Raw genomic sequence first — 109,525 nt, forward strand, 5'->3', positions numbered from 1 at the left:
CGCACAACGGCTGAGCGGCGAACGCGGGCGGTTCGCGTGGGCGCTGACCGGCTCCGGCCACTTCCTCCTGGAATCGCTGGCGCTCGCACGTCGCCTGCCGCGCGTCGACCTGTTCCTCTCGGGCGCGGCGGAGGAGGTGCTGCCGATGTACGGGGTGCGCGTGGAGGCCCTGCGCGAGCACTTCCGCATCTTCCGCGACAAGACGCAGAGCGCGGTGCCGGTGGGCGCCCTCTATTACGAGCAGTACCACACCCTGGTGGTGGCGCCCGCCACCAGCAACACGGTGGCCAAGTGCGCACTGGGGATCAGCGACACGCTGCCCACGAACATGTTCGCGCAGGCCGGCAAGCTCGGCATTCCCTGCTTCGTCTTCGCGTGCGACACGGAACCGGTGGTCCTCACGCGCGCGCCGCACGACTGGGTGACGCTGCGGCCGCGCCGCGTGGAGTTCGAGAACGTGGAGCGGCTGCGCGCCTTCGACCACTGCGCGGTGGCCTGCTCCGTGGAGGAGCTCGAAGCCGCCCTGGACGCGCGCCTGCGGGCGCTGGCCCTCGCATGGAATCCATCCTCTTCCTGACCGGGCGGCTGGCGGAGCCCGCGCTGCGCCGCGTGCTGGAGGAGATCGCCCCGGCGGACGCCGAGGCGCCGTTCCGCTGGGAGGTGCGCGAGATCGGGCTGCAGGTGGCGGGGCTGATGACCGCGGACATGGTGCGGCGGCGCGTCGCCGCGCCTGTGGAGGCCGATCGCATCCTGCTGCCGGGACGCTGCCGCGGCGACGTCGAGGCGCTCGCGGAGCATTTCGGCATCCCGGTGCAGCGCGGGCCGGAGGAGCTGAAGGACCTGCCGGTCTTCTTCCGCCGCGAAGTGCGTCCGCTGCCGCTGGACACCTATGCGGTCGCGATCTTCGCGGAGATCGTCGACGCGCCGCGCCTGGACGTCGCCGCCATCGTGGACCGCGCCCTCGCGTATGCCGCCGACGGTGCCGACGTGATCGACCTCGGCGGCCTCCCCGACACGCCGTTCCCGCACCTGGAAGACAGCGTGCGCGCCCTGAAGGACCGCGGCCTGCGCGTGAGCGTGGACTCCGTGGACACCGCCGAACTGCTGCGCGGCGGCCGCGCAGGCGCGGACTACCTCCTCAGCCTCACGCTGGACACGCTGTGGATCGCGGAAGAAGTGGCGTCCACGCCCGTCCTCGTCGGGCGCACGCCGCAGGACGAAGCGTCGCTGTGGGAAGCGGTCGAACGCATGCAGGCGCGCGGCCGGCCCTTCCTGGCCGACGCCATCCTCGACCCCATCCCCTACGGGCTGCTCGCCTCGCTCGTGCGCTACCAGCGGCTGCGGGAGCGCTTCGCGGACGTGCAGATCCTCATGGGCATCGGCAACCTCACGGAACTGGTCGAAGCGGACACGAGCGGCATCAACGCCGTCCTGCTCGGCATCGTCGCGGAGCTGGGCGCGAGCGCCGTGCTCACCACCCAGGTCAGCCCGCACACGCGGCGTGCCGTGCGCGAAGCCGACTGGGCGCGGCGCATCATGCACGCGGCCGTGTCCCACCGCATGCTGCCCAAGGGCCTGAGCGAGCAGCTGATGACCGTGCATGCCAGGCGGCCCTTCCCCGACGCGCCGGAGGAGATCGCCGCGATCGCCCGCGAAGTGCGCGACCCCAACTTCCGCGTGCAGGTCTCGCAGGAGGGCGTGCACGTCTACAACCGCGAAGGCCTGCGCGTGGCGCAGGACCCTTTCGCGCTCTGGCCGCAGCTGCACCTGGAGCACGACGCCAGCCACGCTTTCTACATGGGCGTCGAGACCGCCCGGGCGCAGATCGCCTGGCAGCTCGGCAAGCGCTACGTGCAGGACCAGCCGCTGGACTGGGGCTGCGCCGCCGAGGGGAGCACGGAATGAGCGAACGGATCTTCGAGACGGTGGTGACGACCTGTTCGACGGAGGGCGGCGTGCACGTCGCGCCCATGGGCGTGCGCTACGCGGGCGACGAGGTGGTGCTGAAGCCCTTCCGCCCTTCGCGCACGCTGGACAACGTGCTGGCCACGCGCACCGCGGTGCTCAACGTGCTGACCGACGTGCGCGTGTTCGCCGGCTGCGTGACGGGGCGGCGCGAGTGGCCCACGGTTCCGGTGGCAGGCTGCGCGCCCGCGGTGCGGCTGGCCTGCGCGCATTCGCACGTGCTGCTGCGGCTCGCGGGCACGAGCGACGACGCCCAGCGGCCCACGCTGCGGCTCGCGCGCCTGCACGAGGTGCAGCACACCGCTTTCCCCGGGTTCAACCGCGCGCAGGCTGCCGTCATCGAAGGCGCCGTCCTGGTGAGCCGCCTCCACCTGCTGCCGCGCGAGAAGATAGACACCGAGCTCGCCTACCTGCAGATCGCGATCGACCGGACGGCCGGTCCTCCGGAGCAGGAGGCCTGGGACTGGCTGCAGGAAGCCGTCGCCCGTCACCACGCCGCGGCCGTGGGAGTGGCGTGATGGTGCGCCTGCTCGCCAGCGTGCGCGACGTCGACGAGGCCGTGGCGGCCGCAACGGCGGGCGCCGACTTCATCGACCTGAAGGAACCCGCCGACGGCGCGCTGGGCGCGGTCGCGCCCGAAGCCATCGCCCGCATCGTCTCGGTGCTGCGGGCGCGGCATCCCGGCGTGCGCATCAGCGCGACGGTCGGCGACCTGCCGGCCCACGAGGTCGACGAGATCCTGGCGCGGGTGCGTCGCGTGGAGGCCTGCGGCGTCGACTACGTGAAGGTGGGCGTGTGGCCGTCGCCGTCGCCCGGCCCGGTGCACGCGCTGCTCGAGGCGCTCGCGCAGCAGGGCGGCGACGTCGTGCCGGTGCTGCTCGTGGACGCGGGCCTGGATGAAAGCCTGGTCCGGCACGCGCTGGCGGGGACGGCCTTCCCGGCCGTGATGCTCGACACCACCGAGAAGCGGCGGGGCAGCCTGCTGCAACGCGTGCCGCTGGCCACGCTGGCGGGCTTCGTGGCGACGGTCCGTGCGCACGGGAGGATGGTGGGGCTGGCGGGATCGCTGCGCGTGGACGACGTGCCCACGCTGGTGGCGCTGGACCCGGACTTCGCCGGCTTCCGCCGTGCGCTGGCCCGCTACGGCCGCGCGGGCACGCTCGACCCGCGCCTGGTCCGCCGCCTAAGGCGCGCGCTTGCGGCGCACGCGGACGCCCCGCTGCCCGCGGGTGCGTAGCGCGGCGGCGGCGGCGAGCGCCAGCGGCAGGCTGCCCGCCGTCTCGCCCAGCAGCGCGTCGCGCACGCCCTCCAGCGCGTCGCACGCGACCACCTCGATGGGGAAGGGCGCCTCCTGCGACCAGGCTTCGAAGCGGGCATCGACCACGCCGGCCGCCTCCAGCTCCGCGAGCGAGCTGCCCGGCGCGACCGCGCAGGCCTTCACGAGCACCAGCCGCTCGGCGTTCAGCAGCCGCGCGAGCCACAACGCCAGGCTGTCGCTCGTCACTTCCCAGGTGGTGAGCAGGTCGGGCGCGTCGCGCAGCAGCATGGTGGGCAGCCACAAGGCCGGCTGGCCCGCGTGCAGCGTGCGGCGGATGCCCGCTTCGTCCGCGGCGAGCGCGAGCCGCGGCTCCAGCGCATGGAACAGGTGCGCCGTCTGCGCCATGGCCAGCACGGCCATGTTGTGCGCCGGCAGGTCGGCGAAGCCCCAGTGCCGCTGCGAGGCGCGCACCGCGTCCGCGAAGCGCCCGCCGCCCGGCACCACCGTCACGCGGCCGCCGCCCAGCTCGGCGAGCATCGCCAGCCAGGGCACGAGCCGCGGGTCCTGCGCGAGGCTGCCACCCAGCTTGACGATCCACATGCTTTCACCCCCGGCCGCTCGCGAGCAGCGCGACGGACACCGCGGGCGCGCACACGTCGGCCCAGGACGCGAGCGACGCATCCGCGGCAGGCACGGGCAGGACGACGTCGGCATAGCGCAGGAAGGGGCGCCCCGTGCGGGCGGCCAGTTGCGCGGCGAGGAAGGTGCCGCTGCCGGCGCCGACCACGGGCGCATCGGCCGGCAGGCCGGCGCGTTCGCCCACGCGCGCCAGGTTCCACTGGATCTCGCGCAGCTGCGCGTCCTTCCACCAGCGCGCCAGCGCCAGCCAGTCGCAGGGGCTTCCGTCCGCCGCGTCGCAGCCGAGCATGCGCGCGAGCCGCTGGCGCGTCGCCTCCTCGTCCTTGCCGCGGCCGTCCGCCGTCGCGGCCTGGTCGTGGTCCGCGGCGAGTTCGCCGGTGAGCCGGTACACGTCGGCCGTGGTGGCGAAGAGCTCGTTCATCACGTTCAGCATGCGCTCGTGCCAGCGCACGCGCGGGCCGAGCGCGCATAGCGGCGTGCGCACGACGCCCTGGTAGACGAGCTCCCCGGTCGCGAGGCGGTCGGCATCGCTCTTGCCCTCGGCCGCCACCCGCCCGCCGCGCAGCGGCACCAGGTCGGTGGTCGTGCTGCCGATGTCGACGAGGAGGGCGTCGCCGACGCGTGATGCGAGCACCCGCGCGGTGGCGCACCAGTTGGCCGAGGCGATGCCCCGCCAGTGCGGCCCCGCCTCGTCCGGTGCGTGCCATGCGAATCCGGCGTCGAACAGCACCAGCGACGGACCGAGGCTCTGCGCGAGCTGGCCGGCGATGCGCACCACGCCTTCCTGCCGGCCGGCGAACAGGTCCGCGAGTTCGCCCGTCATGGTGGCGGCATGGGCGACGCCCTGGTCCCAGGCGTCGGCCCACCGCGAACGGGCGAGAGCCAGCGCCGTGTCCAGGTGCTGCATGCCTTGCCACAAGGGGCAGGGCCACTGGGCGATGTCGCGCACGCTGCCGTCCTGGAGCAGGCAGGCCTTGACGTGGGCGCCACCTATGTCCCAGCCGAGCTGCAACTGCGGGGTCTCACGCGACGACATGGCCCGCCGCCCCCTGGACGCCGTGCGCGGCGAGGATGTCGGCCGCGAGGTTGCGGCCCACGAGCGCGGAGAGGCCCACGTAGGCGCAGGTCACGCGCGGATTCACTTCGATGACCACGGGTCCGTCCCTCCCGTTCCACACCAGGTCGATGCCCACGTAGCCCCGCAGCCCGGGCAGGGCGCCTGCCACGCGCCGCGCCACGGCTTGCAGCACGCCGGTCCGTGGATCGGCGGCGGGCAGGGCGCCCGGTTGCACGCCCAGGTCGTGCAGCCAGCCGTCGGCGTCGATGTCCAGGTGCTGGCGGTTGAAGGCCACGGCGCGTGCAAGAACCGGACCGACGACGAGCGAAACCGAGAGCGCCTCGCCCTCCACCCAAGGCTCCATCACCGCGTGTTGCCGCGTGTGAAGATCCGTATCCGCGGCGGCGCGCGTCGCATGCACGCGGGTCGCCATGCTGCCCGCGCCGTCGTCGGGCTTCACGATCCACGGCCCGCGGTGGCCTTCCGCGAAGGCGAGGGGCGTGAGGATGCCGGCCTTCGCCAGCAGGGCGCAGGTGGCCCGCTTGCTCGAAGCCAGCCGGATGGCCGCGGCGCTGCAGCCGATCCAGCGTCGTGCGCCGACGGCCGCGTGCAAACGGAGCAGCAGCCCGCCGGACTCGGGCGCCACGATCCAGCACCCGTCGTGCAGGCGTGCCTGGCGGCGCACGAAGGCTTCCGCGCTTTCGCCGGGAAGGGCGGCGACCGCGTGCAGCCGATGGCGCGCCTCTTGCTGCCCCACCGCGACGGTGAGCTCGACGCCGGGAAGGCGGGCGAGGTCGCCCGCCATCGCGTCGCGCATGGCGCGGCCGGCGGCCAGCATGTCCTGGTGGGCGGCGCTGCCGCGGCCCAGGGCGGCCGTGCTTTCGGGATCGTCCGCGCTCAGCGGCTCATACACGAGGACTCGCGCCATGCCCGATGTGCTCCAGGTCATTCCCGTCATCGACTTGATGCGCGGCCAGGTGGTCCGCGGCGTGCGCGGCGAGCGCCACGCGTACCGGCCCATCGTGTCGCGGCTGGCGGACGGCAGCGCGCCGCTCGCCATCGCGCAGGGCTTGCGCCGGGCCGCGCCGCCGCCGGCCGGCTGCGAGCCCGTGCTGTACGTCGCCGACCTCGACGCGATCCAGGGCGGAACGCCGCAGGCCGAGGTGCTGCGCGACCTGCTGCAGGCGCAGCCCGACCTGTGCCTGTGGATCGACGCGGGCTTCACCGGCCCGGACGCGCTGCACGCCTTGCGGGGCATGCTGGGCACGGCGGCGGCGCGGCTGCGGCCGGTCTACGGCAGCGAATCGCTGGCGAGCCCGGCAGCGCTGGACGTGCTGGCGGATGACCCGCGCGCCATCCTCTCGCTGGACTCCCGGCTCGCGCGCCCGCTCGATCCCTCCGGCAGCTGGCAGCGTCCCGAGGCCTGGCCCCGCACCGTGATCGTCATGACGCTCGACCGCGTCGGCGCGGGCAGCGGGCCCGACCTGGAGACCTTCGCGCGCCTGCACGCCCTGGCGCCCGACCGCACGTGGATCGGCGCGGGCGGCGTGCGCGATGCCGCGGACCTGCGCGCGGCCGCGGCCGGCGGGGCAGCGGGCTGGCTGGTGGCGAGCGCGCTGCACGACGGCACCTTGCAGTTGGCTTGAGGCGGCCATGGCCGGCGCGAATCAGGAAGCGTGCCAGCGCGCGTCGCGACACAGTGTTCCAGTCGAGCGGGACAGGGTGCGCTTGGTGGTCGTCCTTGCGTGCAGTCGCGGCTTGGCATAACGCTTGCGGTCCCGCGGCGTGGATGCCAACTGGACCTGTCCGTTCTGCTCGCTGCATTGCGACGGCCTCGCGCTCGAAGGCGCGCCGGCGGCCCTGATGCTGAACGGCACGGACTGCCCGCGGGCCCGGGCCGGGCTGGACGCCCACCGCAGCCGCGACGCGCCGTCCGCATGCATCGACGGGTCCGCCGTCGCGCCCGAAGCAGCGGAGGCCGAGGCCGCGCGCCGCCTCGCGCTGTGGCGCCAGCCGCTCTTCGGCGGGCTGGGCACCGACCTCGCCGGCGCGCGGGCGCTGTACCGGCTCGCCGCGCGCACGTGCGCGATCTGCGACCACGCCGAAGGCGACGCGCTGTCGCTCGGGCTGCGTGCACTGCAGGACAGGGGCCAGTGCCACACCACGCTGGCGGAGGTCCGCGCACGCGCCGATCTCGTCGTCTGCGTCGGGACGACCGCGGTGGCCCTTTATCCCGAGTTCTTCCGGCGCGCCGGGCTGGACCGGCCCGACACGCCCTGCCGGCGCCTGGTGTTCCTCGGCGTCGAGCCGCCCGCCGGCTGGAAGGGGCAGCACGTCGCAGGCTCCGGCGACCTCTTCACGGACCTGCAACAACTCGCCGCGCTGGTCGCGACGGCGCCGTGCCGCGACGCCGACCCGGCGCTCGCCGACCTGGCACTGGCCCTGCGCGAAGCCCGCTACGCCGTGCTGGTCTGGGAGTCCGGCGCGCTGCCGCCGCACGGTGCCTTGCTGCTCGAGCGGATGCAGCGCATCGTGACCACGCTCAACCGCGGCACGCGCGCCGCGACCTTCGCGCTCGGTGGCAGCCACGGCGCCGCCACGCTGCAGCAGGTGTTCACGTGGCTGTCGGGCCTGCCGCTGCGCACGCGGCCCGGCCCCGACGGCGGCGAATACGACCCGCTGCGTTTCGCGGGCGGACGCCTGCTGGCGGACCGCGCCGTCGACGGCCTGCTGTGGGTGTGGAGCTGGGGACCCGACGGCCTGCCACCCGCCACGGACCTGCCGCGCATCGTGGTCGGCCCGCCCGCCATGGGGCCGCGCGTGCGCGATCGCAACTGCATCTTCCTGCCGGTCGCGACGCCGGGCGTGAATGCCGCGGGACACCTGTTCCGCACGGACGGCGTCGTGGTGCCGCTGGTGGCGGCGCGCGACGACGCGCTGCCTGGCGTCGCCCAGGTCGCCGCGCGCCTGCTGCACGCACTGGAGAGCGCATGACCACTCGCAGGCTGCGCGGCGGCCGCGTCCACGATCCCGCGAACGCGGCCGGCGGCGAGGTCCGCGACGTCGTCATGCGCGACGGCCGCATCGTCGCGCTGGACCCGCGCGAGGCCGTCGACGAAGAGATCGACGCCTCCGGCTGCATCGTGCTCGCCGGCGGCATCGACCTGCACAGCCACATCGGCGGCGGCAAGGTGAACCTCGCGCGCATGCTGCTGCCCGCGCACCGCTGCACGCCGGGCACGCTGCAGACCGGCCTGCGCTATGCGGAGATGGGCTACACCTCGGTCTTCGAGCCCGCCATGGCCGCCAGCAACGCACGCCAGGCCCACATGGAGATGGGCGACGTGCCCATCGTCGACCACGGCGCCTACGTGATGCTGGGAAACGACGAGACCTTCCTGGAGATGCTGGCGCGCGGCACCGGGCCCGAGCGCCTGCGCGATTACGTCGGCTGGATGGTGCACGCGACGAAGGCGCACGGCGTGAAGGTGGTGAACCCGGCCGGCATCTCGGCCTTCAAGTTCAACCAGCGCAAGCTGGACGTCGACGAGCGCCACGTGCACTGGCAGGTGACGCCGCGGCAGGTGATCGCGTCGCTCGCGCGAGCGGTGCACGAACTCGGGCTCGCGCATCCGCTGCACATCCACGCGAGCAACCTCGGGGTGGCGGGCAACATCGCCTCCACGCTCGCCACGATGGAAGCGCTGGAAGGCCTGCCCGGCCACCTCACGCACGTGCAGTTCCACAGCTACGGCACGGAGGGCCCGAAGCAGTTCTCGTCCGCGGCGCTCGCGCTGGTCGAAGCGCTGGACGCGCATCCCAACTGCTCGATCGACGTGGGCCAGGTCCTCTTCGGCCAGACCGTCACCGCTTCGGCCGACACGATGCGGCAGTACGCGAACCTCGACTTCGCCAGCCCGCGCAAGGCCGTCATCGCCGACATCGAGTGCGATTCGGGTTGCGGCGTGCTGCCCTTCCGCTACCGCGAGCAGAGCTACGTCAACGCGCTGCAGTGGAGCATCGGGCTGGAGCTGTTCCTGCAGGTACGCGACCCCTGGCGCGTCGTGCTGACCACCGACCACCCGAACGGCGCGCCGTTCACGAGTTATCCGCACCTGATGCGGCTGCTGATGGACAAGCCTTTCCGCGATGCGCAGCTCGCGCGCTTGCACCCGGAGGTCGCGGCGCAGTCGGCGCTGCGGCACATCGGGCGCGAGCTGTCGCTGGACGAGATCGCGATCATGACCCGCGCTGCGCCGGCCCGGCTGCTCGGGCTGCGCGATCGCGGCCACCTCGGGGCGGGCGCTGCCGCGGACGTGGCGGTGTACCGCGAGCAGGGCGACGCGGAAGCGATGTTCTCCCGCGCGGCCTGGGTGTTCAAGGACGGCGAGCTGGTCGTGCGGGACGGACGCGTCGTCGCCACGCCGGTCGGCGCGACGCATTTCTCCGAGCCCGAGTTCGATGCCGGCGTGCAGCGGCTGCTGGGCGACGCGCCGCTCGGCGTGCACGGCCGCCACGCCGCCATCGGCCCCGACGAACTCTGCGCCTGCTGCAACGGCGGGCGTCTCTTCCCCTGGGCCTGCGTGCCGCGGAGCCTGTGATGCGCATCCACGGGGTCACCATCGACGACACCTTCGCGGAGGCTTTCCCGATGAAGGCCACGCGCATCCTCGTGACGGCCGTGGACCTCACGTGGGCGCGGTACGCGGCGGCCAGCGCCACTGGCATGTCGACCTCGGTGATCGCCTGCGGCTGCGAGGCGGGCATCGAGCGCGAGCTGGCCCCGGAGGAGACGCCGGACGGGCGCCCGGGCGTGGCCATCCTGCTCTTCGCCGTGTCGGGCAAGGAGCTCGCGAAGCAGGTCGAGCGGCGCGTGGGCCAGTGCGTGATGACCTGCCCGACGACCGCCGTCTTCGCGGGACTGGCCGAGGGCGAGCCGGTGCCGCTGGGGCGCAACCTGCGCTTCTTCGGCGACGGCTGGCAGCTGTCGAAGGTGATCGCGGGCGTGCGCTACTGGCGCGTGCCCGTCATGGACGGCGAGTTCGTCGCGCAGGAGTCCACGCCCGTGACGAAGGCGGTGGGCGGCGGCAACCTGCTGCTGGTGGCACGTGACACGGAAGCCGCGCTCGCGGGCGCGATGGCGGCGGCCGCCGCGATGTGTGCGGTGCCTGGCGTGATCCTGCCGTTTCCCGGTGGCGTGGTGCGCTCGGGCTCCAAGGTCGGCAGCCGGTACGCGGCCGTGATCGCGTCGACCAACGATGCGTACTGCCCGTCGCTGAAGGGCGTGAACCCGCGCAGCGCCTTGCGCGACGAGGAACGCTCCGTGCTCGAGATCGTGGTGGACGGCCTGCGCGAGGAGGACGTTGCCGCGGCGATGCGCGCCGGCATCGCGGCCGTGGTGGCGCGAGGAGGGGCAGCGGGTGTGACGCGCATCTCGGCGGGCAACTACGGCGGCAAGCTGGGGCCTTTCCATTTCCACCTGCACGCGCTCGCGCCGGAAGGTGGCGCGCCATGAGGCACACGCTCGTGCTGCGCGGGATGCCGCAGTTGCGCGTGGACGCCCGCGCCCTGGAACCGGTAGCGCTCTCGACGCTCGGCCGCGAGGACGTGCTGCGCGTGGCGCTGCCGCAGGGGCGCGAGCACGTGCCGGTCGGGGAGTGGTTCGAGGTGCGCTCGCAGACCGTCGACGATCCCGTGCCGCGGCTGCAGGTCGAAGGCGAACTCGCGCGCTTCGACGCGATCGGCGCAGGTCTCGCGGCGGGGGCGATCGAAGTGCACGGCAACGTCGGCGACGCGCTCGGGCTGGGCATGGCCGGTGGTGAGCTTCGCGTGCATGGCTCCGCGCGCGATCTCGCCGGGTGCGCGATGCGCGGGGGCCGCCTGGAAGTGCTGGGCGACGTGGCGGACTTCGCGGCGAGCGCGCTGCCCGGAGAGATGGACGGAATGCGTGGCGGCACGCTGGTCGTCCACGGCCGCGCCGGCGCGCGCCTTGCCGACCGCATGCTGCGCGGCACGGTCGCCGTCCACGGCGATGCGAGCGACTTCCTCGCCTCGCGCATGGTGGCGGGCACCGTGGCGATCGGCGGGCGCTGCGGGATGCATGCAGGCTGGGGCATGCGGCGAGGCACGCTCGTGTTCGCCGGGGAAGCGCCCCGGCCACCGGCGACGTTCGTGCTCGTGGAGAGCGACGTGCGGGTGATGTGGCAGTTGCTTGCGCGTGATCTCTCGCGTCTCGGCGGAGCGTTCGCCGGGCTACCCTCGCGGACCGTCACGCGCTGGGTCGGCGACCTCTCGGTGCAAGGCCAGGGCGAGTGGCTGCTCTTGTAGGGTGGGCCGGCGACTGCCGGCGCCGGTGAGCGCCAGCGAACCCCACCGCGTGCCGCCAGGCACGTGCGCCGATCTACCGCTGCGCCGCCTTCGAATCGCAATGCACGTGCAACATCGCCGACCCCACGGGCAGGTACGCCCCGTAGCGCAGGATGTACTCGCGCTGCACCGCATAGGCCTCGTGCTCCCATTGCACCGCCTGTTCGCAGCTGGGCGCGATGCTGAACGCCGCGCCGCCGCGCAGCACGTCGTCGCCGCGGGCCACGCCCTGCAGGTAGTGCACCATCTCGTGCACGACGATGGAGCTGGCCAGCAGGTTGCCTTCGGGATCCAGCGCCTCGTCGATGTACAGGTTCCTGCCGCCCGCGTACCACCCGAGCACCTTGCACGGCTGGCCGCTGCAGGCCTGCTCGACGAAGAAGGCATGGGGCTTGGGAACCACCACGGGCGGCTCCGCGGGGGCGGGATACCCGGACAGCGTGACGGCCCAGGACAGCAGGGTGGCATAGAGGTCTGTCATCGACCCACTCTATCGTGCGGCCCGTGGTCGAGCGGGCCGTACGCTGTCAGCGCACCTGCCACCTGTCGGAAGGACAAGGTGCCGACCACGTCAACGCACGGCCTGGTCCAGGTGTTCCGCGCGATCGAGGCCCTTCGCCTGGTCCAGGCCCTGCGCGCCGCGCAGGATGGTGCCGGCGAGGTCGGCCTCGGTGAAGTCCGCGCCAGCGACGTCGGCGCCCGTGAGGTCCGCGCCCGCGAGCTTCGCGCGGAACAGGTTCGCGCCGCGCAGGTTGCTGTTGCGCAGGTTGGCGAAGGAGAGCAGGGTGCGGTTCAGGTCCGCCCGCTCGAAATTCACGCCCGAGAGGTTCGCGCCGGTGAGGTCGGTGCGCATCTGGCCCATGCCCTGGTTGCGGATCTCGACGCCGACGCGCGCCTGGCCAAGGTCGGCGCCACTCAGGTCGGCGCCCGGCAGGTCCGCGATGATGCGCGTGCCGCGCAGGTCGGCGCCCTTGAACACCGGCATCTTGCGCACCTGGCCGCCGAGGATCACCACCGACAGCAGGCTCGCGTCGCGCAGCTGCGCGCCGGTGAAGTCCGCGCCCATCAGCCAGGCGCCATTGAGGTTCGCGCCCGCGAGGTCGGCGCCGCGCAGGTCGGCCGAGACGAGCTTGCTGGCGAACAGGTTGGCCTTGCGCAGGCTGGCGCCGCGCAGGTCGAGGCCGCTCAGGTCGAGGTCGGAGAGGTCCTTGCCGTCCAGCACCGGCTTCGGTGCCTGCGAAAGCATGCGCGCGATCTCTTCGCGCGTGAAGTCCGCGGCCGGCGCGGCGCCACCCAGCGCGATCAGCAATGCGCCGCACCACCACCGGATGCGCATGGGGAAGCTGGCCACCTGTCCACCTCCGCAGGCAGGCTAGCACGCAGGGCTGCGCGGCCGGGTGGAGACCCGGTTGGGGAGCGGGGCATCAAGGAAGGCGGACATCCGAACGCAAAGGGCGCAAAGGTTTCGCAAAGGACGCGAAAGAAAACCTCTGAAGTTTTTCCTTTGAATCTTTTGCGTCCTTTGCGTAGCTTTTGCGCCCTTTGCGTTCGGATGTCCGCTTGCTTCAGCTCATGAACTGCAACCCCGCCAACCGCGCATACACCCCCCCGCGCGCCATCAGCTCCTCGTGCCTTCCCACCTCCACGATCCGCCCGTGGTCCAGTACCACGATGCGGTCGGCTTGCTGCACGGTGGCGAGGCGGTGGGCGATGACGAGGGTGGTGCGGTCGCGCATCGCGGATTCGAGCGCGGCCTGCACCATGCGTTCGCTCTCCGCGTCGAGGGCGCTCGTGGCTTCGTCGAGCAGCAGCAGCGGCGGGTTCTTGAGCATCGCGCGCGCGATCGCGATGCGCTGCCGCTGGCCGCCCGAGAGGCGCACGCCGCGTTCGCCGAGGAAGGTGTCGTAGCCCTCCGGCAGGGCGCGGATGAAGTCGTCGGCGAAGGCGCCGCGCGCGGCCGCGTGCACTTCCTCGTCGCTCGCGCCGGGGCGGCCGTAGCGGATGTTCTCCAGCGCCGACGCCGAGAAGATCACCGGTTCCTGCGGCACCAGCGCGATGCGCGTGCGCAGGTCCTGCAGGCGCAGCTCGCGGATCGCGGCGCCGTCGACGGCGATCGTTCCCTCCTGCGGATCGTAGAAGCGCAGCAGCAGCTGGAAGACGGTCGTCTTGCCCGCGCCGCTCGGACCCACCACGGCAACGGTCTCGCCGGGCGCCACATCCAGCGTGAAGTCCACCAGTGCCGGCGTCGCCGGCCGCGAGGGATAGTGGAAGCGCACGCCGCGCAGCGCCACGCTGCTGCCCGCGCGCGGCGCCGGCGGCGACAGCGGCTGCGGCGGCGACGTCACCGGCGAACGCGCGGCGAGCAGCTCCATCAGGCGCTCCGTCGCGCCGGCGGCGCGCAGCAGGTCGCCGTACACCTCGCCCAGCACCGCGATGGCGCCGGCGAAGATGCCGACGTACAAGGCGGCCTGCCCGAGCTGGCCGGCGCTCAGGTCGCCGCGGATCACCGCCTGCGTGCCTTCGTACAGGCCCCACAGCATCAGCGCCGCGTTCGCGATGATGACGAAAGCCACCAGCGCCGCGCGTGCGCGCGTGCGGCGGATGCCGGTCTGGAAAGCGTTCTCCGTCGCGCCGGAGAAGCGCGCGGCCTCGCGGTCCTCCGCCGCGTAGCTCTGGACGACGGGGATCGCGTTGAGCACCTCCGCCGCGATGGCGCTCGAGTCCGCCACGCGGTCCTGGCTCGCGCGCGAGAGGCGCCGCACGCGGCGGCCGAAGTACATCGCCGGCAGCACCACGAGCAGCACCACGAGCAAGACCTGCGTCATCACCCGTGGATGCGTGACGACCAGCATCCCGAGCGCGCCGGCGCCCATCACCAGGTTGCGCAGGCCCAGCGAGAACGAGGAGCCGACCACCGTCTGCACCAGCGTCGTGTCGGTCGTCAGGCGCGAGAGCACCTCGCCCGTCTGCGTGCTCTCGAAGAAGGCGGGGCTCTGTTCCAGCACGTGCGCATACACGGCGTTGCGCAGGTCCGCCGTCACGCGCTCGCCCAGCCAGCTCACGAGGTAGAAGCGGCAGGCCGAGAACAGCCCCAGGGCGACCGCCACCGCGAACAGCAGCAGGAAGTGCTCGCGCAGCGCCAGCAGGCGCTCGCCGGGGCCGGCCTCGATGCCGCGGTCGATCAGCGTCCGCAGTGCGATGGGGAAGAACAGCATCGCCGCCGCGGCGAGCAGCAGGAACAGCACCGCGGTGGCGATGCGCACCCGGTAAGGCCGCAGGAAAGGCAGGAGGCCGGAGAGGGACTGCGGGCTGCGGGGCGGGGTCGGCGGCATCGGCGCAGTGTAGTGACGCCCCCGGGGTGGCCTTTCGCGGGCATATTTCACGCTTCGGCGACCGGCCGGGGCGTGGCATACGCCTGCGGCTTAATCTGGCTGACACATTGTCACCACTGTTCCAGGGCCCGGAGTACATTCCCGCGCCATGGCGTTCCCCTCCTCGAAGAAGACCCCCCGCAGCCGCGACCTGAACCGGCCCTGGGAAGCCGGGGACTCGATCCCGGCGCCGGAGGCGCTGCACGAGGACGGCGACACGGGCTGGGCCCTGTGGCACGAAGCCTCGCAGCAGCAGGAGCGGCGCTTCGCCCCGACGGCGCCCATGACGCAGCCGCCCGGGATGAATCCGGAGGAGATCGCCTGGGCCGCCACGCAGCCCGCGGGCGCCACCTTGCTGCGCAGGCCGCTGGTGTCGAAGGCGGCGGAAAAGCCGCTCTTCACGCTGGAAGCCGCCATGATCGTCGCGCGCCGCAACAACCGCGTGTGCCCGCGGCCGCCGCAGTGGGACGCCTTCATGAAGCTGCTGCCGCCGAAGAAGTCCCTGCGCGGCACGCAGCAGCCACCCGCGCCGGCCACCGGCGCCGCCTGGGCCATCACCCCGCCGCTCACCAAGCGCCTCTGCTTCCGCGAGCAGATCGAGTGGGCGGAACGCGCCGGCGTGCTCGAAGCCGTCATGGCCTTCATGCAGTCCATGCCCGAGGAGGAATGGCTGCACATGGGCGAAGACTAGCAACAACTGCAACCGGACATTTCCGGCGCACTCCGCCACACGATGGCGCTGTGGCAGCATCGCGGGACATGACCTCCGCTCCCACGCACGGCGATTTCGAGGCAGCCCTGGACCTGTTCCGGACGCAGTTCGCGGAGCAATTGCCCGTGCGGCTGGCGGAGGCGCAGTCCGCGCTGCAGGCCTGGCGGGAGGAACCCGCGAGCGAGGAGCGGCTGCGCATCCTGCATCGCGTGCTGCACCGGCTCGCCGGGTCGGCCGGGACCTTCGGGATGCCGCGCTTCGGCGAAGCGTGCCGCGCCATCGAGCAGGGGCTCGACGCTTTGCTGGAGCGTTCCGCGCGGACGCCGGCCGACGTGGAGGCGATCGCCGGCGAGATCGAGGCGCTGGAGCAGGCGCTCCGGTGAACCGCCGGCCTGGCGCTCAGCACTCCTCCATGTGCGTCAGCTGCTCGATCGCGCGCTGCGCCTCCGCGATCGCGCCGGCCATCTTGCGCTTGTTGCCGGCGCGGTGGCGTCCGCCGGCCGCCAGCGAGTCGCGCCCGCGCAGGAGTTCCTTGTCGCCGAGATGGATGGTGTAGCGGCCGAACTCGTCCGCGCGGATGCTGTAGGTCAGCTGCCGCCCGGTGCTGCGCGTGTACTGCACGGTTTGCATGGCGGCACGATGCCGCGCGCGCGGCGAAGTCAAGGTCAGCGGGCGACCCGTCGCGCCGCAGGCCCAGGCGCCGTCCGAGCCCCGAGCAGGAATCCCGCGGATCGGTTAACATGGGACTTGCCGACGTTCCACAAGACCGTGCATCACTAGGTCCCTCTCCTGCTCCCGCTTCCGCAAGCGGCGAGCCGCCGAATCTCCCATCGATCATCTCTTGGCGTTTGCACCGCGCTGCGTGTGCCGCGCGGCCAATTTCCGTTCGAGAAAGGTGCCGTATTGGCCAAGGAAGAACTCCTCGAAATGCGCGGCAAGGTGGCCGAAGTGCTGCCTGATTCCCGCTACCGCGTGATCCTCGAGAACGGCCACGAGCTCGTGGCCTACACCGGCGGCAAGATGCGCAAGAACCGCATCCGCATCATCGCGGGTGATGACGTGAGCCTGGAGCTCTCGCCGTACGACCTGACCAAGGGACGGATCATGTTCCGGCACCTGCCGCCCCGCACGGGCTCCGCCCCGCGCCCGCAGTTCCGGCCCCGCCGTTGAGTGGTGCGCCAGGGAAGAAGAACAAGAATGAACCTTTCCATCGCCCACCCGACGCTGCAGGTCGGCAAGTTCCTCATCTCGCCGCTGACCCGGCTGCTCGAGAACGGCTGGATCGCAAGCTCCGTATCGATCCGCTCGGGCAGCGGAAGCGGCACCACCGACCGCGTGCTGCGGCTCACGCGCCTGTTCCGCGACAGCACCGCCGCGGCGGATTACGCCATGGGCGAAGGCCTGCAGTGGATCGGCGCGCCCGGGCGTTACTCGCTCAGCGGCGCGTAGCCCGCCGCCGCGGGGTAGAGTCCCTGCAGTTCCCTGACCGGCTCCCCTCGTGCTCCGAGCCGACAAGAGGCCGCACTGCGGCTCCACAGGTTCCCTGCGTTGCACCTGAGGAGTTGTCCATGCCCCGTCCGAGTGGCCCGTCCGTCTACCTTCCACCCCCCGTGGATCCTCCCCTGCGGCGCGCCGGCGCGCGCTGGGGCCGCGGCGCGGGGTCCGCGCTCGACGAGGTGCGGCGCGAGCGCGCCGGCAAGCCGCTGCCGGAGCCGTCTCCGGTTGCCCCGCCGGCGCGCCGCCTCGGAGGTGGGGCTTGAACGGCGTGCAGCAACCGCTGGCCCTCCGCTACGAGGTGGAGCTGTCGTACGAGGTGCGCAACGGCCCGGCCGACTTCATCTTCAACGTGCAGGCCGCCCGCACGCCCCGGCAGTGGGTGGGGTGGGAATCGCTCGCCACGACGCAGTTCGTCCCCTTGCAGGAATTCGTCGACCCGCCATCGGCGGCCCGATTCCTGCGACTGCAGGCGTACCCCGGCGAGCTGGTGCTGCGCTACGCGGCAAAGGTGCAATTGCAGCACCACAGGCAGCACCCCGCCGACGTGCAGGAGATCCGGGTGGCGGACCTGCCCGGGACTGTCCTGCCCTTCCTGTATCCCAGCCGCTACTGCGAGTCGGACAAGCTCAACGCCTTCGCGATGGCGCAGTTCGGCTCGCTGTGGCAGGGCCATGCGCGCGTGCAGGCGATCTGCGACTGGGTGCAGCGGCACGTGGCCTTCGCCTCCGGCAGTTCCAGCGGCACGACGAGTGCCGTGGACACCTTCCAGGAGCGGCGCGGCGTCTGCCGCGACTTCGCCCACCTGATGATCGCGCTCTGCCGGGCGGTCAACATCCCGGCGCGGTTCACGACGGGGCTCGATTACGGCGCGGATCCCGCGCTCGGGCCGACCGACTTCCATGCCTACGTGGAGGCCTACCTCGGCGGCCGGTGGTACATGTTCGATCCTTCGGGCACGGCCATTCCGATGGGCTTCGTGCGCCTCGCCTCGGGCAGGGACGCGGCGGACACCGCCTACGCCTCGATCTTCGGCGACGTGGTTCCCGGCAGGCGCATGCTGGCCATCCACGCCGAGGCGGGCCCCGACGGCGTGGTACGGGAGCCGTACCGCACCACGGACGCCATCTCGAGCAGCGACATCTAGGCGCGGCCCGCGCGCCCCCTTGCGGGCCGGATAATGATATGTATACTTATCATCTTCCGGTTTCCCGAGGAGGGTAGCGATGCAATTCCACCTGGACGGCTTCAAGCCTGGCGATCCCCACATCCATGCCGCGGCCCCCTCGGCGCGCCCGCACACGGACGCCGTGCCCGAGCAGGTGGACGTGCTGATCGTCGGCTGCGGTCCCGCCGGCCTGACGCTGGCGGCGCAGCTTGCCGCGTTCCCCGACATCCGCACCTGCATCGTCGAGCAGAAGGAAGGCCCGCTGCAGCTGGGCCAGGCCGACGGCATCGCCTGCCGGACCATGGAGATGTTCGAGGCCTTCAACTTCGCCGAGCGCGTGCTGAAGGAAGCCTGCTGGATCAACGAGGTCACCTTCTGGAAGCCGGACGAGAAGGAGCCCGGCAGCATCGTCCGCCACGGCCGCGTGCAGGACACCGAAGACGGCCTCTCCGAATTCCCCCACGTCGTGCTGAACCAGGCGCGGGTGCACGACTTCTACCTGGAGTTCATGCGCAACTCTCCCAGCCGGCTGGAGCCGCATTACGCGCGGCGCGTCGCCGACGTGAGCGTCGACCCGGCTGCGAAGGACTACCCCGTGACCGTGCGCCTGGAGCGCACCGACCCCGCGCACGAAGGCCGGCAGGAAACGGTGCGCGCCCGCTACGTCGTGGGCTGCGACGGCGCGCGCAGCGCGGTGCGCAAGGCGATCGGCCGGCAGCTGGTGGGCGACTCCGCCAACCAGGCCTGGGGCGTGATGGACGTGCTGGCCGTCACCGACTTCCCCGACATCCGCTACAAGTCCGCGGTGCAGTCCGCCGCCGGCAACCTGCTGGTGATCCCGCGCGAGGGCGACTACCTCGTGCGCCTGTACGTGGAGATGGACAAGCTCGGCGAAGAGGAGCGCGTGGCCAACCGCGGCATCACGCTGGACCATCTCGTCACCACCGCGCAGCGCATCCTGCAGCCCTACACGCTGGAGGTGAAGGAGGTGCCCTGGTGGTCCGTGTACGAGATCGGCCAGCGCATCTGCGACAAGTACGACGACGTGCCCGCGCAGGACGCCGGCGCGCGCATGCCGCGCGTCTTCATCGCCGGCGATGCCTGCCACACCCACAGCCCGAAGGCGGGGCAGGGCATGAACTTCTCCATGCAGGACACCTTCAACCTGGGCTGGAAGCTCGCTTCGGTGCTGCGCGGCCAGTGCTCGCCGAAGCTGCTGGACACCTACTCGCAGGAGCGGCAGGTGGTGGCGCAGGAGCTGATCGACTTCGACCGCGAGTGGGCCAAGATGTTCAGCGACCGCGCGAAGCAGGTGGCCGACGGCGCGGCCGAAGGCGTGGACCCGAAGGAGTTCCAGAAGTACTTCGAGCGCCACGGCCGCTTCACGGCGGGCATGGGCACGCACTACAAGCCCTCGCTGGTCACCGGCGAAGCGACGCACCAGCCGCTGGCCACGGGCTTCACCATCGGCACGCGCTTCCATTCCGCGCCGGTCGTGCGCATCGCGGACGGGAAGCCGGTGCAGCTGGGCCATGCCGGCAAGGCGGACGGCCGCTGGCGCCTGTATGCCTTCGCGGGTGCGGACCGCAGCGGCCTCGACGCCTTGTGCAGGTTCCTGGCGGAATCGCCCGATTCGCCGGTGCGCCGCTTCACGCCCGTGGGACAGGACGTGGACGCCGTGTTCGACCTGCGCGCCATCTTCCAGCAGCCGCATGCGGAGCTGGACCTCGGCGCGATGCCGGGCCTGCTGCTTCCGCGCAAGGGCCGCCACGGACTGCGCGATTACGCGAAGGTCTTCTCGCCCGACCTGAAGAACCGCCAGGACATCTTCGACCTGCGGGGCGTGGACCGGAAGCAGGGCGCGCTCGTGGTCGTGCGGCCGGACCAGTACATCGCCCACGTGCTGCCGCTCGCAGCGCACCGGGAGCTGGCGGACTTCTTCGCCCGCTTCATGCTGCCGAACTAGGTCCGGCCATGGTGTCCGGCTCCGGCGACGGCAGCCGGAACACGAATTCGGCTCCCTTGCCGATCCCGGGGCTCTTGGCCTGCACGGTACCCCCGTGCAGTTCCACGAGCTGGCGCACGAGCGCCAGCCCCACGCCGATGCCGCCGCCGCGCATCTCCTGCCCCTGCGGCGCCTGCGTGAACAGGTCGAAGAGCTTCGGCAGCACCGGCGGGAAGATGCCGATGCCGTTGTCCTGGATGCGGCACACCACTTCGTTGCCTTCCTGGCTCACCTTCACCCAGACCGAGCCGCCCTGCGGCGTGTACTTGATCGCGTTGTCGATCAGGTTGACGCACACCTGCTGCATGCGCGAGAAGTCTGCTTCCACGGGCAGCGGGGTGGGCGGCAGCAGCGCCTCGAGCTGGATGGATTTGCGCGCGGCCTGCTGCTGCATGCCTTCCACGACGTCTTCCAGCAGCTCGCGGAAGTCGATCCGGGCCTTCGACAGGTTCACCTTGCCGAGCTCCAGCCGGTTCACGTCCATCAGGTCGTCGGCGAGGTTGGTGAGGATGCCCAGCTGGTTGGACAGCTGCTTGACCGCCTTGCGGCCGCGCTCGTCCGTCACCAGCCTCTCCAGGATGAAGGCGGTGTTCGTGAGCACGGCGAGGGGATTCCGCACCTCGTGCCCGAGCTTGCGCAGGAAGACGCGCGTCTGCTCCCTCGCCTCGCCGAGCTGCACCATCTCGTGCTCCACGCGTTCCGTCTTCGCGCGCTGGTCCGTCATGTCGCGCATGACCTTGACGTAGCCGAGGATGGCGCCGTCCGCGCCGCGCACCGGCGACACGCTGCCCGTGACCCAGATGCGCGTGCCGTCCTTGCGGAGGTGCCAGCGCGAGTCTTCGGAGTAGGCGTCCTCCGCCGCGACCTTGAGTTCGTACTCGTGGTAGCGGCGCTCCCGGTCCTCGGGCGTGAAGACCAGCTCGACGCTGCGGCCGACGGCCTCGTGCGGCGCATGGCCGAGGATGCGTTCCGCAGCGCCGAGCCATTCCTGCACGATGCCGTGCGGGTCCAGCACGAGCACGGCGTAGTCGCGATTGTGGTGCAGCCAGTGCGCCACGAGCGGGGACACCTGGACGGGCGCGGAAGGAGTGGTCATGGGCTGCCTTCACTGTAAGGCGCCCTGGGGATTTCGTGGTGCGAGTGCGTGCGCGCCGATATCATCAGCGCTCCACACGGGAGCCCAGCCATGGAATTCGTCCTTCGCAGCGCGAACTTCGCCGAGCAGCAGAGCCTGCCCATGGAACACGTCCACCATGCGATGGGCGCGGGCGGCGGCAACGTCTCGCCCGAGCTGGCCTGGAGCGGTGCCCCCGCGGGCACGAAGAGCTTCGCCCTCACGATGTACGACCCCGACGCGCCCACCGGCTCCGGCTGGTGGCACTGGGTCGTGTACGACATCCCGGCGAACGCGACCGGCCTGGCCAGGGGCGCAGGGGCCGCTGGTGGCGCGCAGCTGCCACGCGGCGCGAAGCAGGGCCGCACGGATTTCGGCAGCAAGGAATACGGCGGCGCCGCGCCGCCGCCCGGCCATGGCCCGCACCGCTACGTGTTCACGCTGTACGCGCTGAACACGGAGAAGCTGGACGTGCCCGAGGACGCATCGGCGGCCTACGTCGGCTTCATGATCCACTTCGCGAAGATCGGCGAAGCGAAGCTGACCGCGCGCTACGAACGCTAGGAGGACAACGGCATGGCGACGAGCAAGAACACGGTCTGCCTCTGGTACGACGGCAAGGCACTCGAAGCCGCGCGCTTCTATGCGGAGACCTTTCCCGACAGCGCGGTGGGGGCGGTGCATCGCGCACCCGCCGACTATCCGTCCGGCAAGGAAGGGGACGTCCTCGTCGTGGAGTTCACGGTGATGGGCATTCCCTGCATCGGCCTGAACGGCGGCGCGGAGTTCCAGCACAACGAGTCCTTCTCCTTCCAGGTCGCCACCGACGACCAGGCCGAAACCGACCGCCTGTGGAACGCGATCGTCGGCAACGGCGGCCAGGAGAGCGTGTGCGGTTGGTGCAAGGACAAGTGGGGCATCTCGTGGCAGATCACGCCGCGCGTGCTGACCGACGCGTACACCGACCCGGACCGCGCGGCGGCGAAGCGCGCCTTCCTGGCCATGATGGAGATGGGCAAGATCGACATCGCGAAGATCGAAGCGGCGCGTCGCGGTGGCTGACGAGCCGCAGCGCCTGTCGAAGGTAGTGGCGGCGCTCGCGAAGTGCTCCCGCCGCGAAGCCGAGCAGTACATCGCCGAAGGCTGGGTGCGTGTGGACGGCCGCTGCGTGGAGGAGCCGTTCTTCCGCGTGGCCGCCACGCAGCGCGTGGAAGTCGATCCGCAGGCCCGCTTGCAGCGGCCGGTGCGCGCCACCTACCTGTGGCACAAGCCCGCGGGCGTGCGCAACGAAGAGGCGCTCGCGCAATTGGGGCCCGCCACCCACTGGGCCGGGGACGCATCCGGCATCCGCTACGCGAAGGGCCACGGCACCGGGCTGCAGCTGCTGATGCCGCTGCCGATGGAAGCCGCCGGGCTGTCGGTCTTCAGCCAGGACGACGGCATCGTGCGCAAGCTGACCGAAGACGCCGCACTGCTGGAGCAGGAACTGGTGGCCGAAGTCGCGGGCACCGCGGCGCCCGATGCGCTGGCGCGCCTGGGCCGCGGCCTCGTGCCGGCGAAGGAGCTTCCGCCGGCGCGCGTGAGCTGGCAGAGCGAGACGCGGCTGCGGCTCGCCGCCAAGGGCATCGCGGCCGACCGCGTCCCCGCGTTGTGCGCGGAGGCGGGGCTGCAGCTCGTGTCGCTCCGCCGCATCCGCATCGGCCGCGTGCCGATGGCGGCGTTGCCGGCTGGGCAGTGGCGCTACCTGCCGACGGGGGAGCGTTTCTAGCGATGGCATCGCTCGTCCGCGAAGAGGAAGTCGAATTCACCACGATGCGTTCGCAAGGGCCGGGCGGCCAGAACGTCAACAAGGTGGAGAGCGCGGTGCACCTGCGCTTCGACATCCGCGCGTCGTCCCTGCCCGAGCGCGTGAAGGAGAAGCTGCTCGCGCTGCCGGGTCGGCGCGTGACGAAGGACGGCGTCCTGGTGCTGAAGGCGCAGAGCGCGCGCACGCAGGAACAGAACAAGGCGCTGGCGCTGGAGCGCCTGGAGCAGTTCGTGGAGGAGGCCTCGCGCGTCGAGGAGGTCCGGCGTCCCACCAGGCCGACCTACGGCTCGAAGCAGCGGCGGCTGGAAGGAAAGGCGATCCGCTCGCAGGTGAAGGCGGCGCGGCGCAAGGTGGACGAGTAGCCGTCGGCGGCGTCCGACTGCCGATGCGGCGCGACGCCGACAGGGGAGGCCCCTGCCGCCGGGCCACAGTTCACCGCGACGGTTCTGCCATCCCGAGAGACGCCCATGCACGTGATGTTCCGCTTGCCGCCCCTGGCGGGGGCGATGCTGCTTGCCACCCTGCCCATCGCCTGGGCCGAGTCGCCGCTGCCGGACCCGGTGGCGCCGGCGGTGCTCGGGCGGCCGCTCGACCAGATCAAGCCCGCGGCGAAGGCGACGCGGCCCAAGCCCGTGACCGCGAAGCCGGTCAAGAGCCCGCAGGCTCCCGCCACCAGCACGCTGGGCGCCAGCCGGCCGTTCGCCGCGCCCGTGGCGGTTGCCGCCCCATCGGCGCAGCAGGCGCCATCCGGCCAGCACGTGCCCAAGCAGGCGCTCGACGACCGCGCCGATCCGCGCCACGCGTTGCCGGACAACGTCGGCAAGGGCACGCATCTTGCCCGCAAGCCGCTCGGCCCCGGTGCCTACTTCAGCAGCAAGGCCCAGACGGTCGTGCGCCGCTACTACGACGCGCACCCCGCGTCCGCGCGCGCCGCGAACTGGCAGATCGGCGAGCCGATCCCGTCGCGCGCGAAGGTGACGGGCGTGCCCGACGCCGTGCGCGTCTCGCTGCCGCCGGTGCCCCCCGGCCACCAGTACGTGCAGGTGGATGGCGAGGTGGTGCTCGTCGCGATGCAGTCGCGCATGGTGGTGGACGGCATCAGCCGCGCGGCGCGCTGAGGGAGACAGGCGCGCGCCCCCGGCGCAGAATCGGCTCCTGCGTGCTTGCGCGGGAGCCGAACATGATGCAGCGCCGAACTTTCGTGTCTGGAATCGGAGCGATGGGATTCGCCGCGGCAGGGTGCGCGATCGCGCTGATCGTGCGTGCGCAACGTGCGACGCAGCCCATCGCAGGATCGCCGCGCCAGCGCCTCGGCCAGGCGCTCGCCAAGGGCCGCTTCGGCACCGACGGCGTGGCGTCCGGCGCGCAGCCGGGCGTGTTCGTGGTGGTTGCCGTGGACACCCGCGCGGACACGCTGCTGCTGCGGGACGAGGGCGGCCGCACGGACACCGTGCACGTGAACGCCGCGAAGTTCGACCTCGATACCCTGAAGGCCGGCGACGAAGTGGAAGTCGACTTCGTCCTGCAGCCGGAGGGCAGCACGCGGCTGGAGGCGGGAACGCTCTGGAAGGTGGAGCGCTGACGCGCTAGCCGATCAGCCGGCCCAGCGTGCAGGGCGTGCGGGCATCGCACCCGAGGCAGAGGCTCTGGCAGGCCTTGCGCGCGCCGGCGGTGGCGACGGCGCGCGGGTCCTTCTTCGGATCGGCCGGCACGGTGGGCGCGGCGGGAGTCTTCCTCGCGAAGGAGGCCTTGAAGGCGGCGAACGTGGGCATGGTGGCAGCTCCATGACGGGACAGGCTCCACTCTGCGCGCGGCGTGCAACGGAACATTGACGCGCCTCAAGGGCAGGGCGCGGCGCGCCCCGGCCCTTGCGGTGCCTCAGTCCCTGGGGAGGACGACGGTGTCGATCACGTGGATCACGCCGTTGTCGGCGGCGATGTCCGCCTTGACCACGTTGGCGCCGTCCACCTTCACGCCGCCCGCGGTCGCGACGTTCAGGGCGCTGCCTTGCACCGTCTTCACGCTGCCCGGCTTCAGGTCCTGGGACATCACCTTGCCCGGCACCACGTGGTACGTGAGCACGGCCGCCAGCTTGGCCCTGTCCGCCAGCAGGGCGTCGAGCTGGGCCTTCGGCACCTTGGCGAAGGCCGCGTCGGTCGGCGCGAACACGGTGAAGGGGCCGGGTCCCTTCAGCGTCTGCAACAGGCCGGCTTTCTCCAGGGCGACGGCGAGCGTCTTGAAGTCGCCGGCGGCGACGGCGGTGTCGACGATGTCCTTGGCCTGCGCGGACAGGCCGCAGATAGCGAGGGCGACGACGAGGAGGGCTTTCTTCACGGGGGCTCCTTTGGGTGGGGGGAAGTTTGTCCAGGACAACCTAGAATGGCTGCGAACAATATCGGCCGGAATGCCGGTTGTCAAGGATTTGTCTTGGACAAAACTGGGGAACAAGAGCTGCTGTTCAGCATTGCCGCGGTGGAACGGGAGGTCGGCCTCTCCAAGGACGTGCTGCGCGTCTGGGAACGCCGCTACGGCTTTCCCAGCCCGGAGCGGGACGCCCGGGGCGAGCGCGCCTACCCTGCGGGCCAGGTGCAGCGCCTGGCGCTCATCAAGCGCTTGATGGACCGCGGCCACCGGCCGGGGCGGCTGTTGCAGGCGCCGGTCGAGGAACTGCGGACGCTGGCCGGCGGCGGCGTCACCGGGCGCGAGGCGCCGCCGTCCGGGACGACCCCCGGGGCGATCGATGGCCTGATGCGGCTCGTGCGCGGGCACGACGCGCGCGGACTGGGCGAGGCCCTCCAGCGTCGTCTCGTCGAAGAGGGTTTGCAGAAATTTGTCCTGGACACGGTGGCGTCCATGGCCGTGCAGGTGGGCGAGGAGTGGTCCCGCGGCGAGCTGCGCATCCACGAGGAACACCTCTTCACCGAGGTGGTCACGCGCGTGCTGCGGCAGGCCATCGCGCAACTGCCTGCCGGCCAGGCGCCGGTGGTCCTGCTCACGACCTTGCCGGACGAGCCGCACGGCCTCGGCCTGCTGATGGTGGAGTGCATGCTGGCGCTGCAGGGCGCGCGTTGCATCTCCCTGGGAACGCAGATGCCCATCCTGGAGATCGCGCGCGCCGCGCAGGCGCACGAAGTCGACGCGGTCGCCTTGTCCTTCTCCGCCGCCTTTCCCGCGCGCCTCGGGCCCCAGCTGGTGCGCCAGTTGCGCACGGCCCTGGAGCCCGGCGTCCAGCTGTGGGCGGGCGGCGCGGGCGCGGGCCAGCTGGCCCGCGTCGAGGGCGTGCGGGTCACGGGGGAGCTCGCCAACGTGGCCTCGGTGATCGCTGCCGCCCCCACCTGACCGCGTCCTTGGACCCGCTCAACACCGCCACCTGGCTCGCGCCCGACGTCGCCGCGTTCTACGCGCGCGCGTCGGGCCTGCAGGCGCCGGAAGCCAGGGTGCTCGCGGAACTGCGGCCCCGGATGGAACGGTGGTCCATGCTCGACATCGGTGTCGGCGGTGGCCGCACGACGCAGCACTTCGCTCCCGCCGTTGCCGACTACACGGGCATCGACATCTCGCCCCTGATGGTGGACCACTGCCGCCGCCAGTTCGGCTCCGCGCGCTGCCGCTTCGAGGTGATGGACGTGCGCGACCTGTCCGCGCTGGGAACGAAGCGCTTCGACCTGGTCCTCTTCAGCTTCAACGGCCTGGACTACCTCGGCCACGACGACAGGCTGCGCGCGCTGGCGCAGGTGCGGTCCGTGTGCCGGCCCGGTGCGCTGTTCTGCTTCTCCACGCACAACATGCACGCGCTGCCGCACCTGATGCGCCTGCGGGCGCAGCACTGGGGTGACCGCGCGCAACGCCTGCGCAACCTGCGCAACTGGCTGCGATGGCAGGTGGTTCACGCGCGGGAGACGGCGAAGGCCTGGCGCGAGCGGCGCGATTGGGCCGTCGTGAACGATGGCGCGCACGAATGCCGCTTGCGCACCTACTACATCCGCCCCGCGGCGCAGCTCGCCCAGCTCTCGCCCGTGTTCGACCACGTGCGAGTCTTCTCGCGCAATGGCGACGAGCTGTTCGGCGAACGGCTGGAGCAGGTGGAGGACGACTGGCTGTACTTCCTGTGCTCAGTCCCGGGGCGTGGCGGTCCTGGCGGGGCCTTCGCGCCGGGCGAGTTCCCAGAAGGCGCGTCCCGCGGGTGAAAGCCGCGCGGCGTCGAGGCAGGCGATCGCGACGCGGCGCGCCACGCGCGGCGTGATCGGCCGGATGACGATGCCGGCGCGGGGTTGCTCGGGCAGGCTCAGGCCCGCGAGGACGGACACGCCGTTCCCATGGGCCACGAACTCCAGGATCGACACGAGCTGGAAGAGTTCGTGCGCCACCTTCGGCCGCAGCCCCGCACGGTCGAACATCCCGAGGATCATGTCCTGCGACCCCGCCTGCGTGAGGATCAGCGGGTACTCGGCGAGGTCGCGCACGGACACGGTGGCGCCTTTGGCGAGCGGATGGTCCTGCGGCAGCACGGCGACGAGTTCGTCGGTCGCGAGCGCCACCGTGTCGAGCGAGGGCTGGGGCAGGCGCACGACGCCGATCTCCACCTTGCGCTCCACGAGGTCCTGCTCGATGTCCGGGTCCGCTCGCTCGGTGACGTGCACCTCCACCCCGGGGTGACGCCGGCGGAACTTCTCCAGCAGCGGCGGCAGCAGCCGCAGCGAGGTGCTGGGCCCGATGGAGCCGATGCGCAGCAGGCCGGTGTGCAGGCCGCGCGATGCGCCCGCCACCGACTTCACCTGCTGCAGCGACGCGAAGACGTCCCGCGCGTGCGACAGCGCTGCCTCGCCTGCGTGCGTCAGCACGACGCCGGCGGCCATCCGGTCCACCACTTCGCAGCCGAGGGTGGTTTCCAGCGCGCGCAGCGCGTGGCTGGTGGCGGAAGCGCTCATCCCGATCTTCGCACCCGCGGCCGCGATGCTGGACGCGCCGGGCAAGGCCGCCAGCAGCTCCAGCTGCCGCAAGGTGGGAAGGCCCGCATCGAGCGCCATTGAATCCAGATTCAATTGAAAGTGAAGATGCTTGAATCCTAGACTTGCACCCATGAACACGCAAGCACAAGTCCTCCGCATCGAGGCCGGCCAGGCGCTGCCGCTTCCGCGCCGCACGGGTGGACCTGTGGTCCTCACCGAGGGTGAACTGGTGATGCAGCAGCCGGCGCAATGGCTGGGAGGGACGGTCGTCCTGTCCGCGCCCGTGCGCATCGCGGCGCCGGCCACGCTCCCCACGGGCTCGCCGGGCGAATTCATCGCGGCTTCCGCCGCGACCGTGGTGGTCCCCGCCGCGCAGCCGTCGGTGGTCCTGTCCTCCCTGCGAGCCACTGCAGCCTGGGTGCGTGGCCTGGGCGTCTCGCCGCACGCGGCGAGCTGAAGGCGCGTGCGGGTAGACTGGCCCGCATGAGCCATCCCACCGCGCTCGCCGGCACCGTCCGGGTGCTGGCTTTCGACGTCTTCGGCACCGTCGTCGACTGGCACGGCAGCATCGTGCGCGAAATGGCGCGACTGCATCCGCAGGTGGACGGCGACGCCTTCGCGCTCGCCTGGCGCGAAGGCTACCGGCCGGCGATGGCCCGCGTCATGCGGGGCGAACTCGGATGGACGCGGATCGACGACCTGCACCGGATGATCCTCGACGACATCCTGCCCCGCTTCGGCCTGCAAGGTCTCGGCGAGGCGGAGCGCGCGCACCTGAACCGCGCCTGGCACCGGCTGGATCCCTGGCCGGACAGCGTCGCCGGACTGGAGCGGCTGAAGCGCCGCTACACCGTGTGCACGCTCTCCAACGGCAACATCGGGCTGCTCACCGACATGGCCAAGCGCGCCGGCCTGCCCTGGGACTGCGTGCTCTCGGCCGAAGTCTTCCGCGCCTACAAGCCGGACCCTGCCACGTACCGCGGCGTGGCGCAGGTGTTCGACCTGCAGCCGGAGCAGGTGATGCTGGTGGCGGCCCACCATGACGATCTCGAGGGCGCGCGGGCCTGCGGCTTGCGCACGGCCTACATCGAGCGGCCGCTCGAGTTCGGCGCGGCGCGTCCCAAGGACGTCTCGCCCCGGCCGGAGAACGACCTGCACTGCGCGGATTTCCTGGCGCTGGCGGACGCGCTGGGCGCTTGATCTCCGGAGGCAACGCGGCCTTTGCCGTCCAGCGACAATCCTCCCATGCTCCAGCGAACGCGCTTCTCCGCAGACCCAGCCACGAACACCCCCGTCCTCCACACCCTCCCCAACGGCGTGCGCCTGCTTGCGCTGCCCATGCCCCACGTCCAGAGCGTCAGCGTGGGCGTGTTCCTGCACGTCGGTTCGCGCGACGAGACGCCGGCCACCAACGGCATCGGCCACGTGCTGGAGCACATGGCCTTCAAGGGCACCGCCACGCGCTCGGTGCAGCAGATCAACCTGGATGCCGAGCGGCTCGGCGCCGACGTCAATGCCTTCACCGGCAAGAACATGACCGGCTACTTCATGACGGGCCTCGGCCGCCACGCGGAGCAGCTGCTGCGCATGACGGCCGACATCGTCCTGAACAGCACCTTTCCCGAAGACGAGCTGCGGCGCGAGCTGGAAGTGATCCGGCAGGAGGCGATCGAGTACGCCGAGGATCCGCAGGAGAGCTCCAGCGAGCTCCTGGACCGCGCGCTCTGGGGCGAGGACCCGCTGGGCATGCCCGTGATCGGCACCGTGGAGAACATCGAGCGCTTCACGCGCGACGACGTCGTGCGGCACGTGCAGGCGCACTACGTCGCGGGGAACACGGTCGTCGCCGCCGCCGGCAACTTCGACGTGGACGCTTTCCTGGCCGTGGCCGGCGATCTCTTCTCCGCGATGCGCACGTCGGGCGACGCTGCGGAAGGACGCACCATCGTCCCTCCGAGGTACATCGGCCACGCCGTGGCGCGCCGCTTCACGCAGGTCTCGCAGGTCTTCCTGAACATGGCGTACCCGCTGGCGCCCCCCGCGCCGGAGCACCTGCCGCAGCAGCGCTGGCGCCTGGCGGCGTCGCTCGCGGCGCACCTGTTCGGCGGCGGCATGTCCGCGCCCTACGTCGACACGGTGCGCGAGCAGCTGGGGCTGGCCTACTCGGCCGATGCCTCGATGGAAAGCGGCGACGTGTGGGCCAGCTTCATCGTGCATGCGGTGACCACCCCGGACAAGCTGGACCAGCTGGTCGCCGCCACGGGCGGGCTGCTGCGTTCGCACGTGGCCGCCATCGATCCGGTCCACCTCGAGCGCGCGAAGAACCAGCTGACGGTCTCGCGCGTGCGGACCTCGGAGCGCACCTACGCGACGATGGAGCAGGCCGTCGAGGAACTCTTCGCGAGCGGAACGCTCACGCCCATGGCCGAGACGATCGCGACGATAGCGGACATCCGGGCCGACGAGGTGCGCGAAGTCTTCGAGCGCATGCTGCGCTACCCGGTGGCACTGTCGATCACGGGCAAGGGCGCGGCACTCAAGTCGGCGCGCAGGCTCACGGCCTCCCTGGCCGCCGCTGTGGAATGATAGTGCGATGTCGCAACGTCCCGTTACCAGCTTCGCCAGCCTGTCCCTTCCTGCCGCCACGCTGGAGAACCTGAGCCGCCTCGGCTACACCGAGATGACCGCGATCCAGGCCGCCAGCCTGCCGCCCGCGCTGGCGGGCAAGGACCTGATCGCGCAGGCGAAGACCGGAAGCGGCAAGACCGCCGCGTTCGCGCTGTCCCTGCTCGCCCGCCTCGACGCGCGCCGCTTCGCCGTGCAGGCGCTCGTGCTGTGCCCCACGCGCGAACTGGCCGACCAGGTCACCACCGAGATCCGCCGCCTCGCGCGTGCCGAGGACAACGTGAAGGTGGTCACGCTTTCGGGCGGCGTGCCGCTGCGGGGGCAGGCCACCAGCCTCGAGTACGGCGCCCACGTCGCGGTCGGCACGCCGGGCCGCATCCTGGACCACCTGGAGCGCGGCAACCTCGCGCTCGATGCGCTCAACACCCTCGTGCTCGACGAAGCGGACCGCATGCTGGACATGGGCTTCGTCGACGACATCGCCAAGGTCGCGCGGCAATGCCCGGCGCAGCGGCAGACCCTGCTGTTCTCCGCGACCTATCCCGAAGGCATCGCGAAGCTGGCCGCGCAGTTCCTGCGCGATCCCGTGACGGTGAAAGTCGAGGCGCAGCATGCCGGCGACCAGATCCAGCAACGCTGGTACGAGGTGAGCGAGTCGCAGCGGCTGACCACGGTCGCGCGCCTGCTGGACCACTTCCGTCCCGCGAGCACGCTGGCCTTCTGCAACACCAAGGCGCGCTGCCGCGAGCTGGTGGAACTGCTGCAGGCGCAGGGCTACAGCGCGCTCGCACTGCATGGCGACCTGGAGCAGCGCGACCGCGACCAGGTGCTGGTGCGCTTCGCCAACCGCAGCTGCTCCGTGCTGGTGGCCACCGACGTGGCCGCACGTGGGCTCGACGTCGCCGGCCTCGCCGCCGTGATCAACGTGGACGTGACGCCCGACCCCGAGGTGCACGTGCACCGCATCGGGCGCACTGGCCGCGCGGGCGAGACGGGGCTGGCCCTCAGCCTGGCAAGCCTGGACGAGATGGGCGCGGTGGGCCGCATCGAGCAGCTGCAGGGGCGCGAGTCGGTGTGGCACTCGCCGGCGGAGCTGACGCCCGCGCCGGGCGGCCGGCTGTTGCCGGCGATGGCCACGATCCACATCCAGGGCGGACGCAAGGAGAAGATCCGCCCCGGCGACGTGCTGGGCGCGCTGACGGCGGACCTCGGCTACACGCGCGAGCAGGTCGGCAAGATCGACATCAACGAATTCGCGACGTACGTCGCGGTCGAGAGGAGCGTCGCAGGCGAAGCGGCGGCGCGGCTGAACCAGGGCCGCATCAAGGGCCGCAGCGTGAAGGCGCGCCTCTTGACGGACTGAGTCCAGCCGCCGGCATCAGGCCGCTGCCAGCAGCGGCTTGAGCCGCTCCATCAGCTCGGTGGGATTGAAGGGCTTCTGCACGAAGTCGCTCGCGCCGGCGGCGAACGCCTTGTCGACGAAGCCCTGTTCGCCCTTGGCCGTGAGCATCACGACCGGCACGCCTTCCCAGCGGGGCAGGCTGCGCAGGCGGCCCAGCAGCGTGAGGCCGTCGTGCACGGGCAACATCATGTCCAGGAGCACGAGGCGCGCGACCTCGCCGGACTCGATCGCCTCCATGGCTTCCACGCCGTCTTTCGCGGCCACGACGCGGCACCCCAGCCGCTGCAGCAGGAAGCGCAGGAGGAAGGCGATGGCGTCGTCGTCCTCGACGAGCAGCGCGAGGGGCTGGGCAGGCTCGCTCATGGACCTGCATGGTGGCACGAAACCGCGCGCCTGCGCGGTGGCGGACGGCCTTCGTCAGCAAGGCCCAAGCTCGGCAGTGGCTTCCATGGACGCGCGGCGCCGGCCCGGGCACACTGCGCGCCCATGGAGACGAAGGCAGGCATCGGCCCCCTGGCGGGGCTCAAGGTCATCGAGATGGGGCAGCTCATCGCCGGCCCGTTCGCGGCGAAGACGCTCGCGGACTTCGGCGCGGACGTGGTCAAGATCGAACCCCCAGGCACGGGCGATCCGCTGCGCAACTGGCGGCTGCTGAAGAACGGCACGTCCGTGTGGTGGCAGGTGCAGTCGCGCAACAAGCGCTCGGTGGCGCTGGACCTGCGCAACGCCCAGGCGCAGGAGATCGTGCGCAAGCTCGCCATCGAGGCCGACGTGCTGATCGAGAACTTCCGCCCCGGCGCGCTCGAAGGCTGGGGGCTGGGGCCGGACGCGCTGATGGCCGCGAACCCGCGCCTCGTCGTGCTGCGCATCAGCGGCTACGGGCAGACGGGACCTTATCGCGACCGCCCCGGCTTCGGCGTCGTCGGCGAAGCGATGGGCGGGCTGCGGCACCTGACCGCGGAGCCGGGCCGCGTGCCCGTGCGCGTCGGCGTGAGCATCGGCGACACGCTCGCGTCGCTGCACGGCGTGATCGGCATCCTGATGGCCTTGCACGAGCGGCACCGCTCGGGCAAGGGGCAGGTGATCGACGTCGCGCTCTACGAGGCCGTGTTCAACTGCATGGAGAGCCTGCTGCCGGAGTACAGCGCCTTCGGCGCGGTGCGCGGGCCCGGCGGCAGCGCGTTGCCTGGCATCGCGCCGAGCAATGCCTACCTGTGCAGCGACGGCGGCTATGCGCTGATCGCGGGCAACGGCGACAGCATCTACAAGCGGCTGATGGCCGCGATCGGGCGCGACGACCTCGGCAACGACCCGGCGCTCGCGAACAATGCGGGCCGCGTCGCGCGCGTGGAAGAGATCGACGCGGCCATCGGTGCGTGGACGAAGACGCGCACCGTGGGCGAAGTGCTGGCGGTGCTGGATGCCGCAGCCGTGCCGGCCGGACGCATCTACACCGTTGCCGACATCGCGGCCGACCCGCACTACGCCGCGCGCGGCATGCTGCAGCACATCACGCTGGAAGACGGCGAGCCGCTGACGGTGCCGGGCGTCGTGCCCAAGCTGTCGCGCACGCCCGGCGGCCAGCATCGCAACGCGCCCGCGCTCGGGCAGGACACGGACGCCGTGATGCGCGAGCTGGGCCTGTCCGAGGAACAGATCGCCGGGCTCAGGAGCCGCGGCGTGATCCGGTAGCTTTCGACAACAGGAGACCACCCACCATGCAACGCCGACCCCTGCTGCTGCGCGCAGCGCTCGCCGCCGCCGCCCTGTGCCACGGCCTCGCGCTCGCGCAAGGCTATCCCGCCAAGCCCGTGAGCCTGGTCGTGCCGAACCCGCCGGGCGGGCTGGTCGACACGTCGGCGCGCATCGTGGCGGACTCGCTCGGCAAGGTGCTCGGGCAGCCGGTGGTGGTGGACAACCGCGCGGGCGGCAGCGGCAACGTGGCCTACGGCCTCGTCGCGCGTGCGCCGGCGGACGGCTACACGCTGCTCACGTCCTACTCGGCGTACCACGTGGGCAACCCCTCGCTCACGCCGCGGCTGCCGTGGGCGCAGAAGGACTTCACGCCCGTGGCGCTGGTGACTGTGGCCACCAACGTGATTGCCGCGCATCCTTCCGTGCCGGCGAACACGCTGCAGGACTTCATCGCGTACGTGAAGAAGAACCCCGGCAAGCTCACGTATGCATCGCAGGGCAACGGCTCCGTCTCGCACATCGGCACCGAGATGCTCAAGGCGCAGACCGGCACGAGCATGGTCCACATCCCGTACAAGGGCTCGGGCGACGCGATCCGCGACGTGCTCTCGGGCCAGGTGCAGGTGTTCATGACCACGCCGCCCTCGGTGATGCAGCACGTGCAGGCCGGCAAGCTGAAGGCGTTCGCGGTGACCGGCAAGTCGCGCCATCCCGGCCTGCCCAACGTACCCACGACGGCGGAGGCGGGGCTGAAGGGCTTCGAGCTGGAGTCCTGGGTGGCGATCTTCGCGCCGGCCGGCACGCCGCCGGACGTGGTGCAGAAGCTCACGACCGGGCTGAAGCAGGCGCTGGAGACGCCCGAGGCGAAGTCGCGCGCCGATGCGGCCGGCATCGAGCTGCGCTACCTGCCGCCGCCGCAGCTCGACGCGATGGTGAAGCGCGAGACCGAGTTCTGGGCGAAGACGATCAAGGCGCAGGGGATCACGGCGGACTGAGGTTGGCGCGGACGGGTTAGAGTCCGCGTGGGAGACGGCCGCTGGCCGGCAGAAGAAATGGATTTGTCCGAACGCTCGTTCCTGCAATGCCTGGACGTCGTCTATGCGGCGGCCGAGGATTCCGCGCGCTGGCGCGAGGTCTTCGAGCACCTCCGCGACGTGCTGGGCGTGAAGTCCATCCACATGCTGGGCGTGGACAAGCGCCATGGCGCCCTTTCGTACAGCGACGGCGTGAACCTGCCGGTCGAGGGCGAGCTGGCGTACATGCACCACTACCGCGCGATCGACCCGCGCAACGCGATCGCGTTCAGCCAGCCGGAAGGGCGGTGGGTGCACTTCCCCGAGATGCTGCCGCCTGAGGTCGTCGCGTCGCACCCGGTGTACCAGGAATTCCTGATCCCCTACGACCGGCGCTACAACAGCTCGTGCAACCTCGTCGACACGCCGGATGCGACGGTGATCTTCTCGCTCCTGAGCGGTGAGGAGGAGGGGCCGCTGGGCGCCGAAGCGCGTGCGTTCGTGGAGCGGCTGACGCCGCACCTGCAGCGTGCCGCCCGCATCGGCATCCGCTCGTTCGTCTATTCCAGCCAGGCGCTGGTGGGACACCTGCTCGTGAGCCGGCTGCGCCAGCCCGTGTTCCTCATGAGCCCGGGCGGCGACGTGATCCACGCCAACGACGCGGCCCGGCAGCTGCTGCGATCGACGCGCGTGGTGCAGGTCAGCGACGGCAGGCTGCAGCTGCCGCAGCCGCACCTGCAGGACATGCTGCGGCGCTGCCGGGAGCTGGAGCAGTCCATCAAGGCGGGCGGCGCGGAGGCCAGTGCCGCCGCGGCGCAAGCCGGCCAGTTCCACTCGATGCGCATCGCGGACCGCAACGACTCGGTCTACGCGTTCTACACGATGCTCTCGCCGCAGCGCGAGATGGGCGTCTTCGGGCTCCGGCCGGTGGTGATGCTCCTCTTCTACCACCCGGACTCGGCGCCGACGGTCGATGCGAGCCTGCTCTACGCGATGTTCGGCCTCACGCCGGCGGAGTGCCGCATCGCCATCCTGCTGGCCGAGGGCCTGGTGCTGAAGGAGATCGCTTCCACGCTCGGCACGCAGCACGACACGGTGCGCAAGCAGCTGCGGGCCATCTTCCAGAAGACGTCGACGAAGCGGCAGCCGGAGCTGATCCGGCTGCTGCTGCACCTGCCGCAATCGTCGGTGCAGGGCTCCGTCGGCGACGCCTGAGGCCTGTCAGCCGCCGCAGGCGTTGGTGGTGGTGTCCCACTCCCAGTTCTGCTTGAACGGGTTGTAGACGCGAGGTGCCTGCCACCGCTCCTTGCGGCCGTTCTCGAAGGTGCGGATGCAGCTGCCGTTGAAGCACTCGTTGGTGCACCTCAGCGACGTGGTGGAGCGGGTCGTCGAGGAGACGGACGCGGGGCGCGGCTTCGGCCTGGCCTTCGCCTCGTCGGCGTCGAACTTCGCCACCTGCTTCTTCAGGGCAGCCGCTGGCGGATAGCTCATGCCGTCCTCGGGGTCGAAGACGTCGAGCATGTCCGGGTAACCGGAGCGCAGGTTCTCCAGGGCGCTCTCGACGACGACGCGCGTGCAGTCCGTGGTGACGTTCTTGTTCTCCGCGAGCCTCCAGCGTGCCCCCGTCGTGGCGGGGAACTTCGCCGTGACGCCCTCGGGCGGCTTCGCCACGAGGCCGTACTCCGCGAAGCAGTAGGGCGTGCCTTCCACCGTCTTGCCGGTCATCAGCATCAGGTGCGCGGAGTACTTGCGATGGTCGAGGACCTGGTTCCACCGTGCGCCGAGCTTGTCGGCAATGAGTTGCTTGCCGACGTCGCTGAGCCCCGCCGTCCGGTGCGACACGATCCCGGGCAAGCGCTCGCCCTTGGGAAACTTCGGCTTCGCCGGATCCCGCGTCACCTCGGCATCGGCCTGCAGCGTCTTCGGGGTGAGCGCGTCCGATTGCGCCAGGTTCTGCAGTGCGGCGGCGAAGGCGCGCTGGCAGGCCGCCGGGCCCTCGTCACCCTTGCGGGACTCCGACATCGCCCAATGGAACGTGTTCGGCGTGCGGGCCACCTTCCCTGCGGCGGGTGGCGTGGTGGCCCCGACGGCCGTGAGGCAGGAGCTGTTGTCCTTCGCGTTCCACACCGTCACCGCGATCACCATGCGCGCGTCGACGAGGTTGCGGGCCTGTTCCGCCGACACGACCCTGCGCGCGATGGCCTGCGCGTCGGGCACGTCGGAATCCCGGTGGGCCGCGAAGAGGGGAACGTCGGCCTGTCGCGGTGCTTCGGTCTCCTGCTGCGAACGCGCGGACAGGGTGGTCGCGATCGCCAGCGCCGCGACGATGGCCTGGATGGCGGCACGCATGGCGGTCACCGGCTCGTCAGCGCGTCGACCTTCGGCAGCTCGCCCAGCTCGGGCTGGCCCTCGACGTACACGGCCTTGGTGCCCGCGCGTTCCTCGACGGCACGCACCGTGTCGATGATGGTCTTCGTGGTCCACTGCTCGGGCGTGCCCACCATCGCCTGCGCGGCTTCGCGCGCGATCTGGGTGAAGCCGCCGCTGGTCTTGCGGAACACGGCGAACATGTTCAGCTGGTAGCCGTCGCGGTAGCGGTACAGGCAGGTGTAGAGCGTCAGGTGGTCGGACCCGGCGATGTCGCGGTTGGCCTTCGCGTTCCAGACGGCGCCGTCGCACTTGGCACCGCGCAGGGGCACGTTGCCCGACATGGCGAGGATGGCGCCCATGCCGGAGCCCTTGAAGGCATCGGCCATGTCCACCAGCTGGAAGCGGCCGGGTTCGGCCGGGATCTTGTTCCCCATCTGCAGGGGCCGGTTGTGCGTCACCGAGTTCGTGTTGCGCGCGAGTCCTTCGGTGGCTGCCTTGATCATCTGGTCGGGCGTGGCCTTCGTCTTCACGTCGAACACGTGGTACATCTCGACCGTCTCGTGGCGGTCGGCCAGCACGGAGTTGACGGAACCGCAACCGGTCAATGCGGCGGCGACGAGGCAGAGGGCGAGTGCTTTCTTCATGGGTCCAGTGGGTTGATGAAAATCGGTCGGTCTTGCGGGCGTGCACGCGCGAGCCCGGGCGGCACGTGCAGCGCACGTGCGCGGGCCCGGACGGGCGGCCTGGCGGAGGAAAGGTGTACGGCGCCTAGGGCGGCGCGTGGCCGTGCTTCGACGGCGCGGGGGCGAAAGCCATCCCAACTCCTGCTTCGTTGTTCTTGTCGGTGCGCGTTCTGGTTTCCAGAACGCAGTAACACAACGATACAGCTTCGCGGCGATGCCGTCCAACATCTCGCAGCAGTTCGGCGCGCGCAGGTCGCCGCCGTGCAACGAACCGCCGGCCCTTTACGAAGAAAGCCTGCCTTCGCTCAGGCCGGAGTGAAGGGCGGCAGTTCCCGCGTGCGGGAGGCCAGCAGCGCGAGGCCGCCGCTGAGGGCGGCCATCGCATAGGAGAAGCAGGCCACCGCCCGGCTCAGGCCCAGGTGGTCCGCCAGCCAGCCCACCGCCAGGATGGGAACGATGGTGCCGAGGTAGCCCACGACCATGTACGAGGCGAGCAGCCCCGCGCGCTGGGCGGGATGGGTGAGCTTGCCGATCACGGACATGCCGGCGACGTTGGCGAGGGCGTGGCCGAAGGAAGTCACCAGCACGCTCGCCGCGAAGAGCAGCGGGGTGCGGCTCGCGGTGGTCCACGCCAGCAGCAGGTTGCACGCGGCGAGCGACAGGCCGCCGGCGACCACGACCACCTTCGTGCGCCAGTTGCGCACGAGGAACTGGAAGGCCGAGGACAGGAAGAGGATGGCCGCGATGGTCGATCCGCTCACGGCCGGGCCGTGCCACGGGACCAGTTCGCGCATGAAGCTGGGCGCAAGCGACGCGTACAGGCTGAACATGCCGAACGCGCTGAACGCGCCGAGGCTGGCGATCCAGAAGTGGCGGCGCGCGTGCCGCGGGGGCAGGGCGATGCGTGGCAACCATTCGGCGACCGCCGCGCGCAGGCCGGCCGCGCGGGGGCCGGGCGCCGCAGGTGCCTGCGATGCATCGCGCAACCGGAGCAGCGCGCGCACGGCCAGCACGCCCATCGCGATGGAGGGCACGTACGCCGTCACGAGCGGCCACGGCATCCATTGCGCGATGAGGCCGCCCACGAGAGGCCCCATGCCGAATCCGAGCGTCATGGCCACCGTGGTGACCGCGGAGACGCGCCGCGGATCGCGGCCGGCGCCGACCTGCACCAGGCCCGTGGCGGCCGAGGTGCTGATCATCCCGGAAGCGACTCCGATCACCAGGCGCGCCGCCATGAACACGGGGACGTTGCCGGCCGCGGCGGAGAGGAGCACGCCCGCGGTCATGAGCGCCAGGCCGAGCCGCAGGTTGGCGAGGAAACCGAAGCGGGCGATCAGGCGTCCCATGAACAGCAGCGTCACGAGCACGCCGAACATGTAGACCACGAACACGTGCGTGATGTCGCTCGCGCGCAGGTTCCACGCCGCCTGGTACAGCGGATAGAGCGGGCTGGCGAGCGCCGTTCCCATGACCCCCACGCACATGGCGTAGCAGATCCAGAAGAACGGGGGCCAGGAGCGGGGCGGGGGCATGCGAGGGGAGGGGCGCGCGCGGCCGGGATGGCGCAGCGGGCACGGAGAAGAGCGGCGCAGCGGCGGATGCTAACCGCGAGGGCAATCCGCGCGCTGGCGCAGGGGCACTGCCTTGGCGGTGCTCGACGGCGCTACGGTTTGCGACAGATCCCCCGCCCGTGGGAATTGACAGGGCCGGATCCGGCGCCTAAACATCGCCTCCTCACTTCCAGGAGCGACGCCATGCAACGTCCTCTCCGCACCCTCCTGCTGCTCGCGGCCGCCACGGCATCCGGCCCGCTCCTCGCGCACGACGAAGACGGCAAGGGCGTCCTGGGCAAGGTGGACTTCGAGAACTCGTGCAGCCAGGCGGTGCAGGCGGACCTGCAGCGCGCCGTGGCCATGCTGCACTCGTTCTGGTTCCGCGAGGGCATGCAGACCTTCCGTTCGGTGCAGCAGCGCGACCCGGAGTGCGTGCCCGCCGCCTGGGGCATCGCATCGCTGCTGATGGACAACCCGCTGGCGGGCCAGGGTGCGTCTCCCAAGGGCGCCGAGGAGGCACAGGCCGCGATCGAGCAGGGGCGGCAATCGAAGCGCACCACGCCGCGCGAACGCGATTACCTCGAGGCCACGGCCGCCTACTACAAGGACTTCGGCGATCGCGCCGAGGCCGCCCGGCAACGCAGCCGGTCGGATGCCTACCTCGCGCTCGCGCAGCGCTACCCGCAGGACGACGAAGCGCAGATCTTCAGCGCGCTGTACCTGGCCGGCACGCAATCGCAGGCCGACCAGACGTATGCGGCCTACCTGAAGGCCGCCTCGGTGCTGGAGACGCAGTTCAAGCGGCACCCGGACCACCCTGGCGTCGCGCACTACCTCATCCACAGCTACGACGCGCCGCCGATCGCGGGCAAGGGGCTCGATGCGGCGAAGCGCTATGCGGGCATCGCGCCCGCGGCTCCGCATGCGCTGCACATGCCGTCGCACATCTTCACGCGGGTGGGGTACTGGTCGGAATCCGCGGCGACGAACCAGCGTTCGTTCGACACCGCGGTCGCGGACAAGGACGGCGATTCCGCCTTCCATGCCGCCGACTACATGGTCTATGCCTACCTGCAGCAAGGCAAGGACGCGCAGGCACAGGCCGCCCTCGACGCCGCCATGCGGGTCCGCGGCACGACGAACCCGACGCGGCTGGCGGCGCCCTATGCGGCCGCGGCCATGCCGGCGCGCATGGCGGTGGAGCGCGGCGACTGGAAGTCGGCCGCGCTGCTGAAGCCGGAAAGGACGCGCTTTCCCTTCGCCGATGCCATGACGCACTTCGCGCGCGCGATCGGCGCCGCCCGCTCGGGCGAGGTCGGCGTCGCGGAGCAGGAGGCGGAACAACTCGCCGCCCTGCACCAGGCCCTGCTCGATGCGAAGAATGCCTACTGGGCCCGCGAAGTCGAGGTGCAGCGGCTCGCCACCGCCGGCTGGATCGCCCATGCGCGGGGCAACGGCGAAGAGGCGCTGAAGTTCATGCGCGCGGCGGCCGACCTGGAAGACGGCAACGAGAAGCACATCGTGACGCCCGGGCGCGTGCTGCCGGCGCGCGAGCTGCTCGGGGACATGATGCTGGCGATGAACATGCCCGCGGACGCCTTGCAGGCGTACGAGATGTCGCAGGAGCGCGAACCGAACCGCTTCCGCGGCTACTCCGGCGCGGCACGCGCCGCCGCGGCGGCCGGCGACCGCCAGAAGGCCGCGGCCTACTACGCGAAGCTCGTCGCGCTGGCGAGCGACGCGGCGGCGAACCGGCCGGAGCTGGCGGAGGCGCGCCAGTTCACGGCGCAGAAGTGAAGCAGGCCCGCGCGCTCGTCGCCGCTGCGCTGCTCGCGGCGGCGGCACCGCTCGCCGTCGCGGTGGAGTCGGACCCGGTGGAGAAGGTCGCCTCCGATCCCGACGTGGTTGCCGCGCGCAAGGCGCACGATCGCGGCGACTGGAAGGAAGCCGTCGCGCGCCTGCAGCGCGCCGAGCGCCGCTTCCCGCGGGATGCGGACCTGCAGAACTCGCTCGGCTACGCGCTGCGGCAGGCGAAGGACTACGACGGCGCCTTCCGCCACTACCGCAAGGCGCTGCAGTTCGACCCGCGCCACCGCGGCGCGCACGAGTACATCGGCGAGGCCTACCTGCTCGTGGGCGACGTCGCATCGGCGGAGAAGCACCTGGCTTCCCTCAAGAGCATCTGCATGCTGCCGTGCGAGGAGATGCGGGAGCTGGAGAAGGCGATCGGGGAGTACAAGGCCCGCAAGCCATAGGACGCGCGATACATCTTGTGGCTCATTCGTCGGCGGGTCGCCTGGATTCGCCCCCACAATCGCCGCCCATGACGCCGCGCCGCCTTCCGCTCCGCCCTGACACTTTGCTTGCACACCGCGCGGTGCCCTTCGTTCCGGAGACCTACGTGTCGCAGGCCGGATGGGGGCAGAAGACGTTTGCCATCGCCACCCACGTGACCTGCCTGGGGCTGTTCGGGCTGGTGGTGGTCTGGCCGATCGCTTCGCCCCTGGCCAGCGGGGAGCTGGCGCGGGAATTCGCGCCCGTGCTGGAACTGCTGGTAGCCTGGGTGCGATGACCACGGACGCCACCCTGCAAGACAACGCGGAACGCCACCGCTTCGAGCTGCTCGTCGGCGAAGAGGTGGCGGCCTATTCGGAATACAACGTGCTGAAGAACGCGCTGCTCTTCACGCACACCGAGGTCCTGCCCGCGCACGAGGGCAAGGGCTTCGGCAGCCGCCTCGTTGCCTACGCCCTCGGGCAGGTGCGCGAGCGCGGCCTGCATGCGATCCCCGCCTGCCCCTTCGTCGCGGCCTACATCCGCAAGCATCCGGAGATGCTGGACGTGGTGAGCGAGGAGAGCCGGCGCGCTTTCGTGCGCTGACCCGCCCGCATCCTCCGTCCGGGAGATTCGCGCCACCTTCCGAAGGCACCCAATAGGGCGTCTCGCGGAAAGGTTGGAACATGCAAGTGCGAACTGCCGGCGTCCCTGCCGTCCTGCCGCAAAGCTGGCGCTGGTTCAGGCTCGCGTGCGCGCTCCTCCTCTTCGCCGGCCTCGCGTCGTGCGCCGGCGTGAAGCTCGTCGCCGACTACGACGCGGAGTCGGCGAAGGGCATCACCGATACCTCGGCCGAGGTCTTCGCCTTCTATGACAAGGTGATCGAGGCGAAGGCCAAGGCGGCCCCGGGCAAGCTGCCGTATGCAGGCTTCGCGGACGACTGGGGCCGCATCGAAACCCGCATCCGGGTGCTGGTGGTGCGCGAGGAGTCGCGGTCCCTGAACAGCGAATCGCAGCGCATCGCCCGCACGATCCTCGGGTTCTGGCAGAAGTACCGCGCCCGGCACCAGGGCACGGACGACTACAACGCAAGGCTGGCCGGCATCCACAGGGACCGATTCCAGCGGCTGTTCACGGCGGCGCTGGTGGCCGAAAAGGCCAAGGCACTGGCGACCGACGACAGCAACCCGGAAGAGGAATGAGGAGGAGCCACCATGGGCATCGAATTCGGCCCGATCCTGCAGAACGCCCTGGGCGCGGCGACCGACGCGGTGAAGAGCTCCGCCCCGCAGGTCGAGGACTTCCTGCGCGAGATCGCCAAGGGGCACGAAGCGGCGATCAAGTCCCTCGCGGATGCGCTCGCCGACGGCGACATCGACGAGGAGACGTTCAAGGACGAAATGGACGACGAGGCCAGGACGCTGCAGGCGGAACTGCAGGTGGTCGCGGTGATCAGCAACGCCATCGCGCAGCGTGCGATCAATGCGTTCCGCAAGGCACTCATCGACGGCATCACGGGCGCGATCAAGGCGGCGCTCTGAAAGCGACAGGAGAGGCGACGATGTCCACTGGAGACGATCTGCTGGCGGTGGCTGCGCAGCACCTGCAGGAACGCTACGTCCTGGGTGCGCGGGTGCCGAAGGACAATGCGGGCTGGACCGGCCCCTGGGACTGTGCCGAGTTCGCTTCCTGGTGCCTGTTCCAGGTGAGTGGAAAGCTGTTCGGCTGCGACCGCGTCGACAAGCCTGCGGTGGCGGATGCCTTCACCGGCTTCTGGAAGCGCGATGCCACGGCGGCGTCCTGCACCGTTCCGGTCGTGGTGGCGAAGGCGACGCGCGGGGCGTTCCTGCTGCGCTTTCCGGCGCCTTCCCTCATCGGCCATATCGCGATCTCCGATGGCAAGGGTGGAACGCTGGAGGCCCACTCCACTGCGACGGGAGTGATCCGGGGCAAGGTGGACGGTCGCCGCTGGGACGTCGGCGTGCTGCCGCCCATGATCCACTACGACGATCCGGAGATCCTGCAGCCGACGGTGCCGCCGGGCCTGGTGCTGCGGCTCCGGCAGCCCAACATGCGCGGCGCGCTCATCGAGCGCCTGCAGCGGGCCTTGCTGGCGCGAGGCTTTTCGCCGGGTGACATCGACGGCGCCTACGGGCCGCACACCGCTGCCGCGGTGCATGCCTTCCAGCTGACGGAAGGACTGCTGCCCGATGGCGAGGCGGGCGACAAGACGCTCAAGGCACTCGGGTTGCGGTAGGCCGGCTCAACGCCCGGGCGGCACCCGCCCCAGCACGCCCTCGACAGCCATCCCGATCGCCACCAGTCGCCGATCGCTCCCCGCCGGGCCATCGAGTTCCATCCCCACCGGCAACCGGCTCGTCGCACCCAGCCCGATCGGGATCTGCAGCCCCGGGATCCCCGCGTTGCTCCCCGGATCGGTGTTCTGGATGAACAGCAGGAAGTTCTCCACGCTGCTCGCCTGCGGGTTCGCGGCGGGCGCGACGTGCGGCACGGTGGGAAACGCGAGCGCATCGAGCCTGTGCGCCGCGAACGTGTCGGCGTACAGCCTGGCGAGCGCAGGGCGGTGCGTCTGCATGGCGGCGCGATAGACCGGCTCCGCATCCACCACCGTGTTGTTCGGGCCGGGCAGCTTGCGCGGGATCACGAGGCCCTCGTACGTGCCTTTCACGTCGGGGCTGGCGATCTGCGCGGCGAGCTGCTGGATGCTCACGCCCGTGCGATGGGTGGCCAGGTAGGCGGTGACGTCGTCGTAGGCCTCGTACAGCGCCACGGGGAAACCGACGTTGCCGTTCAAGGCCATCAGGGTCGGCAGGGGCACGTCCACGATCGTCACGCCCGCTGCGCGCAGCTTGGCGAGCGCCGCGTCGAAGGCGGTGCGCGTGTCGACGTCCAGGTTCGCCAGGAAGGGCTGCGCGACGCCCAGCCGCACCGAGCGCAACTCCGCGGCGTGCTCGGGCGCGGCGCCTGCGATCACCCGGTCCATTCGTTCGACGTCCGTCATCGCGACGGCCATCGGGCCTGCCGTGTCCCGTGTATGGGAGATCGGCAGGATGCCCGCGGCGGGATAGCGGCCGACGGTGGGGCGCAGCGAAGCACACCCGTTCACCGCGCAAGGGATGCGCACCGAGCCGCCGGTGTCGGTGCCGAGTCCCGCCAGGGCGATCCGCGCGCCGATGGCCGCCCCCGTGCCCGCGGAGGAGCCGCCTGCCATGCGCGAAGGATCGTAGGCATTGCGCACGCCGGGCTCGGGGCCCGTGTTGTATGCCGGGTTGTAGCCGGAGATGCCGAAGGCCAGTTCGTGCAGGTTGGTCTTGCCCAGGACGATCGCGCCCGCATCGCGCAGGCGCCGCAGCACCGGTGCGTCCTCGCCCGGCACGAAGCCGCGCAGCGCCGGCGTGCCGCCGGTGGAGGGCAGGCCCGCGGCATGGATGTTGTCCTTCACGACGATCGGCACGCCTTGCAACGGGAGGCAGGGCGCACCCGACGCGCGCCTCGCGTCGGCCTGCCGCGCCGCGGCCAACGCACCTGCTTCGTCGAGCGTGACGAAGGCGTTGAGGTGCATGCGGGCGCGGGCGCGTTCCAGCGAGGCCCGAACCAGCGCTTCGCTGGTGGTGCGGCCGCTGCAAACGGCGGCTGCAGCCTCGCTGGCCGTCAGTTGGTCGAGGGCCGGCGGCTGCGGCGACGGTGGCATGGCACCGCAACCGGACAGCAAGGCCGCCGCGGCGGCGAGATGCAAGGCAAGGCGGGGTTGCGACATGGGGCCTCCCTCATGCAGAGCGGGCCATCATGCGCGTGGGGCGCGGCGCGGGTCAATCGGGTCGCACCACTTTTGCACCGGAGGGAGGCGCGCTACCATCCGCGCCTCGACCCAGCAGCGGGAGGACCTCGGTGAGACGATCCATGCTCCATTGCGCGACCCTTCTTGCAGTTGCCACCGTGGCAGCCGGTGCGCCCCTGGCGGCCGGGGCCGCCGAGCCCGCCGGCATGTGGGCCCTGGCTGCCAGGGCGCCGATGCCACCCTGGCCCGCCGGCGACGAACGCGGCATGGCCAACGTGCTCGGCGAGCAGACCACCCGCCGTTGCGCCTGGCACATGTCGCGTCCGCATGCGCGCACCTACGAGGCCTCGTTCGAGCGCTCGAACACGATGCCCAAGTCGCCGTTCGCGCCGCCGTCCCTGAGCAAGCCCAAGCCCACCGCGGGCGTGCCGTTTTCCGCGCACGCGTTCAACAGCGAGGCCTTCGAAGCGGGCGCCGAGCCGCAGCAGCAGGGCACGCAGATCGACGCGCTGGGGCACTTCGCGTCCATCCAGAGTCCGTGGGATCCCAAGAACGCCTTCTCCGCCGACGGCGCCAGCTACTACGGCGGCTACAAGCAGCAGGACGTGAAGCCCACGCCGGACTCGCCCCTGCTCAAGCTCGGCATCGAGAAGATCCCGCCGCTCATCACCACCGCGGTGCTGCTGGACGCGCGCACGCAGGTGGGCAAGGGCCGGGCGATGGGGCAGGGCCAGCTCGTGACCGCCGCCGACATCGAAGCCATGCTCAAGGCGCAGGGTCTCGGCAGGCGCGGGCTGCTGCCTGGCGACATGGTCTGGATCTACACCGGCTGGAGCGAGAACTGGAAGGACCCGGCCGACGCGAACAGCCCTTACTACGCGATGGCCCCAGGGCTGTCCGTCGACGCGGCGAAGATGCTGGCCGGCAAGCGCATCGTCGCCGTGGGGCTCGACGTTCCCTTCATCGACCCCGTGCCCGAGGGCATGCTGCAAGGCAAGGCGCCGCCCGCGCCTGGCACCGAGCAGGGGCTGCCCTTCTCGATCCACCACTACATGCTGTCGGTGTACGGCATCCACCATCTCGAGAACCTCAACCTCGCCGCGATGGCAGCGGACAAGGTGTGGACCTCGTGCGCCATGGTGCTGCCCTCGCGTGACAAGGGCGCTGCCGGTGCCGTGATCCGCCCGGTGGCGATCGGGGTGCCCCACCAGCGCTGAGGCGCGCCGAGGCTCGCGTCTCCCTGAATTGACCACCCGGCGTGAATCGCTTAGGGTCGGCGCCAATACAAGGAGACCGAGACATGAAGCTGACGAGCCTTTGCAAGGCCGCCGTGATGGCCCTGGGCGTCGCCGCCGCCGCGGGCGCAGCGGCGCAGGAGACCACGCTTCGCCTGGTGAGCGCCTTCGCCGAGAACGGCATCTACGTGCAGCGCCTGCAGCCGTGGATCAACAAGTTCAACGCCGAAGGCAAGGGCGTGCTGCAGATCAACTTCATCGGCGGTCCCAAGGCCATGCCCCCCTTCGAGGTGGGCAACGCGGTGAAGACCGGCGTGGTGGACATGGCGCTGTCCACCGGCGCCTTCTACACCAACGTGATGCCCGAGGCCGACTTCCTGAAGCTCACGCAGGTCCCGGTGGCGGAGCAGCGCAGGAACGGCGCCTTCGACGCGATCAACAAGGTGTGGAACGAGAAGGCCAACATGCAGTACCTGGGCCGCATGGTGGAGAACCAGCCGTTCCACATCTACACGAACAAGAAGGTGGACAAGCCGGACCTGGCGGGCCAGAAGATCCGCATCACGCCGGTGTACCGCGACTTCTTCCAGGCGCTCAATGCCACGGTGATCACCACGGCGCCCGGCGAGGTCTACACCGCGCTCGAGCGCGGCGTGGTCGACGGCTACGGCTGGCCCATCGGCGGCATCTTCGACCTGAAGTGGGACGAGAAGACCAAGTACCGCATCGACCCCGGCTTCTACGACGCCGAGGTGTCGCTGATCATGAACCTGCCCGCGTACAACAAGCTCACGAAGGCGCAGCAGGACTACCTGCAGAAGCAGGTGCTGGCGCTGGAGGCGGAGAACGGCTTCTGGGCGAAGTACACCGCCGATGAAGTCGCCCGCCAGCAGAAGGCCGGCATCGAGACCATCAAGTTCGACCCGGCGACCAGCAAGGCCTTCCACGACAAGGCCTACCAGGTGGGTTGGGCCAGCGCCGAGAAGCAGAGCCCGGAGATCGCCCGGCGTTTCAAGCCGCTGTTCGCGCCCAAGTGACGGGGCGCCTCTCCGGCCTCTACGCCCGGTTGCTCGCCGCCCTCGCGCTGGGGGGGTGCGCCGTCATGTTCGCCATGATGATGGTCATCGTGGGCGACGTGGCGCTGCGCAACATCGCCGTGCCCGGCATGCCGCGCGGTCTCGCGTGGAGCAATGAGGTTTCCGAGCTGATGCTCTATCTCACCACGGTGCTGGTCGCGCCGTGGCTGCTGCGGCAGGGCCAGCACATCCGCGTGGACATCCTGCTCACGGCGCTGCCGCCGCGCCTGGCCTGGTACTTCGAATGGCTCGGTGACGTGATCGGCTTCGCCTGCTGCGTGTTCATGGCGTGGTACGCGACGCGTGCGGCGTGGGCCAGCTACACGGCGGGCGCGCTGAACATCAAGACGCTGGTGACGCCCGAGTGGTGGTCGCTGGCGCCGTTGCCGATCATGTTCGTGCTGCTGTCCATCGAGATGATGTTCCGCATGCACAGGCTGCAGGCCGACGAGCGCGGGCCGCGGCGCGACGCGGTGAGTGCGTCATGAGCGGTTGGGCGATCGCCGCGTGGCTGATGCTGGGGGGCTCCACTGTGCTGCTGTTCATCGGCATGCCGGTGGCGCTGACCTTCATCACCGTCAACATCGTCGGCGCGTTCCTGTACATGGGCGGCGAGGTGGGGCTCGCGCAGCTCGCGCGCAGCAGCGTAGGGTCGGTCACGGCCTTCTCGCTGACGCCCATCCCGCTGTTCGTGCTGATGGGCGAGATCCTGTTCCACACGGGGCTGGCGCTGAAGGTCATCGAAGGCATCGAGCGGTTGATCCGCCGTCTGCCGGGGCGGCTCGCCGTTGTGGCGGTGGTTGCGGGCACGGTGTTCTCGGCGATCTCGGGTTCGACCATCGCGACGACCGCGATGCTGGGTTCGCTGCTGCTGCCCGTGATGCTCTCCAAGGGCTACCACCCGACGCTCGCGACGGGGCCCATCATGGCCATCGGCGCGGTGGACATGCTGATCCCGCCGTCGGCACTGACGGTGCTGCTCGGTTCGCTCTCGGGCATCTCCATCTCCAAGCTGCTGATCGGCGGCGTGCTGCCGGGCGTGATCCTCTCGGTCGCCTTCGTGCTGTGGATCGTGCTGCGGGTGCGGATCACGCCGTCGCTGGCACCGGCCGCGGAGGAGCAGCCAGAGTACGTCGGGTGGGAGCGCTGGAAGCCTTTCTTCGGCTACGTGCTGCCCACGCTGTCGATCTTCGGCGTGGTGGTGGGTGCGCTGGCCGCGGGCTGGGCCACCCCGACCGAGTGCGCGGCGCTGGGCGCCTTCGCCACGCTGGTGCTGGCGCTGCTCTATCGCGCGCTCAGCTTCGACGCGCTGCTGAAGGCACTGAAAGGCACGGCGGGCATCAGCGGGATGATCCTGTTCATCATCCTGGGCGCCACGACCTTCGCGCAGATCCTGTCCTTCTCCGGCGCCAGCAACGGGCTGGTGCAGATGATCACGGGAAGGGGCTGGTCCACGGAGATGATCGTCGTCGGCATGATGCTGGTGCTGATCTTCCTGGGCATCTTCGTCGACCAGGTCAGCATGATGATGATTACGCTGCCGATCTTCATGCCCATCGTGCAGAACCTGGGCATCGACCCGGTCTGGTTCGGCGTGATGTTCCTGATCTGCATGCAGCTCGGGCTGCTGCTGCCGCCGCACGGGCTGCTGCTCATGACCATGCGCGGCGTCGCGCCGCCGGCGGTGACCATGGGGCACATCTTCCGCGCCGTGGTGCCTTACGTGGTCATGAGCCTGCTGCTGCTGGCGGCGGTGTTCTGGATCCCGCGGATCGCGACGGCGCTGCCGAAGTGGATGGGGTGAGCCAGAGGGCGCGGAGGGCGCGCCGCAGCTCTTCCCGGTAGACCGGTGAATCGTGCAGGTCGTTGTGGTCCGCGCCGGGCACCACGAGCACGCGCGCGGCGGGAAGCACTTCCTGCAGCTTGCGCAGGTGGTGCGCGCCGATCAGGCGATCGTCCTGAGCATGCACCAGCAGCACGGGCCCGGCGATCCGGGGCAGGTGGCTTTCGGTCTCCAGCGGATAGCGAAGCAGCGCACCCGGCACCCACGGGTAGAACTCCGAAGCCAGTGCGCGGAAGCTGGTGTAGGGCGAGACGAGCACCGTGAGATCCGGCGCGTGCCCCTGGGCACTGAGCTCCTGCGCGAGGTCCGCGGCCAGCCCGGTGCCGAGCGAGCGCCCGTACAGCACGATCTTGCGCCCGCGGTACTCGGGCGCGACCTGGTTCCACACGGCGCGAACGTCGTCGCGCAGTTGCTGCGCGCTCGTGATGCGGCCGGTGCTCTTGCCGAAGCCGCGGTAGTCGGGCATCACGAGGTCGTAGCCGGCCTCGCGGTAGAAGTCCGCGTTGGAGAACCAGCCTTGCAGGTTGCCGGCGTTGCCGTGCAGGAAGAAGACCACGCCTTTCGCGCCGGGGCGTTGGAGGTGCAGCACGGAGAGGCGCGCGCCAGGCACATCGACCGTGCGCTCGCGGATGTCCGGCGCGGTGGCCAGGGGCTGGTCAGCGGGAAGCGGCACGGGGTAGAAGAGCAGGGCTTCCTGCCGCCACCAGAGGAAGGCGAGGACCAGCGCGTAGCAGGCGAGTGCGACGGAGGCGAGGAGGAGAAAGGCCAAAGGCGTCCTGGACACGGGTCGAGCCTAATGGATGGGAGCCTCTACCGGGCGGCGCGCTTGCCCGCCTTCACCTGCGCGAACAAGTCATACAGCTGCTGCGCCGCGGGCGACAGCGTCCGGCCCCGGCGCCGGATCAATCCCACCGTGCGCTGGACCACCGGATCCACCAGCGGCACGCTTACCAGGATGGGGTGGTCCTTCCCCGGCATCGCCATCGCCGGCACGGCCGCGACGCCGAGGCCCGCTTCCACGAGGCCGAGCGCGGTGGTGACGTGCTGCGCCTCGTAGATCGCTTGCGGACGCTTCGCGACTCCGGCGAGCGCCTGGTCCAGCACCACGCGGTTGCCTGAAGATCGGCCCACCGAAACGTAGTCGTACTCGCTCAACTGCGCCCAGCTCACGCGGCGCTGCTTCGCCAGCGGATGGTCGCGCCGGCATGCGGCGACGAAGCGCTCTTCCACCAGCGGCTCGAATTCGAGCTCGCCCTCCTGCGAGCCGATGAAGTTCAGCCCGAAGTCGGCCTCGCTGCGTGCCACGGCGGCCAGCACCTCGTTCGCACCCGCATCGAGCACCTTCACGCGCACGCGCGGCGACTGCTGGTGGTACAGCCGGATCACGTGCGAGAGGTAGTAGTAGACGGTGGACGGCACGCAGGCCACCGTCACCTCGCCCATGCGCGTCGCGCTTCCTCCGCGGATACCCACCAGCGTGGCATCGAGGTCGTCCAGAAGTTCGCGCACCTTGCGTTCGAAATCGCGGCCGACGGCCGTGAGCGTCACCCGCCGCGTGTTGCGTTCCAGCAGCCGCACGCCGAGCGCCTGTTCCAGCTTGTCGATGCGGCGGCTGAAGGCCGGCTGCGACAGGTGCACCGTCTCGGCCGCCTTGCGGAAATTGCTCAGCTCCGCGACGGTGCGGAAGGCTACCAGGTCGTTCAGGTCGAAGTTCATCGCCATGGCGAGCCCCTTTCATTGATGTGCGTCGGGCATCAGTTGATCTTAAAGATGCAATTCACTTTGGCAATGGCGGCGCCGATCATTCCGTCCATGCAACGAACGATCCCCTGTGTCCTGATGCGCGCCGGCACCTCGCGCGGCCCGTTCTTCCTGCGCGACTGGCTGCCGGCGGACGAAACCGCCCGGGACGAGGCGCTCATCGGTGCGATCGGCGCGTCGGACCTGCTGCAGGTGGACGGCGTCGGCGGCGGCAGCACGCTGACGAGCAAGGTGGCGATCGTGTCCCGCTCCGCCCAGGAAGGTTGCGACGTCGACTACCTGTTCGCGCAAGTGGGCGTCGGCCAGAAGTCGGTCGACACGCGGCCGAACTGCGGAAACATGCTGTCCGGCGTCGCTCCCTTCGCGATCGAGCAGGGGCTCGTGCCGGCCCGCGACGGCGAGACGACCGTGCGCGTGTTCAACGTCAACACCCGCTCGCGCATCGACGTCACCGTGCAGACGCCGGGCCGGCGCGTGCGCTACGAGGGCGACACCGGCATCGACGGCGTCGCCGGCACGGCCGCTCCCATCCGGCTGAACTTCCTCGACGCCTGGGGCGCGGTGACGGGCTCGCTCTTTCCCACGGGGCACCGCATCGACGTCATCCAGGGCGTCGAGGTGAGCTGCATCGATGCGGCCATGCCGCTCGTGATCCTGCGCGCCCGCGATCTGGGGCTGACCGGGCGCGAATCGCCCGCTGATCTCGACGCACACACCGCGCTGCTCGCGCGCATCGAGGCGATCCGCTGCGCCGCCGGCGAGGCCATGGGCCTGGGCGACGTCTCGGGCAGCGTCGTCCCGAAGCCCGTGATCGCGAGCGAGGGGGACGATGCCGACAGCGTCACCTCCCGCTACTTCACGCCACGCCGCTGCCATGCATCGCACGCCGTCACCGGGGCCATCGGGGTCGCGACCGCCTTCGCGCTGCCCGGCACGGTGATCAGCGGCCACACCCGTCGCACGGGCGTCCGGTCGATCGCGGTGCTGCATCCGCAGGGGCGCATCGAGGTCGAAGTGGCCGTCGAAGGCACCGGCGACGGCGCGCGCGTGCAGCGCGCCGCGCTCGTGCGCACCGCCCGAAAGATCCTGCAGGGCGACCTGCACCTCCCCCCGTACGTGTTCTCGAAAGTTCCCGAAGGAGACAAATCCATGAAGCGCCTGATCGCTCCCGCCGTCGCGGCCGTCCTCGCCACCGCCGCTCCGCTGGCCATCGCCTACCCCGACAAGCCGATCACCATCGTGGTGCCCACGGCGCCCGGCGGCGGCAACGACGCCATGGCGCGCATCATCGGGCAGAAGCTCGGGCCGCTGCTGGGCCAGACGGTGATCGTCGACAACCGCGCCGGCGCCAACGGCGCGATCGCCAGCGAGTTCGCCGCCCGTGCCGCGCCCGACGGCCACACGCTCATGTTCGGCTACATCGCCACGCATGCGATGAACCCCGCGCTGCAGAAGCTGCGCTACGACCCGGTGGCCGACTTCGCGCCGGTGGGCCTGGTGGGCTGGTCGCCCACGCTGATGGTGGCCAACACCGGCGTGCAGGTGAAAGACGTGAAGGACCTCGTCGCGCAACTGAAGGCCAAGCCGGACAAGTACACCTACGCCTCCGCCGGCAACGGCACGGCACCCCACTTCGCCGCGGAGCTGTTCAAGCTGAATACGGGCGTCGTGATGCTGGGCGCCCCGTACAAGGGCTCGGCGCCGGCGATCACGGACACGATCGGCGGGCAGACGCAGTTCATGTTCCCCAGCCTCTACACGGCCCTGCCGCACGTGAAGGCCGGCAAGCTCCGCGCCCTGGCTGTGGCGGGCCCGCAGCGCTCGCCGCTGCTGCCCGACGTGCCGACGCTGAAGGAGATGGGCATCGACGGCGTGGATGTCCGCCAGTGGTACGGGTTCTTCCTGCCGGCCAAGACCCCGAAGCCCATCGTGGACCAGGTGAACAAGGCCTTGAACCAGGTGCTCGCGGACAAGGAGGTCGTGAAGCGCCTGGCCGACCACGGCGCGGAGGTGGAGACGAGCACGCCGGAGCAGTTCGGCGCGCTGGTGAAGAGCGAGCTCGCCAAGTGGAAGAGCGTGGTGCAGCGGGCGAAGCTCACCGCGGACTGAGGAACGGAGATGGAAACGTCCCTGGACGAACTGCGGGCCTGGATCGGCCGCACGGAGACGGTCGGCGACACCATCGGTGCCACGCCCGTCAAGGCACTCGATGCCACCCTGGACCATCCCCCGCGGCCGGTGGAGCAGGGGACGCCCCTCCCGCCGCTGTGGCACTGGCTGTATTTCCTGCCGCTGCACCGGCAAAGCGAGATCGGCCCCGACGGCCACGCGAAGCGCGGAGGCTTCCTGCCGCCGGTGCCGCTGCCGCGGCGCATGTGGGCCGGCAGCCAGTTCGAGTTCCGCTCGCCCGTGCGCGTGGGCGATGTCGTGGAGCGCACGTCGACGATCGCCGACGTCTCGCTGAAGGAAGGCCGCACCGGCAGGCTCGTCTTCGTGAAGGTGCGGCACGACGTCCGATGCAACGGCGCCGCCGACCCCGCGATCGTGGAGTTCCACGACATCGTATACCGCGAGGCCAGGCGGCCGGACGAGGTCGAGCCCGCCCCGCAGCGCGCCGAGACGGGTGCCAGCTGGCGACGGCAGGTCGTCCCGGACGACGTGCTGCTGTTCCGCTACTCGGCGCTCACCTTCAACGGCCACCGCATCCACTACGACCGCAAGTACGTGACCGAGGTGGAGGGCTACCCGGGGCTGATCGTGCATGGCCCGCTCATCGCCACGCTGCTGCTCGACCTGCTGCGCCGGCAGGACCCGCAGGCCGACGTCGCCAGCTTCCGCTTCAAGGCGGTGCGCCCGACGTTCGACCTGCATCCTTTCCACGTGAACGGGGAGCGCGCTGCCGACGGCAAGAGCGTGCGCCTCTGGGCCTCGGACCACGAGGGCTGGCTCACGATGGATGCGGCGGCCACGCTGCGGGGGGCCTGACATGCAGCCATTGAAGGGCCTCACCGTCGTCACCATCGAACACGCGATCGCGGCGCCATTCGCCACGCGCCAGCTGGCCGATCTCGGCGCACGCGTGATCAAGATCGAGCGACCGGGCTCGGGCGATTTCGCCCGCGGCTACGACCAGCGGGTGCGGGGCCTGGCTTCCCACTTCGTGTGGACCAACCGCTCGAAAGAGAGCCTGACGCTGGACGTCAAGCATCCCGAGGCCGCCAAGGTGCTGGAGCGGCTCGTCATCGAGAAGGCCGATGTCGTCGTGCAGAACCTCGCGCCCGGAGCAGCCGCGCGGCTGGGGCTGGCGTACGAGAGCAGCTCTCCAGGCGCAAGCCGGGCCTCATCGTGTGCGACATCTCGGGGTACGGCGACGACCCGCACAACCCCGGCCCCTACCGGGACAAGAAAGCGTACGACCTGCTGATCCAGAGCGAGGCGGGCTTCGTGTCGGTCACAGGCACGCCCGAAGAGCCGTGCAAGGCGGGCCCGTCCATCGCGGACATTGCCGCGGGCATGTACGCGTACACCAATATCCTCGCGGCCTTGCTGCAGCGGGCGCAGACCGGCAAGGGCCAGCGCATCGACATCTCCATGCTGGAGTCGCTCGCGGAGTGGACCAGCTACCCGCTGTACTACGCCTTCGACGGTGCCGAGCCGCCGCCGCGCACCGGTGCCAGCCACGCCACGATCTACCCTTACGGCCCGTTTCCCGCCGGCGACGGCGGCGTGGTGATGCTGGGGCTGCAGAACGAGCGCGAGTGGGTGGCGTTCTGCGAGAAGGTGCTGCGGCAACCCGCCCTCGCCACCGATCCGCGCTTCACGGCCAACTACAAGCGGGTGGCGGAGCGCGAGGCGTTGCGCGCCATCATCGTCGAGGCGTTTTCATCGCTCACCAGCCCGCAGGTCCTGGAGCGGCTGGAAGCCGCTCAGATCGCCAACGCGCAGGTCAACACGATGCGCGAGGTGTGGTCGCATCCGCAGCTGCAGGCTCGTGGACGCTGGACGGAGGTCGGCTCGCCGCAAGGTCCCCTGCCGGCCATGCTGCCGCCCGGCAGCTGGGACGTGGGCCCGCGCATGGATCCGGTGCCCGGACTCGGGGAACACACGGACGCGATCCTCGCGGAGCTGGGATACAACGCCAGGCAGATCGAGGCGCTGCGCACCGCGCAGGCCGTTTGAAGGAACAAGCACCATGGCCTCCACCATCATCGACTCGCGCATCTTCGGCGACATGTTCAGCGACGCGCGCATGCGCGACGTGTGGTCCGACGAAAACCGCACCGCCAAGTACCTCGACATCGAGCGGGCCCTCGCGAAAGTGCAGGGCGCGCTCGGCATCATCCCGAAGGAGGCGGCCGCGGAGATCGTGAAGAACTGCGAGCTGTCGCGGATCGACTGGGCGAAGCTCAAGGCCAAGACCGAGCAGATCGGCTATCCCATCATCGCCGTCGTCAACCAGATCAACGCCAACTGCCGCGACGGACTGGGCGAGTTCTGCCACTGGGGCGCGACCACCCAGGACATCACCGACACGGCCACCGTCCTGCAGATCCGCGAGAGCCTCGCGCTCGTGGAGCAGGACCTCGACGAGATTGGCGACGCGCTCGCCGCGCTGGCGCGCAAGTACCGCGACACGCCCGTCATCGGACGCTCCAACCTGCAGCAGGCCACGCCCATCACCTTCGGCTACAAGATGGCGTCGATCCTGGCGGGGATCGATCGGCACCGCGAGCGGCTGCAGCAGTTGAGGCCGCGCGTCCTGATGGGTGAGTTCGGTGGCGCGTCGGGAACGCTGTCGTCGCTCGAGAAGGGCGCGATGGAGACGCAGGCCGCGCTGATGCAGGAGCTGGGCCTCGCCCAGCCGCTGATCTCGTGGCACACGGTGCGCGACACGATCGCCGAAGTGGGCGCCTTCCTGGGGCTGGTGGGCGGCTCCCTCGGCAAGATCGCGATGGACGTCAAGCTGATGATGCAGACCGAAGTCGCGGAGGTGTTCGAGCCGTTCGCGCCGGGCCGCGGTTCGTCGTCCACCATGCCGCAGAAGCGCAATCCGATCTCCTGCCTCTACATCCATGCGAACGTTTCCGTCGCGCGCCAGCATGCCGCCGCGCTGATGGACGCCATGGTGGCCGACCACGAGCGTTCCACCGGGCCGTGGGAGATCGAATGGGTGGTGCTGCCGGAGATCTTCTGCCTGATGTCCGGAGCGCTGAAGCAGGCGAAGTTCGTCCTGAAGGGGCTCGAAGTGGACGCGGCGCGCATGCGCAGGAACATCGACATCACGAACGGCCTCGTGATGTCGGAGGCCGTGATGATGGGCCTGGGCCCCTATATCGGCCGCGAGTACGCCCACGACCTCGTGTACGACCTGTGCCGCCAGGCCATCGCGGAGGACCGGCCCCTGATCGACATCCTGGCGGCGCACCCGGAAATCGCGAAGCACGTCTCGCGGGCCCAGCTGGAGGTGTTCTGCGATCCGGGCAGGAACCTCGGCCAGGCCGGCGTGATGGTCGACCGCGTGCTGGCTGCGCGCGGCTGACGCCGCGTCAGCTTCAGCGGTACCGTGCGTCGTTCGGCGCGCGGTCGTACTGGTTCGTGACGCCGTCGCCGTCCCGGTCGTAAGACGGCGCCATGGCGTAATTGCCCGAGCCGTACGGGATCAGCTGCCCGTTCTGCGCGATGTACGCCGGCTGGCGGTTCGCGTCGAGGTAGACGGTCCGGCCCCATTGGTCGCGATAGCTGCCGTATTGATCCAGGGGGAGATGCCGGCCGGCGGCATCCACCTGGTAGTGGCGGCCGTAGGCGTCCGTGTAGACGTTGACGATCGGCGCGGCGCCCGCCGGACTGGCGTCGTACGGAACGCCGAAGATGCGCGCGATGGTGCTGCCCACGCTGTCGATCACGTCAGCCTGTGCGGCCCCGCCGACCGCGAATGCAGCCACTGCGACTGCGGACAAGATGGATTTTTTCATGTGCTACTCCTGTGCGGACTTGCCGCATGGAGTCATTGCACCGGGAAGCGGGAGAAGGGAACAGCGGTGCTCCGGCCGAGCAGCTGTGCGCCGAATCGCGCGCGACTGTAGGCGCAGGCGCCTCATCCGGTGCCGCCATGAGGACGAAAAAAAAGACCGGCGCACCGGTCTTTTCTCTGCAAGGGGCCAGGCGTCAGGAACGTCCGCCGCCGAAGCCGTCGTTGCCGTAGCCGACGCCCGCGCGATGGCTGGCCTTGAAACCCTGCGCGCCGTATCCGCCGGAACCACGGCCTTCTTCACGCGGACGCGCGAGGTTCACGGTGATCGAGCGCCCGTCCACGGACCTTCCGTGCAGCCCCTTGATCGCAGCCTGGGCCTCTTCGGCCGACGGCATTTCGACGAAGCCGAACCCCTTGGAGCGGCCGGTTTCGCGATCCATCACGAGCTTGGCGGAGGAAACCCCGCCGAACTCGGCGAAGTTGCTTTCCAGGATGGAATCGGTGACGGAGTAGGGCAGGTTGCCCACGTAGATCTTGCTGGTCATGCGAGAGCCTTTCCTTGATGGGATGCGCGAATCAGTAGCGGTTGCCGCCCGCACGGGGAGCGCGCGGCTCCATCGGCTTGGCGACGTTCACGACCATGTCGCGGCCGCCCAGGTCCCGGCCATGCAGGGCGGTGATGGCGGCGCTGGCCTCCGCGGCGGTGGCCATCTCGACGAAGCCGAAGCCCTTGGAGCGGCCGCTGTCGCGGTCCGTGATGACCTTGGCGCTGTTGACGGACCCGAACTCGGCGAAAGCGCGCTGCATGTCGTCGTCGCTGAAGGTGTAGGGCAGGTTGCCCACGAAGAGTTTGTTTTCCATGAATGTCCTCATGAGGAAGGTGCCGCGCGGCAACATGCCGTGCGGTGCACAACGCCAGAGAACATCGACGGGGGATTCAGACAACGACGCGGCGGGTGCAAGTCCGCCGGAGGGAGAAAGTAAACCTTGAAGAGCGACGATCTGTTGAACGTCCAGCAGCGCGGAGGTTAACACGTTATGCACTTCCGTGCACATGGAGCGCTCATTGGCCGCCTGGCGCGCACGATGTAACGCGAGATGACAGCGTCGCTGCAGCCTGCACGATTCGCGATAGCTTGTAACGCCGCCGCGGCATGAACGTGTACTTCCGACGGGCGCGCGCTGCGGGTGAAACGCGCGACCTATATTGATTTGGAGGAGTCACCACGTACCGGGTCCAGCGAGGCGCCCGTTCAAGCCTCGCACACAGGAGAACGAAATGCCGGAACTCAATCCCCAGCCGCTGCCTCCGGGTGATCGCGTGCGCGTGTTCGTCAACCACGACATCGCATTCGACCTCCAGAAGATGAACAAGATCACTGCAAACGTCCTGGGCAAGCTGGGGTGCGGAGGCTGCCACTCGGGGCGCATCCTGGAGTTCGTGACGCTCCGCGACTTCGTCGTCAATCCCAGGACCCTGGACGTCCAGGAGTTTGCCGGCTCGCCTCTCGCCAGGAGCGCGCCGGAGTGAAGGCGCTCGGCGTCGGGCTGGTCTATTGGTCCGCGCTGGAGCCGCTGTTCCGGGCAGGAGACGCGGGCCTCTCCGTGCTGGAACTCGAGCCGGAGTCGCTGTGGGAGCAGGTGCGTGAAGCAGAGGCGTGGCGCTATCGCTGCAACGCCGGACTGCTGGATCGCGTGGCGCAACTGCCCCAGCACAAGCTGCTGCATGGGGTAGGGCACCCCGTCGGCGGAACGGTCCAGGATCCCGTGGATCCGTGGGACCTGCTGCACCATGCGGTCCGGGCGCTCCAACCTGCGTGGGTCAGCGAGCACCTGAGCTTCAATCGTGTCGGGCGGGAAGAGGGGATACGGCACGCCGGTTTCCTGTTCCCGCCGGCGCAGACAGCGGCGGCCGTGCGGGTCGCCGCGAGCAACATCATCGCGTACGCGCGCCGGCTCGGTTGTCCCGCGGCGTTCGAGACCGGAGTGAACTATCTCCGCCCCCGCGCAAGCGACATGGGCGACGGCGAGTTCTTCGCCGCGGTGGCGCAGGCGTCGGGCGCAGGCATCCTTCTCGACGTGCACAACCTGTGGTGCAACGAGTGCAATGGTCGGGAATCGGTGGCCGAGGTCGTGGCCACGCTGCCGCTCGACCGCGTCTGGGAGATCCACTTTGCGGGCGGGATGGAGCACTCGGGTTTCCGGCTCGACGCGCACAGCGGGCGCGTGCCGCCGCAGGTGATCGACATCGCGGCCGCACTCATCCCCAGGCTCCCTCGCCTCGGTGCGCTGGTCTTCGAGATCCTGCCCGAGCACGTGCCCGCCATCGGGCTGGACGGCGTCATGCGCGAGCTGGCGCGCCTGCAGGAGCTCTGGGCACTGCGTTCCCCCACGAACGTGCAGGTACCGTCGTCCCCTGCGTGCACTCCGTCGCGGTCGGACTTCGATGAAGTCGCGCGGTGGGAAGGTTCGCTCTTCGATGCCGTGACGGGGAATGCGGACCCGGAGGACCGTGGGTGCGCCCTGCTGCGTGGTCTCGTGGACGACGCCCGGCGGGGGAGCCTGGCGCGCGCGTTGCGCTATACGACCACATGTCTCCTGGGCGCGCTGGGGGACCGGGGATTCGGCGAACTTTTCGCTGCGTACTGCCGCACGCATGCGCCGGAACCGTTCGCTTCCGTCGAAGCGGAACGCTTTGCAGGGTTCCTGCGGACTCGCATCGACGGGGGCTTGTGCGTCCCCTATCTCGACGAAGTGCTCGCGTTCGAGCACGGCCTGCTGCGGGCCACGCTGCTGGGAGCCTCCTCGGAAGTCAGGTGGAGCGTGGACCCCACCATGCTGATCGAGTCGCTGGAGGCGGGTACCCTGCCGCGCGGCCTGCCGCAGGTGCGCAGCGTGATGCGCATTGCTCCGGGCGAGGCCGGTTGAAGCTCCGGCCCCGCGAGCACCGCAATCACCACATGCGCCTCACCGCCCCTGCGCCGACAGCGGCAACCCGAACACCCGGTCGAACGCGAGGTTGAACAGGAAGCCGTACACGAGGAAGAAGACGATCATCACCGCGTTGAGTGCCAGCGCGGCGAGCAGGCTCACGCCCAGCACCCACGCGAACAGCGGCACCAGCATGGTCACGAGGCCCACCTCGAAGCCGATGGCGTGCACCACGCGCCGCAGGACGCTGCGCCCCTTGCGTTCCTGGCGTCTTTCCCAGGCCTCGAAGAGGATGTTGTAGACGTAGTTCCACGCCATCGCGATCGTGGACGAGGCGGCCGCCGTGATGCCGGCGGTGGTCACCGGGCTTTCGGAGAGCCACCGCAGCAGCGTGCTGGCCAGCACGATGGCGATCAGCTCGAAGGAAACGACGTAGACGATCTTGCGTTGGAGTCCCTGCACGCATGGATTCTAGAGGTGCAGGGATGGCCCTCGCCGGAGCAGTCTATGCTTGCGGCATTCCCTTTCCGGATGCCGCCATGCCCGAACTCCAGACCCGGCTGACACGCTCCCTCGGCTTGCGCCACCCCATCGTCTCGGCGCCGATGGCGTTTGCCGCCGGTGGCGCGCTGGCCGCGGCCGTCACCCGCGCCGGCGGACTGGGGCTGATCGGCGGCGGCTACGGCGACGGGCCGTGGATCGAGCAGCAGTTCGCCGCGGCGCAAGGAGAACGCATCGGCATCGGCTTCATCACCTGGTCGCTCGCCACGAAGCCGTCGTTGCTGACCGCCGCGCTCGCGCACCGGCCGGCGGCCGTGATGCTGTCGTTCGGTGATCCGCGGCCCTTCGTCGACGAGATCCGTGCCGCGGGCGCCAGGCTGGTCTGCCAGTGCCAGGACATGTCGCACGTGCGCGATGCGATCGCCGCGGGCGCCGACGTGGTCGTGGCGCAGGGCGCGGAGGCGGGTGGCCACGGGGCGCTGCGCGGCACCTTCAGCTTCGTCCCGGAGGTGGCGGACGAACTCGCCGCGCGCGCCCCCGGCACCTTGCTGCTCGCGGCCGGCGGCGTGGGCGACGGGCGCAGCCTCGCGGCCGCGCTGATGCTCGGTGCCGATGGCGTGCTGGTCGGCACGCGCCTGTGGGCTTCGCGCGAGGCGCTGGTGGCGCCAGGCCATCACCGCGCGATCCTCGAGACCGGCGGCGACGGCACGCTGCGCACGCGCATCCCCGACGTCGTGCGCCAGCTGCCCTGGCCGCCGGGCTTCACTGCGCGCATCCGCCGCAATGCGTTCACGGCGCGCTGGCACGGCCGCGAAGCGGAGCTGGAGAAGGCGGCGGCCGAGGAAGGACCGCGCTACGCGCAGGCCTTCGCCGCGGGCGATGCGGAGCAGGGCGCCGTGTGGTTCGGCGAGGCGGCAGGCCTGGTCCATTCGATCGAGCCGGCCGGCGAGATCATCGAGCGGATGGTCGCGGAGGCGGCAGGCCTCCGGGCACGCGGGCAGGCCGGCTGAGCCGGGACCGTTCGACGCAGCTCACACCTTGGCGTCGTCTCCGATGATCGGGCCGTCGAACGCGCCGTGCAGCGTTTCGATGCGCACCGGTGCGCTGCGCCCCGGCAGCTCGACCTGCAATCCGAGAGGGCCTTGCGAGACGCGGACCCGCACGGTGTCGCTGCCGGCCTCGGGCCGGTAGTCGTACACGCCGGGTTGCCATACCTCGGCCGCCACATGCATGCGGCGCGTGCCGAGCAGGCTGCCGATCTCCTTCTGCAACCTGTTGCGTTCCACCTGCAGAGCCTGCACGCGCGCGAACAGCGCGTCCACGCCGCGGCGGTCGCCGCCCTGTTTGCTGGCGTCGAAAGCCTGCGTCAGCAGGGCGCCCTCCTGGTCGACGAGTGCCGAGACCCGGGCGCGCAAGGTGGCGATGCTGTTGTCCTCTCCCATGGGGCCTATTTTTGGGGCGCGTGACCCACTTTACAGAAGGCGCGGGCGGCGGTGCCCGTCAGTCGTCATCCGACACTGCGTTTTTGCCGCCGCACGGTCGTCACGGGACGATGAGCTTGCAGTTTCGCGTCGGCTTCTTGCAACGCTGCCTCCCGGTCAGCAGCACCCTTCCTCGGGGTAGGCGAGCTCGCCGTCGACGATGCATGCGGGCGACGTGTACGGGTGCGGCGTGCCGGGACCCGTGCCGGCAATGTGGATCACCTCCACGTCCAGGAAGCGCAGCACGTCGGAGATGAGCGCACGGTGGCAGCGCCACCAGAGAAGCTCCGAGCACATGATCGCGGTGCGCGCGCCCGACGCGACGTGCAGGAGTTCGTCGAGGCCCGACGCGAACTCCTCGGTCCACGTGTACGCCGCATAGGACCGGAACGAGGCATTGCGCCAACCGGCTTGTTCCGGTCCCGCGGGGACCCGGCGGCGTCCGCCGAGCCCCGCGAGCCACGCGTAGCCCAGGCCGCAGCCCGCGAGCGTTGCGGCGAGCGCATCGCTGCCGAACTGCGGATGGCGCCGCGAGCCGGGGAACCGTCGCACGTCCGCGACCACCTCGATGCCATGGGCGCGCAGCACGGAGACGAAATCATCCGCGCTGCGCGTCGAGTGGCCGATGGTCCAGACCGTGCGTGGGTCAGCGGCCGTCCTTGTCCGAGTCGCCGGGGATCGCGCGCTCGGTTGCATTGCTCACCCGCTCCCACGCGTCGCGCGCTGCCGGGCGGGCATGTTCCCATTCGAGCGACGAGCTGCCGCGGGCACGGCCCCAGTCGCGTCCGAGCTCGGGCTCCACCTCGTCGAACGAGCGGCCCGGGTTGCGGTTCCACGAATCCACGCCGGCGCGGTAGGCGGGCTGGTACTCGTCGAAGCCGACGTCCTTGCGCGCATACGGACGGGTGGCGTGGTTGTCGCGCCAGTACTTGTCTTCGGCGGCCGGGTCCGCGGCCTTCTTGCCCATCACCGCGCCCGCGACGGCACCGACGGCGGCACCGATCGCCGCGCCCACGGGGCCCGTCACGCCACCGGCCAGCGCGCCGGCGGTCGCACCACCGACCACGCCACCCGCGGCCGCGCCACCCACGGCGCCTGCGCCCGCACCGGCTGCCTTCTTGTGCTCGGGATTGTCATTGTTCATGTCGCTGTCCTTTCGTTGCTGGAGCCGCCACCATAGGAGGACATCGGCTGGCCCATCCTCGGAAGCAGCCCACATCTGGGCGGGGGCATGGCTGACAAGCGCGTAGTCCGATGGAGACTCAGCGGTGAAACCCGAGGGCCTTGCGCGCGGCCGTGGCGCAGAATGCGCCGATGATCGAACTGCCCAGGGAGGTCCGCCAGCAGGCGGTTGCCTCCATCGAACGCTACTTCCTCGAGAACATGGAAGAGAAGATCGGCAACGTGGCGGCCGGCGGCCTCCTGGGCTTCTTCCTGGAGGAGATCGGTCCCGCGATCTACAACCAGGCCGTGCGCGACGTGCAGGAACGCCTGCGCATGCGCGTCGAGGAAATCGACCTCGAGGTGCAGGAGGAGGAGTTCGGGTACTGGAAGAAATTCGAGAAGGGCGGCCGGCGGCGCTGACCGCCTGCGCAACGGAAGGAGCGACGATGCCGGAACACCGGATCTTCACCACCGCATTCGCCAAGGTCTATCCGCTCTACGTCCAGAAGGCGGAACGCAAGAGCCGGACGAAGGAAGAAGTCGACCAGGTGATCTGCTGGCTCACCGGCTACGACCGGGCCGGACTGCAGCGGCAGATCGAGCAGGGCAGTGACTTCGCGACCTTCTTTGCGCAGGCGCCCGCCATGCATCCGAACAGTTCGAAGATCACCGGCGTCGTCTGCGGCGTGCGCGTGGAGGAAGTCGAAGATCCGCTGATGCGAAGGATCCGCCAGCTGGACAAGCTCGTCGACGAGCTTGCCAAGGGGAAGAAGATGGAGAGCGTCCTGCGCTAGCGCAGCCGCCCCGTCTCCGCATCGATCACCACCAGGCGGAGCTCGCCCCCTTTGGTGAGCATCCGCACGCGCCAGACCAGCTTGCTGTCCACGTGGACGCCGTGCTCCACCGCGAGCACGCGGCCGGGCGCCGTGCGCTGGGCGAGGGAAACCGCTTCGTCGCGGCTCACGTCTGCCCATGCCGCGGGCACCAGGAATCCCAGCGAGAGCAGCAGGGCGGCGATGGTACGCATGAGGTTGGGCATGAGGTCCTTTCGAAACACGCATGCAGGATAACGGGGCGTTCGTGAACGGTCGCTGAACGCCCCGGCTGGGGTACGCGTCAGCGGCCGGGACCGACTTCGCCAGAGGTCATCGACAGGGACAGGCTGTACCAGCCCGCGATCGCCCCGGGCGCGGCGCCGAGCGCCTCGAGCGCGCCGGTGCCGAGCACCTCTTCTCCGAGGGCCTGGAGCACCTCGAGCTCGTAGCCGCACACGATGAAGATCCAGTCCGCGCTGCGGTCGAGGTTGCCGCGGATCTTCTGTTCCGTCGTGGTCGCGATGGCAGGTGTCTCGGTGCGCAGCAGGTGCGCCCCGCCGAGGCCGGCGCGCAGCGGCAGCTCCGCGACCAGCGATCGCAGGGCGGCCTGCAGGCGCTGCGCCTCGCCCTCGCGGGGCGAGAGCCTGAGCGTCATCGCATGCCGCGCCACGCCCGCGCCATGCGAATGCAGCACGCGCGTCTGGCTGCGCACCATGTCGCGGTGGTGCGGCATCAGCCGCGTCGACCACGGCGTGGGTGCGTTCAGGCGCGCCAGGTACTCGGGCGAGCTGAGCGCCGCGTGCTCCCGCAGCTCGTAGAGGATGAAGAAGCCTTCGCCGCCGTCCGCGGCGGACCACCGCGAGGCGCGGTTGAAGCCGGGCAGGGCCAGCCGCTCCGGAAAGTGTTCGTGCGAATGCCAGTGCTCGAACTCCGCGCGCATCTCCGGCGCCATGTTCCACCACATCGCGAGTGCGGCCTCGCCCAGGATTGCCATCGTCTTTCTCCTTTTTCGTTCAAGCCATGCCGGTGGCGCGCGCGCGGAACACCGGCGAGCTGGTCGCCGCGATGGCGAGCTCGCCGGCCGCGTCCACGAGCGGCCGCCCGAGTTCCCGCATCCGCGCTTCGGTCAGGCGCTGCAAGGGCCCCGCGATGGTGAGCACGCCCACCGCCTCGCGGCCGCGCCGCAGCACCGGCGCCGCCATGGCACTCATGCCCGGTGCGTACATCTCGCTCATCACGCTGAAGCCGCGGTTGCGGTCCTCCTCCAGCACCTTCATCAACGCCTTGAAGGTCGTCGGCGCCTTCGGCCCGTACTCGCGCGGCGAGCCGAGGCCCTGGCGTGCGACGAGTTCCGTCGCGCGCTCTTCGCTCAGGGTCATCAGCCAGGCATGGCCGGCGGCACTGCAGGAGAGGCGCACGTCGATGCCCATGTCGGGGTCGTAGCGCAGGCCCCCGCGCGCGCCCTGCGCCTTGGCGACGAAGGTGAGGCGGTCGCCGTCCACCAGCGCCAGGCGCACCAGTTCGCCGGAGGCTTCCGCGAGGCGGTCGATGATGGGCTGCGCGATGTCCACGATGCCGGCGCCCGCGAGGAAGCTCAGGCCGAGCGCGGGCAGGCGCATGGTGAGCGCGTAGTCGCCCATCTCGCGCAGCTGCCGCACGTACCCGCAGCGCGCCAGGTCCGCCAGCAGCCGGTGGCAGGCGCTGCGCGGCAGGTTCACTTCCTTGGACAGGTCGCCCAGCGACAGGCCCTCGGGCTGCGCGGCCAGGGCCTCCAGGATGCGCAGCGCGCGGTCGACGGTGCCGCTGGGGACCGGTGCCGAGTTCGTCATGTGGAAAGGGATTCCGGAATGGAACGGTGTTCTGCCCGTGTCCCTATCATGCCCCACTTGCCATGAACATCGACAGGAGACTCCCGTGAACCCCATGACCCGCCGCGGCTTCGCCGCCCTGGCCTTCGTCGTCGCCGCCTCGGGCGCCGGCGCGCAGGACATCCAGGAACGCACCATCAAGTTCGGCCACCTGAACAACCCCGGCCACCCGACCAGCCTGGGCGTGCGCAAGTTCGCCGAGATCGTCACGGCGAAGACCGGCGGCAAGTTCAAGGTGCAGGAGTTCGCGTCCTCGCAGCTGGGCAACGAGCTGCAGCAGCAGGCCGCGCTGCAAGGCGGCGTGCAGGAGATGCTGGTGGCGTCCACCACCTCGCTGAACGGCATCGTGAAGGAGTTCGGGCTGCTGGACTTCCCCTTCCTGTTCGCCAACGAGCGCCAGGCCGATGCGATGGTCGACGGTCCGCTCGGCAAGGCGCTCGCCGCGAAACTGCCGGAGAAGGGCGTGGTGGTGCTGGGCTTCTTCGACCTGGGCTTCCGCAACGTCACCAACAGCAAGCGCCCGGTCACCAAGGGCGCCGACCTCGAGGGCCTGAAGCTGCGCGTGATCCCCAATCCGGTGTTCCTGGAAACCTTCAAGACCTTCAAGGCGAACCCGGTGCCCATGGCCTTCGCCGAGCTGTACGGCGCGCTCGAAAGCAAGGCCGTCGACGGCCAGGAGAATCCCTTCGCGGTGATCGCGTCGAGCAAGTTCTACGAAGTGCAGAAGTACGTGAGCGGCACGAACCACGTCTACGCCACCAATCCCATCCAGATCAGCAAGCGTTTCTGGGACCGCCTCTCGCCGGTGGAACAGAAGATCCTGCAGGACGCCGCGATCGAGGCGCAGAACTGGCAGCGCACCGTGAGCCGCGAAGTGTCCGCCAAGGCGCTGGGCGAACTGACCGCCAAGGGCATGGTCTACAACGACATCGCCCCCGCCGAACTGGCCCGCATGCGCGCCGAGGTGCGGCCGGTCTACGACAAGTTCTCCGCGGCCTACGACCCGGCCATCGTGACCCTGTTCCGGTCCGAGCTGGAGCGCGTCTCCAAGCTCTGAGCAGGCTGTCGGCTAGCATGGCGCATGGGCATCCCGTACGCCAGCGTCGAAGAGGCGATCGCCACCCGCGGCTTGCGGATGGTGGTCGTCGGCAAGATTCCCAGCCCCTGGTCCGAAGCGGCGAAGGGGCTGTTTCACGTCAAGCGCATCCCGTGGACCGCGGTGCGGCTCGTGTACGACGACCCGGCCCTCAAGGCGTGGGCGGGCCAGCGAAGCGCGCCGGTGGCGATCTACGAGAACGAGCCGCCGCGCTCCGGCTGGGCCGAGATCCTGGAACTGGCCGAGCGGCTCGCGCCGGAGCCGCCGCTGATGCCTTCCGACGCGGCGGACCGAGCGACGGCCTTTGCGCTCGCACACGCGATCTGCGGCGAGCAAGGCCTCGGGTGGTCGCGTCGACTGCAACTCGTCGAAGCGGGCCTGCGTGGCCGCGGCGGCTTCCCGCCCGAGGTCGCCGCGTACATCGGCAAGAAGTACGGCCATGGCCCCGAAGCCGGAGCAGCGGCGCCCGCGCGCGTGGCGGAGCTGCTCGCGATGCTTGCTTCGCGCCTGAAGGCGCAGCATGCAGCGGGGAGCCGGTACTACGTGGGGCAGGAGCTCACGGCGGTCGACATCTACAGCGCCACCTTCCTCGCGTTGCTGCAGCCGCTGCCGCAAGACGTCTGCCCCATGGACGCCACTACCCGTTCTGCGTTCGAGTTCCGCGACCCGACCACGGACGCGGCGCTGGACGAAGTGCTCCTCGCGCACCGGCAGATGATGTACCGGGAGCACCTGGCGCTGCCGCTGTCTCTCTGAGGGCGCCGCTTGGCCTCGCAGCCGGAGCCGGGGCGCAAGCGGACGCAGTAGACTGATCGCCGGACTGCGGGTGGCGACGGTCGCTCGGCCCGAACTGCAGGGACGCACGTGCTCGAATCGCTCTTGATGTCGGTGACCCGTCTTTCGACGTTCCTGGGAGATCGCGCGCTGACAGCGGGGTCCGGATTCTTCTACGAGAGCGAATCACGGCTGTACCTCGTGACGAGCCGTCACGTGTTCATCGATGAAGCTGCGCAGCACCTTCCGGATCGGATCGAGTTCGTGGTCCACACGGACGCCACGAATCTGACGCGCTGGCAGTCGGTGTCGATGCCGCTCTACGCGGGTGGAAGAGCAGCCTGGCGGCAGGCCAGAGATTCCGGAGGCGAGATCGACGTCGCCGCCATCGAGGTGAGCAGGTCCTTGCTCCCTTCCGACCTCCAGGTGAGGTGCTTCGGACCGGAGAGTCTCCCAGCCGACCTCGACATCGCCCAGGCGGGTACGCCGATCCTGCTCGTGGGTTTTCCGCTGGGCTTCTACGACACTGTCCACCACCTGCCGGTGGTTCGCCAGGCCATAGTCGCGTCGTCCTTCGGTGTCCGGTTCCAGGGACAAGGCTTTTTCCTCACGGACGCCCGCATGCATCGCGGTGCGAGCGGCGCACCAGCCGTGCTGCGGCGTGGGGACGGGGAGTTTCCGTGGGTGCTTCTTGGCGTGCACTCCTCCCGGCTGGACATGAAGAACCGGGATCTGCTGCAAGACGACTCGTTGGGTCTCAACTGCGCCTGGTACTCGGATGTGCTGAAGACCCTGGTTCCCTGAGGAGCGCCAAGCAGGAGGCGAGCGGACATCTGGTCAAAAGTCCCCCCACTTCAGGTCGCCGACGCCAACGCCAGCGTCTGCGCCGGTTCGCGTGGCAACGCCGTCTGTTCCACCAGCTCTGCCTGCCTCGCGAACAGATCCACGGTCCACTCCACGAAGGCACGCACGCGCGCGCTCAGGTGGCGGTTGGGGGGATAGACCACGTGCATCGGGATCAGCGGATGCTGCCAGTCCGGCAGGATCTCCACCAGCGCGCCGGTGCCCAGGTACGGCAAGGCCTGGAAGCGCGCGACCTGGGCAATCCCGAGGCCCGCCAGAGTCGCGGCGAGGTAGGCGTTCCCTTCGTTGACGGACAGCTTGTGGCGCCCCGCGATCTCGATGCGCTCGCCGTCGCGCTCGAACACGTTGGGGAACATGCGGCCCGTGCGCGGCGAGAAGAAGTTGATCACCGTGTGCTTGTCTTCCAGCTCCAGCGGGTGCCGGGGCGTGCCGTGCTGTGCCAGGTACGCCGGGGTCGCCACGCTCACCAGCGGCATGTTGGCGATGCGCCTGGCCACCAATGACTGCTCGGTGAGTTCGCCGCCGCGGATCACGCAATCGACGTTGTCGCTGATCAGGTCGACCGGCCGGTCGCCCACGCCCAGGTCCAGCTGGATGTCGGGGTAGCGGCGGTAGAAATCCGGCAGCGACGGAATGATGATGTCGGACGCGATCGAGGAGCCGACGTCCACGCGCAAGCGCCCGCCCGGCTTGCCCTGCGCGAGCGTCATCGCCGCTTCCATCTCGTCGAGGTCGTTCAGCAGCCGCGACGCCCGTTCGTAATAGGCGGCGCCGTCGGGCGTGACCGTCACGCGACGGGTGGTGCGATTCAGCAGCTTCACCTTCAGCCGCGTCTCCAGCTGTTGCAGCAGCTTGGTCGCGGAGCCCTTGGGCATGTCCAGGGACTCGGCTGCCCTCGTGAAGCTGCCGGTCTCGACCACCCTCGCAAACACCCGCATCGACTGGATCTGGTCCATGTCCTTCTTCTCCTTGTGGGTGGCGGCATTGTTCACGCGGTGGAAACAGAGAACTGGCCGCCCCCCGGTTTATCCGTATGAACCAAGTGCCTATAGTCCGCCGCATGCCATCCAGCATCCGTCCCTCGTCCGCCTGGCCCGACCGCCTGGAGCTGCCCGGCCAACCGCCCATGCGCCTGCGCGTGCAGGGCGACAGGCGCACCGCCATGGGGCGCGTGGTGCTGCACCTGCATGGCGGCGCCTACACCTCCGGCGGCCTGGACAGCGGGGCATGCCTCGCCGGCCTGCTGGCCGATGCCGGTGCCATGGTGGTGTCGATCGCCTATCCGCTTGCGCCGGAGCACCGCTTCCCGGATGCGGTGGAAGCGGGCCATGCCGCGCTCGAGTGGGTCCATGCCAACCGCACGCGCATCGCGGGCGCCAAGGCCCGCGTCTTCCTGGCCGGCGAGGAAGCGGGCGGCAACCTCGCCGCCGCCATCGCGCTGATGGCCCGCGATCGCGCTGCGCCGCCGCTGGCCGGCCTGGTCCTGGTCACGCCGATGCTCGACCCGTGCACGGCCACGGCTTCCCAGCGCGAGGCCGCCGGCGAGCAGGTGCAGTGCCGCTTCGCCGAAGGCTGGAAGCAGTACTTGCGCAGCCCGCGCGACGCTGAACATCCGTATGCCGTGCCCGCTTACGCGCAGCGCCTCGCGGGCCTGCCGCCCACGCTGGTGCTCGCCGGCGAGGACGACCCGATGCGCGATGAAGCCATGGCGTTTGCCGGCCGCCTGCAGCAAGCCGGCGTGTCCGTGCACACGGGATTGATTCCCGCGACCGGCTGGCCCGCGTCGCTGGAGCGCCCGCCCGAACCTTGTCCCTGCGCCGTCGCGGTGCAGGAGCAGTTCGCCCGCTTCTACGCAGCGCCGGTGCCGCAGCCTTCGTAGCGCTTCGCGCCCACCCCGTTTCGCATTTCGCATCCCGGCCGCTGGACCGGGCTGGACCAACGCACCCTGGAGAAAAGAAACATGACCAACGCCAAGAACAACAAGCTGCGCATGTGGACCGCTGCCGGCGTCGCAGCCGGCATGTCCGTGCTCGCCACGGCCATCATCGCGCTGCAAGGCGATCGCGCGCAGGCCACCGCCAACAGTGCACCGCCGCCACCGCAGGTCTCCGTCGCCACCGTGGGCGAGAGCGAGATCACCGCCTGGGACGAGTTCTCCGGCCGCCTCGAAGCGGTGGAGCGCGTCGAGGTCCGCTCGCGCGTGGCCGGCGCCGTGCAGGCCGTGCACTTCCGCGAAGGCGCGCTGGTCCGCCACGGCGACCTGCTGGTGACGATCGATCCCGCCCCCTACCAGGCCGAAGTGGAACGCGCGGAAGCACAGGTCGGCGCGGCGCAAGCGCGACTCGCGCAGGCGCAAAGCGAACACGCGCGTGCCCAGCGGCTGTGGGAGGAAAGCGCGATCGCCCAGCGCGAACTGGAGGAAAAGGTGAACGCCGCCCGCGAAGCCGCAGCCAACCTGCGCGCCGCGCAGGCGCAGCTGCAGGGTGCCCGGCTCAACCTGGGCTACACGCAGGTGCGCGCGCCGGTGGGCGGCCGCATCGGCAAGCTGGAAGTGACGGCCGGCAACCTGGTCGCCGCGGGCCCGGGTGCACCGGTGCTGACGACGCTGGTGTCGGTGAGCCCGATCTACGCCAGCTTCGATGCCGACGAACAGGTGATCGTGCGCGCGCTGCAGGGCCTGGCCGGCGGCGCCAGCGCGCGCCAGATGATCGAACGCATCCCCGTGCAGATGGGAACGGGCACCAGTGCCGACACGCCCTACCAGGGTCGGCTGCACCTGATCGACAACCAGGTCGACGCCAGGAGCGGAACGATCCGGCTGCGTGCCGCCTTCGACAACCGCGACGGTGCATTGATCCCGGGACAGTTCGCCCGCGTGCGCATGGGCCAGGCGCGCACCACGCGCGCCGTGCTGGTGCCCGAACGCGCCGTCGGCACCGACCAGGAGAAGAAGTACGTGCTGGTGGTCGGCGAAGGCAACAAGGCGGAGTACCGCGAGGTGACGCTCGGCGCCTCCACCAACGGGCAGCGGGTGGTGCACAGCGGCCTCAAGGCCGGCGAGCGCATCGTCGTCAACGGCCTGCAGCGCGTGCGCCCCGGCGCCGTGGTGCAGCCGCAGCAAGTCGCGATGGCAGGTTGAACATGAACATCTCGCGTTTCTTCATCGACCGGCCGATCTTCGCCGGCGTGCTGTCGCTGCTGGTCTTCCTGGCCGGCGTGATCGCGTTGCGGGCGCTACCGATCTCCGAGTACCCGGAGGTCGTTCCGCCCACCGTGGTGGTGCGCGCCACCTATCCCGGCGCCAACCCGAAGGTGATCGCCGAGACGGTGGCCACGCCGCTCGAGGAAGCCATCAACGGCGTCGAAGGCATGCTCTACATGAGCAGCCAGGCCACCACCGACGGCCTGATGACGCTCAACGTCACGTTCCGCCTGGGAACCGATCCGGACAAGGCGCAGCAGCTGGTGCAGAACCGCGTGGCGCAGGCCGAGCCGCGGCTGCCGGAGGAAGTGCGGCGCCTGGGTCTCTCCACCGTCAAGAGCTCGCCAGACATCACGATGGTGGTGCACCTGGTGTCGCCCAACGGCCGCTACGGCATGGACTACCTGCGCAACTACGCGGTGCTGAACGTGCGCGACCGGCTGGCGCGCATTGGCGGCGTCGGCCAGGTCGGCATCTGGGGCGGCGGCGAGTACGCCATGCGCGTCTGGCTCGATCCGCAGAAGGTGGCGCAGCGCGGCCTGTCGGCCAGCGACGTGGTGCGCGCGATCCGCGAGCAGAACGTGCAGGCCGCCGCCGGCGTCGTCGGCGCCTCTCCCGGCCTGCCGGGCGTGGACCTGCAGCTGTCGATCAACGCGCAAGGCCGCCTGCAGAGCGAGGAGGAGTTCGGCGAGATCATCGTCAAGACCGGCGCGGACGGCGCGGTCACCCGGCTGCGCGACATCGCGCGGCTGGAACTGGGCGCGGCCGACTACTCGCTGCGCTCGCTCCTGGACAACGACTCCGCGGTCGGCATCGGCGTGTTCCAGGCGCCCGGCTCCAACGCGCTGCAGATCTCCGCCGAAGTGCGCGCCACCATGGAGGAGATCCGGAAGAACATGCCCGAAGGCGTGGAGTACCGCATCGCGTACGACCCGACGCAGTTCGTGCGCGCCTCGATCCAATCGGTGGTGACGACGCTGCTGGAAGCCATCGCGCTGGTGGTCCTGGTGGTGATCCTGTTCCTGCAGACCTGGCGCGCGTCGATCATCCCGCTGCTCGCGGTGCCCGTGTCGGTGGTCGGCACGTTCGCGGTGCTGCACCTGCTGGGGTTCTCGATCAATGCCTTGAGCCTGTTCGGCCTGGTCCTGGCGATCGGCATCGTGGTCGACGACGCCATCGTCGTGGTGGAGAACGTCGAACGCAACATCGAGGCCGGCCTCACGCCGCGCGAGGCGACCTACCGCGCGATGCGCGAGGTTTCCGGCCCGATCGTCGCGATCGCGCTCGTCCTCGTGGCCGTGTTCGTGCCCCTGGCGTTCATCAGCGGACTGACGGGCCAGTTCTACCGCCAGTTCGCGGTGACCATCGCCATCTCGACGGTGATCTCCGCGTTCAACTCGCTGACGCTGTCGCCCGCGCTCGCGGCACTGCTGCTGAAAGGCCACGATGCACCCAGGGACGCGCTCACGCGTTTCATGGACCGCTGGCTCGGGTGGCTGTTCCGCGGCTTCAACCGCGTGTTCCAGCGCGGCTCCACCAGCTACGGCGGCGGCGTGCGCAAGGTGCTGGCGCACAAGCGCGCGATGCTCGCGATGTACGCGGTGATCGGCGTCGCGACGATCGGCCTGTTCCAGGCGGTGCCCTCGGGCTTCGTGCCGGCGCAGGACAAGCAGTACCTGATCGGCTTCGCGCAGCTGCCCGATGGCGCCACGCTGGACCGCACCGATGCGGTGATCCGCAAGATGGGCGAGATCGCGCAGAAGAACCCCAACGTGGAGGGCACGCTGGCGTTCCCCGGCCTCTCGATCAACGGGTTCACCAACAGCTCCAATTCCGGGATCGTGTTCGCGATGCTCAAGCCCTTCGACCAGCGCAAGGGCGCGGACCAGAGCGGCGTGGCCGTCGCCGGGCAATTGAACCAGGCCTTCGCGGGCATCCAGGACGCCTTCATCGTCATGTTCCCGCCGCCGCCGGTGCAGGGACTGGGCACCACCGGCGGCTTCAAGCTGCAGCTGGAGGACCGCGCCTCGCTCGGCTACGCCGCGATGGACGATGCCGTGAAGGCCTTCATGGCCAAGGCGTCGCAGGCGCCGGAGCTCACCGGGCTGTTCACGAGCTGGCAGGTGAACGTGCCGCAGCTGTATGCCGACATCGACCGCACCCGCGCGCGCCAGCTGGGCGTGGCCGTGACCGACGTGTTCGACACCATGTCCACTTACCTGGGCAGCGTCTACGTCAACGACTTCAACAAGTTCGGCCGCACCTACAGCGTGCGCGTGCAGGCGGATGCCGCCTACCGCGCCCGTGCCGAGGACATCGGTGCGCTGAAGGTGCGCTCCAGCTCCGGCGAGATGATTCCGCTGTCGGCGCTAATGACCGTGCGCTCCAGTTACGGCCCGGACCGGGCGCAGCGCTACAACGGCTACCTCACGGCGGACATCAACGGCGGACCGGCGCCGGGCTTCTCGTCGGGCCAGGCGCAGGACGCGATCACCCGCATCGCGGCAGAGACGCTGCCGGCCGGCATCTCGTTCGAGTGGACCGAGCTCACGTACCAGGAGATCCTGGCCGGCAATTCGGCGGCCTGGGTGTTCCCGCTGGCGATCCTGCTGGTGTTCCTCGTGCTGGCCGCGCAGTACGAGAGCCTGACGCTGCCGCTGTCGATCATCCTGATCGTGCCCATGGGCATCTTCGCGGCGATGGGCGGCGTCTGGCTCGGGGGCGGCGAGAACAATGTGTTCACGCAGATCGGGTTGATGGTGCTCGTCGGGCTGTCGGCGAAGAACGCGATCCTGATCGTGGAGTTCGCCCGCGAACTGGAGTTCGCAGGACGCACGCCCGTGCAGGCCGCGATCGAGGCCAGCCGGCTGCGCCTGCGCCCGATCCTGATGACATCGCTGGCCTTCGTCATGGGCGTGCTGCCGCTGGTGCTGTCCACCGGCGCCGGGTCGGAGATGCGCCGCGCGATGGGCTCGGCGGTGTTCAGCGGAATGATCGGCGTCACGGCCTTCGGCCTGTTCCTCACGCCGGTGTTCTACGTCGTGTTGCGACGCCTGGCGGGCAACCGGCCGCTGCGCCAGCACGGGCAGGTGCCCCAATTCGAAGGCTTCGCCCAGGGTGCCGGCGGTGGCGGCGGCGCGGTGCGCCCGGTCCCTGCGGCGCGCGTGCGTCCCGAGGAGGTTTGACATGAAGAAGATCGCATTGCTGCCCCTGGTCGGCGCCCTGCTGCTGGCCGGCTGCGCCACCACCCTGCCTGAGCTGCCGGCCGAGCCGCCGCCGCCCGCGCAGTTCAAGCAGGACATCCGCTGGACCACCGCTGCGCCCGCCGAAGCGCAGCACCGCGGCGAATGGTGGAAGGCGTTCGCCGACCCGCAGCTCGAAACGCTCGTGCAGCGTGCCGCGGTGGCCAACACCAGCGTGCGCGAAGCCGCGGCCCGCGTGGCGCAAGCCCGCGCGCTGGTGCGTGCCGCGAATGCGGAGCGGCTGCCGCAGGTGGGCATCGGCGCTGGCGTGGACCGCGGCACCGGCACCGACAGCGCCGGCCGCTCGGGCCCCTTCACGGTGTACAACGCCGGCGTGCAGCTCGCGTACGAGCCGGACCTCTTCGGCCGGGCGACGGGGCGGCGAGACGCTGCGTCGCTGGATGCAAGCGCTCGCGAGGCACTGCTGCAAAGCACGCGCCTCGCGGTGCAGGCGGAGACGGCGCAGACGTACCTCGCCCTGCGTGCACTGGACGTCGAACGCGCGCTGGTGCGGGAGACCGTCGAAGCGTATTCCGGCACCTTGCGGCTGACGCAGCGCCGGCACCAGGCCGGCGACGTCGCCGAGCTCGACGTCGTGCGCGTCGAGGCGGAAGTGGCCGCGACCGAAGCGGAGGCGCTGGCGATCGACCGCCAGCGCGCGGCGCTGGAACATGCCCTTGCGGTGCTGATCGGCGAAGCGGCCTCCGACTTCAACCTGCCGGTGGCGCAGTGGACGACGGCCCTGCCGACGATTCCTGCCGGCGTGCCAGCCACGGTGCTCGCGCGCCGGCCGGACGTGGCCGCAGCGCAAGCATCGCTGCTCGCAGCGCAGGCGCGCGTCGGCGTCGCCGAAGCAGCCTGGTTCCCGGGCATCGCGCTCACCGGCGCGGGCGGCTTCGCCTCCGCCGACCTCGGCGACCTGTTCCGCTGGTCCGCGCGCGCCTGGGGCGTGGGCGCGCTGCTCTCGCTGCCGATCTTCGACGGGGGCCGCCGCAAGGCGGGCATCGAGGACGCGAAGGCGCAGCTCGAGGAAGCACTGGCGAGCCACCGCGGCCAGGTGCTGGTGGCGTTCCGCGAAGTGGAAGACCAGCTGGCGGCCCTGCACCTGCTGCACCAGCAGTCGCTGGCGCAAGGCCGCGCGGTCGACGCCGCGCTGCGTGCAACGCGTCTTTCGGACACGCGGTACCGCAACGGCTTGGTGAGCCAGCTCGAGCTGCTGGACGCGCGGCGCAGCGAACTGCGCAATCGCCGACAGGCGCTGCAGGTGCGCGCCGCGCAGTTCCAGGCGACGGTGTCGCTGGTGCGGGCGCTGGGCGGCGGCTGGGGCGAGCCGCCCACGCAGGTGGCAGCCGGGGGGCCGTGAGCGGGGCGGAAGGGGGCGCGTGGTGTGCTTGGACTGGTAACCGCGCGGTGTTCCCTTGGGGATGTCTGCTTTGGGTTGGAGCGGTCTTCACGCTGCTACTGCGCCGGCAGATCGTTTCAGGCCATGCAGCTTCGGCGATTGGCCGGTTCAGACTGGGGGCGGTCGGTCCGGTTTGGCCGTCTGATGGCGGCGGTCGCCGATAGCTGACATGGGCCTACGCACGCGGCGCAGGATCGCTGTTGGCCGGAAGTTGCCGTCGCGGTCGCCTCACCCTCTCGCACAAGCTTGCCTAACCAAAGACTAGCATCGCGGACCAGCGTGGACGTGAAGGCCGGATTTATGGGGTGTTACCCCAAGAGCTGTTAGGTCCGGCGGCGATTGTGCTCACTAACAAAAGGGGCCCCGGGTTGCGACCCGATTTGAACGGGCGAGCGACTCTGTGCGGCCGCTCATATGCACGCTCCCCTTCTCGACCTCCCGTTCGTGACCATCGTTCCTCGCTCTGAGCCCAGCATGCCGTCCCCGGGTAAGAGCCTGAGGCGCCTGCAGGAGCGGGCGCGGAGCCAGCGCACGCAAACCAGTGATCGCTACGCGATGCAAAGCCGTTCCCTTCTCCTTGGCGGTGAAACTGCCGCTCACGGGCCGTGGGGCAGTCAAGTCCCCGACTACCGACGGAGCCCAGCTGGCGGCGTCTTACCAATGCGCGTCATCTTTCCGGCTGCTGCCCCAGAGGTTTGGGTAGCCTCAAGCTTCGGACCGAAGTCATTGATCCGCACATCGAAGAGGGACACTGAAATCTGTTGTCCGCCGTGAGAGTGGGCAATTAGCCGCCGATGTTCCAAGTCGTACGGCGCCTGCGCAGTGGACCCACCAAATTCGCCGATGTTTGCAACCAGAACATGCTGGTACATGTGGTACCGAAGCGCCGAGACCATGCTGTCAAACGTCTTGATGTCCTTGTTCATCGCGGAGACCACATACATGTGGCTTTGGTCCCGCAGATCGGCCGCCATGCACAAGTCCGTCGCGTCGTAGCAGATCGAACCTGATATTCGATAGATCGGTTCGAGATCTGCGGACTGCAGCTCGATGATGACCTGGTAGGGGCGCCAGGGGACAAAGCCAAGCGTCTTCTCTTCTGGTGTGAGGTGCCACTTTCCTTGATCGACCTCGATCCACGACCGACGCCCTGAATCACGCTGCGGAATCAGCCACCGACCAATGTTGGTCGGCTTGCCCGAGGTCGGTGCCAAGGCCCCTAGGACTCCGTAGAACAGCATCGCTCCCGTGGAATCGGAGAATGCCCGCATCAAGTCCTGATCGCCTACGTGCACACTAAGCTCCGGAAACAGGACTAGGTCGACATACGGCTTAGCTTCACACTTCTCGAGGACTTGATCGCGCGTTGCAAGGTGTCGGCTCGCTAGGTGCAGTAGCGACGCGGTGTGACTTCTATGTCGCCCCCGGTAGCTTGGCGCATCGAAAGCCGAGAGTCCCGGCAAGAAGTCGTCGTGTTGTGGCATCAACCCCTGCACCACTGCAACGCGCAAGAACTCCTTGCCTGCCAGGGGCCAGATCACTGGATACCGATAGATAGGTACGCCCGAGCTTCTGCCGTAAATGGCGAGCTGAGATTGCAGTCTGTCCTTGACGATGGAGTGCAACTGCTCGAACGTTGTGAACTCACCTACAAGCCTTGGCGTCCTTTGGGCGATTCCCGGCCAGCGGAGCAGGCGAAGCAGCAACTCCGAAATCCACGGTGTAAGCGCAAATTCTGAGCCTCTCAGTGCATTGCCGGTGTTAAGCAGCCCAATACGCCGCTTTTGCCAGGTGCTGGTGATACCCTGGTACCAGCTCTCGACGCCCGCCAAGAGCCAACGCCTCGCAGTGAAGTCTGGCTCGCCCGTGGCGGCTGACCGCAGCAATCGGCCAAGTGCGTACATCCAGGCATCCTCTTCATCGCACCATGAGGGTGTGGCGTATACCGGATCCTCATCCGCCACGTCCACCCGCAGGACGACCTCCAGCTCACTCGTCCGCGGATCGTTCAGGCTTCCCCAGTCGCCACTGCGTAAGCGGATATTCACTGGCGTCAGCACGTGCGCTTTTGCCTTTCGGATGTGGCTGGAGGCTGTCAGAGCGAATGCGAGACGAAGCAGCGCGTTTTCTTGTGCGAACGGAGAGGAAGGATGAACAACAACCGCAGAGAAGGGGAGCCAAGTTCCATTGGGCAGCGGTTCGTCCACGCGCTCGGCGCGACTGCGCGCGTACTCCACCAAGTGGACAGGCATAGCGCCGGTCACGGCCAGCGGGACTCGCCGCTTACCTGCAGCGAGACTTTGGAATAAACCTGGGCTCACCTCACCGATGATTCGGAGCGCGCTTCCCACTTCGCTCCGCGCGGACCGAGCTGAAAATTGCTTGAACCACGCTAAATAGTGAGCGTCATCACCACGTAGTTGGTGCCCCACAAGTGAGACGACGATGGCCGTCTGCGGATCCGAGTCGCTGTCGTATCGTTTCCGCAGGAAGTCGTGCAGCAGGATGTGCAGCTTCAGCTCAGGGCTTGCAGGAAGATCGTGCAAGGCGTGGCCGACTGACGCCAGTAGCAGACTTGCCTGCTGCTGTACATACCAAGGAAGGTCCACCATTTGGAGGCAGGCCTGCGCCAAATCGGCGAGCGCGAGTCGGTAGCCGACGACGTCTCCAACGCCCAGATCGGTATCGGCGTAGGCGTTCTTTCCGGTCTCTGTGGCCCCAGCCTTGAAGAGCTCTGCAAGAACATAGAAGACAACCCGGCGCTCATACTCTGTAGCTGCATCGTCCCCAAGCTTCGCCACCAGCGCATCCGACACGGGTTGTAGCAAGTCTGGGCTTGGGTAAAGGTCCAGCGCATAGCGGAGCACCTGGACTAGCGACGGGTTCAACGCCCACGCAGAAATCAGTCGCCGAGCGGCGGCCTCGAAGTCGAACAGCAACGACTGCCTGGCCGTTGCTTGGCCCTCCGGCTCCATCAGATCCGTTAGTCCCCTGCGGAGCCGCAGAGACTTCACCAGCCTGAATGCGGAGAACCGGGTGAGAGTGTCGTCGCGAACTTCCAGCGTAGTGCGCGCAACCGCAGCAAGTTGCGGTGACCGAGTGTTGATCTCCGGCAGCATCTGCTCTTTCAAGCTCAATTCTGCGAGAGAGAGTAAGCCGCTTAGGCCCGCTTCTGTCTGTTGAAGAGTGCTGAGGTCAAACGGCCCACTGAGTTGTTGCTGCAACCCTGCCATCCGGGCCGCAGTGCTGCTCTTCTTCCCGATCGCGCTGAACCGTTCAACCTCGGTCTTCTTTCCGTTGATGCGCAAACGCACTCGGTCATCCGCGTCGACAGAGGTGTGCGCACCCAGCCGGCGGTCTACCCATTGTGCCAACGCTTCTTGGACTCCGGCTTCGTCCTTCCCGCCGCGCACCGCAACTACTAAACGCAAGTCATCCACGTACCGGCAGTAGTCATGCAACGTGAATGTCATGCCCTCCATTTGGACCTCCCGGCCAATGCTCCTTCCCATGGCTCGATCGAAGTCCAAGAGGTACGCGTTAGCGAAAAAACCGCTGGGGACCAAGCCCTGCGGCAGACCACCGGGCAATTCCTTGTTCTGAAATAGCACGCCCAACTTCCGGTCGCCACTGCTCCACTGAAACGTAAGCGCCTTCCGCGCGGCTTCCCAGAACTGATTAGTTGCCGCTTGGTATTGCGGGTACTTGCTGCTGAAAGCTCGATACTCGCTGCGCAGCACTGAAATCAGGCGGGAAAGATCAATGTTGTCGAAGAACGCAGTGATGTCCAGTTTCGCTACGTAGACGACTTCGTCAGCGTCTTCGGGGATTTGCTGGGCGATCTTGAGCGGCCGGTCGATGTAGCGCTGGTAATCCTGAAAATAGCGGCTGTAGACATCAGAGTTTCCCCAGGCAAACTGCGCAAGTCGGCCTTGCGCAGCCCACCCGCAGAAAAGCCGGTTCCCGTAGCTGAATACTCCTCGGCCGGCAGCGTCTTCCGCGCGCGTGGCCGTGTCGCCTTGCGCGCTTTCGATGCAGTCCGCCAGACATAGCATCACAGCGGTCGCTACGGTCTGTTCCCTGATACCGAGGTGGGCGAGCGGACGGAGCACAGGTAGTTCGCCCGCTTTGGCGTTTAGGGGGGCCCAACCGCTGTTGAATTCATCAGAGAAGCCCCAAATCTCGCTTTTCGGTGCAGGCACCAGCTTGGCCTTTGCAGTCCGATACTCACCGCTCGTGATTGATCTGCTCCAAGTCTCCAGCAGTGCATCTAGGCAGACGCCAGAGTAGTCGAGCTCCAACGTATCTGCGTACCAATTGTGGCGCCGGATATAGCTATGTGCCTTCTTCCAGGCTTGCGCAAGCACCGCGGGGTCTCCCAGGTAGGTCCTTCTTGGCGCGAGACGGTCATACTTCTTCTTGACCAAGGCCATCCGTATCTCCTTCGTTCTTCTTCTTCGTTACGCTTGCCGTCGCGGGCGATTAAAACGGAAGATCGTCGTCAAACGGGTCCACAAACTTCTTGGCAGGAAGCGCTTCTTTCGGGAGCGGCAGGTTCGTTACGATGAAGAGGTTTAGAACGTCGTCCCTGTCCATGAACATGATCTGGGAACGTTTCGTGGCGTCCAATTTGTTGCCGATCCAGTTCCTGGCCTGCTTCGTGATCTCTCCACCAGCGACAATGAACGCGTGGTCCACCAACACACGCCGGTTTAACTCAGGATCGAAAATCTCGTGCCCGAGCATCATGTTCACTTGATTGTGAATCTCCGCGATGTTGCTAGACCCCTCCTTGCCAACACCGGCGGAATCTAGCTTCCCCCTCTTTGCTTGGATGCCGAAGTAGAGGACGTGAAGGGTCGGAAGCGTAAACTTCATCCATACGTCCTTGCCGTATTCCAGCGACTTATCCTTGTGACCCGCAGCTGTGATCCGGTGAAACCCCAGCTGCCGAAAAAGCGGAAGCAATACCTCTTCGATGAGCTCATCCTCAGAGCAACGTTCGAGGTAGGCAGTGAGTTGCTCCCGACGCGCCGCCTCCGCTGGAGTTAGTGGACGATGCGGATTGGCTAGCTGCGCGATGGAATTTGTGGCGATGTGCCGAAGCTGCGCCACGCCATGTTCGTCGTAGAAGGCATTCCAACCTTCCCGAGCTAAGACCGCGTTGAGGGCGGCCAGCGCCCTGCTCCTGTCTGGATCGCCGTTTTGCGCATCGCCTTTGTCCAGCGTCGCCCGAATTATTCGGATGAAGGCATCAGGGGGCATCGAAGGGCTGGAATGTGGCAGGGCCAAGACTTCCTCGAGCTTCTCCGCGACCCACGCCCAGCGCGTGGATCCGTCATGCACGTAGTCAAGGTCGCAGTCCTGGAAAAACTCTGTGATGTAGCTGCTGGATCTGTATCGAAAATGCTCGGTGTCTCCGCAGACCATGTGCGCAAGTTCTCTAAGATTCCTGTTCTTCCACTTCATTGCGTGATGGCGAAGTTTGTTGGCAGACGGTTGACGGGCTCAACGCGCCACTTCGAATGGAACTTTGGGACTACACGCGTTGGAGTACGTCTCCTTTCTACCATCCGGGAGGGAATTTGAAGCAATCGGGTTAGCGCGGAGCCGTATCTGTCCCTCGCTAGCCGGAAGACTGCGCCCGATGGGAGCCCGTCGGCGCAGCAACGGCGTCAGTTGACTTAAACGGGCTCGTTTTGATTCCGCGTGGTGCTTCCGCCATCCGGCTGCCACTTTCGACGCGCTGCGGTGTCGCGCGTCTTCACGTCGGGGTTGCTCAATGACCGCAATGAGACTGAGAGCGTGAACTGGTCGTCCACCGGCGACTGACCGCAACCGCTGCAAAGCAGTCGTCCTCGTCGCCCGCTAGTAGCGATAGCCAGCGGCCATTGCTGCCCCAGTCGCAACCGAGCGGAAGTCAACTCCCGCCCAAAAGCAGACGACCAACCCGGTGATCACTCCCAACCGCCGCGAAGCAACTTGATGACAGTGCGGTCGCCTGCGCGCGCGCCCGTTTTGCAACGTACGGTGCTGCTGACGCAGCCTTCCGCAGGGCTCCGACGGCCAGGCCGGCCAGCCGGTGCCAAGCTGCAACATGGCCTTTTCCCGCGTCCCGTGGCTGTTGTTGCTGGTGGTGGTGCTGCTGCATTCGACCACGGGCGAGCCCTGGCGCCGGGAGGCACCGCCCGCGCCGGCGCAGCCGAGCGCCGTGGCCGAGCCCGTCGCACCAACGCCGGAGGAACTGCTCGCGCAGCGGCGGCTTGCCGTGCCGGTGCAGGGCGTGCTGCGGACGCGGCTGAAGGACAGTTTCCACGGCCGGCGGGGCAAGGGCCGCCGGCACGAGGCGATCGACATCATGGCGCCGTGGGGGACGCCCGTCGTTGCCGCCGATGACGGCCGCATCGAGAAGATCTCGCGCAATGCGGGCGGCGGGCTGGCGCTGTACCAGGCGGACGACTCCGGCCGCTTCGTCTACTACTACGCGCACCTGGCAGGGTACGCCGACGGCCTTCGCGAAGGGCAGCAGGTGCGTCGAGGCGACGTGATCGCCTATGTCGGTGCCACGGGCAATGCGAGCCCCACGGCGCCGCACCTGCACTTCGCGGTGATGCTGCACACGCCGCGCCTGCGCTGGCGCGACGCGCAGATGGTCAATCCCTATCCTGCGCTGGCCCACGAAGCAGACGCCGTGGCGGTGCGCTGAGCCGCATAAGTCGTTACGTCCGTCGCACCGCGTCGCGCCTGTAACGCGTTGATGAGCTCGCCGCCCCTTCCCCGGCGTGCACAATCGCGGGTCCAAAAAATGCGTAGTGCACTGGATGTTGCGACGAATCGCATTCTGGACGACGGCGTTCCTGGCGTTCGCCCCCGTCCATGCTCTTTCATTCGGGTTCGAGGATGTCGCAAGGGAGGCCGAGCGGGTCGCGCGGGCCCCTTACCGGGAACCGCCCGCAGCGGATCCGGCCTTGGCGGCCATCAGCTACGACGCCTATCGCCGGCAGCGGTTTCGCCCGGAGTTCTCCACCTGGCGTGGCAGCGGCACGCCGTTCGAGCTGCAGTACTTCCCCCGCGGTCGCGGCTTCACGCGCGCAGTGCGGATGTACGAGGTCGTCGGCGACGCGGTGCAGCCCCTGCAGGTGCCCGCGTCCGCATTCGAGGGCGCAGCGGCCGACGGCGTCGCCGGCTGGCGCCTGAACCGCTGGACCGGCGAGCCGCCGCGCAGTGACGAGGTGGCGGCCTTCCTGGGCGCCAGCTATTTCCGCCTGGTCGCCCCCGCCCTGCGTTACGGGGTGTCCGCACGCGGGCTCGCGGTCGACACCGTCGGCGGCAGCGGCGAGGAGTTCCCCGCCTTCACCACGTTCTGGGTGGTCCGGCCGTCGGCCGGCGACAGCGCGGTGCGCTTCTTCGCGCTGCTCGAGTCGCCGCGCGTCACGGGCGCGTACGCCTTCGTGGTGACGCCGGGCCCGGCACGCACCACGGTGGACGTCCGGGCGAGGCTCACGCTGCGCAGCCCCGTGGCACGGCTGGGGATCGCTCCCCTGACCAGCATGTTCCTCGGTGGCGAGAACCAGGCCCTCCCGGACGACTACCGCCCCGAAGTGCACGACTCCGACGGGCTGCAGGTGGCCACCGGCGAAGGCGAGTGGTTGTGGCGCCCCTTGTCGAACCCGCGCGGCGTCTTCGTCACCAGCTTCGCCATGCCGTCGCTGGGCGGCTTCGGCCTCATGCAGCGCGATCGTGCGTTCGGCAGCTACCACGACCTCGAGGCCCGCTACGACCTGCGGCCGAGCGCGTGGGTGGAGCCCCTCGGTGACTGGGGCGCGGGGCGTGTGGAGCTGCTGCAGTTCCATACGCCGGACGAAACGCACGACAACATCGGTGCCTGGTGGTTCCCCGAGCGCCTGCCCGCACCGGGCGAGCCCGTCGAATTCGCGTGGCGCCTGACGGTGTCGGACCGCCAGCCATTGCCGCCCAACGCCTGGGTGGTGCAGAGCCGGCGCGGGCACGGCTGGCGCGAAGGTCCGGCTCCCGCCGGCCACCTGCAGTACCACCTCGATTTCGCGGGCCCGGCGCTGGAAGGCCTGGGGGAGGGCGCGGTCGAGGCGATAACAAGCGGCAATGACAACGTGCGCGGCCTGCGCGCGACGGCGTACCCCAATCCCGCCCTGGGGGGCTGGCGCGTCACCCTGGACTTCGAGCGCCTCGACCCGCGGCAGGCGACGGAGCTCCGTGTCTTCCTGCGCAGCGGCGCGCGCGTGCTGTCCGAAACCTGGTCCCACGCACTGGCACCCGAATGAACATCCCCATGAACGAAGCACCTCCTTCCGAACGCGCCCGCACCGCCCCGCCGCTGCGGCGCGGTGCCATGACCCCGTCGCCCTGGTTCGGCTTCTGGCGCGGGCTGCTGTTCGCGCTCTGGCGTGCCCCGTCGTCGCGCACGCGCATGGTGCGCGAGGCACCGTGGCATGCCGCCGCAGGCCGCCGCCGCGCCACGCTCCTGGCCCTCGTCGCCGCGCTGGCGGCCGGGGCAGCGGCGCTGCGGGTCGCCGCCGGCCCGGAGCATCCGGATGCGCTGTGGTGGGCGGCCACGGCGCTGATGACGCTGCTCTTTGCCTGGGTCGGCGTGGGATGCGCCACGGCTGCGATGGGTGCGTGGGCCGCCTGGCGCGGCGACCCGCTGGCGCCGGCGGTTCCCGCAGCGCGCAGGCCCATCGATGCGGCCGCGCGCACGGCGATCATCATGCCGATCTGCAACGAGGACGTCGTCACGGTGTTCGCCGGGCTGCGTGCGACCTGCGAGTCGCTGGCGGCTACCGGCGCGCTGCCGCTGTTCGATGTGTTCGTGCTGTCCGACACCAGCGACCCGGGGCTGCGCGCCGCGGAGGAACGCGCCTGGCGACGCCTGTGCGCCATGCTGGGCGAGCCGGCCGACGGCACGGGCCGCCTGTTCTATCGCTGGCGCAAGCGGCGCGTGAAGCGCAAGTCCGGCAACGTGGCGGACTTCTGCCGCCGCTGGGGGCGCAACTATCGCTACATGGTGGTGCTCGATGCGGACAGCACCATGCGCGGCGACACGCTGGTGCAGCTGGTGCGGCTGATGGAGGCGAACCCGCGCGCGGGCATCCTGCAGACCCTGCCGCAGGTCGCGAACCCCGCGACCTTGCACGCACGCGCGCAGCGCTTCGCGAGCCAGGTCTACGGACGGCTGTTCGCCCGCGGCATGGCGTGGTGGCAGCTGGGCGATGCGCACTACTGGGGCCACAACGCGATCCTGCGGGTCGAGCCGTTCATGCGCCACTGCGGCCTGGCGCGGCTGCCGGGGCGGGGCGGCCTGGCCGGCGAGATCCTCTCGCACGACTTCGTCGAAGCCGCCCTCATGGGGCGCATGGGCTACGAGGTCTGGCTGGTTCCCGAGCTGGAGGGAAGCTGGGAGCAGACGCCGGCCAACCTGCTGGACGAACTGCAGCGGGACCGGCGCTGGTGCCAGGGCAACCTGCAGAACGTGCGGCTGGTCGCCGAGCCGGGCTGGCGCAGCGCGCACCGTGCGATGTTCGCGGTGGGTGCGTTCTCCTATGCGGTGGCGCCGCTCTGGCTGGCGTTCATGGTGCTGGGCCTGAGCGGTGCCGGGCAGACGGGCAGCGACACGCACCTCTGGCTGCTCACGCTGGCCCTCCTGCTGCTGCCGCGGCTGCTGGGCGTGGGCATGGTGCTCGCCCGCGGCGAAGCGGCCGCCTTCGGCGGCGTGGGGCGCCTCGCCGGCAGCGCGCTCTTCGAGCTCGTGCTGTCCACGTTGCAGGCACCGGTGCGCATGCTCGCGCATTGCGTCCACGTGCTGGGCGCGCTCACGGGCCTGAAGCTCGAGTGGCGTTCGCCTCCGCGCGCGGCCGACGTCCCGCGCTGGGGCGACGTCGCACGCCGCCTGGGCGCGCCCGTCCTGCTGCCGCTCGCAACGGGGCTGGCGGTGCTGCAACGGTCCGCGTCGGATGCCCTGGCACCGATCTGGCTGCCGTTGTCCCTCGCCGTCCCGCTGGTGGTCTTCACCGGCCACCCGAGCGCCGGGCAGGTGGCGGCGCGGATGGGCCTGCTCCGCACGCCGGACGAGGCGGCGCGGCCGCGCCCGCTCGTGCAGGCGGCGCAACTGCGCGGCTTCCTCGATCTCGCCCCGTCGCGTGCTCCGATGGTGGGCGCTCCGGCACGGCGTCCAACAGCGCCTCGCAACTGGGCGCATGCGGGCCTGCTCGCCACCACCATGATCGTGCTGGCCATGAGCCCGCGCCCGCCGGGCGACGTTCCCGACCTGCCGCAAGCATCGCGGCATGGCTTGCACCATCTGGTCGTGGCGGACAGCGGCTCCTCCCTGCGGGCCGGGCAGGCGCTGGACAAGCCATCGGCACGCAAGCGCGTGGTACGCGAACGGCCCGCGCGCATGATCGACGACGCGGTGCGGATGCGGGCGCGGGAGGCGGTGCAGCGGGCGCTGGCGGAGGAGGAGTGGCCGGTGTGAGGGGGTGGGTTACCCCTTCCGTGCCGGCCGCGGGTCAATGGGCGTGAAGACACCGAGTTGACGTTCCGGCGAACGGCCGCATTCAACCAGAAGCGGACGTCTCCGGTCGCTCTCCTCCGGATCCGGCCAGAAGATCTGCTTACTGCCGCGCCACCGCGTCCACAAAGTCCTTCGCAGGCGCACCGATCACGGCACCCAGCGCCAGCGCACGAGCATTCGCCGCGGAAATGATCCCGTCTTCGTAGGTGGACCGCCCGTTCCCGATGCGCGCCGTGAACACGCTCACCGTCGCCGCGGCAATTCCCTTCTGCTCCAGGATCGGCAGCGAGGCCAGGCCGGCATAGTCCGCGCCGAAGCCCGCGTCGTTGAACAGCACCAGCTGCGGATTCACCTTGGCGGAGTAGCCGTCGGAGGGCGTTCCGCCATGCGAGCCGCTCAGCACGATGCCGCCGGCGTCGCCCGGCTGCGCCAGCGCGATGGAGTCCACCATCACGATGGGCCTGCGGGCCCCGGCCACCATCGCCTCGGACCGGGTCTCCAGCATGGGCGCAGGCGTCGCCGTCGCTGGCGACGCGGAGCGCAGGAGGTCCGCCGCCTCGCGGCAGGTCATGCCGGGCTCCACCTTGCAGGCGGCGGCGTACCGGTTGACCGCGCTGATCGTGCCGCGCTCGAGCATGTCGGCGCCTTCGCCGATGCGGGCGCTGCGGGCAGCGACGGCCGCCATCGCGAAGCCGAACTGCTCGGCCCATGCGAGGCCGGCGATCCCGGCCTGGTCGCGGCCGAACGAGGCATCGTGCTGGATGGCCGCGAGCGGGCGCGCCTTGAGCGTGAGGTACGTCGTGAAGATCGCCGCATGCGATCCACCGACGATGACCGCGCCTTCCGTTTCGGGACCCAGCTTGGTCACGGTAGGCACCGCCAGCACTCTTGCTTTCTCGATCGGCATGGACACTCCAGTCTTGCGTGGATGGGTTGGGATGGATCGAGAGCTTAATGCGATTGCCCCGGGCCATCACTCCCCCGTCGCGACCTCCAGCTTCCGCACGATCCGCTCCTTCAGTTCCAGGAGAACCGGCGCGAGCTCACCCACCACCACTTCGAACGTCTCCGCCGACGACAGGCTGGCGTTCAGCGCGTAGTACGCCCCCTGGAACACCAGCGGCGTTGCCACCGCGGCCACTTCCGGCTGCCACGACGCGGCGCAGTAGCCTTTGCTCGCCACGCTCTCCATCGCGGACGCGATCTCCGCGCCCAGTCGCCGCCACTGCCCTGCGCGGGCTTCGCGGAAGTGCGCGAGCAAGGCCTTGCGCCTGCCTTCCTCGGCGCTGGCGAGATACGCCCGCCCGAGCGACGTCAGCTCCATCGGCACGCGCTGGCCCGACACCACCGTGCGCAGGGACGGGCGCCGGTTGTAGCGGATGGATTCGAGATAGACCATCTCGTCGCGGTCCGGAGCGGCGAGGCCCACGTTGATCCTGCGCGCTTCCGCGACTTGCCGCATGAGCGGCGCCGCCGTCGCGAGCACCAGCGAGCCCGTGCGCATCGCGTGCGCGAAGCTCAGGACCGCCGGCGCGAGGCGGAACGCGCGCGAGCGGGGATCCACTTGCAGCAGGCCGCTGCCCACGAGCGTCTGCGTCAGGCGGCTGACCGTCGACCGCGACAGGCCGGTGCGTTCGGCCAGCTCCGCGTTCCCCAGCAGTTCCGATCCAGGGCGAAACGACCGCAGCAGCTCGATGCCTCGCTCCAGCGAGCGGTTCGCCGGCGAGACCCCGGGCTTCTGCTCGCGCAGCGTTTCGGCGGGCTTCTTCATGGGCTGGGCGCCATTCTCCCCGATTCCACTCCTTGGAATTCGGGGGGTGCCAATCCGCGGCGTGTTTCCTAAGCTTCCGGGACCATGCAGCGCCTTCCTCGCTGCGCATTCCAGGAGACAGAACCGATGAACTTCCGCCCCGTCCTCGTGCGCTTCGCCGCGCTTGCAGCGGCCGCCGCCTTCGCGGCGTCCACGGCGCTCGCCGCCGGCTTTCCCGACAAGCCCGTGAAGCTGGTGGTGCCCTTCGCACCGGGCGGCGGCACGGATGCCATCGCCCGCGCGCTCGGCGTCGGCATGGGCGAGGCCCTGGCGCAGCCGGTCATCGTGGACAACAAGCCGGGCGCCGGCACCATCATCGGCAGCGACTTCGTGGCCAAGAGCGCTCCCGACGGCTACACGCTGGTCGTGGCCACCTTCGCGCATGCGGTGAACCCCAGCCTCATGCAGAAGCTCCCGTTCGACACGCAGAAGGCGTTCGCGCCCGTGATGCTGCTCGCGCGCGGCCCGAACGTGCTGGTCGTGCGCGCGGACAGCCCGTACAAGAGCGTCGCCGACGTGGTCGCCGCCGCCCGCGCCAAGCCCGGCAAGCTGACCTACGCCTCGCAGGGCAACGGCACCTCCGCCCACCTCGCCGGCGAGATGTTCACCAACCTCGCCAAGGTGCAGATGACGCACGTGCCGTATCGCGGCGCCGGCCCGGCGATGACGGACCTGCTCGGGGGCCAGGTGGACGTGATGTTCGCCACCGCGTCGGCGGCGTCGCCCCACATCGCGGGCGGCAAGCTGCGCGCCCTGGGCGTGACCACGCCCGAGCGCGCCGCGGCGCTGAAGGACGTGCCGGCGATCGCGGAGACCGTGCCCGGCTATGCGGTGGAAAGCTGGTACGGCCTGTTCGCACCGGCCGGCACGCCGCCCGACGTGATCGCGAAGCTGCATGCCGCCGCGAAGAAGGCGACGGAGACGCCCGCCTTCCGCAAGATGATGGAACCCGAAGGCCTCAAGGTCAGCGCCGGCGCCCCGGCGGAACTCGATGCCTACGTCCGCGGCGAAACGGCCCGCTGGGCGCGCATCGTCAAGGAAAACAACGTCAAGGCCGACTGACCTCAGGAACACACGCCATGGACTCCTCCCTGATCCACTTGCAGGTCGAGGGCGGCATCGCCACCCTCACGCTCAATCGCCCCGACAAGCGCAACGCGATGAGCGACGCGATGCGCTCCGAATTCATCGCTGCCCTGGAGCGCGTCGCCGCCGACAAGGCGATCCGTGCCCTCGTGCTCACCGGCGCGGGCAAGGGCTTCTGCGCCGGCGGCGACATCTCCGGCATGGAGAAGCGGATGAGTGCGCCCCCGGGCGAGATCGCCTTCAACGGCTGGCACCGCCAGCAGCGCGTGCACTACACGCAGACGCTGCTGCACACCATGCCGAAGCCGGTGATCGCCGCCGTCAACGGCGCGGCGTCGGGGCTCGGTGCGGACACCGCGCTGGCCTGCGACTTCATCATCGCCAGCGAATGGGCCAGCTTCACCTGGTCGTACATCCACCGCGGGATCGTCCCCGACGGCGGCGGCATGTACTTCCTGCCGCGCCGCGTGGGCCTGCCCCGCGCGAAAGAGCTGATCTTCACCGGCCGCAAGGTGGAGATCGACGAAGCGCTCGCCCTCGGCATCGTCGACCGCAAGACCACGGCCGACCGCCTGGTGCCCGACGCGCAAGCCTGGGCGGCGGAACTGAGCAAGGGTTCGGCCACGGCGCTGGCGCTCACCAAGACCATCCTCGACCAGAGCTTCGAGCTGCCCGCGCAGCAGGTGTTCGCGCAGGGCAGCCAGGCGCAGGGGATCTGCTACACGAGCACCGAGCACCGCGAATCCGTCATGGCCTTCCTCGCGAAGTCCGCCTCCGCCAGGCCGTAAGCGCATGAACGCGATCACCCGCCTCCTGCAGCCGCGCAGCGTCGCCGTCATCGGCGCCTCCGCGGACCCGTCCAAGACGGCCGGCCGGCCGGTCTCCTACCTGGTGAAGCATGGCTTCTCAGGCGCGATCTATCCCGTGAACCCGAAGGTGGGCGAGATCGGCGGGCTGAAGTGCTATCCCGACATCGCGTCGCTGCCGGACACGCCCGACGTGGGCATCGTGCTGCTGGGTGCCGAGCGTGCCCACCTCGCCGTGCGTGAGCTCGCCGCGCGCGGTTGCGCCGCCGCGATCGTGCTCGCCAGCGGCTACACCGAGACCGGGGAGCAGGGCGCCCGGCGCCAGCAGCAGCTGATGGAAGCCGCGGGCTCGATGCGCATCCTCGGCCCCAACACCATCGGCCTGGTGAACCTCACCGACAACATCGTCCTGTCCGCGAGCGGGGCGCTGGAGATGGACCACTTTCCGGCCGGCGCGATCGGCGTCGTGTCGCAAAGCGGCGGCATCCTCGGCTCGCTGCTGTCCCGGGCGGCGGCGCGCGGCATCGGCCTGTCCAAGCTGGTCTCCACCAGCAACGAGGTGGACCTGGAGCTCGCCGATTTCATCGACGCGCTCGTGGAAGACGAAGCCACGAAGGTGATCGCGTTGTACGTCGAGGCCGTGCGGCACCCGGAGAAGTTCCGCGCCGCCGCCCTGCGTGCCGCGCGGGCGGGCAAGCCCATCGTCGCCTTCAAGATCGGCCGCTCGGAAGCGGGCGCGAAGGCCGCCGTCTCGCACACGGGTGCGATGGCAGGGGCGGACCGCATGTACGACGCGCTCTTCCGCCAGGCCGGCGTGATCCGCGCCCAGACCTTCGGCGACCTCCTGGACATCCCCGCGGCACTGGCCACCGGCCGCCAGCTGCGAGGCAACCGCGTCGCGATCCTGACCTCGACCGGTGGCGCCGGCACGCTGGTGTCCGACAGCCTCGGTGTCTCGGGCTTCGATACGCCCGCCCCGGACGCGGACACGGCCGCGGCCCTGCGCGCGCTGCAGGACGGCGACCATGCCGCCCTGGACCGCAACCCCATCGACGTGACGCTGGCCGGCCTGCAGCCGGAGCTGCTGCGGGGCGCCATCAAGGCCTTGCTCGCCAGTCCTTCGTACGACGCACTCGCCATCATCGTGGGGGCCTCGGCGCTGGCGATGCCGGAGCTGATGGCGAATGCGATCCGCGATTGCCTGCCCTTGTCCGACAAGCCGGTGATCGCGTACGTCAGCCCGCATGCGCCCGAGGTGCAGGCGCTGTTGACGCAGCGCGGCGTGCCGGCGTTTTCCGCGGCGGAGAGCTGCACCGCGGCACTGGCCGGCATGCTGCAGTCCAGCCGGTGGAAGGAGCCGCAACCGCAAGCGGACGCAGCCCGTATGGACGTGACCGAACTGCCCACGGGCTCCCTCGACGAAGCGCAGGCCAAGCAGCTGTTCGCCCGCTTCGGCGTGTCATGCGCGCGTGAGGTCGTGGTGACCTCGGCGGCCGAGGCGGAGCGCGCGGCGCGCGAACTCGGTGGCCGCGTCGTGTTGAAGATCCTCTCCGGCGAGATCACGCACAAGAGCGACGTGGGCGGCGTGGCCGTCAACGTGACGCCGGAGCAGGTCGCCGGGCGGCTCGCCGCGATGGCGGAGGAAGTACAGGCGAAGGCAGGCGTGCGTCCTGCGCGCTTCCTCGTGCAGGAAATGGTCGCCGGCGGGACGGAGCTGATCCTCGGCATGCACCGCGATCCGCTCGGCACCGCCATCCTCCTGGGCATGGGCGGCGTCACGGCGGAACTGTTCCAGGACACCACGATGCGCCTGCTGCCCGCGCAAGGCGGCCTGGGCCGCGAGGAGGCCCTGGCCATGGCGCAGGAGCTCAAGACCTGGCCGCTGCTCGATGGCTTCCGTGGCCGCCCGAAGGCGGACGTGGACGCGCTGGTCGATGCGATCGTCGCGTTCTCGCGCATGGCCGCGCAACTCGGCGACCGGCTGGTGGAAGCGGAGATCAACCCGGTGTTCGTCCTGCCGCAGGGGCAGGGCGTGCGCGCCGCCGACGGGGTGGTCGTGCTGCGCTGAGCGGTGTAGCCTCCGCAGCCATGGACCTTCCTGCCCACCAGCTCACCATGACGGTGCTCATGACACCGGACACCGCCAACTTCGCGGGAAACGTCCATGGCGGCCATTTGCTCAAATGGCTCGACCAGGTGGCCTATGCCTGCGCCAGCCGCTACGCCGGCCGCTACGTGGTCACCGTGTCGGTCGACGAGGTCACCTTCCGCGAGCCGATCTTCGTCGGCGAGCTGGTGACTTTCCTCGCGAGCGTGAACCACACCGGGACGACGTCGATGGAGATCGGGGTGAAAGTGCTCGCCATGGACATCCGAAGCCAGGCGCAGCGGCACGTGAACAGCTGCTTCTTCACGATGGTGGCCGTGGATGACGACCGCAAGCCCGTCGCGGTCCCGCCCCTGCGGCCGTTCACGCCCGAGGAGAAGCGGCGGAACGAGGCAGCGAAGCTGCGCAAGATGCTGCGGCGGGAGTTCAGCGAGCGGTTTGCGGCGGTGATGGAGAAGGTGGGGTAGCCGCTGCCCGCGGACCTCGTCGCTAGCCCGGCGCGACGCGCCAGATCACGTCCCCTACGTCGTCCGCCACCAGCAGCGACTTGCCGTCCGGCCCGATCGCCACGCCCACGGGCCGTCCATACGATTCGCTCTCGTCCGGCGCCAGGAAACCCGAGAGGATGTCGCGCGGCGCAGCCCCGGTCGGCCGCCCGTTCGCGAACGGCACGAACACCACGCGATAGCCACTCAGCACGCTGCGGTTCCACGAGCCGTGCTGGCCGATGACCATGCCGTCCTCGTCGAAGCCGGGCAGCGTGCCGCGCGGCATCCAGCACAGGCCGAGCGAGGCGGTGTGCCCGCCGAGCGCGTAGTCCGGCGTGATCGCCTTCGCCACCAGCGCAGTGTCCTGCGGCTGCACGCGGTCGTCGACGGTGCGGCCCCAGTAGCAATACGGCCAGCCGTAGAAGCCGCCTTCGCGCACGGAGGTCAGGTAGTCGGGCGGCGTCTCGTCGCCCAGGCCGTCGCGTTCGTTCACCACCGTCCACAGCTCGCCGGTCTCGGGGTGCCACGCCATGCCCACGGGGTTGCGCAGGCCGCCGGCGAAGATGCGCTCGCGGCCGCTCGCCAGGTCCAGTTCGACGATGCAGGCGCGGCCTTCCTCGACGTCGCGGCCGAGGTCGCCGATGTTGGTGAGCGATCCGACGCCCACGAAGAGGCTCTTGCCGTCGGGGCTGGCCAGCAGGCTGCGCGTCCAGTGCCCGCCGGGCTTGAACTTCGTGAGCGGGCGCCCGGGGGCATCTATCCTGGTCGTGCCCGGGGTGTAGGGGAACGCAACCAGGCCGTCCGTGTTGCCGACGTAGAAGGTGCCGTCGACCAGCGCCATGCCGAAGGGCTGGCGCAGGCCTTGCAGGAACGTCTCGCGTGTCTCGGCGACGCCGTCGCCGTCCGCGTCCCGCAGCAGCGTGATGCGGTTCGGGCTGGTGCCGATGGCGGCGGCGCGCTGCAGGGTCGCCACCATCGCGTGGTCGAACACGTTCTTCGGCGTCCGCAGCGGCTGCATGGCCTCCGCCACCGTGACGTCGCCATTGGGCAGCACGTGGATCCAGCGCGGATGCTTCAGTCCCGCGGCGAAGGCGTTCACCTTCAGTCCAGCCGCTGCGACCGGAAGCTGCCCTTCGGACCAGCCGCGCGCCGTCGGCATCTTGAGTGTCGGCACCGCGCCCTGCGGCCGGCCTGGCGGGATGTGGGGAGCGCCCCCGACGGCTGCCGGCGGCATGGGCCCTTGCGTCCAGCGCCGCCACACCAGGGCGGCCCCGCCCGCCAGCGCCACGCCGCGGGCGATGAGGCTCGTACGTCCACTCATGGTTTCTTCCTTGTTGTTATCGGCGCGCTACGGTGCGATCCGGTAGATCCGTCGCGCATTCTCCACGAAGAGCTGCGCGCGCTCCTGCGCGCTGAAGCCGGCAACGTACGAAGCGAAATTCTCGAAGATGCTCTGGTACGACGCGCACAGGCTGTCCACCGGGTAGTTGCTGCCGAACATGCAACGGTCCACCCCGAACAGCTCGATGACCTCCAGCACCACGCGCCGGTTGGCATCGGGCCGCCACTGGTAGCCGGCTTCGCCGATGCCACTGATCTTGATCGCCACGTGGGGGTGCGCGGCCATGCCGGCCAGCGCCGTGCGCCAGGCACGCAGGCCTTCCTCGCTGCGGTCCGAAGGCACGCCGGCATGGTTGATGACGATGGGGGTGTGCGGGAACTTCGCGGCCACGCGCGCCGCCTCGTGCAGGTGCCACCAGGGCGTCTGCAGTTCGTAGTGCAGGCCCAGGGGTTCCAGCCGCGCATAGCCTTGCAGCCAGGCCGCATCGGTCATGCCGCCGGGCGGGCCGCCCGGCGCCGCGTTGGCGCGCGGCTTCTGCCGCACGCCGCGCACGAAATCGAACGCCGCCAGTTGCTCCAGCGTGCTCGGCGCGTCGGGCTGGTGCAGCCACGCCTGCCCCACCGCGACGGAGGGCAGGCCACTTTGTTCCCGCAGCGATGCGATGAAGCGCAGCTCGCCCACCGGGTCCTTCGGGTCCCACTCCGCCTCGACGTGCACGCTGCCGACGAGGTCGATGCCGGCCGTGTCGCGGAGGTAGTCCGCGGGCAGGTAGGGGCGCTTCAGCGCGGAGTGGTCGCCGTAGCGATGCGGGGGAACCCCCGCATCGTTCAACCAGGGGTAGTAGTGCGCCGCCGGGTCGTAGAAGTGGTGGTGCGTGTCGATCAGGGCCAGCATGGCCCTTACTTCGCCGCCAGCCACTTCTCCACCACGTCCTGCGGGATGTCCTGCCCGTGGTACTTCTTGAAGATCGCGCTCAGCTTGCCGTTCTTGTGGTTGGCGCGCACCCAGTCGTTGATCCAGGCCAGCAGCTTCGGGTCGTCCTTGCGCACGCCGATGCCCAGGTCGTTGACGCGCAGCACGAACTTCTGTTCCAGCTGGCGCTGCGGCGCCTTCTCCTGCATCGTCTTGAACAGCGCGCTCGACGTGCCCACCAGGTCGGCCTGGCCGGTCACCACCGCAGTGATCACGCCGGCGTCGTCGTCGTAGCGGACGACGGTTGCGCCCTTGGCGTTGTCCGTCAGGTCCTTGTCCTGCGTGGTGCTGCGGTTGACGGCGACGCTCTTGCCGGCCAGGTCGGCAAAGCTCTTCACGTTGAGGCCCTTGACGCCGCCGACCAGCGAGATCTGCGGGGCGTAGGGGATCGAGTAGTCGACGACCTTGGCACGCTCCGGCGTCCAGGCCAGCGTGGAGATGATGATGTCCGCCTTCCCGGTCTGCAGGTTCGGGATGCGGGTGGCGCCCACGGTCGGCACCACTTCGAGCGCCACGCCCAGGTCCTTGGCCAGCAGCACGGCCACGTCGTAGTCCGACCCCGTCGGCTTCATGTTCGCGTCCGTCATGCCCGAGGGCGGCACCGCGAGGTCGATCGACACGCGGATCTTCTTGTTGGCACGGATGGTGTCCAGCGTGTCGGCGTGGGCGGCCAGGCACGCGGTGGACAGGGTGGCCAGCAGCAGGACGCGGCGGGCCAGGTTCTTGAGGCGCATGATGTCTCCAGTGGTTGTGGGCAAGGAACTCTCAGAGGCCGGAGCCGAGGAACTGTTGCAGTTCGGCGGTCTGCGGCCGGTCGAACATCTCGCGGCCGCCCTGTTCGTGGATGCGGCCCTTGTGCATGAAGAGGGTGGTGTTCGCGACGTTGCGGGCAAAGGCCATTTCGTGGGTGACCAGCACCATGGTCATGCCGCCGGCGGCCAGGTCCGCCATCACCTTGAGGACCTCGCCCGTGAGCTGCGGGTCCAGGGCCGACGTGACCTCGTCGAACAGCATCACCTGCGGCTCCATGGCGAGCGAGCGCGCGATGGCCACGCGTTGCTGCTGCCCGCCCGAAAGCTGCTCCGGGTAGCTGCCGGCCTTGTCGGACAGGCCCACCTGCGCCAGCACGCGTTCGGTCAGCTCCTTCGCCTCGGCGCGCGTCTTGCCCTTGCTGTGCCGCGGCGCCAGCGCGATGTTTTCCGCAGCGGTCAGGTGCGGGAAGAGGTTGTAGCTCTGGAAGACGATGCCCACGTCGCGGCGCAGCTGCCGCAGGTCCAGCTTCGGGTCGCTCACTTCGTGGCCGCACACCCGGATGCGGCCCTGGTCGATCTTCTCCAGCCGGTCGATGCAGCGAAGCGCCGTGCTCTTGCCGGAGCCGCTGCGGCCGATGATGGCGAACACCTCGCCCTTGCCGACGCTGAAGCTCACGCCGTCGAGCACCTTCAGCGCGCCGAAGCTCTTGTGGACGTTTTCCAGCTGGATGACGCTCATGCCGCGGCCACCTCCACGCGATGCGCCACCACCAGGCGGCGTTCGAGCTGCCGGCTCCACCACGAGAGCGGGAAGCAAAGCAGGAAGTAGAGGCCGGCAACGAGCATGTAGACGAGGAAGGGTTGGAAGATGGAGTTGTTCACCACCTGGCCCGCGCGGGCCAGTTCGACGAAGCCGACCACCGAGGCCAGCGAAGTGTTCTTGACGATCTGCACCATGAAGCCCACGGTGGGCGGCGTCGCGATGCGCAGCGCCTGCGGCAGGATCACCAGGCGCATGCGCTGGGGCTTGGACAGTGCCAGGCATTCGGCGGCTTCCCACTGCGTGCGCGGCACGGCCTGGATGCAGCCGCGCCAGATCTCGCCGATGTACGCGCTGACGTAGATGGTCATGGCGAGCCCGGCCGCCACCAGGGCGGGCAGGGTCAGGCCGACGATGCTCAGGCCGAAGTAGGCCAGGAACATCAGGATCAGCAGCGGCGTGCCTTGCACCAGCTGCACGTAGCCGGTCGACAGCCAGCGCAGCGCGCGGATCGGCGAGATGCGGCAGAGGGCCACGAGGAACCCGAACAGGCCGCCGCCGACGAAGGCCATCAACGAAAGCACCAGCGTCCAGCCTGCGCCCTGCAGCAGGAAGAGGAAGTGGTTCGCGTTGAAGGCGCCGTTCACAGCGGCGTCCCCAGCTTGCGGCGGCGCGGGAAGAGCGCCAGGCCCGCGACCCAGAACGCGCCGCGCATCAGGAGGGACAGCAGGAGGTAGAACACGGCCACCACCGCGTAGGTCTCGAAGGAGCGGAAGGTGTCCGACTGCACGCGGTTGGCGATCGCGGTCAGCTCCTCGGCCGAGATCTGCGAGGTGATGGACGTGGCCAGCATCAGCAGCACGAACTGGCTGGTGAGCGCGGGATACACCCGCTCCATCGCCGGGCGCAGGATCACGTGCCAGTAGATCTGCGCGCGCGACAGCGCCAGGCACTCCGCGGCCTCGACCTGGCTCCTGTGGATCGACTCGATGCCGGCCCGCATGATCTCGGTGGTGTACGCGCCGACGTTGATCACCATCGCCAGCACCGCGGCGACGAAGGCGGGCACTTTCAGCCCGATGCTCGCAAGGCCGAAATACACCAGGAAGATCTGCACCAGCAAGGGCGTGTTGCGGATGGCCTCGACGTAGATCCCGCAGGCGCGGGCCACGAAGCGGTTGCTGCTGCCGCGGCCGATGGCGCACAGCGTCCCGATCAGCAGCCCGAGCAGCGTGGCGGCCGCGGACAGCTTGATGGTCAGCCAGGCGCCGTGCAGGAACAGCGGCCATTGCGCCAGCACGCTGGAGAAGTCGAACTTGTAGGTCACGGCGCGGCCAGTTCGTGCAGGTAGGGGATGGATGCCTGGGCGCCGGCACGGCCGACGCACAGCGTGGCCGCCTGGATGCCGCGCTTCACCGCGGCGTCCATGGACTGGCCCGCAACGCGTGCCGCGCACATGGCGCCGATGAAGGTGTCGCCGGCGGCCGTCGTATCGACGACCTGCGCTTCGAGCGCGGGGAAGTGGCGGCAACCGTCTGCGTCGGCGACGAGCACGCCCTGGCTGCCCAGGGTGACGATCGCCGTCGCGGGGCCGCGCCGGCGCAGCGAGGTCGCAGCCGCGGCCGCGCCGGCGGGATCGGCCACGGCCAGCCCGGACAGTTCCGAGGCTTCGATCTCGTTCATCACGAGGATGTCGACCAGGGGCCAGAGTTCGTCGGGCAGCTGGCAGACCGGTGCGGGGTTCATCACCACGGTCGCTCCCTTCGCGCGCATGGCCTGCGCGGCCCGGACGACCTCGGGCATCGGCACTTCGCACTGCAGCAGCAGGTACTTGCCGGCGAGCGCGTCGGGCTCCGCCTTCAGCAGGTCGTTGGCGCCGGGGATGATGGTGATGCGGTTCTCGCCTGCGTCGTCGACCATCACGACGGCGACCCCGGTGCTCCCTTCGACCGCACGGATGCTGGCGGTGTCTATCCCGTCCGCGGCGAGGGCGCCGCGCAAGGCCTCGCCGAAGCCGTCCTGGCCGACGCACCCGACCATCGCCACGCGTGCTCCTTGCCGTGCGCAGGCGACCGCCTGGTTGGCGCCCTTGCCGCCGGGGTTGGTCATGAAGCTGCGACCCTGGAGCGTCTCGCCGCTGCGGGGTGCCCGGGGCACACGGACCACCAGGTCCATGTTCATGCTGCCGAAGACGACGATGTCGGGAGTCATGCCCTTTGGGTGCTGCGTTTGGTGCCGCGCCGTTGCGCCGCCGCGGCCGCGGTATCCGCGCGCAGGTTGGCGCCGATCTCGAAGTGCTCCGTGAGCAGCGCATCGGCTTCGGCCGGGTTCCTGCGCTGGATGGCCTGCAGCACCGCCTCGTGGTGGTCGATGAGATAGGCATCGACTTCGGGAACGCTGGCGATCACCTTCCTGCGTGCGAGGTGCGACTCCTGCAGCAGCTTGGCAACGGCCGCATAGACGCTGGAGAGCGCCGGGGAGTGGGCTGCCTCCACGATCATCGAGTGGAAGTGGAAGTCCGCCGCGCCGCCTTGCGCCGGGTCGTCGATGGTTTCCTTGATCGCCTGCAGCGCCTGCGACAGTCGCCCCAGGTCCGGCGCAAGCGCGCGCGTGCACGCGAGGCGGATCGCCTGCCGCTCGATGGCGATGCGGGCCTGCATGACGTCGTCCACCGCGCCCGCTTGCTGGGCGAGCACCAGACTGAAGTAGTCGGCGAGGGCAGTGAAGTTCGGCTCGCGGACCACCGTGCCGTAGCCGCGCCGGATCTCGACCGCCCCCAGCGTGGAGAGCGCCGTCAGCGCCTCGCGGATCACGGGGCGGCTGACGCCGAGCGCGATGGCGAGGTCGCGTTCGGGCAGCAGCCGGTCGCCGGTCTTCAGGCGGCCGGACATGAGCTCGTCGCGCAGGAAGGACAGCACGCGGTCGTAGCCGTCCTCCTTGGCGTCGGCCGCGTGCGTGATCCTGATCGGCTTGTTCATCGTCATCGCGGGAACCGGCTCACCCCTTCTGGTTGCCCTGCAGCAGGGACCGCGCCGCTTCGCGCTCCAGCTCGCCGAGCTTCTCCACGCGGCGGCGGAAGTGTTCTTCGGTGCTGAACTCGGAGGCGAGGAAGGTCTCGATGACGTCGCGCGCCACCTGCGGCCCGATGATCCAGGCGCCGATGCACATCACGTTGACGTCGTCGTGTTCGACGGCCTGGCGGGCCACGAAGGTGTCGTGGCAGACCGCGGCGCGGATGCCGGGGATCTTGTTCGCCGCGATGCAGGCGCCCGCGCCGGTGCCGCAAACCAGGATGACGCGCCGGACCTTGCCCTCGCGAATGAGGTTGATCGCCTGGCGGGTGACATCCGGAAAGTCGACGGGCGCATCCGAGTTCGCCCCGACGTCGATGATCTGGTCGCAGTGCTGCGCGAGCACGTCCTTGACGAATCCCTTGAGGAGGAACCCGGCGTGGTCGTTCGCCAGCCCGATCGCCGGCCAGCGTGGCACCGCGATCGCGTGGGGTGAGCGTGATTCGTCTCTGGACATGCAGGGGCCTCTTGACTTGCTGCAGCCTGGGGATTGGCTGCCTTACCGTGGTCTGACCAGAGGGTAGACCACCGCGTTGGCGGATGTCAACCGGGGTTCCCCGCCCGCATAATCCCGGCGGCTCCGGCGCTTCAAGCATTCACCGGTACCGGAAGGTCCCGGGCCGTGGGGCATCCCCACGGCATCCCTTCGAAGCTGCCATCACGTTGCGGAATGGCCGTTGCGCGCTGCGCAAGACGCATGCCGCAGCACCCGCTGGTTGGGGCGCCGGAGCCACCTTCGCATGACGCGCAGTTCCAGCTATCGCAATTGGATCGCCACCGCGCTCGCGCATGCCTTCCTGGCGGATGCGGCGCAGGCGGGCGGCCGGTCCGCCGAGGCTTTGCACGCGCGCGCCGTGCAGTGCATGGGCGAGGATGCGCCGTGGCTCCGGGCCCTGGCGGCCAGCATCGCGACCGAGTTCAGCCGGCGCCGGGATGCGCACACGGTGCCGACGCTGTCAGCGTGGCTCTGCGAACTGCCGCAGCTCGATGATGCGTTCGACCCGGAGCGCGAACACCCGCGCGTGCGGCGCCTGCTGCTGCGCCCGGCGCGCATGGTCCGTGCGCCCTGCGCGCTGGAAGGGTTGCGCCTGCCCCGCTGGGACACGCCGGCCGACCTGGCAGCCTGGCTGGGTGTTCCGCTGGAGCGGCTCGAGTGGCTGGTGGGACGCGCGCAGGACTTTCGCGAAACGCAAGCGGGCCGGACACGCAGCGCGCACTACCACCCGCTGCTGAAGGCCAAGCGCTCGGGCGGCCTGCGGCTGATCGAGATTCCCAAGCCGGCGTTGAAGCAGGTGCAGCAGAAACTGTTGTCCGGCCTGCTCGATGCGATCCCCACCCATGAAAGCGTCCACGGCTTCGTGCGTGGCCGCAGCGCCATCAGCCATGCGCGCGAGCATGCGGGCCGTGCCGTCGTCATCGCCTTCGACCTGCGCGACTTCTTCAACAGCATAGGCGTCGCCCGCGTCCGCGCGCTGTGGCGAACGCTGGGCTACGCGGAGGGCGTGGCCGAAGCGCTGGCGCGCCTGACCACGACCCGCACGCCGCTGGCCGTGCGCGAGCGGCTCGTTGAAGCGGGTGGCATCGACTTCATGGCGGCCAAGCGGCTCGCTTCGCGCCACCTGCCGCAAGGCGCGCCCACGTCGCCGGCGCTGGCGAACCTCTGCGCGTTCGGGCTGGACTTGCGCCTGGACGGACTCGCCTGGCGCTTCGGCGCGCACTACAGCCGCTATGCCGACGACATCGTCTTCTCGGGACCCCGCGAGCTGGCCGCGCGCAGCCGCAACCTGCAAGCGTGGGTGGAAGCGATCGTTCGGGCCGAAGGCTTCACGCTGCATCCCGGCAAGACGCGGCGGATGCGGGCCCACCACCGGCAGCAGGTGACCGGCGTGGTGGTGAACGAGCGGCCCAACGTGGCGCGGGACGCGTATGACCGCCTTCGGGCGCGATTGCATTCCTGCGCCGCCAGTGGCTGCGATGCCGAGACCTGGATGCAGTTGCAAGGGCAGGTGGGATGGGCGTGCCAGCTCGTCGCGGCATCACGCGCGGAAAAGCTGCAGCGGATGTTGGCGGCGGTGCCGGTGCGGCGATGATCGCGGCTGATGAATGAAACCATGCGGATGAACACAGCCTCGATCCACGTTTGGGGGCAACGCTTTGCCCGGTCCTTGCCCTGGATCCAGTTGGCGACCGGCCTGGTGCTGCTGGCGCTGGGTGCGTACCTCGGCCGGGTCCCCTTCGAGTTGCTGCGCAGCGGTGAAAGCGCGATGGGGCGCGTGGTTCGCTTCGACGCGATCTCCGCGGCGTCGAGCGCGCCCTCCGGCATCCGGGCGTCGTCCACGTCGTTCTATCCCGTGGTCGCTTTCGAGGCGGATGGCCGCAGGGTGGAGTTTCGCGATCGGTTCGGCTCCGCGTCGGCTGCCGGCGTGAACGACAGCGTGGCGGTCCTGTTCCTGCCGCGTGCGCCCGAGACCGCCATGATCCATCGACCCGTCCGGATCTGGATGCCGTGGGCGCCGACGCTGGTGGTCGGCGCCTTCCTGGTCATGGTGGGCCTCATTGGCGCGTGGCGCGGGTCCGATCCGGCGCGCTGCAAGAAGGATGCTCGATGAATGCTTCACCACCCACGGCAGGGCCGGCCTGCCTCCACTTGTTCTGTGGCAAGGCGGGGGCGGGCAAGAGCACATTGGCCGCGACTGTCGCTGCTTCCGCAGGCGCTGTCCTGATCTCGGAAGACGTGTGGCTGGCCAGGCTGTACGGCGACCAGATGCATACGTTCGAGGTCTACAGGCGGTGCTCGCTGCGGCTGCGCTCCGTGGTACAGCCCCTGGCCGTGGACCTGCTGCGTGGAGGCCGCAGCGTGGTCCTGGATTTCCCCGCCAACACGCGCGCGTCCCGCGCCTGGCTGCGCGCGGTGATCGACGAGGCGGGCGCAGGCCACGTCCTGCATTTCATCGACAGTGCGGACGCGGTCTGCCTGGAAAGGATCGAGAAGCGAAACGTGGAGCGCCCGGAGGGATCGCACCACCTCACGCAGGAGCAGTTCGCGTACATCTCGTCCTTCTTCGAGCCGCCGGGGGAGGAGGAGGGGTTCGAGGTGAGGCGGTATGCGGGATAGGGTGGCTGGAGGGGCTGCGCGCTCGTCTGCGCCTTGCCCCGGACGTAGCGCAAGGTGGGTGGCTTGGGGTGGGAGCAACCGTCACGCCGCTATTGCGCCGGTAGAACCTTCAGGCCCGATGCAGGGGCGGTGAATAGCCGCGTCAGACTGAGGGCGGACGGTGGGCTGGCGCGTCCCAGTGTCGGCGGTTGCCGGTCTCCGACATTGGACGACAGGCCTGACGAGCGATCGCGATTGGCCGGAAGCAGCCCTCGTGTCCTCGACGCGCAGCACCTGCTGGCCAGCTTGGTCGAGAATTTCGAGTTGTAGCTCCGATTTCTCATGACATCGCACACCATGAAGTGCAGGTTCGTAGTCATCGACTCAGCCTCAACGCGGTCGCGATGTGTCTGATCCGGAAAGACAATCTCAGCCTATCCGCCGTACTTGGCTGCTCAGGTTCGCAGGTGACTCTGCTCTATCTAAGTGGAGGAAAAGCTGACGTCGTTGGAGGGATGAAAATGCAATTAAAGTCTGCTATATCCCGCACCAGTGGTTCCCTAGCCATCAACTGAGCCCGTATCAGCTCGGACTGCGCCGATCGTTCGGCGTTCAAAGCGTCGCACCATTCCGGCTCCTTATACGGGACGAAAATGTCTTGGCCGGAAAACCACTGGACCTTCACGCGATTCGCATAAATAGCGGGGATGTTGGTGGTGTTCGTTATGCAGGTTGCAAACCCGGCCTCGAGCTTTGGCGCGAACTCCGAATGAACGCTAGCGCGCTCAGCCCCCGCCCTCCAAGCTCGGTCCATATCCGCCGACAACTCCCGAACAGGACTTCTCGTGAGACAGCCCTGAGCGGCCGCCATGAACTCCTGGTCATATAACCCAATGAGTTCCCAAGCAAGATAATCCCAACGCACTGAGCACCGACGAGGTCCATCAAGCCAGATCCCATCCGAAGTCCACCGGTTGGGCCGTGGGGCTGGCCGGAATCCGACAAAGATATAGCTCGTTGGGCTTCTTCGCCCATTCCATGCAACCTGGCAGCCATTGAGTGCAGGAAACATGTAGGCGAGCGGGGCAGTCTCGAGATGCTGGTAGGACTTCTTGGGCGGCTCAAGGAACTTGGCCAGCGTGTCCGCAATGCATTTGGTGTAGGTGGCGTAGTTCGCGCTATTCGTTTGCTGGCCATCAACCGTCTGCAGCGCGGAACCGATCGTACCGGCAGAAGCACCGATGCTGCCGGCTAATACCCCCTTCCGCCAGTCCCTCAAGGCCGCCGAGATACTAGCCGAGGCGCTGTACTGCTGACCAGCCGCGCAAAGTTTGATGATGCTATCAATCTGGCCTTCACTCGGAACAGCCTGGGCATATGCTGCCGCTTGTGAAAGCGCGCTGCCGAGGAGAACACACACGAAGCGGAGATGCTGCATTAGATACTCCTTCGCGCCAGATCGCGTCTTTGCAATTTTAGCGGGCATCGACGGCACCCGGTAGAAAACTCATGTCTTGTGCACCTCCGCAATGCAGAAGTTTGGCATCAAGAACTGCACGTTGAGATCTGGCGTGGACCCTTAGAGCAACTGCACGTCGAAATCTGGCGTGGATCGTTAGAGCATCACCGGCGGCTGCTTGCCAGCAACGACTGATTACTGGTGGATTTGGATGCAAAGAAGGCTGCAGGCCCATTGGCATCGAGCAGCGCGTAGCGACGCTGCATAGTCCTCCCAATTGAGGGCGGATGCGAGTCCCGACCGAGCAAGGAACCTATGTCATTTCTTTTGGGTACAGCAATGGTTGCTTCGACCTCTTTGGCGTAGTTCGCGGCGGCTCCACAGGTGGTGACTTAGTGACCGCAAGAGACCGGAGACTGTTCACTGGGCAACCGTAGGTGAACGACCGCACCGGCTGCGAGGCGGACTGTGTCCTGGGGACCGCTTGAGACCGGGGACGGTCGTCAGGATTCGGCCGCCCGATGACAGCTGTGACCATTAGCTGACGTTCGCCAATGCGCGGCGAACGAGCGCGATTGGCAGGAGCGGGGTGAGCAGATTTGCTTGACCGATGCCGCTTGGCGCGCCCGGTACCGGCCAACAGATCCCGTGGCTGGAGGACGAATCAAGCGTCGTGCTGTGAATGAGCGGCACAGGCTTGTCCAGCCGCCGTGATTAAGGCGTGAAACCGCCAGCGGCCTTCTGAACTCCAGGGTAGAAGCCACGGCGACCATCCTCGTCGCCATCGCCCACAAATTCGAGTGGGTCTAGCAAAGTCTTGGAGTCGTCTTTGATCTCTTGATTCTCCAGAATCACGAGCTGACCAGGACCTCGCCACTGCGCTAGCCAGGCGTAGAAGCGGTCCGTGACGGTGGACACGGCGACGTCCCGCTGCTCTTTACTTTTGGGGTCCGCATACGACTTGAGCGGCGAATCGATGACGACGAAACCAAGGTGCGGGTACTCCTTTGCCACGGCATGCTCCATGACGGCGATTGTTAGAGCGGCCAAGAAGATTGCGCGCTTGCCAGCGCCAAAATCCAGGCGAGCGCGACCGTCAAGGACTAGGTCGCAAGTGTCTGTGTCAAGCAGCACCGATTCGATGCTAGTAAAGCCCCATGCGTGCAGGTAGTGTTTCGCGAGTGCGGCAACCTCGGCTGCCGCGGCACCGACGTTGCGGCTCAGTGGAATCTTTTTTTGCTTCTTGGCGTTCGTCAGCCTTGCATGCTCAGCCACGAGCTGTGCTTCCTCGTCAAATTTGGCAAGCTGTTCTGAAAGGGCGCTGCGACGGACCGCTAGCGACTTAGGATCGCCGGAGAACTCGTAGCGGGTTTCGTTGACTCGCGCCTTCTCGGTTGCCTCAAGCTCGCTCAGTTCCGCCCGAAGACTCTCCACCATCTGCGTCATGCGAGCGGCACGATTACGTTCGCGCGCAAGTGCAAGGGCGAGCCCTTCCTGCAATACAACAATCTTGTCAAGTTCGGCCTTCAAGGCCCTTCGGTACCCATCCTGAGCGCCCGACCTCAGTTGCCTCGGGTCGACCTGCGCCTGTGCTGAAGTACCGCACAAGGGACAGGAGACCTCCTCGAGCGCCTGGAACATGGCGACACCTTCCCATGTGGCACCAAGACGCTCGCTGTCACTCTTGTACTTAGCATCGAGCAGGTTGAACCGTTCGATCATCGACAGGCAGTGGCTTCGTTCACGCTCGGCCGCTTGCACTTCCGCGCTCTTCTTGAGAATCTCGTCGCGAACTCCTTTGAGCGCGCTGGCGCGAGCCTCGTAGTGGCTCGTCATCGCATTCAGTGCGACGTCTACACGCTCGAGAGCGTCAGCAACAGCTCCCTTGGTTGCATTCTGTGGTAGATCAGCCCGCACACGTCGCAGAACTTCCTCTACACCAAGAATTTGGCCCGCAAGCCGGTCTAACTCCTTCGAGGTCTTGACCAGTTCGACGGCGGAGTCATCGGTGCCCGTAAGAAACATGTGGAAGGCCGCGACTCGCTGGGTTGCGTTAGCGACCGGACCGGCTGTCGCGTCTTCGCTGATCATGGTCGGTTGGGACAACAAGCACCAGTGACGCAGATCGCCGCCAGTGACAAGGCCGCGCTTCGAGCGCGACCTGAGAAGCTGCTTGCCGGCAGCCCCGGCATGGCGGACGAGGAAGTCTCCGATCTCTTCTTCGAGCACCTCCGTCGTAGGCGTGCCGTCCTCACCCGAGGCTAGCTTGACTAAGGTCGAGTCCCCTCCCGAATGAGCGCGACGTACTTCGTAACTTCCGTCATCCACCTCGAGCTTCAGGGTGAGCAAGTCGTAGCCGAACGCCTCAGGAATCTTCTTAGGCAGCTTGTCGCCACCGAGCAAGTACCAGAGACAGTCACGGATGTACGACTTGCCTGTGTCACTCGGGCCGCGGACAAGCATGGCTGGATCACGGAAATTGACCCGCGCTTCAGGCTTATCGGGGCCAGTCGCAACCAGCGAGACGAGCTTGACTGTCATAACAGGTAGGGCTGCTTCACGGTTTCCACTTCCGCGCCCCAGAGGTGCCCACTTTCGGCAAACAGGGCGAGAAGCTCATTCGAGCTGGCCTTGCCGAAACGTTCGGCGACCCAGACGCAACGCTCCTGTAAGTCCCGCCAGTACTTAGAAGACAACGAACCAACCATGGTGAAGCTGCTCGCGCCCGCGATGTATGTCATGCCTTGATCGTCGAGGACAACATCGACTAAGCCACGCGTGCTCATGAGGTATAAGCCCTGTTCGATCCGCTCCCGTCGGCTGAACAGCTCGCCGTTCCGGTACGGAACCGGCGTATGGAGGCTGACAGGGCCGCCCACATCCTGCGAATAAACGATCGCATAGTCGAGCAGTACCAGCTTCTGTAGATCCGCGCCTTTTGGCCTAAGCGCGAACAGTAGGTAGACCATACGCAACCCCAGTTCGAATGGGGTGTTGAACAGCTCCGGCTGTTTTCGATTCATCGAACCCATGTCAGCTGCTTCTCGTTGACGAGGTGATGACAGGTACCAGGGAGATCGCCGCCGCGCAGTCGAGTATGCAGAACACTATCGGTCAGAGTGAGCGCCTGTGCCGCATCGACAGCGGCGTCGTGTCGCTGAAGGCCGGACTTCAGGAGCGGGCTTTTCACTTTCAGCCTGACGCCGGTCAAGACCATATCCAGTAGCTTCTTGAACTCATCCTCGACGTAGATGTCGCGGCTGAATCTCTTGAGACCCTCGGCCGCATAGAAAGCTTCGCGAGCCGCAGCGAGATGCTCGCGATATTCCTCGTCTGCGAGCACTTGCGGCAAGGTCATGGGCACGCCCTCGGCTTCCGCGTAAGCCCGGATAAGTTCGGAGATATAGGTCATCTCATGAGCTTCGGCTTGGGCCGGAACGGACGGATCGTCGCCACGTTCCGGCTCTATCCCGAACAGCTTGCAGTAAGCATTGGCATCCTCTGCATACCAAGCCAAGAGATCCACAACCTGGCATTCCTCGAACCGCTTGAAGTCGAAGGCGTTGATGAACGCCTCCATCTCCGACGTCAGCTTGGCGGCGTTGAGGCCATGGGTACCGGCCTTCCAGGCGGTGAGTAGGCTTGTGCGCAAGTTGTCGGGGCTGGCGAGGAGATCGTGCAACTCCGGACCCACGTTCTTCGGCGCACAGAAGTAGTACTTTCTTGGCACGGGAAAGCTCTTGGCCAGTAGGTGGCCGAAGAACTTCACGAGCTCAGGGTAGGCGTTACCCGGCGTTAGACGCTGCTCATAGTGCTTGGCCTGATAGAGGTCCCAACCATCCGCCACCAACGCGGCCTGAAGGCGAGCCTCCACGTCACGGCCCTTGTCACCTGCGTTCCCGAGGACCTTGACCGAGACGTACTTGGCGGTGTGGATCGTTCTCTGGCGACAGGCAGCTGCGATGAACTCTTCCCATTCCTTGTCCGAAATCGTGTGCAAGAACACGGACGGGGGTACCGTGCCGCGCTTGACCACGAGCCTGTTGGTCTTGGGCTTCCTAAGCTTCGGGGGAGCGGAGGCATTTCCGCCCTTGCCACCTTGGGGAGGCGTCAGTTCGCCAGCTTGTCCTTGCGTACCCGATGTCCCCGGTGATCCGTTCTCCGCCATGCGCTCGTATGCCCCCCTGAGGCAGTTGGTGGAAGAGCTTTGATTTGCGACGCATTCTTACAGAAGTCGCCGGAGTGTCCAAGGCTGCCGCTCGAACTCGGTTCGTCCCCCGCCGCAAGGCACGGTCGCAGGGTGTTCCCGTGCGGGCTGGCAAACCGCGCGAACATGCCTGGCGGCGGCTCCCGACAGGGCGTCCGCCCCACGGAGGATTCTCCATGTCGCCTGGATTGGGAAAAATGGGAGCTCACTCGCAGGGTAGCTTTCGACCCCCTGGCGTTGTTCGCGCTGCTACAGGTCAAGACGGCCGAATGTCCGCAATGGGCCACAGACCGTGAGCTGGACGTCCACCGTCGACCGACCGCCGCCGCCGCAAAGCAGTCCTCCTCGTCGGCCATTAGTAGCGACAGCCAGAGGCCGTTGCCGCCCCAGTTGCAACCGAGCGGAAGTCAACCCCCGGCCAGATGCGCCCACTCAGCTTGAGGATGCACCGGAAATCCCCAGCCGACTGCAGATGCA

The 109,525-nt window shown here is 69.2% G+C and carries 113 protein-coding genes and 2 pseudogenes (1 of these 115 running past the window's edge); 69 read left to right on the forward strand and 46 right to left on the reverse strand.

The genetic code is table 11. The features are described 5' to 3' along the window. The 5 genes in view from H8N03_RS04660 to H8N03_RS04680 are tightly spaced (each overlapping or abutting the next) and all read left to right on the forward strand, a layout consistent with a single transcriptional unit that may run on beyond the window. Positions 1-14 carry the 3' portion of a sigma-54-dependent Fis family transcriptional regulator gene (locus H8N03_RS04660; protein ID WP_187074933.1) on the forward strand. Its footprint begins 1,957 nt before the window's first position, so only the last 14 of its 1,971 coding nucleotides appear in the window; its start codon lies beyond the left edge, outside the window; it ends in the stop codon at positions 12-14. Then, a complete protein-coding gene (locus tag H8N03_RS04665) occupies positions 11-577 on the forward strand; it encodes a flavoprotein (protein ID WP_255428079.1) in 567 nt (188 codons plus the stop codon). Before H8N03_RS04660 ends, H8N03_RS04665 begins: the two co-directional genes overlap by 4 nt. After that, complete coding sequence (locus tag H8N03_RS04670; protein ID WP_187074934.1) at positions 556-1,905, forward strand: DUF6513 domain-containing protein; 1,350 nt, start codon at positions 556-558, stop codon at positions 1,903-1,905. Before H8N03_RS04665 ends, H8N03_RS04670 begins: the two co-directional genes overlap by 22 nt. Further along, complete coding sequence (locus H8N03_RS04675) at positions 1,902-2,483, forward strand: DUF447 domain-containing protein (protein ID WP_187074935.1); 582 nt, start codon at positions 1,902-1,904, stop codon at positions 2,481-2,483. Before H8N03_RS04670 ends, H8N03_RS04675 begins: the two co-directional genes overlap by 4 nt. After that, positions 2,483-3,202, forward strand: a complete 720-nt coding sequence (locus tag H8N03_RS04680; protein ID WP_187074936.1) for a (5-formylfuran-3-yl)methyl phosphate synthase — start codon at positions 2,483-2,485, stop codon at positions 3,200-3,202. Before H8N03_RS04675 ends, H8N03_RS04680 begins: the two co-directional genes overlap by 1 nt. On the opposite strand, the gene H8N03_RS04685 is transcribed toward H8N03_RS04680, so the two are convergent. The 3 genes from H8N03_RS04685 to H8N03_RS04695 are packed head-to-tail and all read right to left on the reverse strand — an operon-like array spanning position 3,149 to position 5,847. Then, complete coding sequence (locus H8N03_RS04685; RefSeq protein ID WP_255428031.1) at positions 3,149-3,823, reverse strand: amino acid kinase family protein; 675 nt, start codon at positions 3,821-3,823, stop codon at positions 3,149-3,151. The genes H8N03_RS04680 and H8N03_RS04685 overlap by 54 nt on opposite strands. Before the next feature lie 4 nt (positions 3,824-3,827). Then, positions 3,828-4,898, reverse strand: coding sequence for a hydantoinase/oxoprolinase family protein (locus tag H8N03_RS04690; RefSeq protein ID WP_187074937.1), 1,071 nt, complete (start codon positions 4,896-4,898; stop codon positions 3,828-3,830). Further along, positions 4,885-5,847: an ATP-grasp domain-containing protein gene (locus tag H8N03_RS04695; protein ID WP_187074938.1), complete on the reverse strand. Its 963-nt coding sequence runs from the start codon at positions 5,845-5,847 to the stop codon at positions 4,885-4,887. Before H8N03_RS04695 ends, H8N03_RS04690 begins: the two co-directional genes overlap by 14 nt. Here H8N03_RS04695 and H8N03_RS04700 point away from each other — a divergent pair. The 5 genes from H8N03_RS04700 (at position 5,846) to H8N03_RS04720 (ending at position 11,246) form a co-directional block, all read left to right on the forward strand. After that, positions 5,846-6,565: a HisA/HisF-related TIM barrel protein gene (locus tag H8N03_RS04700; protein WP_187074939.1), complete on the forward strand. Its 720-nt coding sequence runs from the start codon at positions 5,846-5,848 to the stop codon at positions 6,563-6,565. The genes H8N03_RS04695 and H8N03_RS04700 overlap by 2 nt on opposite strands. 139 nt (positions 6,566-6,704) lie before the next feature. Then, positions 6,705-7,913 carry a molybdopterin-binding domain-containing protein gene (locus tag H8N03_RS04705; RefSeq protein WP_222622800.1) on the forward strand — a complete coding sequence of 403 codons (1,209 nt, stop codon included), beginning with the start codon at positions 6,705-6,707 and terminating at the stop codon, positions 7,911-7,913. Next, complete coding sequence (locus H8N03_RS04710; RefSeq protein WP_187074941.1) at positions 7,910-9,520, forward strand: formylmethanofuran dehydrogenase subunit A; 1,611 nt, start codon at positions 7,910-7,912, stop codon at positions 9,518-9,520. The genes H8N03_RS04705 and H8N03_RS04710 overlap by 4 nt, the downstream gene beginning before the upstream one ends. Next, positions 9,520-10,434, forward strand: coding sequence for a formylmethanofuran--tetrahydromethanopterin N-formyltransferase (gene fhcD, locus H8N03_RS04715; protein WP_187074942.1), 915 nt, complete (start codon positions 9,520-9,522; stop codon positions 10,432-10,434). Before H8N03_RS04710 ends, fhcD begins: the two co-directional genes overlap by 1 nt. Next, on the forward strand, positions 10,431-11,246 hold the full coding sequence (locus H8N03_RS04720) for a formylmethanofuran dehydrogenase subunit C (RefSeq protein WP_187074943.1): 816 nt from the start codon (positions 10,431-10,433) through the stop codon (positions 11,244-11,246). The genes fhcD and H8N03_RS04720 overlap by 4 nt, the downstream gene beginning before the upstream one ends. 73 nt (positions 11,247-11,319) lie before the next feature. On the opposite strand, the gene H8N03_RS04725 is transcribed toward H8N03_RS04720, so the two are convergent. From H8N03_RS04725 to H8N03_RS04735, 3 genes are all read right to left on the reverse strand, one after another. Next, a complete protein-coding gene (locus tag H8N03_RS04725; RefSeq protein WP_187074944.1) occupies positions 11,320-11,766 on the reverse strand; it encodes a hypothetical protein in 447 nt (148 codons plus the stop codon). Between the two features lie 90 nt (positions 11,767-11,856). Then, complete coding sequence (locus H8N03_RS04730) at positions 11,857-12,636, reverse strand: pentapeptide repeat-containing protein (protein WP_187074945.1); 780 nt, start codon at positions 12,634-12,636, stop codon at positions 11,857-11,859. 214 nt (positions 12,637-12,850) lie between these two features. Continuing rightward, positions 12,851-14,617 carry an ABC transporter transmembrane domain-containing protein gene (locus tag H8N03_RS04735; RefSeq protein ID WP_187074946.1) on the reverse strand — a complete coding sequence of 589 codons (1,767 nt, stop codon included), beginning with the start codon at positions 14,615-14,617 and terminating at the stop codon, positions 12,851-12,853. 148 nt (positions 14,618-14,765) lie between these two features. Between H8N03_RS04735 and H8N03_RS04740 the strand changes: the two genes are divergently transcribed. Further along, positions 14,766-15,347 carry a hypothetical protein gene (locus H8N03_RS04740; RefSeq protein ID WP_187074947.1) on the forward strand — a complete coding sequence of 194 codons (582 nt, stop codon included), beginning with the start codon at positions 14,766-14,768 and terminating at the stop codon, positions 15,345-15,347. 68 nt (positions 15,348-15,415) lie between these two features. After that, positions 15,416-15,751, forward strand: a complete 336-nt coding sequence (locus H8N03_RS04745) for an Hpt domain-containing protein (protein WP_187074948.1) — start codon at positions 15,416-15,418, stop codon at positions 15,749-15,751. 16 nt (positions 15,752-15,767) lie between these two features. Here H8N03_RS04745 and H8N03_RS04750 read toward each other — a convergent pair whose 3' ends face one another. Continuing rightward, the gene (locus H8N03_RS04750) at positions 15,768-15,998 is read right to left on the reverse strand and encodes a hypothetical protein (protein WP_187074949.1); all 231 of its coding nucleotides are present in this window, start codon (positions 15,996-15,998) and stop codon (positions 15,768-15,770) included. Positions 15,999-16,271: 273 nt separating this feature from the next. Between H8N03_RS04750 and infA the strand changes: the two genes are divergently transcribed. The 4 genes from infA to H8N03_RS04770 all read left to right on the forward strand — a co-directional run bounded on the left by infA (position 16,272) and on the right by H8N03_RS04770 (position 19,996). Beyond that, entirely contained in the window at positions 16,272-16,538 is a 267-nt protein-coding gene (gene infA / locus H8N03_RS04755) for a translation initiation factor IF-1 (protein ID WP_187074950.1), read from the forward strand. 27 nt (positions 16,539-16,565) lie between these two features. Continuing rightward, a complete protein-coding gene (locus tag H8N03_RS04760) occupies positions 16,566-16,817 on the forward strand; it encodes a hypothetical protein (protein ID WP_187074951.1) in 252 nt (83 codons plus the stop codon). Positions 16,818-17,133: 316 nt separating this feature from the next. Next, positions 17,134-18,009 carry a transglutaminase-like domain-containing protein gene (locus tag H8N03_RS04765; RefSeq protein WP_435531652.1) on the forward strand — a complete coding sequence of 292 codons (876 nt, stop codon included), beginning with the start codon at positions 17,134-17,136 and terminating at the stop codon, positions 18,007-18,009. Between the two features lie 79 nt (positions 18,010-18,088). Beyond that, positions 18,089-19,996: an FAD-binding monooxygenase gene (locus H8N03_RS04770; RefSeq protein ID WP_187074952.1), complete on the forward strand. Its 1,908-nt coding sequence runs from the start codon at positions 18,089-18,091 to the stop codon at positions 19,994-19,996. On the opposite strand, the gene H8N03_RS04775 is transcribed toward H8N03_RS04770, so the two are convergent. Continuing rightward, the gene (locus H8N03_RS04775) at positions 19,980-21,131 is read right to left on the reverse strand and encodes a PAS domain-containing sensor histidine kinase (RefSeq protein WP_187074953.1); all 1,152 of its coding nucleotides are present in this window, start codon (positions 21,129-21,131) and stop codon (positions 19,980-19,982) included. The genes H8N03_RS04770 and H8N03_RS04775 overlap by 17 nt on opposite strands. A 90-nt stretch (positions 21,132-21,221) precedes the next feature. On the opposite strand from H8N03_RS04775, the gene H8N03_RS04780 reads away from it, so the two are divergent. The 6 genes from H8N03_RS04780 (at position 21,222) to H8N03_RS04805 (ending at position 24,538) form a co-directional block, all read left to right on the forward strand. Beyond that, on the forward strand, positions 21,222-21,713 hold the full coding sequence (locus H8N03_RS04780) for a YbhB/YbcL family Raf kinase inhibitor-like protein (RefSeq protein WP_187074954.1): 492 nt from the start codon (positions 21,222-21,224) through the stop codon (positions 21,711-21,713). Between the two features lie 12 nt (positions 21,714-21,725). After that, on the forward strand, positions 21,726-22,211 hold the full coding sequence (locus H8N03_RS04785; RefSeq protein ID WP_187074955.1) for a VOC family protein: 486 nt from the start codon (positions 21,726-21,728) through the stop codon (positions 22,209-22,211). Further along, a complete protein-coding gene (locus H8N03_RS04790) occupies positions 22,204-22,917 on the forward strand; it encodes an RNA pseudouridine synthase (protein ID WP_187074956.1) in 714 nt (237 codons plus the stop codon). Before H8N03_RS04785 ends, H8N03_RS04790 begins: the two co-directional genes overlap by 8 nt. A gap of 2 nt (positions 22,918-22,919) precedes the next feature. Next, positions 22,920-23,318 carry an alternative ribosome rescue aminoacyl-tRNA hydrolase ArfB gene (gene arfB / locus H8N03_RS04795; protein ID WP_187074957.1) on the forward strand — a complete coding sequence of 133 codons (399 nt, stop codon included), beginning with the start codon at positions 22,920-22,922 and terminating at the stop codon, positions 23,316-23,318. A 105-nt stretch (positions 23,319-23,423) separates the two neighbouring features. Beyond that, on the forward strand, positions 23,424-24,074 hold the full coding sequence (locus H8N03_RS04800) for a hypothetical protein (protein WP_187074958.1): 651 nt from the start codon (positions 23,424-23,426) through the stop codon (positions 24,072-24,074). Positions 24,075-24,175: 101 nt separating this feature from the next. After that, on the forward strand, positions 24,176-24,538 hold the full coding sequence (locus tag H8N03_RS04805; protein WP_187074959.1) for a S1 domain-containing protein: 363 nt from the start codon (positions 24,176-24,178) through the stop codon (positions 24,536-24,538). A gap of 4 nt (positions 24,539-24,542) precedes the next feature. Here H8N03_RS04805 and H8N03_RS04810 read toward each other — a convergent pair whose 3' ends face one another. Both H8N03_RS04810 and H8N03_RS04815 read right to left on the reverse strand, forming a co-directional pair. Continuing rightward, positions 24,543-24,728 (reverse strand): hypothetical protein, encoded by a 186-nt coding sequence (locus H8N03_RS04810; RefSeq protein WP_187074960.1) that lies wholly within the window; start codon positions 24,726-24,728, stop codon positions 24,543-24,545. 106 nt (positions 24,729-24,834) lie between these two features. Then, entirely contained in the window at positions 24,835-25,290 is a 456-nt protein-coding gene (locus tag H8N03_RS04815; RefSeq protein WP_187074961.1) for a fasciclin domain-containing protein, read from the reverse strand. 93 nt (positions 25,291-25,383) lie between these two features. Between H8N03_RS04815 and H8N03_RS04820 the strand changes: the two genes are divergently transcribed. Together H8N03_RS04820 and H8N03_RS04825 are read left to right on the forward strand one after the other, a co-directional pair. Then, positions 25,384-26,295 (forward strand): MerR family transcriptional regulator, encoded by a 912-nt coding sequence (locus H8N03_RS04820; protein WP_222622802.1) that lies wholly within the window; start codon positions 25,384-25,386, stop codon positions 26,293-26,295. A gap of 8 nt (positions 26,296-26,303) precedes the next feature. Continuing rightward, complete coding sequence (locus H8N03_RS04825; protein ID WP_187074963.1) at positions 26,304-27,143, forward strand: class I SAM-dependent methyltransferase; 840 nt, start codon at positions 26,304-26,306, stop codon at positions 27,141-27,143. On the opposite strand, the gene H8N03_RS04830 is transcribed toward H8N03_RS04825, so the two are convergent. Continuing rightward, the gene (locus tag H8N03_RS04830) at positions 27,069-27,998 is read right to left on the reverse strand and encodes a LysR family transcriptional regulator (protein ID WP_354005074.1); all 930 of its coding nucleotides are present in this window, start codon (positions 27,996-27,998) and stop codon (positions 27,069-27,071) included. The two genes, H8N03_RS04825 and H8N03_RS04830, sit on opposite strands and share 75 nt — an antisense overlap. Before the next feature lie 37 nt (positions 27,999-28,035). Between H8N03_RS04830 and H8N03_RS04835 the strand changes: the two genes are divergently transcribed. From H8N03_RS04835 to dbpA, 4 genes are read left to right on the forward strand one after another with little or no spacing between them, the layout of a single operon-like run. After that, positions 28,036-28,362 carry a hypothetical protein gene (locus H8N03_RS04835; protein WP_187074964.1) on the forward strand — a complete coding sequence of 109 codons (327 nt, stop codon included), beginning with the start codon at positions 28,036-28,038 and terminating at the stop codon, positions 28,360-28,362. Between the two features lie 26 nt (positions 28,363-28,388). Further along, the gene (locus H8N03_RS04840; protein ID WP_187074965.1) at positions 28,389-29,105 is read left to right on the forward strand and encodes a haloacid dehalogenase type II; all 717 of its coding nucleotides are present in this window, start codon (positions 28,389-28,391) and stop codon (positions 29,103-29,105) included. A gap of 45 nt (positions 29,106-29,150) precedes the next feature. Beyond that, positions 29,151-30,491 carry a M16 family metallopeptidase gene (locus tag H8N03_RS04845; RefSeq protein ID WP_187074966.1) on the forward strand — a complete coding sequence of 447 codons (1,341 nt, stop codon included), beginning with the start codon at positions 29,151-29,153 and terminating at the stop codon, positions 30,489-30,491. Between the two features lie 7 nt (positions 30,492-30,498). After that, complete coding sequence (dbpA, locus tag H8N03_RS04850; protein WP_187074967.1) at positions 30,499-31,893, forward strand: ATP-dependent RNA helicase DbpA; 1,395 nt, start codon at positions 30,499-30,501, stop codon at positions 31,891-31,893. A gap of 15 nt (positions 31,894-31,908) precedes the next feature. Here the strand turns inward: dbpA and H8N03_RS04855 are convergent, their stop codons facing one another. Continuing rightward, entirely contained in the window at positions 31,909-32,295 is a 387-nt protein-coding gene (locus H8N03_RS04855; protein WP_187074968.1) for a response regulator, read from the reverse strand. A gap of 123 nt (positions 32,296-32,418) precedes the next feature. Here H8N03_RS04855 and H8N03_RS04860 point away from each other — a divergent pair, with 123 nt between their 5' ends. Genes H8N03_RS04860 through H8N03_RS04870 form a run of 3 tightly spaced genes read left to right on the forward strand, consistent with a single transcriptional unit; the run spans position 32,419 to position 35,855 of the window. After that, positions 32,419-33,624, forward strand: coding sequence for a CaiB/BaiF CoA transferase family protein (locus H8N03_RS04860; protein WP_187074969.1), 1,206 nt, complete (start codon positions 32,419-32,421; stop codon positions 33,622-33,624). Between the two features lie 26 nt (positions 33,625-33,650). Then, positions 33,651-34,622, forward strand: coding sequence for a Bug family tripartite tricarboxylate transporter substrate binding protein (locus H8N03_RS04865; protein WP_187074970.1), 972 nt, complete (start codon positions 33,651-33,653; stop codon positions 34,620-34,622). A 57-nt stretch (positions 34,623-34,679) separates the two neighbouring features. Continuing rightward, a complete protein-coding gene (locus tag H8N03_RS04870) occupies positions 34,680-35,855 on the forward strand; it encodes a helix-turn-helix transcriptional regulator (RefSeq protein ID WP_187074971.1) in 1,176 nt (391 codons plus the stop codon). Between the two features lie 6 nt (positions 35,856-35,861). Here H8N03_RS04870 and H8N03_RS04875 read toward each other — a convergent pair whose 3' ends face one another. The 3 genes from H8N03_RS04875 to H8N03_RS04885 all read right to left on the reverse strand — a co-directional run bounded on the left by H8N03_RS04875 (position 35,862) and on the right by H8N03_RS04885 (position 39,228). Continuing rightward, complete coding sequence (locus H8N03_RS04875; RefSeq protein ID WP_187074972.1) at positions 35,862-36,989, reverse strand: hypothetical protein; 1,128 nt, start codon at positions 36,987-36,989, stop codon at positions 35,862-35,864. 5 nt (positions 36,990-36,994) lie between these two features. Continuing rightward, complete coding sequence (locus tag H8N03_RS04880; RefSeq protein ID WP_187074973.1) at positions 36,995-37,654, reverse strand: hypothetical protein; 660 nt, start codon at positions 37,652-37,654, stop codon at positions 36,995-36,997. Positions 37,655-37,998: 344 nt separating this feature from the next. Continuing rightward, positions 37,999-39,228, reverse strand: coding sequence for an MFS transporter (locus H8N03_RS04885; RefSeq protein ID WP_435531648.1), 1,230 nt, complete (start codon positions 39,226-39,228; stop codon positions 37,999-38,001). 222 nt (positions 39,229-39,450) lie between these two features. Between H8N03_RS04885 and H8N03_RS04890 the strand changes: the two genes are divergently transcribed. The 7 genes from H8N03_RS04890 (at position 39,451) to H8N03_RS26175 (ending at position 43,780) form a co-directional block, all read left to right on the forward strand. Continuing rightward, positions 39,451-41,046, forward strand: coding sequence for a tetratricopeptide repeat protein (locus tag H8N03_RS04890; protein WP_187074974.1), 1,596 nt, complete (start codon positions 39,451-39,453; stop codon positions 41,044-41,046). Beyond that, on the forward strand, positions 41,043-41,504 hold the full coding sequence (locus H8N03_RS26595) for a tetratricopeptide repeat protein (RefSeq protein ID WP_187074975.1): 462 nt from the start codon (positions 41,043-41,045) through the stop codon (positions 41,502-41,504). Before H8N03_RS04890 ends, H8N03_RS26595 begins: the two co-directional genes overlap by 4 nt. A 122-nt stretch (positions 41,505-41,626) precedes the next feature. Further along, on the forward strand, positions 41,627-41,821 hold the full coding sequence (locus H8N03_RS04900) for a hypothetical protein (RefSeq protein ID WP_222622803.1): 195 nt from the start codon (positions 41,627-41,629) through the stop codon (positions 41,819-41,821). Next, complete coding sequence (locus tag H8N03_RS04905) at positions 41,818-42,129, forward strand: GNAT family N-acetyltransferase (RefSeq protein ID WP_187074977.1); 312 nt, start codon at positions 41,818-41,820, stop codon at positions 42,127-42,129. Before H8N03_RS04900 ends, H8N03_RS04905 begins: the two co-directional genes overlap by 4 nt. Before the next feature lie 80 nt (positions 42,130-42,209). Then, the gene (locus H8N03_RS04910; protein WP_187074978.1) at positions 42,210-42,725 is read left to right on the forward strand and encodes a hypothetical protein; all 516 of its coding nucleotides are present in this window, start codon (positions 42,210-42,212) and stop codon (positions 42,723-42,725) included. Between the two features lie 12 nt (positions 42,726-42,737). Further along, a complete protein-coding gene (locus H8N03_RS04915; RefSeq protein WP_187074979.1) occupies positions 42,738-43,064 on the forward strand; it encodes a hypothetical protein in 327 nt (108 codons plus the stop codon). Positions 43,065-43,084: 20 nt separating this feature from the next. Next, complete coding sequence (locus H8N03_RS26175; RefSeq protein WP_255428033.1) at positions 43,085-43,780, forward strand: peptidoglycan-binding domain-containing protein; 696 nt, start codon at positions 43,085-43,087, stop codon at positions 43,778-43,780. Positions 43,781-43,786: 6 nt separating this feature from the next. Here the strand turns inward: H8N03_RS26175 and iaaH are convergent, their stop codons facing one another. Next, a complete protein-coding gene (gene iaaH, locus H8N03_RS04925) occupies positions 43,787-45,301 on the reverse strand; it encodes an indoleacetamide hydrolase (protein ID WP_187074980.1) in 1,515 nt (504 codons plus the stop codon). Positions 45,302-45,480: 179 nt separating this feature from the next. Between iaaH and H8N03_RS04930 the strand changes: the two genes are divergently transcribed. From H8N03_RS04930 to H8N03_RS04945, 4 genes are all read left to right on the forward strand, one after another. Then, on the forward strand, positions 45,481-46,539 hold the full coding sequence (locus tag H8N03_RS04930) for a cyclase family protein (protein WP_187074981.1): 1,059 nt from the start codon (positions 45,481-45,483) through the stop codon (positions 46,537-46,539). A gap of 83 nt (positions 46,540-46,622) precedes the next feature. Next, positions 46,623-47,594: a TRAP transporter substrate-binding protein DctP gene (gene dctP, locus H8N03_RS04935; protein WP_187074982.1), complete on the forward strand. Its 972-nt coding sequence runs from the start codon at positions 46,623-46,625 to the stop codon at positions 47,592-47,594. A gap of 65 nt (positions 47,595-47,659) precedes the next feature. Beyond that, entirely contained in the window at positions 47,660-48,121 is a 462-nt protein-coding gene (locus H8N03_RS04940) for a TRAP transporter small permease (protein WP_187074983.1), read from the forward strand. Beyond that, positions 48,118-49,437: a TRAP transporter large permease gene (locus H8N03_RS04945; protein WP_187074984.1), complete on the forward strand. Its 1,320-nt coding sequence runs from the start codon at positions 48,118-48,120 to the stop codon at positions 49,435-49,437. Before H8N03_RS04940 ends, H8N03_RS04945 begins: the two co-directional genes overlap by 4 nt. On the opposite strand, the gene H8N03_RS04950 is transcribed toward H8N03_RS04945, so the two are convergent. Together H8N03_RS04950 and H8N03_RS04955 are read right to left on the reverse strand one after the other, a co-directional pair. Continuing rightward, complete coding sequence (locus H8N03_RS04950; RefSeq protein ID WP_187074985.1) at positions 49,361-50,245, reverse strand: alpha/beta hydrolase; 885 nt, start codon at positions 50,243-50,245, stop codon at positions 49,361-49,363. The two genes, H8N03_RS04945 and H8N03_RS04950, sit on opposite strands and share 77 nt — an antisense overlap. Before the next feature lie 41 nt (positions 50,246-50,286). Next, positions 50,287-51,198, reverse strand: a complete 912-nt coding sequence (locus tag H8N03_RS04955) for a LysR family transcriptional regulator (RefSeq protein WP_187074986.1) — start codon at positions 51,196-51,198, stop codon at positions 50,287-50,289. A gap of 90 nt (positions 51,199-51,288) precedes the next feature. On the opposite strand from H8N03_RS04955, the pseudogene H8N03_RS26675 reads away from it, so the two are divergent. The 5 genes and pseudogenes from H8N03_RS26675 to H8N03_RS04975 form a co-directional block, all read left to right on the forward strand. Then, a pseudogene (locus H8N03_RS26675) lies at positions 51,289-52,335 on the forward strand (4-oxalomesaconate tautomerase); the annotation flags it as partial. A gap of 51 nt (positions 52,336-52,386) precedes the next feature. Next, on the forward strand, positions 52,387-53,346 hold the full coding sequence (locus H8N03_RS26680; protein ID WP_290428153.1) for a tripartite tricarboxylate transporter substrate binding protein: 960 nt from the start codon (positions 52,387-52,389) through the stop codon (positions 53,344-53,346). 9 nt (positions 53,347-53,355) lie between these two features. Next, the gene (locus tag H8N03_RS04965) at positions 53,356-54,222 is read left to right on the forward strand and encodes an HTD2 family dehydratase (RefSeq protein ID WP_187074988.1); all 867 of its coding nucleotides are present in this window, start codon (positions 53,356-53,358) and stop codon (positions 54,220-54,222) included. 1 nt (position 54,223) lies between these two features. Beyond that, positions 54,224-55,416: pseudogene (locus H8N03_RS04970) on the forward strand (CaiB/BaiF CoA transferase family protein). 13 nt (positions 55,417-55,429) lie between these two features. Then, positions 55,430-56,776, forward strand: a complete 1,347-nt coding sequence (locus tag H8N03_RS04975; RefSeq protein WP_187074989.1) for a class-II fumarase/aspartase family protein — start codon at positions 55,430-55,432, stop codon at positions 56,774-56,776. Between the two features lie 13 nt (positions 56,777-56,789). Here the strand turns inward: H8N03_RS04975 and H8N03_RS04980 are convergent, their stop codons facing one another. From H8N03_RS04980 to rbp (H8N03_RS04990), 3 genes are all read right to left on the reverse strand, one after another. Continuing rightward, positions 56,790-57,209 carry a hypothetical protein gene (locus H8N03_RS04980; protein WP_187074990.1) on the reverse strand — a complete coding sequence of 140 codons (420 nt, stop codon included), beginning with the start codon at positions 57,207-57,209 and terminating at the stop codon, positions 56,790-56,792. Between the two features lie 193 nt (positions 57,210-57,402). Further along, the gene (rbp, locus tag H8N03_RS04985; RefSeq protein ID WP_187074991.1) at positions 57,403-57,753 is read right to left on the reverse strand and encodes an RNA-binding regulator; all 351 of its coding nucleotides are present in this window, start codon (positions 57,751-57,753) and stop codon (positions 57,403-57,405) included. A gap of 31 nt (positions 57,754-57,784) precedes the next feature. Then, positions 57,785-58,069 (reverse strand): RNA-binding regulator, encoded by a 285-nt coding sequence (gene rbp / locus H8N03_RS04990; RefSeq protein WP_187074992.1) that lies wholly within the window; start codon positions 58,067-58,069, stop codon positions 57,785-57,787. A gap of 418 nt (positions 58,070-58,487) precedes the next feature. On the opposite strand from rbp (H8N03_RS04990), the gene H8N03_RS04995 reads away from it, so the two are divergent. Both H8N03_RS04995 and H8N03_RS05000 read left to right on the forward strand, forming a co-directional pair. Further along, complete coding sequence (locus tag H8N03_RS04995; protein WP_187074993.1) at positions 58,488-58,739, forward strand: hypothetical protein; 252 nt, start codon at positions 58,488-58,490, stop codon at positions 58,737-58,739. Beyond that, complete coding sequence (locus H8N03_RS05000; RefSeq protein WP_187074994.1) at positions 58,736-60,136, forward strand: MbnB/TglH/ChrH family RiPP precursor modification enzyme; 1,401 nt, start codon at positions 58,736-58,738, stop codon at positions 60,134-60,136. The genes H8N03_RS04995 and H8N03_RS05000 overlap by 4 nt, the downstream gene beginning before the upstream one ends. A 39-nt stretch (positions 60,137-60,175) precedes the next feature. Here the strand turns inward: H8N03_RS05000 and H8N03_RS05005 are convergent, their stop codons facing one another. Further along, the gene (locus H8N03_RS05005) at positions 60,176-60,601 is read right to left on the reverse strand and encodes a PACE efflux transporter (protein ID WP_187074995.1); all 426 of its coding nucleotides are present in this window, start codon (positions 60,599-60,601) and stop codon (positions 60,176-60,178) included. 77 nt (positions 60,602-60,678) lie between these two features. On the opposite strand from H8N03_RS05005, the gene H8N03_RS05010 reads away from it, so the two are divergent. Continuing rightward, positions 60,679-61,650: an NAD(P)H-dependent flavin oxidoreductase gene (locus H8N03_RS05010; RefSeq protein ID WP_187074996.1), complete on the forward strand. Its 972-nt coding sequence runs from the start codon at positions 60,679-60,681 to the stop codon at positions 61,648-61,650. A 21-nt stretch (positions 61,651-61,671) separates the two neighbouring features. On the opposite strand, the gene H8N03_RS05015 is transcribed toward H8N03_RS05010, so the two are convergent. The 3 genes from H8N03_RS05015 to H8N03_RS05025 all read right to left on the reverse strand — a co-directional run bounded on the left by H8N03_RS05015 (position 61,672) and on the right by H8N03_RS05025 (position 63,265). Further along, complete coding sequence (locus H8N03_RS05015; protein WP_187074997.1) at positions 61,672-62,082, reverse strand: hypothetical protein; 411 nt, start codon at positions 62,080-62,082, stop codon at positions 61,672-61,674. A 156-nt stretch (positions 62,083-62,238) separates the two neighbouring features. Continuing rightward, on the reverse strand, positions 62,239-62,817 hold the full coding sequence (locus tag H8N03_RS05020) for a DUF488 domain-containing protein (protein WP_187074998.1): 579 nt from the start codon (positions 62,815-62,817) through the stop codon (positions 62,239-62,241). Continuing rightward, on the reverse strand, positions 62,768-63,265 hold the full coding sequence (locus tag H8N03_RS05025; protein WP_187074999.1) for a glycine zipper domain-containing protein: 498 nt from the start codon (positions 63,263-63,265) through the stop codon (positions 62,768-62,770). Before H8N03_RS05025 ends, H8N03_RS05020 begins: the two co-directional genes overlap by 50 nt. Positions 63,266-63,435: 170 nt before the next feature. Between H8N03_RS05025 and H8N03_RS05030 the strand changes: the two genes are divergently transcribed. Together H8N03_RS05030 and H8N03_RS05035 are read left to right on the forward strand one after the other, a co-directional pair. Then, on the forward strand, positions 63,436-63,705 hold the full coding sequence (locus H8N03_RS05030; protein WP_187075000.1) for a DUF2164 domain-containing protein: 270 nt from the start codon (positions 63,436-63,438) through the stop codon (positions 63,703-63,705). Positions 63,706-63,731: 26 nt separating this feature from the next. Next, the gene (locus H8N03_RS05035) at positions 63,732-64,079 is read left to right on the forward strand and encodes a DUF2200 domain-containing protein (protein ID WP_187075001.1); all 348 of its coding nucleotides are present in this window, start codon (positions 63,732-63,734) and stop codon (positions 64,077-64,079) included. On the opposite strand, the gene H8N03_RS05040 is transcribed toward H8N03_RS05035, so the two are convergent. The 3 genes from H8N03_RS05040 to H8N03_RS05050 all read right to left on the reverse strand — a co-directional run bounded on the left by H8N03_RS05040 (position 64,076) and on the right by H8N03_RS05050 (position 65,929). Continuing rightward, positions 64,076-64,324 (reverse strand): PepSY domain-containing protein, encoded by a 249-nt coding sequence (locus tag H8N03_RS05040; RefSeq protein ID WP_187075002.1) that lies wholly within the window; start codon positions 64,322-64,324, stop codon positions 64,076-64,078. The genes H8N03_RS05035 and H8N03_RS05040 overlap by 4 nt on opposite strands. A 77-nt stretch (positions 64,325-64,401) precedes the next feature. Beyond that, positions 64,402-65,094 (reverse strand): DUF4286 family protein, encoded by a 693-nt coding sequence (locus H8N03_RS05045; protein ID WP_187075003.1) that lies wholly within the window; start codon positions 65,092-65,094, stop codon positions 64,402-64,404. 19 nt (positions 65,095-65,113) lie between these two features. Further along, complete coding sequence (locus H8N03_RS05050; protein ID WP_187075004.1) at positions 65,114-65,929, reverse strand: IclR family transcriptional regulator; 816 nt, start codon at positions 65,927-65,929, stop codon at positions 65,114-65,116. A 94-nt stretch (positions 65,930-66,023) separates the two neighbouring features. Here H8N03_RS05050 and H8N03_RS05055 point away from each other — a divergent pair, with 94 nt between their 5' ends. The 3 genes from H8N03_RS05055 to H8N03_RS05065 all read left to right on the forward strand — a co-directional run bounded on the left by H8N03_RS05055 (position 66,024) and on the right by H8N03_RS05065 (position 68,642). Continuing rightward, entirely contained in the window at positions 66,024-67,025 is a 1,002-nt protein-coding gene (locus H8N03_RS05055) for a TRAP transporter substrate-binding protein (RefSeq protein ID WP_187075228.1), read from the forward strand. A gap of 24 nt (positions 67,026-67,049) precedes the next feature. Further along, positions 67,050-67,820 carry a glutathione binding-like protein gene (locus H8N03_RS05060; protein WP_187075005.1) on the forward strand — a complete coding sequence of 257 codons (771 nt, stop codon included), beginning with the start codon at positions 67,050-67,052 and terminating at the stop codon, positions 67,818-67,820. Positions 67,821-67,928: 108 nt separating this feature from the next. Then, positions 67,929-68,642: a S1 family peptidase gene (locus H8N03_RS05065; protein ID WP_187075006.1), complete on the forward strand. Its 714-nt coding sequence runs from the start codon at positions 67,929-67,931 to the stop codon at positions 68,640-68,642. A 50-nt stretch (positions 68,643-68,692) separates the two neighbouring features. On the opposite strand, the gene H8N03_RS05070 is transcribed toward H8N03_RS05065, so the two are convergent. Next, complete coding sequence (locus tag H8N03_RS05070; protein ID WP_187075007.1) at positions 68,693-69,658, reverse strand: LysR family transcriptional regulator; 966 nt, start codon at positions 69,656-69,658, stop codon at positions 68,693-68,695. Between the two features lie 104 nt (positions 69,659-69,762). On the opposite strand from H8N03_RS05070, the gene H8N03_RS05075 reads away from it, so the two are divergent. The 4 genes from H8N03_RS05075 to H8N03_RS05090 all read left to right on the forward strand — a co-directional run bounded on the left by H8N03_RS05075 (position 69,763) and on the right by H8N03_RS05090 (position 76,509). Continuing rightward, entirely contained in the window at positions 69,763-70,581 is an 819-nt protein-coding gene (locus tag H8N03_RS05075; protein ID WP_187075008.1) for an alpha/beta hydrolase, read from the forward strand. 141 nt (positions 70,582-70,722) lie between these two features. Beyond that, a complete protein-coding gene (locus tag H8N03_RS05080; RefSeq protein ID WP_435531653.1) occupies positions 70,723-71,841 on the forward strand; it encodes an efflux RND transporter periplasmic adaptor subunit in 1,119 nt (372 codons plus the stop codon). A gap of 2 nt (positions 71,842-71,843) precedes the next feature. Further along, positions 71,844-75,089, forward strand: a complete 3,246-nt coding sequence (locus H8N03_RS05085) for an efflux RND transporter permease subunit (RefSeq protein ID WP_187075010.1) — start codon at positions 71,844-71,846, stop codon at positions 75,087-75,089. 1 nt (position 75,090) lies between these two features. Further along, positions 75,091-76,509, forward strand: a complete 1,419-nt coding sequence (locus H8N03_RS05090) for an efflux transporter outer membrane subunit (protein ID WP_187075011.1) — start codon at positions 75,091-75,093, stop codon at positions 76,507-76,509. 665 nt (positions 76,510-77,174) lie between these two features. Here the strand turns inward: H8N03_RS05090 and H8N03_RS26180 are convergent. Together H8N03_RS26180 and H8N03_RS05100 are read right to left on the reverse strand one after the other, a co-directional pair. Continuing rightward, positions 77,175-80,981 (reverse strand): RNA-directed DNA polymerase, encoded by a 3,807-nt coding sequence (locus tag H8N03_RS26180; RefSeq protein ID WP_187075012.1) that lies wholly within the window; start codon positions 80,979-80,981, stop codon positions 77,175-77,177. 49 nt (positions 80,982-81,030) lie between these two features. Continuing rightward, positions 81,031-82,017, reverse strand: a complete 987-nt coding sequence (locus tag H8N03_RS05100; RefSeq protein WP_187075013.1) for a PDDEXK family nuclease — start codon at positions 82,015-82,017, stop codon at positions 81,031-81,033. 628 nt (positions 82,018-82,645) lie between these two features. On the opposite strand from H8N03_RS05100, the gene H8N03_RS05105 reads away from it, so the two are divergent. The 3 genes from H8N03_RS05105 (at position 82,646) to mdoH (ending at position 87,055) form a co-directional block, all read left to right on the forward strand. Then, the gene (locus H8N03_RS05105) at positions 82,646-83,254 is read left to right on the forward strand and encodes a M23 family metallopeptidase (protein WP_187075014.1); all 609 of its coding nucleotides are present in this window, start codon (positions 82,646-82,648) and stop codon (positions 83,252-83,254) included. A 115-nt stretch (positions 83,255-83,369) separates the two neighbouring features. Continuing rightward, positions 83,370-84,848: a glucan biosynthesis protein G gene (locus tag H8N03_RS05110; protein ID WP_187075015.1), complete on the forward strand. Its 1,479-nt coding sequence runs from the start codon at positions 83,370-83,372 to the stop codon at positions 84,846-84,848. Positions 84,849-84,856: 8 nt separating this feature from the next. Next, entirely contained in the window at positions 84,857-87,055 is a 2,199-nt protein-coding gene (mdoH, locus tag H8N03_RS05115; protein ID WP_187075016.1) for a glucans biosynthesis glucosyltransferase MdoH, read from the forward strand. Between the two features lie 139 nt (positions 87,056-87,194). Here mdoH and H8N03_RS05120 read toward each other — a convergent pair whose 3' ends face one another. Both H8N03_RS05120 and H8N03_RS05125 read right to left on the reverse strand, forming a co-directional pair. Next, positions 87,195-88,001, reverse strand: coding sequence for a hypothetical protein (locus H8N03_RS05120; protein WP_187075017.1), 807 nt, complete (start codon positions 87,999-88,001; stop codon positions 87,195-87,197). Positions 88,002-88,067: 66 nt separating this feature from the next. Next, positions 88,068-88,865: an IclR family transcriptional regulator gene (locus H8N03_RS05125; RefSeq protein ID WP_187075018.1), complete on the reverse strand. Its 798-nt coding sequence runs from the start codon at positions 88,863-88,865 to the stop codon at positions 88,068-88,070. A gap of 126 nt (positions 88,866-88,991) precedes the next feature. Here H8N03_RS05125 and H8N03_RS05130 point away from each other — a divergent pair, with 126 nt between their 5' ends. The 4 genes from H8N03_RS05130 to H8N03_RS05145 are packed head-to-tail and all read left to right on the forward strand — an operon-like array spanning position 88,992 to position 93,370. After that, positions 88,992-89,966, forward strand: a complete 975-nt coding sequence (locus H8N03_RS05130; RefSeq protein ID WP_187075019.1) for a tripartite tricarboxylate transporter substrate binding protein — start codon at positions 88,992-88,994, stop codon at positions 89,964-89,966. Between the two features lie 17 nt (positions 89,967-89,983). Beyond that, a complete protein-coding gene (locus H8N03_RS05135) occupies positions 89,984-90,778 on the forward strand; it encodes an enoyl-CoA hydratase/isomerase family protein (protein ID WP_187075020.1) in 795 nt (264 codons plus the stop codon). A gap of 4 nt (positions 90,779-90,782) precedes the next feature. After that, complete coding sequence (locus tag H8N03_RS05140; RefSeq protein WP_187075021.1) at positions 90,783-92,864, forward strand: acetate--CoA ligase family protein; 2,082 nt, start codon at positions 90,783-90,785, stop codon at positions 92,862-92,864. Positions 92,865-92,884: 20 nt separating this feature from the next. Next, positions 92,885-93,370: an acyl-CoA thioesterase gene (locus tag H8N03_RS05145; RefSeq protein WP_187075022.1), complete on the forward strand. Its 486-nt coding sequence runs from the start codon at positions 92,885-92,887 to the stop codon at positions 93,368-93,370. Positions 93,371-93,392: 22 nt separating this feature from the next. Here H8N03_RS05145 and H8N03_RS05150 read toward each other — a convergent pair whose 3' ends face one another. The 9 genes from H8N03_RS05150 to H8N03_RS05190 are packed head-to-tail and all read right to left on the reverse strand — an operon-like array spanning position 93,393 to position 100,745. Continuing rightward, on the reverse strand, positions 93,393-94,712 hold the full coding sequence (locus H8N03_RS05150) for a PQQ-dependent sugar dehydrogenase (protein ID WP_187075023.1): 1,320 nt from the start codon (positions 94,710-94,712) through the stop codon (positions 93,393-93,395). A 27-nt stretch (positions 94,713-94,739) separates the two neighbouring features. Beyond that, the gene (locus H8N03_RS05155) at positions 94,740-95,627 is read right to left on the reverse strand and encodes an amidohydrolase family protein (RefSeq protein ID WP_187075024.1); all 888 of its coding nucleotides are present in this window, start codon (positions 95,625-95,627) and stop codon (positions 94,740-94,742) included. A 5-nt stretch (positions 95,628-95,632) separates the two neighbouring features. After that, entirely contained in the window at positions 95,633-96,439 is an 807-nt protein-coding gene (locus tag H8N03_RS05160; RefSeq protein ID WP_187075025.1) for a transporter substrate-binding domain-containing protein, read from the reverse strand. A gap of 31 nt (positions 96,440-96,470) precedes the next feature. Next, positions 96,471-97,196, reverse strand: coding sequence for an amino acid ABC transporter ATP-binding protein (locus tag H8N03_RS05165; RefSeq protein WP_187075026.1), 726 nt, complete (start codon positions 97,194-97,196; stop codon positions 96,471-96,473). Further along, positions 97,193-97,864 (reverse strand): amino acid ABC transporter permease, encoded by a 672-nt coding sequence (locus tag H8N03_RS05170; protein ID WP_187075027.1) that lies wholly within the window; start codon positions 97,862-97,864, stop codon positions 97,193-97,195. The genes H8N03_RS05165 and H8N03_RS05170 overlap by 4 nt, the downstream gene beginning before the upstream one ends. Continuing rightward, a complete protein-coding gene (locus H8N03_RS05175; RefSeq protein ID WP_187075028.1) occupies positions 97,861-98,544 on the reverse strand; it encodes an amino acid ABC transporter permease in 684 nt (227 codons plus the stop codon). Before H8N03_RS05175 ends, H8N03_RS05170 begins: the two co-directional genes overlap by 4 nt. Next, positions 98,541-99,428 carry a ribokinase gene (gene rbsK, locus H8N03_RS05180; RefSeq protein ID WP_187075029.1) on the reverse strand — a complete coding sequence of 296 codons (888 nt, stop codon included), beginning with the start codon at positions 99,426-99,428 and terminating at the stop codon, positions 98,541-98,543. Before rbsK ends, H8N03_RS05175 begins: the two co-directional genes overlap by 4 nt. Then, positions 99,425-100,201 (reverse strand): FadR/GntR family transcriptional regulator, encoded by a 777-nt coding sequence (locus tag H8N03_RS05185; RefSeq protein ID WP_187075030.1) that lies wholly within the window; start codon positions 100,199-100,201, stop codon positions 99,425-99,427. Before H8N03_RS05185 ends, rbsK begins: the two co-directional genes overlap by 4 nt. A gap of 13 nt (positions 100,202-100,214) precedes the next feature. Continuing rightward, complete coding sequence (locus H8N03_RS05190) at positions 100,215-100,745, reverse strand: RpiB/LacA/LacB family sugar-phosphate isomerase (RefSeq protein WP_187075031.1); 531 nt, start codon at positions 100,743-100,745, stop codon at positions 100,215-100,217. Between the two features lie 283 nt (positions 100,746-101,028). On the opposite strand from H8N03_RS05190, the gene H8N03_RS05195 reads away from it, so the two are divergent. Genes H8N03_RS05195 through H8N03_RS05205 form a run of 3 tightly spaced genes read left to right on the forward strand, consistent with a single transcriptional unit; the run spans position 101,029 to position 103,403 of the window. Beyond that, the gene (locus tag H8N03_RS05195) at positions 101,029-102,378 is read left to right on the forward strand and encodes a reverse transcriptase family protein (protein ID WP_187075032.1); all 1,350 of its coding nucleotides are present in this window, start codon (positions 101,029-101,031) and stop codon (positions 102,376-102,378) included. A 9-nt stretch (positions 102,379-102,387) separates the two neighbouring features. Further along, positions 102,388-102,897, forward strand: coding sequence for a DUF3592 domain-containing protein (locus tag H8N03_RS05200; protein ID WP_187075033.1), 510 nt, complete (start codon positions 102,388-102,390; stop codon positions 102,895-102,897). Further along, a complete protein-coding gene (locus tag H8N03_RS05205; RefSeq protein WP_187075034.1) occupies positions 102,894-103,403 on the forward strand; it encodes a P-loop nucleotide/nucleoside kinase family protein in 510 nt (169 codons plus the stop codon). The genes H8N03_RS05200 and H8N03_RS05205 overlap by 4 nt, the downstream gene beginning before the upstream one ends. A gap of 457 nt (positions 103,404-103,860) precedes the next feature. Here the strand turns inward: H8N03_RS05205 and H8N03_RS05210 are convergent, their stop codons facing one another. The 4 genes from H8N03_RS05210 to H8N03_RS05225 all read right to left on the reverse strand — a co-directional run bounded on the left by H8N03_RS05210 (position 103,861) and on the right by H8N03_RS05225 (position 108,877). Then, positions 103,861-104,820: a hypothetical protein gene (locus H8N03_RS05210; protein WP_187075035.1), complete on the reverse strand. Its 960-nt coding sequence runs from the start codon at positions 104,818-104,820 to the stop codon at positions 103,861-103,863. Positions 104,821-105,555: 735 nt separating this feature from the next. Beyond that, entirely contained in the window at positions 105,556-107,382 is a 1,827-nt protein-coding gene (locus tag H8N03_RS05215) for a hypothetical protein (RefSeq protein ID WP_187075036.1), read from the reverse strand. After that, the gene (locus H8N03_RS05220; RefSeq protein ID WP_255428034.1) at positions 107,379-107,873 is read right to left on the reverse strand and encodes an ABC-three component system middle component 2; all 495 of its coding nucleotides are present in this window, start codon (positions 107,871-107,873) and stop codon (positions 107,379-107,381) included. Before H8N03_RS05220 ends, H8N03_RS05215 begins: the two co-directional genes overlap by 4 nt. Further along, entirely contained in the window at positions 107,861-108,877 is a 1,017-nt protein-coding gene (locus tag H8N03_RS05225) for an ABC-three component system protein (protein ID WP_354005075.1), read from the reverse strand. The genes H8N03_RS05220 and H8N03_RS05225 overlap by 13 nt, the downstream gene beginning before the upstream one ends. Positions 108,878-109,525 lie beyond the last annotated feature (648 nt).

It is taken from the genome of Ramlibacter cellulosilyticus, assembly GCF_014297465.1.
Taxonomy (GTDB): Bacteria; Pseudomonadota; Gammaproteobacteria; order Burkholderiales; family Burkholderiaceae_C; genus Ramlibacter; species Ramlibacter cellulosilyticus.

Excerpts from the sequence above, each read along its gene's own strand:
- H8N03_RS05210 (WP_187075035.1), bottom strand. The coding sequence starts at position 104,820 with ATGCAGCATCTCCGCTTCGTGTGTGTTCTCCTCGGCAGCGCGCTTTCA.
- H8N03_RS05190 (WP_187075031.1), bottom strand. The coding sequence starts at position 100,745 with ATGTCCAGAGACGAATCACGCTCACCCCACGCGATCGCGGTGCCACGC.
- H8N03_RS05010 (WP_187074996.1), top strand. The coding sequence starts at position 60,679 with ATGCCCGAACTCCAGACCCGGCTGACACGCTCCCTCGGCTTGCGCCAC.
- H8N03_RS04725 (WP_187074944.1), bottom strand. The coding sequence starts at position 11,766 with ATGACAGACCTCTATGCCACCCTGCTGTCCTGGGCCGTCACGCTGTCC.
- H8N03_RS05200 (WP_187075033.1), top strand. The coding sequence starts at position 102,388 with ATGAATGAAACCATGCGGATGAACACAGCCTCGATCCACGTTTGGGGG.
- dbpA (WP_187074967.1), top strand. The coding sequence starts at position 30,499 with ATGTCGCAACGTCCCGTTACCAGCTTCGCCAGCCTGTCCCTTCCTGCC.
- H8N03_RS05060 (WP_187075005.1), top strand. The coding sequence starts at position 67,050 with ATGGGCATCCCGTACGCCAGCGTCGAAGAGGCGATCGCCACCCGCGGC.
- H8N03_RS05155 (WP_187075024.1), bottom strand. The coding sequence starts at position 95,627 with ATGCTGGCCCTGATCGACACGCACCACCACTTCTACGACCCGGCGGCG.
- H8N03_RS04800 (WP_187074958.1), top strand. The coding sequence starts at position 23,424 with ATGCACGTGATGTTCCGCTTGCCGCCCCTGGCGGGGGCGATGCTGCTT.
- H8N03_RS04750 (WP_187074949.1), bottom strand. The coding sequence starts at position 15,998 with ATGCAAACCGTGCAGTACACGCGCAGCACCGGGCGGCAGCTGACCTAC.
- H8N03_RS05220 (WP_255428034.1), bottom strand. The coding sequence starts at position 107,873 with ATGGGTTCGATGAATCGAAAACAGCCGGAGCTGTTCAACACCCCATTC.
- H8N03_RS05080 (WP_435531653.1), top strand. The coding sequence starts at position 70,723 with ATGTCCGTGCTCGCCACGGCCATCATCGCGCTGCAAGGCGATCGCGCG.
- H8N03_RS05090 (WP_187075011.1), top strand. The coding sequence starts at position 75,091 with ATGAAGAAGATCGCATTGCTGCCCCTGGTCGGCGCCCTGCTGCTGGCC.
- H8N03_RS04685 (WP_255428031.1), bottom strand. The coding sequence starts at position 3,823 with ATGTGGATCGTCAAGCTGGGTGGCAGCCTCGCGCAGGACCCGCGGCTC.
- H8N03_RS04855 (WP_187074968.1), bottom strand. The coding sequence starts at position 32,295 with ATGAGCGAGCCTGCCCAGCCCCTCGCGCTGCTCGTCGAGGACGACGAC.
- H8N03_RS05165 (WP_187075026.1), bottom strand. The coding sequence starts at position 97,196 with ATGAGCGTCATCCAGCTGGAAAACGTCCACAAGAGCTTCGGCGCGCTG.
- H8N03_RS04695 (WP_187074938.1), bottom strand. The coding sequence starts at position 5,847 with ATGGCGCGAGTCCTCGTGTATGAGCCGCTGAGCGCGGACGATCCCGAA.
- H8N03_RS04905 (WP_187074977.1), top strand. The coding sequence starts at position 41,818 with ATGACCACGGACGCCACCCTGCAAGACAACGCGGAACGCCACCGCTTC.
- H8N03_RS05205 (WP_187075034.1), top strand. The coding sequence starts at position 102,894 with ATGAATGCTTCACCACCCACGGCAGGGCCGGCCTGCCTCCACTTGTTC.
- H8N03_RS04775 (WP_187074953.1), bottom strand. The coding sequence starts at position 21,131 with ATGACCACTCCTTCCGCGCCCGTCCAGGTGTCCCCGCTCGTGGCGCAC.
- H8N03_RS04675 (WP_187074935.1), top strand. The coding sequence starts at position 1,902 with ATGAGCGAACGGATCTTCGAGACGGTGGTGACGACCTGTTCGACGGAG.
- H8N03_RS04875 (WP_187074972.1), bottom strand. The coding sequence starts at position 36,989 with ATGCGTGCCGCCATCCAGGCCATCGTCGCGGCGCTGGCGATCGCGACC.
- H8N03_RS05130 (WP_187075019.1), top strand. The coding sequence starts at position 88,992 with ATGAACTTCCGCCCCGTCCTCGTGCGCTTCGCCGCGCTTGCAGCGGCC.
- H8N03_RS04710 (WP_187074941.1), top strand. The coding sequence starts at position 7,910 with ATGACCACTCGCAGGCTGCGCGGCGGCCGCGTCCACGATCCCGCGAAC.
- H8N03_RS04680 (WP_187074936.1), top strand. The coding sequence starts at position 2,483 with ATGGTGCGCCTGCTCGCCAGCGTGCGCGACGTCGACGAGGCCGTGGCG.
- H8N03_RS04670 (WP_187074934.1), top strand. The coding sequence starts at position 556 with ATGGAATCCATCCTCTTCCTGACCGGGCGGCTGGCGGAGCCCGCGCTG.
- H8N03_RS05050 (WP_187075004.1), bottom strand. The coding sequence starts at position 65,929 with ATGACGAACTCGGCACCGGTCCCCAGCGGCACCGTCGACCGCGCGCTG.
- H8N03_RS05030 (WP_187075000.1), top strand. The coding sequence starts at position 63,436 with ATGATCGAACTGCCCAGGGAGGTCCGCCAGCAGGCGGTTGCCTCCATC.
- H8N03_RS05195 (WP_187075032.1), top strand. The coding sequence starts at position 101,029 with ATGACGCGCAGTTCCAGCTATCGCAATTGGATCGCCACCGCGCTCGCG.
- H8N03_RS04845 (WP_187074966.1), top strand. The coding sequence starts at position 29,151 with ATGCTCCAGCGAACGCGCTTCTCCGCAGACCCAGCCACGAACACCCCC.
- H8N03_RS26175 (WP_255428033.1), top strand. The coding sequence starts at position 43,085 with ATGTCCACTGGAGACGATCTGCTGGCGGTGGCTGCGCAGCACCTGCAG.
- H8N03_RS05120 (WP_187075017.1), bottom strand. The coding sequence starts at position 88,001 with ATGCCGATCGAGAAAGCAAGAGTGCTGGCGGTGCCTACCGTGACCAAG.
- H8N03_RS05035 (WP_187075001.1), top strand. The coding sequence starts at position 63,732 with ATGCCGGAACACCGGATCTTCACCACCGCATTCGCCAAGGTCTATCCG.
- H8N03_RS04760 (WP_187074951.1), top strand. The coding sequence starts at position 16,566 with ATGAACCTTTCCATCGCCCACCCGACGCTGCAGGTCGGCAAGTTCCTC.
- H8N03_RS04835 (WP_187074964.1), top strand. The coding sequence starts at position 28,036 with ATGAACACGCAAGCACAAGTCCTCCGCATCGAGGCCGGCCAGGCGCTG.
- H8N03_RS05085 (WP_187075010.1), top strand. The coding sequence starts at position 71,844 with ATGAACATCTCGCGTTTCTTCATCGACCGGCCGATCTTCGCCGGCGTG.
- H8N03_RS04785 (WP_187074955.1), top strand. The coding sequence starts at position 21,726 with ATGGCGACGAGCAAGAACACGGTCTGCCTCTGGTACGACGGCAAGGCA.
- H8N03_RS04860 (WP_187074969.1), top strand. The coding sequence starts at position 32,419 with ATGGAGACGAAGGCAGGCATCGGCCCCCTGGCGGGGCTCAAGGTCATC.
- H8N03_RS04865 (WP_187074970.1), top strand. The coding sequence starts at position 33,651 with ATGCAACGCCGACCCCTGCTGCTGCGCGCAGCGCTCGCCGCCGCCGCC.
- H8N03_RS04745 (WP_187074948.1), top strand. The coding sequence starts at position 15,416 with ATGACCTCCGCTCCCACGCACGGCGATTTCGAGGCAGCCCTGGACCTG.
- rbp (WP_187074991.1), bottom strand. The coding sequence starts at position 57,753 with ATGACCAGCAAGATCTACGTGGGCAACCTGCCCTACTCCGTCACCGAT.
- H8N03_RS05100 (WP_187075013.1), bottom strand. The coding sequence starts at position 82,017 with ATGAAGTGGAAGAACAGGAATCTTAGAGAACTTGCGCACATGGTCTGC.
- H8N03_RS04690 (WP_187074937.1), bottom strand. The coding sequence starts at position 4,898 with ATGTCGTCGCGTGAGACCCCGCAGTTGCAGCTCGGCTGGGACATAGGT.
- mdoH (WP_187075016.1), top strand. The coding sequence starts at position 84,857 with ATGAACGAAGCACCTCCTTCCGAACGCGCCCGCACCGCCCCGCCGCTG.
- H8N03_RS04840 (WP_187074965.1), top strand. The coding sequence starts at position 28,389 with ATGAGCCATCCCACCGCGCTCGCCGGCACCGTCCGGGTGCTGGCTTTC.
- dctP (WP_187074982.1), top strand. The coding sequence starts at position 46,623 with ATGAAGCTGACGAGCCTTTGCAAGGCCGCCGTGATGGCCCTGGGCGTC.
- H8N03_RS04980 (WP_187074990.1), bottom strand. The coding sequence starts at position 57,209 with ATGAAAAAATCCATCTTGTCCGCAGTCGCAGTGGCTGCATTCGCGGTC.
- H8N03_RS26180 (WP_187075012.1), bottom strand. The coding sequence starts at position 80,981 with ATGGCCTTGGTCAAGAAGAAGTATGACCGTCTCGCGCCAAGAAGGACC.
- H8N03_RS04915 (WP_187074979.1), top strand. The coding sequence starts at position 42,738 with ATGGGCATCGAATTCGGCCCGATCCTGCAGAACGCCCTGGGCGCGGCG.
- H8N03_RS05105 (WP_187075014.1), top strand. The coding sequence starts at position 82,646 with ATGGCCTTTTCCCGCGTCCCGTGGCTGTTGTTGCTGGTGGTGGTGCTG.
- H8N03_RS05025 (WP_187074999.1), bottom strand. The coding sequence starts at position 63,265 with ATGAACAATGACAATCCCGAGCACAAGAAGGCAGCCGGTGCGGGCGCA.
- H8N03_RS04780 (WP_187074954.1), top strand. The coding sequence starts at position 21,222 with ATGGAATTCGTCCTTCGCAGCGCGAACTTCGCCGAGCAGCAGAGCCTG.
- H8N03_RS05020 (WP_187074998.1), bottom strand. The coding sequence starts at position 62,817 with ATGCAACCGAGCGCGCGATCCCCGGCGACTCGGACAAGGACGGCCGCT.
- H8N03_RS05070 (WP_187075007.1), bottom strand. The coding sequence starts at position 69,658 with ATGGACCAGATCCAGTCGATGCGGGTGTTTGCGAGGGTGGTCGAGACC.
- H8N03_RS05145 (WP_187075022.1), top strand. The coding sequence starts at position 92,885 with ATGGACCTTCCTGCCCACCAGCTCACCATGACGGTGCTCATGACACCG.
- H8N03_RS26680 (WP_290428153.1), top strand. The coding sequence starts at position 52,387 with ATGAAGCGCCTGATCGCTCCCGCCGTCGCGGCCGTCCTCGCCACCGCC.
- H8N03_RS05185 (WP_187075030.1), bottom strand. The coding sequence starts at position 100,201 with ATGACGATGAACAAGCCGATCAGGATCACGCACGCGGCCGACGCCAAG.
- H8N03_RS05215 (WP_187075036.1), bottom strand. The coding sequence starts at position 107,382 with ATGACAGTCAAGCTCGTCTCGCTGGTTGCGACTGGCCCCGATAAGCCT.
- H8N03_RS04955 (WP_187074986.1), bottom strand. The coding sequence starts at position 51,198 with ATGGCGATGAACTTCGACCTGAACGACCTGGTAGCCTTCCGCACCGTC.
- H8N03_RS04700 (WP_187074939.1), top strand. The coding sequence starts at position 5,846 with ATGCCCGATGTGCTCCAGGTCATTCCCGTCATCGACTTGATGCGCGGC.
- H8N03_RS05160 (WP_187075025.1), bottom strand. The coding sequence starts at position 96,439 with ATGCGCCTCAAGAACCTGGCCCGCCGCGTCCTGCTGCTGGCCACCCTG.
- H8N03_RS04965 (WP_187074988.1), top strand. The coding sequence starts at position 53,356 with ATGGAAACGTCCCTGGACGAACTGCGGGCCTGGATCGGCCGCACGGAG.
- H8N03_RS04770 (WP_187074952.1), top strand. The coding sequence starts at position 18,089 with ATGCAATTCCACCTGGACGGCTTCAAGCCTGGCGATCCCCACATCCAT.
- H8N03_RS04910 (WP_187074978.1), top strand. The coding sequence starts at position 42,210 with ATGCAAGTGCGAACTGCCGGCGTCCCTGCCGTCCTGCCGCAAAGCTGG.
- rbp (WP_187074992.1), bottom strand. The coding sequence starts at position 58,069 with ATGGAAAACAAACTCTTCGTGGGCAACCTGCCCTACACCTTCAGCGAC.
- H8N03_RS04885 (WP_435531648.1), bottom strand. The coding sequence starts at position 39,228 with ATGCCCCCGCCCCGCTCCTGGCCCCCGTTCTTCTGGATCTGCTACGCC.
- H8N03_RS05055 (WP_187075228.1), top strand. The coding sequence starts at position 66,024 with ATGACCCGCCGCGGCTTCGCCGCCCTGGCCTTCGTCGTCGCCGCCTCG.
- H8N03_RS04995 (WP_187074993.1), top strand. The coding sequence starts at position 58,488 with ATGCCGGAACTCAATCCCCAGCCGCTGCCTCCGGGTGATCGCGTGCGC.
- H8N03_RS04720 (WP_187074943.1), top strand. The coding sequence starts at position 10,431 with ATGAGGCACACGCTCGTGCTGCGCGGGATGCCGCAGTTGCGCGTGGAC.
- H8N03_RS04735 (WP_187074946.1), bottom strand. The coding sequence starts at position 14,617 with ATGCCGCCGACCCCGCCCCGCAGCCCGCAGTCCCTCTCCGGCCTCCTG.
- H8N03_RS05125 (WP_187075018.1), bottom strand. The coding sequence starts at position 88,865 with ATGAAGAAGCCCGCCGAAACGCTGCGCGAGCAGAAGCCCGGGGTCTCG.
- H8N03_RS04890 (WP_187074974.1), top strand. The coding sequence starts at position 39,451 with ATGCAACGTCCTCTCCGCACCCTCCTGCTGCTCGCGGCCGCCACGGCA.
- H8N03_RS05045 (WP_187075003.1), bottom strand. The coding sequence starts at position 65,094 with ATGGCAATCCTGGGCGAGGCCGCACTCGCGATGTGGTGGAACATGGCG.
- H8N03_RS04945 (WP_187074984.1), top strand. The coding sequence starts at position 48,118 with ATGAGCGGTTGGGCGATCGCCGCGTGGCTGATGCTGGGGGGCTCCACT.
- H8N03_RS04870 (WP_187074971.1), top strand. The coding sequence starts at position 34,680 with ATGGATTTGTCCGAACGCTCGTTCCTGCAATGCCTGGACGTCGTCTAT.
- H8N03_RS04810 (WP_187074960.1), bottom strand. The coding sequence starts at position 24,728 with ATGCCCACGTTCGCCGCCTTCAAGGCCTCCTTCGCGAGGAAGACTCCC.
- H8N03_RS05135 (WP_187075020.1), top strand. The coding sequence starts at position 89,984 with ATGGACTCCTCCCTGATCCACTTGCAGGTCGAGGGCGGCATCGCCACC.
- arfB (WP_187074957.1), top strand. The coding sequence starts at position 22,920 with ATGGCATCGCTCGTCCGCGAAGAGGAAGTCGAATTCACCACGATGCGT.
- H8N03_RS04805 (WP_187074959.1), top strand. The coding sequence starts at position 24,176 with ATGGGATTCGCCGCGGCAGGGTGCGCGATCGCGCTGATCGTGCGTGCG.
- fhcD (WP_187074942.1), top strand. The coding sequence starts at position 9,520 with ATGCGCATCCACGGGGTCACCATCGACGACACCTTCGCGGAGGCTTTC.
- iaaH (WP_187074980.1), bottom strand. The coding sequence starts at position 45,301 with ATGTCGCAACCCCGCCTTGCCTTGCATCTCGCCGCCGCGGCGGCCTTG.
- H8N03_RS05040 (WP_187075002.1), bottom strand. The coding sequence starts at position 64,324 with ATGCCCAACCTCATGCGTACCATCGCCGCCCTGCTGCTCTCGCTGGGA.
- H8N03_RS04975 (WP_187074989.1), top strand. The coding sequence starts at position 55,430 with ATGGCCTCCACCATCATCGACTCGCGCATCTTCGGCGACATGTTCAGC.
- H8N03_RS04880 (WP_187074973.1), bottom strand. The coding sequence starts at position 37,654 with ATGAAGAAAGCACTCGCCCTCTGCCTCGTCGCCGCCGCATTGACCGGT.
- H8N03_RS04740 (WP_187074947.1), top strand. The coding sequence starts at position 14,766 with ATGGCGTTCCCCTCCTCGAAGAAGACCCCCCGCAGCCGCGACCTGAAC.
- H8N03_RS05110 (WP_187075015.1), top strand. The coding sequence starts at position 83,370 with ATGTTGCGACGAATCGCATTCTGGACGACGGCGTTCCTGGCGTTCGCC.
- H8N03_RS05150 (WP_187075023.1), bottom strand. The coding sequence starts at position 94,712 with ATGAGTGGACGTACGAGCCTCATCGCCCGCGGCGTGGCGCTGGCGGGC.
- H8N03_RS05015 (WP_187074997.1), bottom strand. The coding sequence starts at position 62,082 with ATGGGAGAGGACAACAGCATCGCCACCTTGCGCGCCCGGGTCTCGGCA.
- H8N03_RS05140 (WP_187075021.1), top strand. The coding sequence starts at position 90,783 with ATGAACGCGATCACCCGCCTCCTGCAGCCGCGCAGCGTCGCCGTCATC.
- H8N03_RS05075 (WP_187075008.1), top strand. The coding sequence starts at position 69,763 with ATGCCATCCAGCATCCGTCCCTCGTCCGCCTGGCCCGACCGCCTGGAG.
- H8N03_RS04940 (WP_187074983.1), top strand. The coding sequence starts at position 47,660 with ATGTTCGCCATGATGATGGTCATCGTGGGCGACGTGGCGCTGCGCAAC.
- rbsK (WP_187075029.1), bottom strand. The coding sequence starts at position 99,428 with ATGACTCCCGACATCGTCGTCTTCGGCAGCATGAACATGGACCTGGTG.